Origin of the sequence: Streptomyces sp. NPDC008150, from assembly GCF_042956945.1 — a bacterium.
In the GTDB taxonomy this organism is placed as follows: domain Bacteria; phylum Actinomycetota; class Actinomycetes; order Streptomycetales; family Streptomycetaceae; genus Streptomyces.
The window spans coordinates 1-115,343 of the sequence record NZ_JBIBHJ010000018.1 but is presented as its reverse complement, the minus strand read 5'-3'; the positions used below and the strand labels follow the sequence as shown (position 1 = coordinate 115,343).

General features: G+C 73.1%; 66 protein-coding genes (1 of these 66 running past the window's edge). 29 read left to right on the top strand and 37 right to left on the bottom strand.

Annotated features, from left to right (window positions below):
* The 10 genes from ACFZA0_RS33205 to eccD form a co-directional block, all read right to left on the bottom strand.
* Nucleotides 1-994: the 5' portion of a ricin-type beta-trefoil lectin domain protein gene (locus ACFZA0_RS33205; RefSeq protein ID WP_391023883.1), read on the bottom strand. Its footprint begins 305 nt before the window's first position; only the first 994 of its 1,299 coding nucleotides appear in the window; the start codon lies at nucleotides 992-994; its stop codon lies off the left edge, out of view.
* A gap of 68 nt (nucleotides 995-1,062) precedes the next feature.
* Entirely contained in the window at nucleotides 1,063-35,991 is a 34,929-nt protein-coding gene (locus ACFZA0_RS33200) for a hypothetical protein (protein WP_391023881.1), read from the bottom strand.
* A gap of 15 nt (nucleotides 35,992-36,006) precedes the next feature.
* Complete coding sequence (locus ACFZA0_RS33195; protein ID WP_391023879.1) at nucleotides 36,007-36,372, bottom strand: hypothetical protein; 366 nt, start codon at nucleotides 36,370-36,372, stop codon at nucleotides 36,007-36,009.
* A gap of 7 nt (nucleotides 36,373-36,379) precedes the next feature.
* Nucleotides 36,380-36,829: a YbaB/EbfC family nucleoid-associated protein gene (locus tag ACFZA0_RS33190; protein WP_391023877.1), complete on the bottom strand. Its 450-nt coding sequence runs from the start codon at nucleotides 36,827-36,829 to the stop codon at nucleotides 36,380-36,382.
* Between the two features lie 98 nt (nucleotides 36,830-36,927).
* Nucleotides 36,928-40,335, bottom strand: coding sequence for an AAWKG family protein (locus tag ACFZA0_RS33185; RefSeq protein WP_391023875.1), 3,408 nt, complete (start codon nucleotides 40,333-40,335; stop codon nucleotides 36,928-36,930).
* Nucleotides 40,336-40,405: 70 nt separating this feature from the next.
* Nucleotides 40,406-40,855 carry a type VII secretion system-associated protein gene (locus ACFZA0_RS33180; RefSeq protein WP_391023874.1) on the bottom strand — a complete coding sequence of 150 codons (450 nt, stop codon included), beginning with the start codon at nucleotides 40,853-40,855 and terminating at the stop codon, nucleotides 40,406-40,408.
* 124 nt (nucleotides 40,856-40,979) lie between these two features.
* Entirely contained in the window at nucleotides 40,980-41,303 is a 324-nt protein-coding gene (locus ACFZA0_RS33175; RefSeq protein WP_391023872.1) for a WXG100 family type VII secretion target, read from the bottom strand.
* Nucleotides 41,304-41,412: 109 nt separating this feature from the next.
* Complete coding sequence (locus tag ACFZA0_RS33170) at nucleotides 41,413-41,751, bottom strand: hypothetical protein (RefSeq protein ID WP_391023870.1); 339 nt, start codon at nucleotides 41,749-41,751, stop codon at nucleotides 41,413-41,415.
* A gap of 267 nt (nucleotides 41,752-42,018) precedes the next feature.
* A complete protein-coding gene (gene eccB / locus ACFZA0_RS33165; protein ID WP_391023868.1) occupies nucleotides 42,019-43,680 on the bottom strand; it encodes a type VII secretion protein EccB in 1,662 nt (553 codons plus the stop codon).
* A gap of 151 nt (nucleotides 43,681-43,831) precedes the next feature.
* A complete protein-coding gene (gene eccD, locus ACFZA0_RS33160; RefSeq protein ID WP_391023866.1) occupies nucleotides 43,832-45,232 on the bottom strand; it encodes a type VII secretion integral membrane protein EccD in 1,401 nt (466 codons plus the stop codon).
* Nucleotides 45,233-45,607: 375 nt separating this feature from the next.
* On the opposite strand from eccD, the gene eccCa reads away from it, so the two are divergent.
* Nucleotides 45,608-49,534: a type VII secretion protein EccCa gene (gene eccCa, locus ACFZA0_RS33155; protein WP_391023971.1), complete on the top strand. Its 3,927-nt coding sequence runs from the start codon at nucleotides 45,608-45,610 to the stop codon at nucleotides 49,532-49,534.
* Nucleotides 49,535-49,625: 91 nt separating this feature from the next.
* Here eccCa and ACFZA0_RS33150 read toward each other — a convergent pair whose 3' ends face one another.
* Both ACFZA0_RS33150 and ACFZA0_RS33145 read right to left on the bottom strand, forming a co-directional pair.
* Entirely contained in the window at nucleotides 49,626-51,056 is a 1,431-nt protein-coding gene (locus ACFZA0_RS33150; protein WP_391023864.1) for a S8 family serine peptidase, read from the bottom strand.
* Nucleotides 51,057-51,133: 77 nt separating this feature from the next.
* A complete protein-coding gene (locus tag ACFZA0_RS33145) occupies nucleotides 51,134-54,469 on the bottom strand; it encodes a right-handed parallel beta-helix repeat-containing protein (RefSeq protein ID WP_391023862.1) in 3,336 nt (1,111 codons plus the stop codon).
* 794 nt (nucleotides 54,470-55,263) lie between these two features.
* On the opposite strand from ACFZA0_RS33145, the gene ACFZA0_RS33140 reads away from it, so the two are divergent.
* Nucleotides 55,264-56,058, top strand: coding sequence for a hypothetical protein (locus ACFZA0_RS33140; RefSeq protein WP_391023860.1), 795 nt, complete (start codon nucleotides 55,264-55,266; stop codon nucleotides 56,056-56,058).
* Between the two features lie 134 nt (nucleotides 56,059-56,192).
* Here the strand turns inward: ACFZA0_RS33140 and ACFZA0_RS33135 are convergent, their stop codons facing one another.
* Nucleotides 56,193-56,363 carry a hydrophobic protein gene (locus ACFZA0_RS33135; protein WP_391023858.1) on the bottom strand — a complete coding sequence of 57 codons (171 nt, stop codon included), beginning with the start codon at nucleotides 56,361-56,363 and terminating at the stop codon, nucleotides 56,193-56,195.
* 420 nt (nucleotides 56,364-56,783) lie between these two features.
* Here ACFZA0_RS33135 and ACFZA0_RS33130 point away from each other — a divergent pair, with 420 nt between their 5' ends.
* The 3 genes from ACFZA0_RS33130 (at nucleotide 56,784) to ACFZA0_RS33120 (ending at nucleotide 60,097) form a co-directional block, all read left to right on the top strand.
* Entirely contained in the window at nucleotides 56,784-56,957 is a 174-nt protein-coding gene (locus tag ACFZA0_RS33130) for a CsbD family protein (RefSeq protein WP_391023969.1), read from the top strand.
* 243 nt (nucleotides 56,958-57,200) lie between these two features.
* The gene (locus ACFZA0_RS33125) at nucleotides 57,201-57,548 is read left to right on the top strand and encodes a PRC-barrel domain-containing protein (RefSeq protein ID WP_391023856.1); all 348 of its coding nucleotides are present in this window, start codon (nucleotides 57,201-57,203) and stop codon (nucleotides 57,546-57,548) included.
* A 197-nt stretch (nucleotides 57,549-57,745) separates the two neighbouring features.
* On the top strand, nucleotides 57,746-60,097 hold the full coding sequence (locus ACFZA0_RS33120) for an ATP-binding protein (RefSeq protein WP_391023854.1): 2,352 nt from the start codon (nucleotides 57,746-57,748) through the stop codon (nucleotides 60,095-60,097).
* Here ACFZA0_RS33120 and ACFZA0_RS33115 read toward each other — a convergent pair.
* Nucleotides 60,034-60,528: a response regulator gene (locus tag ACFZA0_RS33115; protein WP_391023852.1), complete on the bottom strand. Its 495-nt coding sequence runs from the start codon at nucleotides 60,526-60,528 to the stop codon at nucleotides 60,034-60,036. The two genes, ACFZA0_RS33120 and ACFZA0_RS33115, sit on opposite strands and share 64 nt — an antisense overlap.
* The gene (locus ACFZA0_RS33110) at nucleotides 60,525-62,378 is read right to left on the bottom strand and encodes a SpoIIE family protein phosphatase (RefSeq protein ID WP_391023850.1); all 1,854 of its coding nucleotides are present in this window, start codon (nucleotides 62,376-62,378) and stop codon (nucleotides 60,525-60,527) included. The genes ACFZA0_RS33115 and ACFZA0_RS33110 overlap by 4 nt, the downstream gene beginning before the upstream one ends.
* Before the next feature lie 515 nt (nucleotides 62,379-62,893).
* On the opposite strand from ACFZA0_RS33110, the gene ACFZA0_RS33105 reads away from it, so the two are divergent.
* Nucleotides 62,894-63,679: a VOC family protein gene (locus ACFZA0_RS33105; RefSeq protein WP_391023967.1), complete on the top strand. Its 786-nt coding sequence runs from the start codon at nucleotides 62,894-62,896 to the stop codon at nucleotides 63,677-63,679.
* Between the two features lie 119 nt (nucleotides 63,680-63,798).
* Here ACFZA0_RS33105 and ACFZA0_RS33100 read toward each other — a convergent pair whose 3' ends face one another.
* The 5 genes from ACFZA0_RS33100 to ACFZA0_RS33080 form a co-directional block, all read right to left on the bottom strand.
* Nucleotides 63,799-65,016, bottom strand: coding sequence for an acyltransferase family protein (locus tag ACFZA0_RS33100; RefSeq protein WP_391023848.1), 1,218 nt, complete (start codon nucleotides 65,014-65,016; stop codon nucleotides 63,799-63,801).
* A 245-nt stretch (nucleotides 65,017-65,261) separates the two neighbouring features.
* A complete protein-coding gene (locus ACFZA0_RS33095) occupies nucleotides 65,262-66,173 on the bottom strand; it encodes a hypothetical protein (RefSeq protein ID WP_391023846.1) in 912 nt (303 codons plus the stop codon).
* Nucleotides 66,174-66,305: 132 nt separating this feature from the next.
* Complete coding sequence (locus ACFZA0_RS33090; protein ID WP_391023844.1) at nucleotides 66,306-67,409, bottom strand: CU044_5270 family protein; 1,104 nt, start codon at nucleotides 67,407-67,409, stop codon at nucleotides 66,306-66,308.
* Nucleotides 67,406-68,044 carry a sigma-70 family RNA polymerase sigma factor gene (locus tag ACFZA0_RS33085; RefSeq protein WP_391023842.1) on the bottom strand — a complete coding sequence of 213 codons (639 nt, stop codon included), beginning with the start codon at nucleotides 68,042-68,044 and terminating at the stop codon, nucleotides 67,406-67,408. The genes ACFZA0_RS33090 and ACFZA0_RS33085 overlap by 4 nt, the downstream gene beginning before the upstream one ends.
* Before the next feature lie 77 nt (nucleotides 68,045-68,121).
* Nucleotides 68,122-69,066: a cupin domain-containing protein gene (locus ACFZA0_RS33080; RefSeq protein WP_391023840.1), complete on the bottom strand. Its 945-nt coding sequence runs from the start codon at nucleotides 69,064-69,066 to the stop codon at nucleotides 68,122-68,124.
* 73 nt (nucleotides 69,067-69,139) lie between these two features.
* Between ACFZA0_RS33080 and ACFZA0_RS33075 the strand changes: the two genes are divergently transcribed.
* A complete protein-coding gene (locus tag ACFZA0_RS33075) occupies nucleotides 69,140-70,114 on the top strand; it encodes an SDR family NAD(P)-dependent oxidoreductase (protein WP_391023838.1) in 975 nt (324 codons plus the stop codon).
* 150 nt (nucleotides 70,115-70,264) lie between these two features.
* Here ACFZA0_RS33075 and ACFZA0_RS33070 read toward each other — a convergent pair whose 3' ends face one another.
* The 4 genes from ACFZA0_RS33070 to ACFZA0_RS33055 form a co-directional block, all read right to left on the bottom strand.
* On the bottom strand, nucleotides 70,265-71,134 hold the full coding sequence (locus ACFZA0_RS33070) for a hypothetical protein (RefSeq protein ID WP_391023837.1): 870 nt from the start codon (nucleotides 71,132-71,134) through the stop codon (nucleotides 70,265-70,267).
* Nucleotides 71,135-71,614: 480 nt separating this feature from the next.
* Nucleotides 71,615-72,439, bottom strand: coding sequence for a rhomboid family intramembrane serine protease (locus ACFZA0_RS33065; protein ID WP_391023835.1), 825 nt, complete (start codon nucleotides 72,437-72,439; stop codon nucleotides 71,615-71,617).
* Nucleotides 72,440-72,556: 117 nt separating this feature from the next.
* Nucleotides 72,557-74,005 carry an FAD-dependent oxidoreductase gene (locus ACFZA0_RS33060; protein WP_391023965.1) on the bottom strand — a complete coding sequence of 483 codons (1,449 nt, stop codon included), beginning with the start codon at nucleotides 74,003-74,005 and terminating at the stop codon, nucleotides 72,557-72,559.
* A gap of 68 nt (nucleotides 74,006-74,073) precedes the next feature.
* Nucleotides 74,074-75,087 (bottom strand): DUF4349 domain-containing protein, encoded by a 1,014-nt coding sequence (locus ACFZA0_RS33055; RefSeq protein ID WP_391023833.1) that lies wholly within the window; start codon nucleotides 75,085-75,087, stop codon nucleotides 74,074-74,076.
* A 285-nt stretch (nucleotides 75,088-75,372) separates the two neighbouring features.
* Between ACFZA0_RS33055 and hemG the strand changes: the two genes are divergently transcribed.
* Entirely contained in the window at nucleotides 75,373-76,860 is a 1,488-nt protein-coding gene (gene hemG, locus ACFZA0_RS33050; protein ID WP_391023831.1) for a protoporphyrinogen oxidase, read from the top strand.
* Nucleotides 76,861-76,864: 4 nt separating this feature from the next.
* Nucleotides 76,865-77,611 carry a hydrogen peroxide-dependent heme synthase gene (hemQ, locus tag ACFZA0_RS33045; RefSeq protein ID WP_391023829.1) on the top strand — a complete coding sequence of 249 codons (747 nt, stop codon included), beginning with the start codon at nucleotides 76,865-76,867 and terminating at the stop codon, nucleotides 77,609-77,611.
* A 51-nt stretch (nucleotides 77,612-77,662) separates the two neighbouring features.
* On the opposite strand, the gene ACFZA0_RS33040 is transcribed toward hemQ, so the two are convergent.
* The 9 genes from ACFZA0_RS33040 to zapE all read right to left on the bottom strand — a co-directional run bounded on the left by ACFZA0_RS33040 (nucleotide 77,663) and on the right by zapE (nucleotide 86,396).
* Nucleotides 77,663-77,866, bottom strand: a complete 204-nt coding sequence (locus ACFZA0_RS33040; protein ID WP_391023827.1) for a hypothetical protein — start codon at nucleotides 77,864-77,866, stop codon at nucleotides 77,663-77,665.
* Nucleotides 77,867-77,915: 49 nt separating this feature from the next.
* Entirely contained in the window at nucleotides 77,916-79,550 is a 1,635-nt protein-coding gene (locus tag ACFZA0_RS33035; RefSeq protein ID WP_391023825.1) for an alpha/beta fold hydrolase, read from the bottom strand.
* A gap of 115 nt (nucleotides 79,551-79,665) precedes the next feature.
* On the bottom strand, nucleotides 79,666-80,619 hold the full coding sequence (locus ACFZA0_RS33030; protein WP_391023823.1) for a DUF4142 domain-containing protein: 954 nt from the start codon (nucleotides 80,617-80,619) through the stop codon (nucleotides 79,666-79,668).
* A 161-nt stretch (nucleotides 80,620-80,780) separates the two neighbouring features.
* Nucleotides 80,781-82,112, bottom strand: a complete 1,332-nt coding sequence (locus ACFZA0_RS33025; protein WP_391023822.1) for a DUF692 family multinuclear iron-containing protein — start codon at nucleotides 82,110-82,112, stop codon at nucleotides 80,781-80,783.
* A gap of 132 nt (nucleotides 82,113-82,244) precedes the next feature.
* Nucleotides 82,245-83,048 (bottom strand): DUF4142 domain-containing protein, encoded by an 804-nt coding sequence (locus tag ACFZA0_RS33020; protein WP_391023820.1) that lies wholly within the window; start codon nucleotides 83,046-83,048, stop codon nucleotides 82,245-82,247.
* A gap of 156 nt (nucleotides 83,049-83,204) precedes the next feature.
* Entirely contained in the window at nucleotides 83,205-83,954 is a 750-nt protein-coding gene (locus ACFZA0_RS33015; protein WP_391023818.1) for a peptidyl-tRNA hydrolase, read from the bottom strand.
* Nucleotides 83,955-84,013: 59 nt separating this feature from the next.
* A complete protein-coding gene (locus ACFZA0_RS33010; RefSeq protein ID WP_391023816.1) occupies nucleotides 84,014-84,199 on the bottom strand; it encodes a hypothetical protein in 186 nt (61 codons plus the stop codon).
* Nucleotides 84,200-84,251: 52 nt separating this feature from the next.
* Nucleotides 84,252-85,154 carry a polysaccharide deacetylase family protein gene (locus ACFZA0_RS33005; protein WP_391023814.1) on the bottom strand — a complete coding sequence of 301 codons (903 nt, stop codon included), beginning with the start codon at nucleotides 85,152-85,154 and terminating at the stop codon, nucleotides 84,252-84,254.
* A gap of 132 nt (nucleotides 85,155-85,286) precedes the next feature.
* Nucleotides 85,287-86,396 carry a cell division protein ZapE gene (gene zapE / locus ACFZA0_RS33000; RefSeq protein ID WP_391023812.1) on the bottom strand — a complete coding sequence of 370 codons (1,110 nt, stop codon included), beginning with the start codon at nucleotides 86,394-86,396 and terminating at the stop codon, nucleotides 85,287-85,289.
* Nucleotides 86,397-86,433: 37 nt separating this feature from the next.
* Here zapE and ACFZA0_RS32995 point away from each other — a divergent pair, with 37 nt between their 5' ends.
* From ACFZA0_RS32995 to ACFZA0_RS32965, 7 genes are all read left to right on the top strand, one after another.
* Entirely contained in the window at nucleotides 86,434-87,306 is an 873-nt protein-coding gene (locus ACFZA0_RS32995; protein WP_391023810.1) for a dihydrofolate reductase family protein, read from the top strand.
* A gap of 166 nt (nucleotides 87,307-87,472) precedes the next feature.
* Nucleotides 87,473-87,946 (top strand): indole-3-glycerol phosphate synthase, encoded by a 474-nt coding sequence (locus ACFZA0_RS32990; protein ID WP_391023963.1) that lies wholly within the window; start codon nucleotides 87,473-87,475, stop codon nucleotides 87,944-87,946.
* A gap of 109 nt (nucleotides 87,947-88,055) precedes the next feature.
* Entirely contained in the window at nucleotides 88,056-89,450 is a 1,395-nt protein-coding gene (gene murC / locus ACFZA0_RS32985; RefSeq protein WP_391023808.1) for a UDP-N-acetylmuramate--L-alanine ligase, read from the top strand.
* Nucleotides 89,451-89,463: 13 nt separating this feature from the next.
* Nucleotides 89,464-89,871, top strand: a complete 408-nt coding sequence (msrB, locus tag ACFZA0_RS32980; protein WP_391023806.1) for a peptide-methionine (R)-S-oxide reductase MsrB — start codon at nucleotides 89,464-89,466, stop codon at nucleotides 89,869-89,871.
* A 263-nt stretch (nucleotides 89,872-90,134) separates the two neighbouring features.
* Nucleotides 90,135-91,265, top strand: a complete 1,131-nt coding sequence (locus ACFZA0_RS32975) for an ATP-binding cassette domain-containing protein (protein ID WP_391023804.1) — start codon at nucleotides 90,135-90,137, stop codon at nucleotides 91,263-91,265.
* Nucleotides 91,262-91,981, top strand: coding sequence for an ABC transporter permease subunit (locus tag ACFZA0_RS32970; protein WP_391023802.1), 720 nt, complete (start codon nucleotides 91,262-91,264; stop codon nucleotides 91,979-91,981). Before ACFZA0_RS32975 ends, ACFZA0_RS32970 begins: the two co-directional genes overlap by 4 nt.
* Nucleotides 91,978-92,646, top strand: a complete 669-nt coding sequence (locus ACFZA0_RS32965) for an ABC transporter permease subunit (RefSeq protein WP_391023800.1) — start codon at nucleotides 91,978-91,980, stop codon at nucleotides 92,644-92,646. The genes ACFZA0_RS32970 and ACFZA0_RS32965 overlap by 4 nt, the downstream gene beginning before the upstream one ends.
* Before the next feature lie 96 nt (nucleotides 92,647-92,742).
* Here ACFZA0_RS32965 and ACFZA0_RS32960 read toward each other — a convergent pair whose 3' ends face one another.
* Genes ACFZA0_RS32960 through ACFZA0_RS32945 form a run of 4 tightly spaced genes read right to left on the bottom strand, consistent with a single transcriptional unit; the run spans nucleotide 92,743 to nucleotide 97,113 of the window.
* Nucleotides 92,743-93,342, bottom strand: a complete 600-nt coding sequence (locus tag ACFZA0_RS32960) for an ATP/GTP-binding protein (RefSeq protein WP_391023798.1) — start codon at nucleotides 93,340-93,342, stop codon at nucleotides 92,743-92,745.
* A complete protein-coding gene (locus tag ACFZA0_RS32955) occupies nucleotides 93,339-93,773 on the bottom strand; it encodes a DUF742 domain-containing protein (RefSeq protein ID WP_391023797.1) in 435 nt (144 codons plus the stop codon). Before ACFZA0_RS32955 ends, ACFZA0_RS32960 begins: the two co-directional genes overlap by 4 nt.
* A gap of 32 nt (nucleotides 93,774-93,805) precedes the next feature.
* On the bottom strand, nucleotides 93,806-94,282 hold the full coding sequence (locus ACFZA0_RS32950; protein ID WP_391023795.1) for a roadblock/LC7 domain-containing protein: 477 nt from the start codon (nucleotides 94,280-94,282) through the stop codon (nucleotides 93,806-93,808).
* Nucleotides 94,279-97,113, bottom strand: coding sequence for an ATP-binding protein (locus ACFZA0_RS32945; protein ID WP_391023793.1), 2,835 nt, complete (start codon nucleotides 97,111-97,113; stop codon nucleotides 94,279-94,281). Before ACFZA0_RS32945 ends, ACFZA0_RS32950 begins: the two co-directional genes overlap by 4 nt.
* A gap of 415 nt (nucleotides 97,114-97,528) precedes the next feature.
* On the opposite strand from ACFZA0_RS32945, the gene ACFZA0_RS32940 reads away from it, so the two are divergent.
* The 13 genes from ACFZA0_RS32940 to ACFZA0_RS32880 all read left to right on the top strand — a co-directional run.
* Entirely contained in the window at nucleotides 97,529-98,491 is a 963-nt protein-coding gene (locus ACFZA0_RS32940) for a glycine betaine ABC transporter substrate-binding protein (protein ID WP_391023791.1), read from the top strand.
* A 64-nt stretch (nucleotides 98,492-98,555) separates the two neighbouring features.
* A complete protein-coding gene (locus ACFZA0_RS32935) occupies nucleotides 98,556-100,022 on the top strand; it encodes an aromatic amino acid lyase (protein ID WP_391023961.1) in 1,467 nt (488 codons plus the stop codon).
* A 309-nt stretch (nucleotides 100,023-100,331) separates the two neighbouring features.
* On the top strand, nucleotides 100,332-101,777 hold the full coding sequence (locus tag ACFZA0_RS32930; protein ID WP_391023789.1) for a hypothetical protein: 1,446 nt from the start codon (nucleotides 100,332-100,334) through the stop codon (nucleotides 101,775-101,777).
* Nucleotides 101,778-101,802: 25 nt separating this feature from the next.
* On the top strand, nucleotides 101,803-103,521 hold the full coding sequence (locus tag ACFZA0_RS32925; RefSeq protein ID WP_391023787.1) for a helix-turn-helix domain-containing protein: 1,719 nt from the start codon (nucleotides 101,803-101,805) through the stop codon (nucleotides 103,519-103,521).
* 149 nt (nucleotides 103,522-103,670) lie between these two features.
* A complete protein-coding gene (locus ACFZA0_RS32920) occupies nucleotides 103,671-105,329 on the top strand; it encodes a helix-turn-helix domain-containing protein (RefSeq protein WP_391023785.1) in 1,659 nt (552 codons plus the stop codon).
* 131 nt (nucleotides 105,330-105,460) lie between these two features.
* Complete coding sequence (locus tag ACFZA0_RS32915; RefSeq protein ID WP_391023783.1) at nucleotides 105,461-106,690, top strand: ABC transporter substrate-binding protein; 1,230 nt, start codon at nucleotides 105,461-105,463, stop codon at nucleotides 106,688-106,690.
* Between the two features lie 91 nt (nucleotides 106,691-106,781).
* Nucleotides 106,782-107,687, top strand: coding sequence for a branched-chain amino acid ABC transporter permease (locus tag ACFZA0_RS32910; protein ID WP_391023959.1), 906 nt, complete (start codon nucleotides 106,782-106,784; stop codon nucleotides 107,685-107,687).
* A gap of 5 nt (nucleotides 107,688-107,692) precedes the next feature.
* Nucleotides 107,693-109,393 (top strand): branched-chain amino acid ABC transporter permease, encoded by a 1,701-nt coding sequence (locus ACFZA0_RS32905; protein ID WP_391023957.1) that lies wholly within the window; start codon nucleotides 107,693-107,695, stop codon nucleotides 109,391-109,393.
* Nucleotides 109,390-110,163: an ATP-binding cassette domain-containing protein gene (locus tag ACFZA0_RS32900; RefSeq protein WP_391023782.1), complete on the top strand. Its 774-nt coding sequence runs from the start codon at nucleotides 109,390-109,392 to the stop codon at nucleotides 110,161-110,163. Before ACFZA0_RS32905 ends, ACFZA0_RS32900 begins: the two co-directional genes overlap by 4 nt.
* Nucleotides 110,160-110,876, top strand: a complete 717-nt coding sequence (locus tag ACFZA0_RS32895; protein WP_391023780.1) for an ATP-binding cassette domain-containing protein — start codon at nucleotides 110,160-110,162, stop codon at nucleotides 110,874-110,876. The genes ACFZA0_RS32900 and ACFZA0_RS32895 overlap by 4 nt, the downstream gene beginning before the upstream one ends.
* A 143-nt stretch (nucleotides 110,877-111,019) precedes the next feature.
* Complete coding sequence (cyc2, locus tag ACFZA0_RS32890; RefSeq protein WP_391023778.1) at nucleotides 111,020-113,176, top strand: germacradienol/geosmin synthase Cyc2; 2,157 nt, start codon at nucleotides 111,020-111,022, stop codon at nucleotides 113,174-113,176.
* Nucleotides 113,177-113,402: 226 nt separating this feature from the next.
* Nucleotides 113,403-114,533, top strand: a complete 1,131-nt coding sequence (locus ACFZA0_RS32885) for a M24 family metallopeptidase (protein ID WP_391023776.1) — start codon at nucleotides 113,403-113,405, stop codon at nucleotides 114,531-114,533.
* Between the two features lie 48 nt (nucleotides 114,534-114,581).
* The coding region (locus tag ACFZA0_RS32880) for a phosphotransferase (RefSeq protein ID WP_391023774.1) at nucleotides 114,582-115,343 on the top strand (762 nt) is incomplete at its 3' end.

Below are 115,343 nucleotides of genomic sequence, written 5' to 3'. Positions count from 1 at the left end.
GCGGGGTGCCGTCCTTGCCCTGGTGGCCGACCGGCTCGATGCAGCGGTTCGAGGCGTGGCTGTAGATGGTGGTGCCGGGCGCGGCGGTGACGGTCTTGGTCGCGGTCGCCTTCGTGCCCGACGACTTCTTCGTCGTGCCGCCCCCCGACGCCTTCTTCTTCACGGCGTCGGACGCCTCCTGCGTGCTCGAAGCCGCCGCACCGCCCCCGGCAGCGGCCGCGGCGCCGGCACCGCCCTTAGCCGTGCCGTCGTTCTTCGCCTTGCCCTTCTTGTGCTTCGGGTCGCTCGGCGAGGCGCTGCCCGGTGAACGGTCCGGCGAGGCCGACGCGTACGCGCCCGCCGCGCCCGCGGGCTGATCGTCGAGCACCGTGCCGCCCGGGCCGCCCACCTCGGCGGCGCGCGGGCTGTCGTCGCCGCCGCCCGTCATGCCCGACACCAGGAACGGCACCCCTATCAGCAGCGCGCCCGCGATGACCGCGCCGGCCAGGATGCCCTTCGAGGGACGGCCGGGGTGCGGCGCGGCGGCCGCCTCGCCGTCGGCACCGCGGCCGTCGTCCGCGGACGCGGCCGCCGCCGCCTCCGGCTCGCTCGCGGCGCTCTCCGGGGCGTCGGCACCCTCGCCGCCCGCCGCCGCGGCCGGTTCGCCGTCCGGGCCGTCACCGTCGGCCCGGACGCCCCCGGTGAGGGCCGCCGCGGCGAGGGCCGCCGTGTCGGTGCCCGCCCCGCCGAGCGGCGCGGGGCCCTCGGCCTCCGGCTCGGGTTCGGCCTTCGGGTCCACGCCCGCCCCGGCGGACGCCGCCGCCCCGGGCTCGGCGTACAACTCCTCGGCCTCCGGGTGCGGGCTGCCGCTCCCGGGCCGCGCGGCGGTCGGCGCGGTGGTGGACGCCGCCGCGGAGTCCGGGGCCTGCGGCTCGGTGGCCTCGGCGGGCTCGCGAGCCTCGGAGGCGGCCTCGGCCGCTCCGGGCCGCCGCTGGGGAGCGCTGTTGCCGGACATGGTGTTCCTTCCGTGCGGAGGTCCGGTGGCCGGGGGCCGCCGGAGTTGCTGAGGTGGGTGACGCGTCGTCAGTGGCCGCCGGTTTCCACGGCGGTTGATACGGAGAAGCGGTGTCCGTCGAACAGGAGGACCAGCGGTGCGCCGTCGTCGGGGCCGGACCTGACCTCGGCGGTGCCCGGACCACGAACGACCACCGGCCGTCCGGTGTCGCGGGCGACGAGCGCCGCGACCGTCGCCGCGTACGCCGGTGAGTCGGTGCGGGCCAGCAGCAGGTTCACACGCTGGGCCACGGTCAAGTCCGCCTCGGCGACGGTCAGTACGCCATTCTGCATGATCGCCTGAGCGCCGAGTGCCGGGGTGAGCGCTTCGATACCGGTCAGTTCCGACGTCGTGACCCGATCGCCGTCCGCGGGCAACGTGACGCCGTCGGGCAGCTCACGGTTCGTCAACTCGTGCTGCACGAAGGCCAGTAGAGCGGTGTGCGGATCGGCGGCACCGGCCCACGCGGGCGTGTTCCCGGGCACCTCCGGCCCGGTGTCCCCGCCCAGCGCGGGGCTCCCGCCGCGCCCGCCCGCCGGGGCCTGCGGGGCGACCTCGGTGCCGCCGCCGGCCTGCTGCGCGGAAGCCTGCTGGTGGTAGGCGTACCAGGCCCACTGCTGCGCGGTCCTGTGGGCCTGCCAGATGTGCGGGAAGCCGGGCAGGTAACGGGCCACGAAATCGTCGTACATCCGGGTCGGGCCGCCGGGGTACGAACTCGGCGGCGTCCCCAGGAAGGCGTCGTAACCGCGCAGGAAGTTCTCGATGCTCGCGTCGTTCAACAGGTGCGCGTACTGGCGGATCTCGCGGGCCACGGTCGCGTACCGGCGGCTCACGTAGTCCATCCGGTCCTGGTGGAACCGCTCCGGGCTCTGGCCCCCGCGGTCGTCGAGTCCCAGCTCCTCGCGGATCTGCGTCAGGTCCGCGTACGCGAAGCCGCGCTTCATTCCGTACGCCGCGACCGGCTTGCGGAAGGGCGACGTGGGGTCCGGCGGCTGGTAGGTGTTCGTCGCCGCCGAGCCCAGACCGCCCGAGGCGCCGGGCTGGAGGCCGAACTCCTGCGAGAGCCTGCCCGAGGCGGTGGGCGGCTCGCTGACGTGAATGCGCTCGTAGCCGGGGGCCAGGCCGCCCTTGCGGGTGAGCCCGTCCCCTCTCTGGTCGTGCCACGCCTCCATGCGCTGGCCCCCGGAGGCCTCGTACTCCTCCAGGTAGCGGACGCCGTGGCCGATCAGCGCGACGGCCTCCAGGTTGCCGGATCGGAAGCCGATGTGCCGCACGCCGTGCTTGCGGTGCAGGTGGTCGTAGAGCCGGAACTGACCGGTACGGGTGTCACCGCCCCACGAGGCCCGGCCCGGGTCCTGGCCCCGCCAGAAACCGGTGATCTGGTGGATGTTCTGGTTGCCCAGCTCGGTGCGCATGTCCCGGACCAGCTCGTCCCACTTGCCCGCCTTGTCGTGCCCGGGGTGGGGGTCGCCGGTGATGATGACGGCCTTGTAGTCGCCGGCCAGGTTCCGGATGAGCTGGCGGGTGCCCTCGAAGCTGGTGTCGTGCTCCATCCGGCCCCGGAGGTCCGACCACTGCCGTACCTTGCCCGTGAACCGCGACCACAGGACCAGGACCTCGCCCTCGCCCTCCGGCAGGTGAATGCCGCGGCTCGCCAGCCAGTTGGTGATCTGCGCGTCCCGGTGGTCCCCCAGGTTCCACGCGGCGCGCATCTTGTCGCGCAGCTCCTCGGAGAACGCCTGGGCCACGTAGTCGGTGCCGTCCGTGACACCCCACAGCTCCTTCACCTGGTACATCTCGGTGAAGGACTTCTGGATGCCCCAGTGCTCGCGGGCGATCCGGGTGGCCTCGTCGTTCAGCGGGCGCCAGACACTGCCCTGCTCCAGGCTGGGCAGGTCGAACGTCCAGATCCGGTCCGGGGAGATCCCGCTCTCCAGGTAGAACGCCTCGATGGCGGCGGACTTGTCCCTCACCGGATCGTGCCCCGGCTGGCCCGGACCGGGGCCCCGCCCGATCAGGACGTGCAGGTTCGGCAGGTCGAGCAGGGTCGCGAGGATGCCGAACTGGTCGCCCGAGGCGTAACCCGGCTGCATGATCAGGGAGTTCTCGGGCGAGTTCCCCCTCGGCCGCAGACTCTGGTGGACCCTGGGCGCCACCGCGGTCTCCACGGGGCCGACGACCAGAGTGCCCGGTGTCGTCGCCGCCTTCCACGTCGCGTTCTTGCGCCCCGCACCCGTGGGGTCGGAGACCGGGTCGACCCAGACGTGGCTGCGGTCGTGACCCTGCGCCGTCTCGCGGGAGTCGGCGGCGTCGCCGAGGTCGCCGATCACGGCACCGATGAGCGCCAGGTGGCGTCCGCGCAGGCCGCCTTGGCGCAGTCCTTCGGGTGCGGTGGCGCGGTAGTTGCCCTGGAGGCTGCCTTCGACGTCGGGGCGGTGCGGGGTCGTCTCGTCGCGGTATTCGTCGCGGAGGCCGATCTGGTGGCCCAACTCGTGGGCGATGTCGATGGGTTCGGCGTCGGCCCACCAGGAGCGCTGGTCCATGGCCCTGTCGCGGTCGACGAGGTCGACGGTGAGGTGGGGTTCCTCGCCGGGGAGTGCCTGGACGACGGTGACGTGCAGGCGGTCGCCGTTGGGGAGGCGGTACTGCGGGCTGTTGAGGTACTCCTCGACGCCGTCGAGCGTGCGCTGCCAAACGGCCTGCGTGTCATGGCCGTTGTCGCGGCCGTTGTCATTGTCGCGGAACGCGATCCGCACGGTCAGGTCGGTCGTCGGACCGTTCCCGTCGGTGAACCGTCGCGCCTGGAAGGCCGAGCGGACGACGAAGCGGGGGATGCGGTTGCGCACCCTGCGAGGAGCGCTCGGCCTCGAACCGGTCGACGTGGCCTGCCCGTTGGACGTCTGGGTGGCCGACTCCGACTCCGACTCCGGGTCCGGTGACGGGGAGTCGGTCGGGTCCGTGGTGGCGGCTTGGGGTGCGCGGGGAGTGACCTCGCCGTTGTTGCCGGTCTGCTGCTGGGCCTGCTGTGCGTTGTAGGCGGCCCAGGCCGCGTGCTGCTGGACGGTGCGCAGGGTCTGCCAGAGCCCGGGGAAGGTGGGCAGGACGTACTCGGTGAAGGTCGAGTACATCGCGGTGGGGCCGCCGGGGTAGTTGGCCGGCGGGGTCGCGAGGAAGTTGTCCCAGGACTGGAGGTAGGGGTCGGCGTCGAAGCCCTCGACGAGGTGGGCGTACTGGCGGATGTAGGTCGCCACGGCGCCGTACCGTCGCCGGACGTTGGCGAGGCGCTGCTCGTTGAACTGGTCGGTGCTCTGGCCGTCTTCGTAGAGGCCGAGTTCGTCCCGGATCCTCGTGAGGTCGGCCTGGCTGAAGCCGCGTTCCATGCCGTAGGCGGCGATGGGCTTGCGGAAGCCGGTGGCCGGATTGGGCGGCTGGAAGGTCCCGGCCAGGGGGGAACTGGACTGCGGGTCGTACGCCTTGGAGAGGCGCCCCGAAGCCGTGGGGGGTTCGCTGACGTGGATGCGTTCGTAGCCGGGCGGCATGCCGCCGCGGCGGGTGTTCCCGGTGTGGGTCTCGTGCCAGGCCTCCATGCGACGCGCCCCGGTGGCGTCGTACTCCTCCAGGTAGCGCACGGGGTGACCGATGAGCGCGACGGCTTCCAGGTTGCCGGAGCGGAAGCCGAGATGCTGGGCGCCATGGACGCGGTCCAGGTGGTCGTAGAGGCGGAACTGTCCGGTGCGGGTGTCGCCGCCCCAGGCTTGTCCGGGGTCGTTGCTGTTCCAGAAGCCGGTGAGCTGGTGGATGTTGGGGTTGTTCAGCTCGGTCCGCATCTCCTGGACCAGCTCGTCCCACTTGCCGTGCTTGTCCGCGTCCGGGTGCGGGTCGCCGGCGATGATGACGGCCTTGTAGTCCTGTCCGAGGCTGCGCAGGAGTTGGCGGGTGCCTTCGAAGCTGGTGTCGTGTTCCATGCGGCCGCGCAGGTCCGACCATTGGTTGGCCTTGCCGGTGAAGCGTGACCAGAGAACGAGTACCGGGCGGGTGTCGTCGGCGGGCAGGACGATGCCACGGTTGGCGAGCCAGGTGTTGACTGCCGTGTCGTGCTGGGGGCCAAGACCCCATGCGTTGCGGAGGTCGTTGCGTACTTCGGGGGAGAACTGGGCGGCGACCATGTTGGTGCCGTCGGTGACGTTCCAGAGTTCCTGGACCTGGTACATCTCGGCGAGGTCTTTGTTGATTCCCCACTGTTCGAGGGCGAGTCGTTGTCCCTCGTCCTTCAACTGGTCCCAGACCATGCCCGGTTGAACGGTGGGCAGGTCGAGGGTCCAGATGCGGTCCGGGTCGATGCCGCTCTCGACGTAGAACGATTCGATGGAGCGGGACTTGTCCACCGGGTTGTGTCCGGGCTGGCCGGGGGCGGGGCCTCGGGCGATCAGGACGTGGAGGTTGGGGTCGGCGATCAGCGCGGCGAGGATGCCGAAGCGGTCGCCAGAGGAGTAACCCGGCTGCATGATCAGCTTGTTGTTCGGCGAGTAGACCGCCGGGCGCAGGGACTGGTGGACGCGCGGGGCGACGGATTCCGTGGTGGCGCCGGTCGGGTTGGAGACCGGGTCGACCCATACGTGACTGCGGTCGTGGGCGGTCGCGGTCTCCCGGGTTCCAGCCGCGTCGCCGAGGTCGCCGATCACGGCGCCGATGAGGGCCAAGTGGCGCCCACGCAGGCCGCCTTGTCGCAGCCCCTCGGGTGCGTCGGCGCGGTAGTTGCCCTGAAGGCTGCCCTCGATGTCCGGGCGGTGGGGCACCGTCTCGTCGCGGTATTCGTCGCGGAGGCCGATCTGGTGGCCCAACTCGTGCGCGATGTCGATGGGTTCGGAGTCCGTCCACCACGATGTCTGGTCCATCGGGCGGTCGCGTCCGACGAGGTCGACCGTGAGGTGCGGAGTCTCGCCGGGGAGCGCCTGGACGACGGTGACATGCAGGCGGTCGCCGTTGGGGAGGCGGTACTGCGGGCTGTTCAGGTACTCCTCGACGCCCTCCGCCGTCCGCTGCCAAACGGCTTGCGTGTCATGGCCGTTGCCGTCGTTGCGGAACGCCACCCGCACCGTCAGGTCCGTGACCGGCCCGTCCGCGTCCGTGAACCGCCGGGCCTGGAAGCCGGACCGGACCACGAAACGCGGCGTGCGGTCACGTCGCCCGCGCGGGGTGGCCGGCTTGGGCGTGGTGGTCGGAGTGTCGGTCGGGTCCGTGGTGGCGGTCCGGGGTGCGCGGGGGGTGACCTCGCCGTTGTTGCCGCTGGTCTGCTGCTGGGCCTGGGACTGCTGTGCGTTGTAGGCGGCCCAGGCGGCGTGCTGCTGGATGGTCCGGTGCGTCTGCCAGAGGTCCGGGAAGTACGGCAGGACCTGGGTGGTGAAGTAGGAGTACATCCCGACCGCACCGCCGTACTGCGCCGGGGTGGTCGCCATGAACTGGTCGAAGGACCACAAGTACGCCGCGGCGTCGAAGCCCTGTACGTGGTGGGCGTTGGCGCGGATGTAGTTGGCGACAGCGCCGTAGCGCCGGCGTACGTAGTCCAGCCGGTGCCCGTCGAACTGCTCGGCGGTCTGCGGGTCCTCGTCCAGGCCCAGTTCTTCGCGGATGCGTTCCAGGTCCGTCTGGTCGAATCCGCGCTGCTTCCCGTACGCCTCCACGGGCTTGAGGAAACCGGTGTTCGGGTCGGGCGGCTGGAACGTACCGGCCAGTTCGGACCTGGAATTCGGGCTGTAGTCCTTGGAGAGCCTGCCCGACGCGGTGGGTGGTTCCTTGACGACGATCCGCTCGTAGCCGGGAGCCATGCCGCCCCATGTGGTCCGACCGGTGCCGTCGTCGTGCCAGGACTCCATGCGGACCGAACCGGATGCCCCCTGCTCCTCCAGGTAGCGCACGGCGTGCCCGATGAGGGCGACGGCTTCGAGGTTGCCGGAGCGGAAGCCGAGGTGCTGGGCGCCGTGGACGCGGTCCAGGTGGTCGTAGAGGCGGAACTGTCCGGTGCGGGTGTCGCCGCCCCAGGCATGCCCGGGATCGTTGCTGTTCCAGAAGCCCGTGAGCTGGTGGATGTTGGGGTTGTTCAGCTCCGTCCGCATCTCCTGGACGAGGGTGTCCCACTTGGTGGCCTTGTCCTGTCCCGGGTGCGGGTCGCCGGCGATGATGACGGCCTTGTAGTCCCGTCCGAGGCTGCGCAGGAGTTGGCGGGTGCCCTCGAAGCTCGTGTCGTGCTCCATCCGGCCGCGCAGGTCCGACCACTGCAATGCCTTGCCCGAGAACCTCGACCACACCACCAGGACGGGGCGGTTGTCGTCGGTGGGCAGGACGACACCACGGTTGGCGAGCCAGGAGGCGATCGCGGGGTCGTGGTGGGAGCCGAGGTCCCAGGCGTCACGCACCGCGTTCCGCACCTCGGGGGAGAACTGCTCGGCGACCAGGTCGGTGCCGTCGGTGACGTTCCACAGTTCCTGGATCTGGTACATCTCGTCGAAGTCCTTGTTGATGCCCCACTGTTCGAGGGCAAGCCGGGCACCCTCCTCCTTCAGTTGGTTCCAGACCACGCCGGGTCGGACGGCGGGCAGGTCGAGGTTCCAGATGCGGTCCGGGTCGATACCGCTCTCGATGTAGAACGCCTCGATGGAGCGGGACTTGTCGCGTACGGGGTCGTGGCCGGGCTGGCCGGGACCCGGGCCGCGGGCGATCAGCACGTGGAGGTTGGGGTCGGCGACGAGTGCGGCGAGGATGCCGAAGCGGTCGCCGGAGGAGTAACCCGGCTGCATGATCAGCCTGTTGTCGGGCGAGTAGACAGCCGGGCGGTCCGCTTGAGGTGTGCGGGGGGCGACTGCCTGGGTGTCCGGGTCCGGGTCCGGGTCCGGGTCCGTGTCCGCGTTGCCCGTGGGGTTGGAGACCGGGTCGACCCATACGTGGCTGCGGTCGTGGGCCGTCGCCGCCTCCCGCGGGCCGGTGGCCTCGCCGAGGTCGCCGATCAGTGCGCCGATGAGGGCCAAGTGGCGCCCGCGCAGGCCGCCTTGGCGCAGTCCTTCGGGGGCGGTGGCGCGGTAGTTGCCCTGGAGGCTGCCTTCGACGTCGGGGCGGTGCGGGGTCGTCTCGTCGCGGTATTCGTCGCGGAGGCCGATCTGGTGGCCCAACTCGTGTGCGATGTCGATGGGTTCGGCGTCGGCCCACCAGGAGCGCTGGTCCATGGCCCTGTCGCGGTCGACGAGGTCGACGGTGAGGTGGGGTTCCTCACCGGGTCGCGCCGACTCGACGGTGATGTGCAGGCGGTCACCGTTCGGGAGCCGGTACTGCGGGCTGTTGAGGTACTCCTCGACGCCTTCCGTCATCCGCTGCCACACGGCGTCCGTGTCGTGCCCGTTGCCGTCGTTGCGGAACGCCACCTTCACGGTGAGTTCGGTGACGGGCTCGCCCTCGTCCGTGAACCGCCGAGCCTGGAACGACGAGCGCACCACGAAGCGCGGAGTCCGGTCGCGTCGCCCGCGTGGGGTGGCCGGTTTCGGGTCCGGGGTCGGGGAGTCGGTCGGGTCCGTGGTGGGGGTCTGGGGTGCGCGGGGGGTGACCTCGCCGTTGTTGCCGCTGGTCTGCTGCTGGGCCTGGGACTGTTGGGCGTTGTAGGCGGCCCAGGCGGCGTGCTGCTGGGTGGTGCGCAGGGTCTGCCAGAGGCCGGGGAAGCTGGGCAGGACGTACTCGGTGAAGACCGAGTACATCGCGGTCGGGCCGCCAGGGTAGTTGGCCGGCGCGGTGGCGAAGAAGTCGTCGTAGGACTTCAGGTACCCCTCGGTGTCGAAGTCGGTCAGCAGGTGGGCGTGCTGGCGGATGTACGTGGCGACGGCGCCGTAGCGTCGGGCGACGCCCAGCAGACGGCTTTCGTTGAACTGGTCGGTGCTCTGGCCGTCTTCGTAGAGGCCCAGTTCTTCCCGGATCCTGACGAGGTCGGTGTGGTCGAAGCCGCGTTCCATGCCGTAGGCGGCGATGGGCTTGCGGAAGCCGGTGGCCGGATTGGGGGGCTGGAAGGTTCCGGCCAGCTTGGAGCTGGACTGCGGGTCGTATGCCTTGGAGAGGCGGCCGGACGCGGTGGGGGGTTCGCTGACGTGGATGCGTTCGTAGCCGGGCGGCATGCCTCCGCGCCGGGTGTTGCCTGTGTGGGTCTCGTGCCACGCCTCCATGCGGCGGGCACCCGTCGCGTCGTACTCCTCCAGGTAGCGCACGGGGTGACCGATGAGCGCGACGGCTTCCAGGTTGCCGGAGCGGAAACCGAGGTGCTGGACGCCGTGCGCCAAGTGGAAGTGGTCGTAGAGGCGGAACTGCCCTGCGCGGGTGTCGCCGCCCCAGGCCTGACCGGGATCGTTGCTGTTCCAGAAGCCCGTGAGCTGGTGGATGTTGGGGTTGCCCAGCTCCGTCCGCATCTCCTGGACGAGGCTGCCCCACTTGGTGGCCTTGTCCGCGTCCGGGTGCGGGTCGCCGGCGATGATGACCGCTTTGTAGTCACCGGCGAGGCTGCGCAGGAGTTGGCGGGTGCCCTCGAAGCTGGTGTCGTGCTCCATCCGGCCGCGCAGGTCCGACCACTGGTTCGCCTTGCCCGTGAACCGTGACCAGAGCACCAGGACGGGGCGGGTGTCGTTGGCCGGCAGGACGATGCCGCGACTGGCGAGCCAGGCGGTGACCGCCGGGTTGTGCTGGCTCCCCAGGCCCCATGCGTTGCGGAGGTCGGTGCGTACCTGGGGGGAGAACTGGGCGGCGACCATGTTGGTGCCGTCGGTGACGTTCCAGAGTTCCTGGACCTGGTACATCTCGGCGAGGTCTTTGTTGATTCCCCACTGTTCGAGGGCGAGGCGCTGTCCCTCGTCCTTCAACTGGTCCCAGACCGCGCCGGGTTGGACCACGGGCAAGTCGAGGGTCCAGATGCGGTCGGGGTCGATGCCGCTCTCGATGTAGAACGATTCGATGGAGCGGGACTTGTCCACCGGGTTGTGTCCGGGCTGGCCGGGGGCGGGGCCTCGGGCGATCAGGACGTGGAGGTTGGGGTCGGCGATCAGTGCGGCGAGGATGCCGAAGCGGTCGCCGGAGGAGTAACCCGGCTGCATGATCAGCTTGTTGTTCGGCGAGTGGACCGCCGGGCGCAGGGACTGGTGGACGCGCGGGGCGACGGATTCCGTGGTGGCCCCGGTCGGGTTGGAGACCGGGTCGACCCATACGTGACTGCGGTCGTGGGCGGATGCGGTCTCCCGGGTTCCAGCCGCGTCGCCGAGGTCGCCGATCACGGCGCCGATGAGGGCCAAGTGGCGCCCACGCAGGCCGCCTTGTCGCAGCCCCTCGGGTGCGTCGGCGCGGTAGTTGCCCTGGAGGCTGCCCTGGATGTCCGGGCGGTGCGGGGTCGTCTCGTCGCGGTACTCGTCGCGGAGGCCGATCTGGTGGCCCAACTCGTGCGCGATGTCGATGGGTTCGGAGTCCGCCCACCACGAGGTCTGGTCCATCGGCCTGTCACGTCCGACGAGGTCGACCGTGAGGTGCGGTGTCTCGCCGGGGAGGGTCTGGACGACGTTGACGTGCAGACGGTCGCCGTTGGGCAGGCGGTACTGCGGGCCGTTGAGGTACTCCTCGACACCCTGCGTCAGGCGCTGCCACACGTCCGCGGTTTCGCCTCCGTCCTCTCGGAACGCAACCCGCACGGTCAGTTCGGTGACCGGTCCGCCGTCCTGCGTGAACCGGCGTGCCTCGAAGCCCGAGCGGACCACGAAGCGCGGTGTGCGGTCACGCCGCCCGCGCGGAGTGCTCGGGCTCGGCTTCGGGGCCGCGGTCTCACCGTGCTCTTCCGCGGCCTTCGCGGAGTTGGCCGGGGTCGACCGGGGGGCGAGGGGGGTGACTTCGCCGTTGTGTCCGGCCTGCTGCTGGGCGTGCTGGTTGTAGGCGGCCCAGGCCGCGTGCTGCTGGACGGTGCGCAGGGTCTGCCAGAGCCCGGGGAAGGTGGGCAGGACGTGCTCGGTGAAGACCGAGTACATCGCGGTCGGCCCGCCGGGGTAGTTGGCCGGCGGGGTCGCGAGGAAGTTGTCCCAGGACTGGAGGTACGCGTCGGCGTCAAAGCCCTCGACGAGGTGGGCGTGCTGGCGGATGTAGGCGGCCACCGCACCGTAACGTCGGCGGACGCTCGCGAGGCGGTGCTCGTCGAACTGGTCGTGGGTCTGGCTGTCTTCGTAGAGGCCGAGCTCTTCGCGGATCTTGGCCAGGTCGGTGTGGTCGAAGCCGCGTTCCATGCCGTAGGCGGCGATGGGCTTGCGGAAGCCCGCGCTGGGCTCCGGCGGTTCGAAGGTGCCGGCGAGCGCGGAGCTGGACTGGGGGTCGTACGCCTTGGAGAGGCGCCCGGACGCGGTGGGGGGTTCGCTGACGTGGATGCGTTCGTAGCCGGGCGGCATGCCTCCGCGGCGGGTCCGGCCGTCGCCCCGGTCGTGCCAGGCTTCCATGCGGCGGGCGCCGGTGGCGTCGTACTCCTCCAGGTAGCGGACCTCGTGGCCGATGAGCGCGACGGCCTCCAGGTTGCCGGAGCGGAAGCCGAGGTGTTGCGAACCGTGCGCACGGTCCAGGTAGTCGTAGAGGCGGAATTGCCCGGTGCGGGTGTCGCCGCCCCATGCCTGACCGGGATCGTTGCTGTTCCAGAAGCCCGTGAGCTGGTGGATGTTGGGGTTGTTCAGCTCCGTCCGCATCTCCTGGACCAGTTCGTCCCACTTGCCGTGCTTGTTCGGGTCGGGGTGCGGGTCACCGGCGATGACGATGGCCTTGTAGTCCTGGGCCAGGCTGCGCATGAGCTGGCGAGTGCCCTCGAAGCTGGTGTCGTGTTCCATGCGGCCGCGCAGGTCCGACCACTGGTTCGCCTTGCCGGTGAACCGTGACCAGAGAACGAGTACCGGGCGGGTGTCGTTTTCGTCCGCCGGGATGTGGATGCCGCGTGCGCCCAGCCAGTTCTCAACTGCCGCATCGTGCTGGCTTCCCAGGCCCCATGCGTTGCGGACGTTGGTGCGTACTTCGGGGGAGAACTGGGCGGCGACCATGTTGGTGCCGTCGGTGACGTTCCAGAGTTCCTGGACCTGGTACATCTCGGCCAGGTCTTTGTTGATTCCCCACTGTTCGAGGGCGAGGCGCTGTCCCTCGTCCTTCAACTGGTTCCAGACCATGCCCGGTTGCACGGTGGGCAGGTCGAGGGTCCAGATGCGGTCGGGGTCGATGCCGCTCTCGACGTAGAACGATTCGATGGAGCGGGACTTGTCCACCGGGTTGTGTCCGGGCTGGCCGGGGGCCGGTCCTCGGGCGATCAGGACATGCAGGTTGGGGTCGGCGACGAGTGCGGCGAGGATGCCGAAGCGGTCGCCGGAGGAGTAACCCGGCTGCATGATCAGCTTGTTGTTCGGCGAGTAGACGGCCGGGCGCAGGGACTGGTGGACGCGCGGGGCGACGGATTCCGTGGTGGCCCCGGTCGGGTTGGAGACCGGGTCGACCCAGACGTGGCTGCGGTCGTGACTCTGCGCCGTCTCACGGGAGTCGGCCGCGTCGCCGAGGTCGCCGATCACGGCGGCGATGAGCGCCAGGTGGCGCCCGCGCAGGCCGCCTTGGCTCAGACCCTCGGGGGCGTCGGCGCGGTAGTTGCCCTGAAGGCTGCCCTGGACGTCGGGGCGGTGCGGGACCGTCTCGTCGCGGTATTCGTCGCGGAGGCCGATCTGGTGGCCCAACTCGTGGGCGATGTCGATGGGTTCGGAGTCCGCCCACCACGATGTCTGGTCCATCGGCCTGTCGCGTCCGACGAGGTCGACGGTCACGTGCGGTGTTTCACCAGGGAGCGCCTGGACGACGGTGACGTGCAGACGGTCACCGTTCGGGAGGCGGTACCGCGGGCTGTTCAGGTACTCCTCGACACCCTCCGCCGTCCGCTGCCACACGGCGTCCGTGTCGTGCCCGTTGCCGTCGTTGCGGAACGCCACCTTCACGGTGAGGTCGGTGATCGGCCCGTCCGCGTCCGTGAACCGCCGGGCCTGGAAGCCGGACCGGACCACGAAACGCGGCGTGCGATCACGCCGCCCGCGCGGGGTGGCCGGCTTCGGCGTGGTGGTCGGAGTGTCGGTCGGGTCCGTGGTGGGGGTCTGGGGTGCGCGGGGGGTTACCTCGCCGTTGTTGCCGCTGGTCTGCTGCTGGGACTGGGACTGGGACTGTTGGGCGTTGTAGGCGGCCCAGGCGGCGTGCTGCTGGGTGGTGCGCAGGGTCTGCCAGAGGCCGGGGAAGCTGGGCAGGACGTACTCGGTGAAGACCGAGTACATCGTCGTCGGGCCGCCGGGGTAGTTGGCCGGCGCGGTGGCGAAGAAGTCGTCGTAGGACTTCAGGTATCCCTCGGTGTCGAAGTCGGTCAGCAGGTGGGCGTGCTGGCGGATGTACGTCGCGACGGCGCCGTAGCGTCGGGTGACGCCCAGCAGGCGGCTTTCGTTGAACTGGTCGGTGCTCTGGCCGTCTTCGTAGAGACCCAGTTCTTCCCGGATCCTGACGAGGTCGGCCTGGCTGAAGCCGCGTTCCATGCCGTAGGCGGCGATGGGCTTGCGGAAGCCGGTGGCCGGGGTGGGCGGCTGGAAGGTTCCGGCCAGCTTGGAGCTGGACTGCGGGTCGTACGCCTTGGAGAGGCGCCCCGAAGCCGTGGGGGGTTCGCTGACGTGGATGCGTTCGTAGCCGGGCGGCATGCCGCCGCGGCGGGTGTTGCCGGTGTGGGTCTCGTGCCACGCCTCCATGCGACGCGCCCCGGTCGCGTCGTACTCCTCCAGGTAGCGCACGGGGTGACCGATGAGCGCGACGGCCTCCAGGTTGCCGGAGCGGAAGCCGAGGTGCTGGACACCGTGGACGCGGTCCAGGTGGTCGTAGAGGCGGAACTGTCCGGTGCGGGTGTCGCCGCCCCAGGCCTGCCCGGGATCGTTGCTGTTCCAGAAGCCGGTGAGCTGGTGGATGTTGGGGTTGTTCAGCTCCGTCCGCATCTCCTGGACGAGCTCGTCCCACTTGCCGTGCTTGTTCGGGTCGGGGTGTGGGTCACCGGCGATGATGACGGCCTTGTAGTCCTGTCCGAGGCTGCGCAGGAGTTGGCGGGTGCCTTCGAAGCTGGTGTCGTGTTCCATGCGGCCGCGCAGGTCCGACCACTGGTTGGCCTTGCCGGTGAAGCGTGACCAGAGAACGAGTACCGGGCGGGTGTCGTTTTCGTCCGCCGGGATGTGGATGCCGCGTGCGCCCAGCCAGTTCGCGACTGCCGTGTCGTGCTGGGGGCCAAGACCCCATGCGTTGCGGAGGTCCGTGCGTACCTGGGGGGAGAACTGGGCGGCGACCATGTTGGTGCCGTCGGTGACGTTCCAGAGTTCCTGGCGTTGGTACATCTCGGCGAGGTCTTTGTTGATTCCCCACTGTTCGAGGACGAGGCGCTGTCCCTCGTCCCTCAACTGGTCCCAGACCGTGCCGGTTTGGACCACGGGCAGGTCGAGGGTCCAGATGCGGTCCGGGTCGATGCCGCTCTCGATGTAGAACGATTCGATGGAGCGGGACTTGTCCACCGGGTTGTGTCCGGGCTGGCCGGGGGCCGGTCCTCGGGCGATCAGGACATGCAGGTTGGGGTCGGCGACGAGCGCGGCGAGGATGCCGAAGCGGTCGCCGGAGGAGTAACCCGGCTGCATGATCAGCTTGTTGTTCGGCGAGTAGACCGCCGGGCGCAGGGACTGGTGGACGCGCGGGGCGACGGCTTCCGTGGTGGCACCGGTCGGGTTGGAGACCGGGTCGACCCATACGTGACTGCGGTCGTGACTCTGCGCCGTCTCACGGGAGTTGGCGGCGTCGCCGAGGTCGCCGATCACGGCGCCGATGAGGGCCAAGTGCCGTCCGCGCAGGCCGCCTTGGCGCAGATCCTCGGGTGCGTCGGCGCGGTAGTTGCCCTGGAGGCTGCCCTCGACGTCGGGGCGGTGCGGGGTCGTCTCGTCCCGGTACTCGTCACGCAAACCGATCTGGTGACCCAACTCGTGCGCGATGTCGATGGGTTCGGAGTCCGCCCACCAGGACCGCTGGTCCATGGCGGTGTCGCGGTCGACGAGGTCGACCGTGAGGTGGGGTTCCTCGTCCGGCCGCGCGTGCTCGACGGTGATGTGCAGGCGGTCGCCGTTCGGGAGCCGGTACCGCGGGCTGTTCAGGTACTCCTCGACGCCCTCCGCCGTCCGCTGCCAAACGGCTTGCGTGTCATGGCCGTTGCCGTCGTTGCGGAACGCCACCCGCACCGTCAGGTCCGTGACCGGTCCGTCCGCGTCCGTGAACCGCCGGGCCTGGAAGCCGGACCGGACCACGAAACGCGGCGTGCGGTCACGCGGCCTGCGAGGCGGGTTCCGGTCCGGGTCGCCGTGGTCGGTGTCGGTGTTCTGGCCGGTGTGGTCGTGGAGTTGTGGACCGGAGTCGGTGACGTTCTCGATGGTGGCCAGGTACCGGTGCGGGATGGTGACGGGGTTGTCGGTGTCGGCCATGAGGCCGGTGGTGTGGACGGCGGTGCTGTCGGGGCTGTTGCGGAACAGGAAGTCGTTGTCGCGCTGTTCGTCCGGCAGGCCGAGGTAGTGCAGGACCTCGTGGAGAAGGTCGGCGTCGCTGTGGTTCAGGTCCAGGAACCGCTGGCCGGCCCTGCCCGGGTTCGGGGTGTTCGTGACGGTGATGGTCTCGGCGTGGCCGGGGTCGTCGACGAGGTTGACGGTGACGTGCAGTTGGTCGCCCGAGACCGGCAGGGCGAGGCCGGTGTTGACGTGGGTGTCGAGGAGGCCGGTGAGACGGGTCCGGAGGGCGTCGAGGTCGGCCGGGCTCGCGCCGGCCGGCAGGTTGAGCGTGTAGTCGCGCACCCATTGCCCGTTGGGCGCCTGGATGCGGCGGACCTGGGCGCGCACCAGGGTCCTGGCGCCCGACAGGGTTCCCGGCTCGGACGCGCTGAGGGGATCGGCGTGCGGGTCGAAGCGTTCGGTGTGCAGGGTGGCGGGGCGCGCGTGGCGGCGCAGGCCGAACCAAGTCGCCTTGTCCGCGGGCCTGTTGGCACGCGGCGCCGGGCTGTCGTCGCGCACGGGCGTGGGACGGCGGGTGCCGTCGGGGGCGGTGCTCGGGGCGTCTCCCGCGTGGCGCGGCGCACTCGACGTCGGGTGGGCGAACGAGACGACCGGTGCGCCGGACGACGTGGCCGCCGGGCCCGCCGCAGGGGGTGCGGCCGGTCCCGGGAGCCTGTTCGCGGTGCTTGCGCTGTAGTGGTTCAGGCCCGTGTAGTGGACCTCCAGGGCATCGGTCGCGGTGGGCGGCCCGTACTGGACGACCACGCCCCGCGGCCCCCCGGTGGCGGTGGTTCCCGCGGCGGACGCGGGCAGCGGGCGGAAGACGTCGACGGCCACGTCGAGGGTGTCGGCGAGCAGTGGCAGCAGGGTGTCGCCCATGGCGCCGCCCCACCTGTCGGACCAGTTGTCCACCGTGTTGCCCAGTGCGGTGATCTCGCCGGCGACGAGGGGCGCGGTGCTCACGTGGTAGCCCGAGACGAGGAGGGCGCGGCGTGCGGGCAGGCTCATCGCCGCCAGGGCGGGCAGCGCGTTCTGGGCGCGCAGGTAGGCGAACATCTGCCGGTTGCTGGGCGGGTTGCCCGCGGGGGCCGGCGGTGCGCCGGGGGTGGTGACGGCGAGGGTGTAGCGGTTCTGGAGGTCCGCGGGGTCCATGTCCTCGGCGCGCGTGACGCCGGTGATGTTGAACCGGGCGAGCTGCGCGTTCACCTGGGCGCTCGGCATGTTCTGCACCGCCGCCGCGAACCCGCCGAGCAGGGCGCTCCTGAGCTGGCCCACGACCTGGGGGGACAGCGGGCGGGTGTTGTTCGCCGCGGCGGTCAGCCTGTTGCGCACCAGGGTCTGCAACTCCTGCCGCGCGCGGCGCAGATGGGCGGCGTCGGGGCCTGCGGTGCTCGGGGTGAGGGTCACGTTCTGGAGCGTCTGGCGGACCCGGTTCGGCGCGGCGAGCCAGGCGGCGGTGCCCGCGTCGAGCGTGGGGTTCGCGTTCTGCAGGTGGTGGCGCACGAGTTGGGGTGCGCTGCCGATGACCGCGTACAGCAGGCAGTTGCCGTCGCCGGGCGTGGGCACGCCGTTGCCGTGGGGGGCGGCGAACGGGGACGGCGCGGCGGGTGTGCCGGTGGTGGCCGCGGGGGGCGCGGTGGTGGAGGGCTTGGCCGTGGACTTGCCCTTGGCGTCCTTCTTCGGGGGCGCCGTCGTCTTCTTCGTGCCCTTGGGCGGGGCGGACTTGGGCGGGGCGGACGCGGGCTTCTTGCCGTTGGCGGGGGCGGTCGTGCCGGTGGTGACCGCCGGGCCCGTGGTGCTCGTCGTCGGTGTGTGGGTCTGGCCGGCGGCCGGGAGCGGCGCGAAGCGGCTGTCCGGGTCGGGCCAGCGCGGCGGCGTGTTGGCGAACGTGGTGCGTGGTGACTGCTCCGCGGCCGGGGCGTTCTGCTGGACGGTGGCGGACAGTCCCGGGAGCGCGTCGGTGGCGGACGTGCGGTCGTGGGCCGCCTGGATCTGTGCGGTGACGGCCTCGGCCAGGTCGGTGTCGCGCCGCTGGACCTTGTCGCCCGTCTTCTTGACATGCGCCTGGGCGCGTACCTGGCGGAGGTTGGCGATGCGCAGGTTCTCGGCCCGGCGGACCACGGCGGCCGCGTCGTCCCGGGCCTCCTCGATCGCCTCGGCGAGGTGCTGTTCGGCGGTGCGGACGGCCGCCGGGCTTTCGGCGACCGTCTTCCTCGCGGCGGCCAGGGCGGCCCGGTCGAGGGCGAGTCGGTCCGTCGCCCGCTTGATCTCCGTCTCGGCCGCGACGATCGACGGAACCGTGGCCCGGACCCGCGGGTCGTCGGCCACGTCGGCGGCGGGACGCGGACTGCGCGGCGTACCCGCCCCGGAGACCGTGGTCGTGGGCGCGGTGACGGCCGGGCCCGTGGTCGACGAAGTCCCGTTCCGCGCGGGCCCGTTGCCGGTGGCGGTCGCGGCAGCGGCGGCCGCCCGTTCGGCGCGGACGGTGTTCTCGACGCTGGTGAGCCTGCTCAGGGCGAGGCGCAGGTCGTAGCGGCCCTGGGTCTCCTTGCGCTCGTTCTCGCTGATGGCCCGGGGCAGTCTCGCCACCGTCTCCTGGGCGTCGGTGAACGTCTGCCTGAGCCGGGTGAGGCGTGTGTTCGCGTCCTGGGCCGCCTTGCGCGAGGCCGCGGCGTCGCTGGTCGCGGTGGTGTGCGCGGCCGTCGCCGACGTCACCGCGCCGCGCGCCCGCGTCAGCGCGTCCGTCGCGTCGGCGTGCGCGCGGCCCGCGTGCATCAGGCCGGTGGTCAGCCGCTGAAGTCGGCCGGGGGCCTCGGCCAGTGTGTCGGTGGCGCTGTGCAGCAGCTCCGCCCCGGCGTGGAACGCGGCCCAGGCGGCGTCGAGTTGGGCGTCGCCGTTCGAGACGAGGGAGCCCTGCGGGGTGAACTCCCAGCGGCGGATGCCCTCGGGGCCGCGGGTCATGAGTTCGACGGGGCGGTTGCCGAGCACCGCGGCGCGGGAGGCGGCGTAGAGGGCGCGGCCGAGGCGGTCGCCACCGGTGTCGGGACCGAGGGCCACCCAGAACTGCACCCCCGTCGTACCGGCCGGGACCGCCGAGTCGAGGCGCTCGGGCAGGGTGTGGGGCGCCGCCGACGCCCAGTCGGGCACCAGCGCGGGCAGGTCGTGGACGTTCGGCGGTGCCTCGGCAGGGGTGATGAGCCCGTGGCCGAGCAGGTCGCGTTCCTCGACGCGCAGGGTGACGGTGCCGTTGACGTGGCGGACGCCGTCGGGGCCTTCGACGAGGAGGTGGGCGTCGGCGACGATGTCGTAGCTGCGGGTGCCGCGCGCGCCGCCGGCCGGTGCGCCGGTACTGCCCGTCTTGAGCCAGTCGCGGCGGCTGCCGGTGGTGGTGCCGCCGAACGTGGAGGGCTGGGTGGGGCGTTGGGCGAGGGGGACGTTCAGGCCGGCGAGGTGGTGGTTCTCGTCGTCGGCGCTGAGGAGTTCGGTGAAGCCGGTGGCGAAGGAGTGGTCGGCGCCCGCCGCGGTGCTGACGGTGTCCGTCGTGTTGTGGAGCTGGTCGAGGGTGACGTCGTCGGCGTTGGTCGAACGCCGGGGGTTGTACAGGGAGATGCTGATCGAGGGGGACTGGTCGGGCGCGCCCTCGAACGGCCGCGTGCCCGGCATGGTGCGGGTGAGGTCCGCGGCCATCCGGGGGCGGTCGAGCGTGACGTTCCCGGCCTGGATGAGCTGCCCCAGGCGGACGGCCCGCCCCTCGACGGACACGGACGTGATCTGCGAGTGCCAGCGGCCGCCGGTGAGCGGCGCGACCTCGTTGAGGGCGGCCTCGACGTTGTGCCAGCCGTCGAAGGAGAACGCGGGTGTGGGACCGACCGGGTTGAACATCTGCCCGTCGGAGAGGTACGGCGTCGCGGCGGGACCGGGCAGCACCGTGTTGCGGGGGTCGGCGCCGGAGGTGACGGAGGGCGCGGTCACCCCGCCCGTGAGGGCGGACGGGCCGGTCTCGGTGCCCGTGAAGCGAAGGGCGAGGCGGACCGGGACGCTGCGGGACGTGGGGCGACCGCGGCGCAGGACCTCGGTCATCCACCGCCGGACGTCCCCGCCCGCCTGCTCCCAGGCGATGACACCGTTCTGGACGAGACCGCCGATGACGTTCGGAGGCCAGTCGGCGACGAGGGCGGAGCGGACGGAGACCACGTAGTCGTAGGACAGGCCGTCGAAGTCGGCGCCGTTGTCGGTGCGCAGCCAGAAGCGGTTGTCGGCGGTGGCGGCACGCCTGCTCGACTTGCTGGTGCCCGCCTGCGGCGTGAACACGGGGGCCGCCCTGTCGACCCGGCCCGAGCTGTCCGGACGCTTGTAGCGGGTGGTGAGGGTCGCCGCGAGCTGCTTCTGGCGGACGGTGGCACGGGTCGTGGTGCGGCCCGAGCTGGTGTGGGACTGCCACTGCTCCAGTCCGGAACCGGGGCGCGAGGTACCGCGGATGCCGCCCAGCGCCTGGGCGCGACGGGGCACGGCGGTGAGGGTGACCTCGACGAGGCGCTCGCCGCCGTAGCCGTGGTGCCGGAAGTGGAAGCGCGTGGACGCCGGCTGCTGCCTGCCGTTGGGGGTCCGCGCGCCGCGTCCCGGCAGCGACCGCAGACCGGCCGTGCCGCTGAGCTGGCCGATGCGGGCGCGCACGCCGGACTGGTAGCCGGGGTGTCCCGGCGTCGTGGAGCCGGGCGCCTCCGCCTCGACCAGGGCGATCAGGTCGCGGTAGACCTGACCGCGCCGCTCGCGGGGCGCCGTCGGGACCAGGGGGATCGGTGCGGCGGTCGCGGGCGCGCCGGAGGCGGCGGGCGCCGGGGGCGGTGCCGTCGGCTCGTACTCGGTCACCGACAGCACACCGCCCAGGCCCAGTTCACGGCTCTGGGTGTACGCGGTCGGGAGGGCGGGGCCCGGGACGGGCGCGGGAGCCGGGGCCAGACCCTGGACCGAGCCCATCCACCGTGCGTCGCGGGCGAGTTGGCCCTCCGTCATCAGGAACTGGAGGCCGCCGGGCACGTCGACGGCGAACGTCACCGGCTCCACGACGCCGGGCGTGCCGGCGCCGTTCAGGACGTTGCGCGAACCCGCCCGCACCGTGACCAGGTACGTGACGTCGGCGCCGACGCGGTGCAGGTTGCCGCTCTCCGTGGGGGTGCGGTTGACGCCCGTGCTCGACGAGAGGGTGTCCGCCGTGTCGGTCCTGGCGACGTAGCCGAGCCGGGCGGACGGGTTGAACAGGCCCTTGTAGGGCTTGGGGGTGCCCTGCGGCGCGCTGGTGGAGACCGAGCCGTCCGCCTCCGGGCTGGTCCCGTTCTGCCCCGCCGCGTTGTGCGGACCCGCCGGCACGGTGGGGGCGTTCTGCGAGAGGAGGCCCGTCGCGCCGAACTGGTGCGACTTCCCGAGGGACTTGAGCTGCTGCGCGCTGTCGGTCGCCGAGACGCCCGTCTCCAGGTACTGCTTCGTGGTGTCCAGCAGCCGCGCGTTGTGCGCGACCGCCTGGATCTCCAGCGAGTACTGGCCGTCGGCGAACGTGCCGGGCAGGGTCAGGCCCTCGACGACGTACGCGTTCTTGAAGAGCTGGTGGCCGTGCGCGACGAGGCTGCCCGGCGTGATCGAGGCGTGCCGGGTCTCCGCGGCCCGGGTCGTGGAGTCCGTGAGTCCCTGGCCGGCCAGCGGCGGGATCCCGCCGGCGGCCGGCGTGCCGGTCCCGGTGGCGGTGGTCCCGGCGGTGACCGGGGCGGGCAGGCCGGTGGTGCCCGGCGTGGCCGTCGCCGTGGCGGCGGCCTCGCGCCGGATCTGCCCGGCCGCCCGCCGGAACGCCGACTCGATGGCGGCCGAGCCGCGCACCGTGTCGATCAGCGCGTCGTCCGGGATGCGCACCAGCTCGGGCCGGGGCGCGCCGGTCGCGGGGTCGGTGCCTTCGAGACGGGCCCGGTCGACGCCGTTCGGCGTGCGGGGGGTCCCGTCCTTGGCCGCGGGCGGCGCCGCGGGGGCGGGGGCCGGGGCGGGCGCGGGCGCGTGCGTACGGCCGTGCGGGACGCCGAGGCGCAGGGAGCCGGCGACCGTCGGCGACGCGGCGACCGGCATCCCGGAGCGCCTGTTGACGTTCTGGCCGAAGCGTACGGAGGGCTGGTCGTCGCCGTTGTCGTACAGGTCCAGGGAGAGCTGGACCGGTATGTCGAAGCGGTGCGTGTCCTGGCCGGTGGCGATGAAGAACTGGTCGTGGCCGGTGGCGCCGCCGACCGTGTCGCCGTGCGTGACCTGGTGGCCGTACTGGTAGTCGCCGCCGAGGCCGAGCGAACCCCAGCCCGCGCCGACCGGTCCGCTGACGCTGCCCGACGGGCCGAGGGCACCGCCGTAGGACTCGCCGCGCTGCTCGCTGTCCGTGCCGCTGGCCTGCGCCAGGCCCATGGTCTGGATGCCGGGCAGGACGCGCGCGTGGGTGGTGGCGCGCGGGGTGTCGCGGGTCGCGTTGAGCAGGAGGCGGACGCGGCGCACGCCGGTGTCGGTGCTGTCGGGCACCTCGAAGTGGAGGGCGTGGCCGCCGTCCACCATGGAGTCGGTCGCGGCGCGCAGCCCGATGCCGGACCGGGCCTCGCGCAGCCTGCGGAGGTTGTTGAGCTGCGCGTGCAGCCGGATCTGGTGCTCCGGCTCGTGGTCGCGGACGAACCGCTTCGCCCGCGCGCCCGGTCCCGCCGCGGCGGGGGCCGGCGGCAGGAAGCCCTCGCGCCGCAGCCACGCCTCGGCCTCGTCGAAGAGGTCCGTCGCGCCCTCCACGCCCAGCGGCGCGGCGCTCAGCCCGATGCCGTCCAACCGCTCCAGCGAGTCCGGCAGTTCGCGGACCTCGTGCGCTGCGGGCGCGTGGCCGGTCGCGTCGGTGGCGGACAGGACGCGCAGGTCCATGCCGTGACCGTGCTGGAGCGGGGGAGCGGCGGTCTCCGTGCCGTCGGGGCGGATCAGGGTGACGTGGTAGTCGACCGCGGCCGGGGTGAGCAGGTGGCTCTTGTTGGTGCGGACCGCGTGCATCGTGCCGGAGGCGGTGCCGGCCGCGAAAGCGCTCGACACCGACGCCAGGGTCTGGCCGCGCAGGCCGACGTTGCCGCCCACCAGGCCGCTCGCGTGGGGATGCCCGTGCGAGTGGTCCCCGGTGAGGGCCGCCGCCGCGCTGCCGCTGACGCCGAGGCCGCTGGTGTACTTCGACGACAGGTCGACCTTGCTGGTGTTGACGAGGTGGCTCTCCAGGTTGATGGACCCGGCGTTGCTCTGCCGCTGCGGCGTGCCCGGGGCGGGCGTGGTGACCAGCCGCAGGATGCCCACCGCGGTGCCGGACGCGTCGGTGATCACCGGCGAGTACAGCCCGCCGTCGATCTGCATCGGCAGGGTGCCGCGCAGCACCGGTTCGGAGAGGAAGTCCGCGACCTGGCCCGCGGCGGTCTCGTCCAGTTCGGCGTGGAAGTGCTGGTGCACGTGCTCGTAGAGGGCGCGCGGGTCCACGACCGAGTCGACGCCGAACAGCGGCAGGTCGCTCAGCTTCGCCGGTTGGGGCAGGGAGCCCGGCGCCGGGTCGGCCGTCGTGAGGTGCCGCGGGAACCACACGGTCGCCGGACCGTGCGACCGGGCGGTGTCCCAGCCGTCGCCGGTGGTGGGCGGCGTGGTCGCGGTCGTGGCGGGAGCGCCGGCCGCGGGCGCGTCCGTGCGCACCCGCCACCGGGTCGTGAACCGGATCGGGTCGGACGGTTCGTTGCTGCGCTGGGCCGAGGTCGTCTGGACGACGTGCGTGACGGTCGTCGAGTCGCTCGCCTGGTTGTGGGTGATCGCGACGGTCGCGGAGCCGTCCACCGCGCGCACGGGGGTGGCCGCGTCGACGGGCCACGTCCCGGTCCAGGGGACCTGGACGGTGCGGTAGGTGCCGGAGGGCTGGCCGGAGAAGTTCTCGCGGGTGCCGATGCCGCGGCGCTCGACGTGCTTGTCGGGGTCGCGGGTGTCGAACCGCCCCTGGCGCAGGGACGGGGTGGCGTCGGCGAGGGTGAGCTGGACGTCGACGGTGCGGTCGCGTCCGCCGACGCGGACGGTGACGCGGTGGCCGCCGTTGCTGCGCAGGTAGGGCAGGCCGAGGGCCATGCTCTCGGCACTGAGACGGTCGGCGACCTGGTCCGCGACGTCCTGCGGGGGGTTGTCGGGGTCGAGGCCGAGCGCCTCGTAGACCTGGCGGTGCAGGCCGTCGGTGACCTCGGCGGAGAAGGGCTCCAGGTAGACGAGGCCGACGGTGCCGTCGGGCTGCGAGCCGTAGTCGCGCACGTACGACGACTGCACGGGGGCCGGCGCCGGCGCGGGCACCGTCGGCGGAACGGGCACCGGCGCCTTCGAGGCCGCCCAGTTGGTGCTGTCCCCGGTCGCGGGCAGGGGCGGCGCGGTGTCCGGGTCGCCGTGGTCGGTGTCGGTGTTCTGGCCGGTGTGGTCGTGGAGTCGCGGGCCGGAGTCGGTGACGTTCTCGATGGTGGCCAGGTACCGGTGCGGGAGCTGGATCGTGCCGTCGGTGTCGGCCATGAGGCCGGTGGTGTGGACGGCGGTGCTGTCGGGGCTGTTGCGGAACAGGAAGTCGTTGTCGCGCTGTTCGTCCGGCAGGCCCAGGTAGTGCAGGACCTCGTGGAGGAGGTCGGCGTCGCTGTGGTTGACGTCGAGACTGCGCTGGTCGGCCCGGCCGGGGTTCGCGGTGTTGGTGACGGTGATGGTCTCGGCGTGGCCGGGGTCGTCGACGAGGTTGACGGTGACGTGCAGCTGGTCGCCCGAAGTCGGCAGCGCCAGGCCGGTGTTGACGTGGGTGTCGAGGAGGCCGGTGAGGCGGGTCCGGAGGGCGTCGAGGTCGGCCGGGCTCGCGTCGGCCGGCAGGTTGAGCGTGTAGTCGCGCACCCACTGCCCGTTGGGCGCCTGGATGCGGCGGACTTGGGCGCGCGCGAGGGTCATCGCGCCGGAGAGGGTACCGGGGGCGGGCGGGTCGCGGAGCGGGTCGGCGTGCGGGTCGAAGCGTTCGGTGTGCAGGGTGGCGGGGCGCGCGTGGCGGCGCAGGCCGAACCAAGTCGCCTTGTCCGCGGGCCTGTTGGCGCGGGGCGCCGGGCGGTCGTCGCGCACGGGCATGGGCCGGCGGGTGCCGTCGGGGGCGGTGCTCGGGGCGTCTCCCGGGTGGCGCGGCGCACTCGACGTCGGGTGGCCGGACGTCGTGGTCGCCGTGGCGGTCGGGGAGTACGGGGCCGCGTCGGTGGCGCTGTAGTGGTTGAGGCCCGTGTAGTGGACCTCAAGGACGGTGGTCGCCGTGGCCGGACCCACGCGGGCCACCGTGCCGATGCCCGGATTGTCGTCGTCCGGGCGCAGCACGTCCACCGCCACGTCCAGGGTGTCCGCGAGCAGCGGCACGAACATCTCGCCCTGGTTGGCCTCCCAGGAGTTCGACCATTTCTGGACGGCGTTCAGCGCGTGGGCGAGCTCCACGTCCGTGAACGGCGCGGTGCTCGTGGCGTACCCGTGCCGCAGGACGCTCCGGAGCTGGTCGTCGGAGAGTTCCGTCAGGGCGGGCAGCCGGTCCGACTGCTCCAGGTGGCGGAACATGCCGAGCACACCGGGGTTGACGGGAGTCTCCGTGACGCCGTCGTCGGCGAGCGCCGCGAGGTAGCGGACCGCCAGATCCGGCAGCGCCTCGGGCTCCGAGACCCGGTCGATCCCGAAGTCGGCCAGGGTGGTGAGGAGTTCGGACCTGTTCAGGGTTCCGGTGTACCGCGCGAACCAGGCGGTCGTGCTGCGCCGGATCTGTCCCACCACGTGCGGGGACAGCGGCCGGCCGGTGCTCGCGTCGAGCAGCCGCTGCTCGGCCAGGTCCCGCAGGTGCTCGGCCGTCCTGAGCAGATGCGTGCGCGCGGCGGGTGCCGGGGTGTTCCCGGTCCAGGTGGTGGCCGCGCGGAGCCCGTTGCGTACCCGGGCCGGGTCGGCGAGCCAGGCGTCGGTGTCGGGGTGCAGGCCGGCCAGGGCGGGCAGCCTGCCGCGGACCCGCTGCGGGTCCGTGCCGATGAAGGTGTAGAGCAGGCAGCGGCCGTCTCCGACGGTCGGGATCGTCCGGCCGCGCGGTGCGCGGACCTGGAACTCGTCGTCCGACAGGGCGCTACTGTCGTCGTCGCCCGTGCCGTCCTTGTCCGTGCCCTCGGTGCCGTCCTCGCCGAGGCCGGGAGGCGCCTTCTTCTTGCCCTTGGTGTCGGTGCCCTCGGAGCCCGCGTCCTTGACGGCCGCGTCGTCGTCCTTGACGGTCGCGTCCTTGTCGGTCGCGTCCTTGACGGTCGCGTCCTTGTCCGTGGGGTCGTTGTCCTTGGCGGCGTCCTTGCCGGCCGCGTCGTCCTTGTCGCCCCCGGGTTCGTCCTTGACCTCGTCGCCGGGGGCGTGCGTGTCCTCCTGCTCAGCGTCCGTGTTCTCCGTCCCGGTGTCGGACAGGCCGTCGTCGAAGACGCTCTCGGCCTCCGTCTCGGGGCCGGACTCGGAGTCGCTGTCGAACTGCGTGGCCGCGTCGAAGGTGCCCTGGCCCGTCGCGGGACCGGCGCCCAGCGGCCGCCCGGTGTCCGGCCAGCGGGGCGGCGTGGTCCCCAGCGTGGTGCGGGAGGAGGGCACCGGGGCGGGCGCCTGGGCGCGTACCGCCGTGGCGAGCGCGGGCAGGGCCGCGGTGGCGGCCGTACGGCGTACGGAGCCGTCGTTGGCGCGGGCGACGGCGTCGTTGATGTCGGCGTCGATCTGCCGCAGCAGGCCGAGCGCCTCCTGGTGGGCGGTGACCGCGGCGTCGTGGAGGTCGGCGGCCTCCTCGGCCGCGCTCAGGTCCTCGGCCGCGGTGCGCGCCGTCGACTCGGCGGCCGACCGCACGGAGGGAACCTTGTCGCGCGCTGTGTTCAGCGCTTCGGGCGCGGTCGACAGGACGTCCGCGGCCTGCTGGAGGCTCTGCCGGTCGGATCTCAACTGGTCGACCGTAGACGTAAGTTGTCCGCGCAGAACGGTCAACTCGGCCTCCACCGAGGTGATCTGCTCGGCGAGCGAGGGCGTACCCGTGTCCGCAGGGGGCGTTGTCGTGGCCCCGGTGCCCTCCGCCGTCGCCGCGGCGGCCGCCGCCTCCTGCTCCCGCAGCGCGCGCAGGCGCGCCTGGGCCGAGTTGATGTCGTTGCGCAGCGAGAGCTCCGCGCGCTGGCCGTCGGCGACCTTCGGCGTGAACTCGGCCTGGTCGCGGCGGGCCTGGCCGATGTCCCGCCGCAGGCCGTCGATCCGGGTGTTCAGCTCGTCCAGGGCGTCCGCCGCGGTCCGCGCGGTCTGCCGTGCGAGGCGCGCCGTCTCCGCCGCGTCCCGTGCCGTCCGGTCCGCGGTGTCCCGGGCGTCGTCGAGCGCGGCGACCCGGTCCACCGCGACGGTCCGCTCGTTGCGCAGGTCGGCCTCGTCGTCGCGGGCCGTCCTCTCGTCCGCGGCTGCCCGCGCCAGCGCGTCGGAGCGGGTGGCGAACGCCGTCCAGGCGGGTCCGGCGGCCGTGTTCGCGGGGTCGGTGCGCAGGGTGCCGTGGTGGTCGAAGGCCCAGATCCGCAGCCCCTCGGGGCCGCGTGTCACCAACTCGACCGGACGGCCGGTGAGTCGGGCGGTCTGGGACGCCGCGTGCAGGGCGGTGCCCAGCCTGCTGCCGTCCGGGTCGGAGCCGAGCGCGATCCAGAACTGGTGGCCCTCGTCGTCCGGGGAGACGCCGTCGGCCATCAGGCCGGGCAGGTCCGCCGGGTCGTACGTGGTGAGGTCCGGCACGTCGTCGCCGGAACGGCCGGCCAGCAGCGCGGGCAGGTCGTACACCTGCGGGACGGGGTTGGCGGGCGTGATGCCGTGGCCCAGGGCGTCGCGCTCCTCGATGCGCATCCGCACCGTGCCGGTCACGTGCCGCCGTCCGTCCGGGCCGTCCACCACGATGTGGACGTCCGCGTCGATCTCGTAGCCCCGGGTGCCGCGGCCGTCGGCCGGCTTGCTGGTGCTGCCGGTCTTCAGCCAGTCGCGGCGGGCGCCGGACACGTTGCCGCCGAAGGCGGACGGGGCGTTGTTGCGCAGCAGGACCGGGGGAGTCGCGCCGAGCAGGTTGCGGTCCGGGTCGTCGGCGCTCAGCACGAACGGCAGACTCAGGCCCGCCGTCGTGTCGCCGCCCGACAGCGTGCCGGAGTTGTCGTTGGTGATGCGCAGCCGGTCCACCGTCACGTCGCCGGAGTCGGTGATCCGCCGGGGCCGGTAGAGGCTGACCGTGAGGGTGGGCCGGTTCTCGGGCTCGTTCTCCAGCGGGAAGGCGCCCGGCATCGTGGACGTGAGTCCGCCCACCGAGCGCGGGTTGTCCAGCGTGAGCGTGCCGGCCTGGATCAGTTCGCCGAGGCGGACCGAGGCGTTCTCCTGGGAGGTGGAGGCGGACTGCGAGCGCCAGCCGAACCCGGGTACGGGGGCGACGTCGTCCAGCGCCCGGTAGAGCTGGTCCCAGCCGTCGAACCCGTACACCGGGGTCGTGCCGGTCGGGTGCAGCATCTCGTGGGCGTGCGGCCGCTGCGGGTTGCCGGGCGGCAGGGTGCGCGGGTCCACCGTGGAGACGGAGGGGACGGCCGACGGGCGGGTGACCGGTGCGGCGTCGGCCGCCTCGCTGCCCGTGAAGCGCAGGCTGACCGCGGCGGGTACCCGCCGCACGCCGCCGAGTCGACCGGCCAGCGTGTTCGCGACCCAGGTGCGCACGGTCGCGTTCGCGTCGTTCCAGTTGATCAGGCCGCGCTGCACGAGCGCGCCCACGACGTTCGGCGGCCAGTCCGTCACGTGGCTGGTGCGCACCGAGGCGGTGTACTCGTAGTCCAGCCCGTCGAAGTCGGCGGAGCTGTCGGTGCGCATCCAGAAGCGGTCCTCGGCGGTCCGCGCGCGGCGGGACGACCTGCCGGTGCCGGACGACACCTGGAGGGAGGGACCGAGCCGGTCGGTGCGCTCGTCGTCGGTGGGGCGGGTGAAGCGGCCCAGCGGGTTGAAGGTGAAAGTGTGCTGCCTGCCGGTGGTCCGCGTCACGCTCCTGCCGGACGGGGTGTGCGAATGCCACTGCTCCATACCGGACTTGGAGCCCTCGACGGCCGTACCCCGGATCCCGCCGCGGCCCGCCGCATTGGTCGTGGGCCGCGCCGACAGGGTCACCTCGACCAGTGCGGCGCCCCCGAACCGGCGGTGCCGGAACACGAAGCGCACCTCGCCGTTCTCGCGGCCGGGCAGCGCCCGGACGCCGTTGGTGCCGGTGTGCTCGGCGATGAGCGCGGCGACCCCGGGCAGGTACGCGGCGTGGCCGGGCTGGGTCACACCGGGTGCGAACTCCTCTACCAGGGACCGCAGTTCGGTGTTCAGGCGGTCGCGCTGCTCGTTCCCGTCGGCGCCGAACTGGGTGACGGCACTCACCGAGGCGAGCCCGAGGGAGCCGTCCCGGACGTACCGCGAAGGCAGCGGAGGATGCTCGATGTTGGGTGTCGGCGCCGGCGCGAGGTCGGGCATGCCGGTCATCCAGCGTGCGTCGCGCCGGAGTTGGCCCTCGGTCATCAGGAACTGGAGGCCGCCGGGCACGTCGACGGCGAGCGTCACCGCCTCGCTGCCGCCGAGCCCCACGAAGTTCCCGACCGCGTTGCGGTGGCCGGAGCGCACGGTGACCAGGTACGTGACGTCGGCCGCGACGCGGTGCTGCCGGCCGGCCTCGGTGGGCACTCGGTTGGTCGCCGTCGTGCTGCCGAGGGTGTCGGACTTGTCGGCCTTGCGGTTGTAGCCGTAGCGGGCGGACGGGGCGAACCTGCTCGGGTGGGCACTCTGCTTGCCGCCCGGCTGCGCGGTCGCGGACCCGCCCTCGCCACCGGGGCTCGGGTCGGTACCGGAGTTCGCGACGGCCGACGGGTCCACCTTGGAGCCGGGCTTCGGGGTCGGGTCGGTGCGCGGGTTGTTCTGCGTCGCACTGCCGGAGAACGTCGTCTGGTGGCTCTTCGACAGCCCCTTGAGCTGCTGGCCGGCGTCGCTGGAGGTGATGCCGGTCTCCAGGTACTGGTCGACGCTGTGCACGTGGTTCGGCGTGTGCGCGATCGCCTGGATCTCCACCGAGTACATGCCGTCCGCGCCGATGCCCGGCAGGGTCAGTCCCTCGACGACGTACGTGCCGTTGAACATCTGGTGCCCGCGTGCCACCAGCGCGCCCGGGGTGAGCGCCGAGTGGCGCGACTCGGCCGCGACCGTCGTCGGGTCGGACGCGGGGTGCCCGGCCAGCGAGGTGCCGATGAACGACAGCCCGAGCGGGCCCCGCGTGGTGGGGCCGGGAGCGCCCGGATAGGTGCCGGTGACGATCTGGTTGATCGCGTCGTTCAGGGCGGCCGAGCCGCGCACCGTGTCGATCAGGGCGTCGTCGGGCACGCGCACCACGTCGGGCCGGGGGTTGCCGTCCTCGTCGGTCATGGCGAGCCGGTCGCGGTCGGTGTCGTCCACGGCGCGCGGCCGGGGCGGCGCCGGGGCGGCCACCGGCGGCACCGGCGGCGCGGCCAGCGTCCGCTCGTGCGGCACCGCGATCCGCACGCTGCCGGTCACCGTGGCGGGGCGGGGCCGCGCGGGCACCGGCGGTGCCTCGATGTCGCCCTCGCCGCCCGCGAGTTCGTCGAGCCCCGTGTCCTCGGCGTCCTCGGTGTCCGCGGTGTCCGAGCTGTCGCCACGGCCCGCCAGTTCGCCGAACCGCACGGTCGGCGTGCTGCCCGAACCCTCGTACAGGTCGAGGGAGAGCTGCGCCGGGACGTCGAACTCCTGGGTGTCCTGCCCGGTGCCGATGTAGAACTGGTCGTGCCCGACGGTGCTGCCGGTGGTGTTGGCGATGGTGATCTGCCGGCTGTACGTGTGGTCGGCGTTGCCGCCGAGCGTCCAGGCCGCGTCCGACACCGGGAACGTGGGCCCGCCGCCGAAGCCCGCGGTGAACCCGTACGTGTTGCCCTGCTGGCCGCTGCCGCCGCCCGCGGACTGCGCCAGGCCCATCACCTGGATGCCCGGCAGCACCCTGCGGTGCCTGACCGTGCCGTCCGGATCGCGGCGGGCGCCCAGCAGCAGCCGCACCCGGCGCCGGCCGCGGACGTCGGGCAGCTCCAGGTGCAGGGCGTGACCGCCGTCCACCATCGCGTCGGTGGCGGCCCGCAGACCGATCTGCGAACGCAGCTCCATGAAGCGCCGCAGGTTGCTCAACTGCGCCTGCACCAGGGCCTCGTCCGGCAGCACCCGGGTGTGCGGCGTGGCCGGCGGCAGGAATCCCTCGTCGCGCAGCCAGGTCTCCGCCGCGTCGAACAGCGGGTCGGCGCCCCGCACGCCGAGCGGGGCCACGCTCTGCCCGACGCTCTCCAGGTTCGCCAACTCGGGCGGGAGGTGGCGGCGTTCGGCGCGCTTCGGGCGGTGTCCCGCGGCGTCCCCGGCGGTGAGGGTGCGCAGGTCGAGTCCGTGCTCCCACGGGCCGGGGCTGTGCCGGACGCTCTCGCCGTTCGGCCGGATCAGGGTGACGGTGTACTCGACGTCCGACTCGGTCAGCAGGTGACTGAGGTTGGTGCGGACCGCGTGCATCGTGCCGGCGGTGCCGGTCGTCGCGAACGTGTCCGTGGACGCGAGCTGGACACCGCCCTTGCCGGTGATGTTGCCGCCCGCCTTGCTCGTGGCGTCGGGGTGCTCCCGGGTGTGGTCCGCGGTGAACGAGGCGCCCACGCTGCCGTTGACCGCCACACCGCTGGTGAACTTCGAACTCTGGTCGTTACGGACCGAGTTGACGACGTGACTCTCCAGGTTGATCTTCTTGTCGAGGCTCTTGGCGACCGGCGTCGTCGGCCTGACCCGTGCCTGGAGGCGGAACACGCCGACGGCACGCCCGTGGCCGTCGGTGACCACCGGCGAGTAGAGGCCGCCGTCGAGCTGCATCGGCAGGGTGCCGCGCAGCACCGGCTCGGACAGGAAGTCCGCGAGCTGCGCCGACGAGGTCTCGTCGAGGTGCGGTGCGAACGTGTCCGCCGCGCCCTCGTACAGCCGGCGCGGGTGCAGCACCGAGTCGACGCCGAAGACCGGCAGGTCCTCCAGCCGGGCGGGGGCGGGGAGGGTGCCCTGGGAGCCCGCGTCGACCAGGTGCTGCGGGAACCAGACGGTCAGCGGACCGTGCGGCTCGGCGCGTCCCCAGCCGTCCGTGGACGGCACCGGCGTCGCCGTCGGCGCGTCCACCCGCACCTGCCAGCCGGTGGTGAAGTCGTAGGCGCGGGACGGCTCGTTGCTGCGCTGGGCCGACGTCGTCTGCACGATCTGGGTGACCGTCGTCGAGCCGGAGCCCTGGTTGTGCGTGATGGTCGCCGACGCCGCCAGGTCGACGGAGCGCACGGGCCCGGCCCCGGTGACCGGTATCGAGCCCGTCCACGGCACGGGAATCGTCGAGAACGTGCTGTGCGGCTGCGTGGAGACGTTCTCCCGCGTGCCCTGGCCGCGCCGCTCGACGTGCTTGTCGGGGTCGCTGGCGTCCAGCTCGCCCTGGCGCGCGGAGGGCCGTACGTCGTCCAGCGCGAGCCGCACGTCGACGGTGTGGTCCCGGCCGCCCACCCGCAGGGTGACGCGGTGGCCGCCGCCGCTGCGCAGGTACGGGAGGTTCATCGCGAGCTGTTCCGGGCCCAGTTGGTCGCGCAGCTGCACCCGCACGGGGTCGTCGTCGCGCGCCGGGCGCACCCCGAGCTGCCGCAGGATCTGCTCGTGCAGCCCCCGCACCGTCTCCGGGGAGAAGGGCTCCACGTGCACGAGGCCGATCTGTCCGTCGTGGCGTCGGCCGTACCCGGCCAGGTACGGGGGAGTGTCGCCGTGGCCGTCGTCGTGCTCGTCGGGCGGGGTGACGACGATCACCGGCGGCGGCGCGACGGTCGGCTCCGTGTCGGTGCCGTTCGTCTCGTCGGTGTCGGACGGCGGGTCGATGACGACGACCGTGTGGTCGTCGTTGCTCGTCGTCTGGACGACGGGCGGTGCGAGGGAGCCGTCCGTCGTGCCGGTGGTGGTCTTGGGCGGGGCCGGCGGGTCGGCACCGAGGTCGCGCCCGCCCTGTCCGGGCAGCCCGGTGCCGCGGGTGCCGCCGGTCCGTGCCGGGCCCTGGCGGACGTCGGTGCGCGGATCCTGCCGCGAGCCGTCGGCGGCCGGGCCGAGATCGCCGACGATCGTGCCGATCAGCGACAGGTGCCGCGGACGCAGACCGCCCGGCGCGTACGGGTCGGTCTCCGGGCCCGCCGTGAGGTCGGGGGCCGGGGTCGGTGCCGGAGTCGGGGTGGTGGCGGTGCTGGACGTCGTCGGGACGGACGGGTAGTCGCCCATCAGGCTGTCGGAGCCGCCGTCGCGGTGCGGCGCCGCCGGGTCGAGGCCGCTCTCGTCGCGCAGACCGAGCTGGTGGCCCACCTCGTGGACGAGGTCGCTCTCGGAGATGTCCACCGGCCAGGAGTGGTGCGTGACCGGCACCTGCGCCGCCGGGTCGGTGACGGACACCTCCAGGTGCGCGTGGTCGCCCGGCGCGGCCGGTACGACCGTCACGTGCAGGAGGTCGCCGTTCGGCAGCCGGTGCCCGGAGTTGTACGCGCGCTCCACACCGGTGGTCAACCGCTGGTGCAGTGCGTCCAGTTGGTTCGGGGTGAGGTTCTCCGCGCCGTTGGTGCGCACGGTCACCGTGAGGTCGGTGACCGGTTCGCCGCCGTGGGTGAAGCGGCGGGCGGTGAAGCCGCCGCGCACCACGTACTGGGTGGTGCGGCCGTCGGGACCCGCCGGCCGCGAGACCGGGTCCACCCAGGTGTGCTGCCGTTCCACGGGCACGGCCTGGGCGCGGGACTGCTGGAAGGCGTCCTGGGCCGGGGGAGGCGCCGTGGGGGTGGTGACCGGGGCGGGCGGCGGGGCGAGGATCGACGTCACGTCGGGCGTGCCGTCCGTGCCGACGACGGGCCGGGGCGTCGGTGCCGGGGTGACGTCGTCGGTGCCGAAAACGCTGTCGGTGTCGCTGTCGCTGTCCGAGTCGTACCCGCTCGCGTGGCCCGGGTCGGAGTCGCTGTCGGTTTCGTAACCGCTGTCGTGGCCGGGGTCGTACTTGGTGCTGTCGGCGGACGACGGGAGCGGCGTGGAGCTGGTGGTGGCCGGGGGCACGGGCGCCGCGTGGAGGTCCGTGTCCGCGGGGGCGTCGAGGTCCGTCCCGTCGGTGGCCGGGTCGACGTCCGCGTACGTGTCGCTTTCGGAGTCGGAGTCGTACCCGGTTCCGTAGCCGGAGTCGGAGTCGGACCGGACGTCGTCGTTGCCCTGGCCGGACTTGGTGTCGGTGCCGCGCACCTGCTGCTGCCCGGTGTTGTTCGACCCCGAAGTGGTGCTGTGCGGCGCCTGGTTGTTGTTGCCGGTCGTCGTCGAGGACGGCGCGGTCGACGACGGCGGTGCGGTCGTCGTCGCGGGTGTCGTCGTCGGGGACGAGGTGGTCGCCGTGGGGACCGGCGCCGCCGGGACGGGGGTGACCGCGACCGGACTCCCGTTGTCCTGAACGGTGTTGGTGTCGGGACCGTCCGTCGTGACCGGGGTGTGGGTCGTCACCGGGGTGGTGGTCGCGGTCGGGGTGTGGGTCGTGACCGGGGCGTTCGTGTCCTGCGTGACCTCGGCGTCGTCCGAGTTCCCGGTGCCGTCCGGGACTTGGTGGTCGTCCGTCGTGGTGGGGCGCGTGGTCGTCGTCGACGTGGGCGTGGGCGTCGGGGTGGACGTGGACGGCGCGTGCGGCGTGCCCGTCCCCGTGTTCGTGCCGGTGGTCGGCGTGCTGACGTGCGGCAGCGAGGTGGCCGGGGTGTCGATGTCCCCGAGCCCCTTCACGTCCACACCGTCGATGTCGACATCGGTGTCGACGCCGTCGATGTCCACGCCACCGTTGTTCGTGTTCGACGTCGTGCGCGGAGGGTTCGAAGTCCCGTTGCCCGTACCGGTGTTGACGGTGGCCGGCGTGTGCACCGAGGCGCCCGGCGTGTTGTCGTCGGTGTCGTTGCCCGAGCCGGTCGTCCCGTTCGTGCCGTCCCGGCCGCCGCTGTCGCCGAGGTCCGTGTCCGCGGTGGACGTGGTGGGGACGTTGTTGGTCAGCCCGGGAGGGAGCGCCGAGTTGATCTTGTTGCCCAGGCCCGCCGCGCCCTCGCTGAGGTGGTGCTCGGAGACGCCGCTGAGGCCGGAGCCCAGGAACGTGTCCCAGCTGCTGCTCCAGTTGCCCGTGAACAGCCCCATCGTGACGATCTCGCCGAGCGTCTCGGCGAGCCCCTCGGTGAGGAAGTGGTCCGCGTCCTCGCCCGCACCGTGCAGGATCTTGTTGGTGGTGCTGGGGGTCGGCTTCGGGGTGGGGGTGGGCGTCGGCGTGGGGTTCGGCTTCGGCCGGGGCGTCGGCGTGGGGGTGGGCCTGGTGTGCGGGGTCGGCGTGGGCGTGGGGGTGGGCTTCGGAGTCGGCTTCGGGGTGGGCGTCGGGTTCGTGTTGTGCGGGTGGGGCGTCTTGTTGTTGAACTTGTTGCCGAGGTTGTCGACGTTCTTGAACGGGTTGTTGGGCCCGTTCAGCAGGTTCTTGAGGTTGTTCTTGAGCCCCTTGCCGAGGTCGGACAGCAGGCCGTGGAACAGACCGGTGAAGGCGCCGAACACGCCGTCCTGGACGATCTGGCTCCAGTCGAAGCCGTTGGGCCTGCGCCCCTTCGGCGCGCCCAGCATCATCGCGAGGCGCACCGCGAACGTCATGAACGCCTCTTCGAACATCTCCGACAGGCTCGGCAGGAGATGGGTGCGCTTGGCGAGCCATTCGAGCAGGGTCAGGATGGCGACCCGGCTGCGGGCCTTCGCCACCGCGGCCTGCGAGGACGCGGAACCGCCCGTGAAGATCGACAGGGCCAGGATGATGGCGAGTTCGATCAGCAGCCTGATCAGCTCGGCGATGATCTGCCACTTGGCCTCCATGATGTCCATGGAGGACTTGGTGCGGCTCTTCTCCAGGTCGTCGAGCTGGTCGGCGAACTCCTTCAGGTAGTTCTTGCCGCCGCTGTCCAGGAACAGGTGCATCGCGCGCACGTAGTTGTTCCCGACCTGCGGCGGCAACGACTTCCCGACGCCACCCGCCGTCTGCTCGATCAGGTCCGAGAGGTCGCGGACGCGCCGGCCCAGCCGTCCGTACGGCTTGCCGTTGGCGTACGCCTTGTCCTCGTCGGCCTGGAGCAGCCGCTCACCGATCAGCACGAACAACAGGTTGTTGAGCTGCGGTGAGGCGTGGATGGTCATCGGTCGTCCGGCTCGTCAGTGCTTGCCGCTGTGCGTGCCGCCGTTGGAGCCGCCGGTGTTGATGTGCGAGTCGTGGATGGCGTCGAGCACGCCGTTCTGGGTGCCCACCACGCTCTTGAGGTTGGCTATGGTGCCGTCGCCCACGCCGACGATCGCCTCGGACAGGGCGGAGCCCGTCTTGATCGCGCCCTCCCGCTGCTTCTTCTCCTGCGGCAGCACCTGCTTGGCGTAACTGTCGTTCTGGCCGGGCCAGTCGGAGGTCGCCGACACGTCGGTGATGAACTCGCTGATGATCTCGTTGGCCAGCCGGCTGATCTGCTCGATCTGCCGGGTACCGGCCTGGAGCACTCCGGGGTTGGCGTAGTACGCGTTGGAAGCCATGGTCTCCTCAGTCCTCCGGGTCTTCACTGATCTCGTCGCGCAGCCGGCCGGATCCGCGTCGCCGGTCGGCCTTCGGGCCCTCCAGAACACCGGGCCCGAAGATCTTGTTCCAGTCCACGTCGAAGCCCGACAGTTCCGGCACGTCGTCGTTGGACCTGGTGAAGGGCTCGAAGGTGGACATGACCCGCCGGGCCATCAGGGTGCGGGCCTCCTGGACGGCGTCGAGCACACTCGCGGCGAGCTGACCTGCGGGCATCGTACGGTACTTGTCGCCCAGGAACCTCACCGCGCTGAGGTCGCCCTGCGCCGTGACGGTCACCTCGACCACCCGGTCCGCGGACCGCACCGTGGCCTCCGCGTGGGCGAGTTCACCCTCCGCACGCGCCACCGCGGCTTCGGTGGCCTCCAGTTGTTCCATCGCCTTGGCCAGCCGCTGCTCGATCGACTCGCTGCTCACCGTTCACCTTCCCCGTTCGTCCATTGCCCGCCGGCGCTCGCCGGCCCCTCCGTGGGGGCGCCGCGACCCTGCGGCGTCCCCAGCGTACGGAGGGGTGCTCAGCGGCCGATCACCGCCGGGGCGCCGCCCTCGTCCGTGCCCCACACGTCCTCGTCCTCGGCGAGCCACGCCTCGCGGGCCCGGTCGCCGCTCTCCGTGGAACGCCCGTCCTGCCCGCTGCCGTTGCCCGCGCCGCCCACCGGGTACGGGGCGCTGGAGGTGGTGGGCCGGGTGATCACGATGTCCTCGTCCTCCTCCTCCGCCGCGCCGCGGGTGACCCGCCCGCGCCGGGACGAGGTGCCGGCCGGGTCGGTGAGGACGGCACGCGTGCGCTCGCTGTTGCCGCCCTGACCGCCGCCGCCTCCGCCCATGCCGCCCATGCCGCCGCCCATGCCGCCCATCCCCATCGGGTTGAGCGGTGTCCCGCCCGAGGCCGAACTGTCGGACGTGGGGGTCGCGTTGAGGGCGGCCGTGGCGGTGTCGTCGAGGCCCGCGCGCAGGGTGCCGCCGGAGTAGGGGGTGCTGTCGTAGTCGTCGTACTCGCCGCCGGCCCCGGAGTCGGCACCGCCCGGGGAGTTCAGCGAACTCGTGCTGATGCCGCCGCCGTTGAGGCTCGACGGCGAGTTGATGTCCAGCGACGAGGGGGAGTTGAGACCGCTCGTGTCGAGCGACGACGTGTCGAGTCCGCTCGTGTCCAGGCTGCTCGTGTTGAGGGAGGACGGGGAGAGCCCGCTGCCGTTGATGTCCGTCGTCGTGGTGTGGCCGGACGGGTCGGTGGTGCTGAGTTCTCCGGTGTCCGGGTCCAGGGTCTGGGAGGAGCCGTCGGGGAACTTGGTGGTGAGGGTGCCGTCGCTGTTGAGCGTGGTGGTGGAGCCGTCCGGGTTGGTGAAGCTCTGCCCGGGGTCCAGGTGCGACGTGGTGGTCGTGCCGTCCGGGCTCGTGACGGTGACCTGTCCGGTGTCCGGGTTCAGCGTCTCCGTGGAGCCGTCGGGGAACTTGGTGGTGAGCGTGCCGTCGCTGTTGAGCTGCGCGGTGCCGCCGTCCGGCGTCGAGAACGAGCCGCTGTCGGTGTTCAGTTGCGAGGTGGTGGTGTGGCCGGACGCGTCGGTCGTGGTCAGCGCGCCGGTGTCCGGGTTCAGCGTCTGGCTGGAGCCGTCGGGGAACTTGGTCGTCAGCGTGCCGTCGCTGTTGAGCGTGGTGGTGGAGCCGTCCGGGTTGGTGAAGCTCTCCCCGGGGTCCAGGTGGGTCGTGGTGGTCGTGCCGTCGGGATGGGTGACGGTGAGCTGACCGGTGTCGGGGTTCAGCGTCTCCGTGGAACCGTCGCCGTAGTGGGTGGTCAGCGTGCCGTCGCCGTTGAGCTGTGCCGAGTTGCCGTCCGGCGTGGTGAACGCGCCGTCGGTCGGGTTCAGCGTCGAGGAGCTGACCGTGCCGTCCGGGTTCAGCGTGGTGACCTGGCCCGTGGTCGGGTCGAGGGTCTGCGAGGAACCGTCCGGGAAGTCCGTGGTGAGCGTGCCGTCGTCGTTCAGCGTCGTGGTCGAGCCGTCCGGGTTGGTGATCGTGGTGCCCGGGTTGAGCTGGCTGGTCGTCGACGTGCCGTCCGGTGACGTGGTGGTGACCAGGCCGGTGGCGGGGTCGATGGTCTGGGTCGACCCGTCGGGGTAGGTCGTGGTGAGCGTGCCGTCGTCGTTGAGCTGGGTGGACGCGCCGGTGGGGGAGTTCAGCGAGGACTCGGTGTCGGTGCCGGTGTTCCCGCCCAGGGGGTTGAGGAGGCTGTTCGTCAGCAGGGACGTGGGGTCGAGCGACGGATCGTTGGTCCCGTCCCCGTTCAGCAGGCTGTCGGTGTTCAGGTCCGTGTTGCCGAGGCCGTCACCGAGGTTGTTCAGGCCGTCCCCGACGTCGTTGAGGCTGTCGTTCAGCCCGTCCCCGAGGTCGTTCAGGCTGTCGTTCAGGCCGGTGTTGAGGTCGTTGAAGTTGTCGCCGATGTCGTTGAGGCTGTCGTTGAGATCGTCGTTGAGGTCGTTGAAGTTGTCGCCGATGTTGTTGAGGCTGTCGTTCAGGTCGTCGTTGAGGTCGTTGAAGTCGTCGCCCATGTCGTTGAGGCCGTCGTTCAGGTCGTTCAGCTCGTCGTTGAGCTTGTCGTTGTTGTCCTTGGCCTCCTGTTCGGCGATGTCGTTCTCTTCCTCCTGGTAGACCTCCGCCAGCGTCTCGTTGTTCTTGTTGGTGATCTCGTCGGCGAAGGCGTCCTCGACGTCGGCCCACGCGTTCTTCACGTTGCTCAGCGCGGTGATGGCCGGCTGCTTGAGCACGCTGTCCGCGTGGTCCGACCAGGCCTTCACGGCGGCGTCGGCGATCTTCTGCCAGGTGGTGTGCTGGGTGAGGTCGCCGTAGTCGGAGGTCTGCTTGAAGCCGGCCTCGGTCGAGTACGTCGTGGTCGTGGTGGTGTAGTTGTAGCCACCGGAACTGGAGGTGTGCTTGGTGATGTGGTTGATGTTGTTGTGGATGACCCAGCTGCTGAGCTCGTCGAGGATCGCCTTCACGTGGTAGTGCGGGTCGTGCTTGCCGTCCGAGGCCCACGTGGTCCACGCGGTCTGCATCGCCGTGGCCGCGTCGGACAGCGACTTCTGCGCGGCCGCCAGGGCGTCGCTCAGCTTCGACTTGGGGACGTAGCCGCCCAGGGTGCTGTTCGTCGCCGTGAAGTCACGGCCGCCCAACTGGCTGACGTATCCGTCGTAGTTGGTCTTCAGCTCGTCCAAAAGGTGCCAGAACAGGCTGGCCGCCTTGCCCTTCCACGCCGCCTGGTCCTCGCCCATCGAGGTCATCCACTGGTTCACGATGTCCGAGCGGTCCACGAAGAACTGCTTGGCCCGGTCGAAGGACTGCCCGGTGGTCTCGAACGAGTGCAGGTCGACGGCGTTCGCGTCGGTCACGCTCAGCCCGCTGTAGCTGAACCCCTTCGTGCTGTAGGGACTCGTCAGGAGCGTGTCGAGCGCGAGCTTGCTGCCGGATATGTACTGGGCCATCGGACCGGAGTCCCACTGCACGTGCGAGTAGGAGCCCTCGAACTTGCCGCCGCTGGTGACCTGCCCGTCGCCCCAGAGCGTCGCCCGGCCGTTCTCGTCGACGGTGACGCCGATCATCACGATCCGGGCCTTCTTCAGGCTCACGCTGCTGTGCGCGCCGTCGCCGCCCGCGTCGTAGAACGCGAGGTCGTAGTCCTCGCCGCTGTTGACGTGCCAGCCGCCGATCGCCGAGTAGTCCGACTCGGTCACCGCGCGCATGCCGATGCCCTGGATGTCCATCCGGAACAGCTTCAGGTCGGAGAAGTCGTCGCCGCTGTCGCTGCTGAGTCCGTCGAAGATCGTCGAACGCGGGGGGATCGTGTAGCCGGTGAAGTTGACGACGGCCTCGGCGAAGTAGTCGTCCGGGTCGTAGGAGGCGGTACCGGAGGTACTGGTGTCGTCGGCCATGGGGAACGGGGCTCCGCAGGTGGTGGTGGGGGGTTCGGGGGCGGAGGCGGCTCAGCCGGTCCGGTGTCTCTCAGGAGTTGTCGTCGCCGGTGCCGCTCATGTCGCCGTCGACGGTGTCGAAGATGTCGAGCAGCTTCTCGCCGTCGATCGAGTCGAGGCTGGTGCCCTGGGTCTTCAGCAGGGTGGTGATCGTCTCGTCGAGGGCGTCGTCGATGTCGTCGAACAGCGTCTTCTGGCTGGTGAAGATCTTGTCGATGCCGCCCGCCGACGTGGTGAGCGCCTCGACGAGCGCGGCGCCGCCGACGGGGTCCGCGGAGTCGCCGCCGTTCATGAGGCCGATGCTGAGGATCTTGGCGGCACCGGCCGCCGAGTTCTCCCCGGTCTCCGCCACGAGGTTCTTCAGCGACCGCACGCCGGCGTTGTCCTTGCGGATGTTCAGCAGGGCGGTGATGAAGTCCGCGACATCGTTGTTCTTGAAGTTCTTCAGCGCCGTCGAGTCCAGGTGCGTCAGGTCTGCCATGAGGGCTCCACTCACGGGGCGGGGCGCCGACCGGTCGGGCGGTGCGGCGGTGTTCCGGCGGGGGGCACCCGCACCGCACCGGCCGGGAAAGGGGTCCGGACGGTGCGGTGGACGGGCGGTGTGCTCAGCGGCCGATCGTGACCTCGGACCACATCTGGCTCAGCGAGTTCTCGCTGTACTGGTAGCTCGACGAGATGTCCGACAGGAGCTGGGCGTGCGAGGTGAGCAGCGTCTCCATGTTGTGCACCGCGCCGTCCCAGGCCGCCTGCTTCTGGCGGTAGGTGTCCGCGTCGTTGCCGTACCACGTCTTGGAGAGCTCGTTGAGCTCCGCTTCCAGGTTCGACAGCGTCTGCGCGATCGCCTTGGTCTGCTGGACCATGTCGTCGGCCGCGTTCGACATGTGGTTGTAGCTGACGTAGATGTAACCGTCGGTCAGGTTGTCTGCCACGGTCTGCCTCTCTCGCGCTGTTGGCGGGTGGGGGTGGGGCTCGACCGGTAGGTCACCGGGTGGCCGGTGGCGTGGCCGGGGCCCGGGGGCCGGAACGTACCGGCGAGCGTCAGCCGACCAGCTGGTCGAAGGCCGACTGGGCCGAGTTGTAGGCCTGGTTGATCGAGTCGTTCGAGGAGCCCTGGGTCTTCTGGTGCTCGGCCAGGCTCTGGTTGAGCCGGTCGATGACATCCTCGAGGTTCTTCAGGATGACGTTGCACTGGTTGTCCCACTGGGTCAGGAGCTGGCCGTACTGGCCACCGTCGCTGCCCTGGTAGCCGCTTCCCAGAGTGGACCGGGTGCTGTCGACGTCTCCGCGGATCTTCATGATCCCGCTGAACGCGCTCTCCAGCGACTGGATTCCGTTCCGGGTTGATTGTTCGCTTGACTGCTGGCCGTCTCCCGCCATCGTCCCACCTTTCCACTATCGGATGATGTTGCAGGCTCAATGAGCCTAGGGTGACCAAAGTTGTGCTGACAACTGGCTGAGGAAAATCTGAGGTTGGCCCGGCCACCTTTCCAACTGCCTTAACCCACAGGCAATCTGGCCGGAACAGAGTGCACGCCGCACGGCCCTTCCGGCCGGTGGGCGGCCCTTTCGGGCATCCGGGGCCGTGTGAGTGACGTCACGTCAGGAACTCTGCGCGAGCGTTGTCCCCGTCGTGTCGGCCCCCTGTCACGAGGACGACACGACACCCGACCCGGCGGAGTCGCCGGACGCGCTCCCGGAGCCGGCCGGGGCGCCCCCGGACCCGCTCGTGGCGCTTCCGCTTCCGTCTCCCGCACCCTTCGGCGCGGCCGGCGTGCCGCCGGACGCCGGCCCGGTGCCGCCCTCCGGACCCTTGACCGCGGTGCCGGACGCGCCCCGCCCGGTCGCGCTGCCGCACTGCTGCGCCGCGTCCACGGGGGTTCCGCCGCCCGGGGCCGCGGCGGCGTTCGAGGCGGCCTTCGCGCTCAGTTCGGGGCCCGTCGGCAGCATCGACAGCAGCGGCGACGGCACGGTCCGTACCGGCTGCCCGTCGTAGCCCAGGGCCTTGAGCGACGTCGCGTCCGCTATGCGGTACTTCACACCGTCGTCGTCCACCAGGTACGTCGTGTCGCCGACCGTCGCGCCCGCCGCGCCCAGCGCCCGTACGAGCGTGCCGTGGCCCGGCCGGGCCACCACCCGGTCGACGGCCACGCACGCGCCCGTCATCGCGGACGTGTCCGCCTGCGCGGCCGGCACCAGCAGCGCCGAGTCGACCAGCACCGACGCCACCCGGGTACCGCCGCTCTCACTGCTGACCTGCGCGCACGCCGATTCCGCGGCGTCCACGGAGGTGATCCGCGGCGGCGCGACCGGCAGGCCGCCCGCCGACGCCTCCTCGCCCGCGGTGCCCGGCGCCTGGTGGGCCCGCAGGTCCGAGGCGCCCAGGTCGGTCACCGAGGGCGCGGCGCCGGCGTAGGCGTCCTTGCGGGTGGCCGGGTCGCCGAGCAGCAGGGCCGCCTGCGTCGCGGTCACCGGGTACAGGCCGTCCTTGCGCAGCACGTACTCCTGGCTGCCGGAACCGGTCACCCGCACCCGGAACACCTGGCCCAGCCGCGTCGCCGAGCCGCCCAGTTCGGGCCCCTTGTCGCCGCGCCCGGACACCTCCGGGGTGGACAGCGCCGGTCCGGCGACCAGGGCGTCCAGGAACGCCGCCGACACCGGGCGCGGGGTCACCGAGCCGTAGCCGAGGGACACCGCGGCGCCCGACTTCTCGTCGAGCCGCAGCCGGCTGCCCTGCCACACCAGGTAGGTCCGCTCGTCCGGCCCGCGCACCAGCACGGCCTTGTCCGCGCCGACGGCCCTGGTCTGCACGGGCGCGCCCGGCACCAGGGTGGTCGGCGTCCCCGAACCCGTCGAGCACACCAGCCACGCCGACGTCTCCAGGCTGCCCGTGCCGGGCACGGTGTCCGGGGCGCCCGTGATGCCGACCGGCGTGCCCACCGGGGTGCCGGACAGCGACGCGGTGCCCACCGCCGTCGTCGACAGGTCGGCGCCGCCGATCAGCATCGCGGAGGCGTAGTTGCGCACGGGGCGCAGCCGCCCGTCCGCGTAGAGGTAGCGGGCGCCGGTGTCCTTGTTCACGATCAGGGTGTCGCCGGAGCGCCAACTGTCGTTGCCGCCCGGCTTGATGAAGCCGTACACCAGGGCTCCGGCCGACACCAGGACGCCCACGATCAGCCCGATCAGGGCACCGCGCGTGGTGCGGCCCAGTGGGCTCTCCGGGGCGTCCGGGTCGGCCAGCAGCATGCCGGAGGTCAGCCGCCCCATCATGAACGTGTGCGCCTGCACCTGGTCGCGCTTGGACCGCACGGTCGCCTCCTGCTTCCTTCGGTCGTCGCCCGGCACGGAACGCCGGGCGGCCCGTCGTCCGGAGTTCCTCGGAACTCCCCGGGCATCGGGGTCGGTTCGGGTGGGTCCGCCGCTCGCGCCGCCTCACCGGCGCGCGACGGCGGCCCCCGGGTCAGCCGTTGACGCCGCGCAGCGTGCCGAACACGCCCAGCAGCCACAGCGTCAGCGGCAGCAGCGCGATCGCCAGGGTGGTGTGCAGCACCTCCGCCGCCCGGCCCCAGTACGGCACCATCCGCCGCCCCGGCACCGTCCACACCGCGATCGTCAGTGTCGCCGCGACCGCCAGCAGACCGACCACCAGCAGCGCCCGGTCCTCGCCGCCCAGCGTCAGCCCCCAGCCGCCCGCGAGCAGCAACAGGCCCCAGGCGCCCGGCAGTACAAGCACGAGGCGCTGCGCGGTGTTCACCAGGCCCCGCCCGTGCAGGAGCAGGAGCAGCGACAGCACCACCGCGCACAGCACCCCCGGCAGGTTCGGCCGGTACGTGAGGGCCACCAGGCACGACGACGCCAGCGCGCCCGTCGCGCCGTACAGCGCGGTCATCCACTCGCCCGCCAGCTCGGTACGGACCGCCACGTCACGCCCGTTGTACGGGTCGATGCCCTCTTGGAGCTGGCCCGCGTTGGTCGGCAGCGCCGGCATCCGCATGCCGGAGAACCGGAACGACAACGCCGGGACCACACCCCCGAGCAGCACCGTGAGCGCCGCCACCACACCGGCCGCACCGGCCGCCCGCACGTCGAACACGGACATCAGCACCGCGCCCACCGCCGCGGCCATGGCCACCAGCGCCGACGCCAGGAACAGCGGCGTACGCGCCGCCGCCGCGGCCAGCGCGAGCACCGCGCCGCCCGCCCAGGCCGCCGCCGCGCCCAGCAGGCGGGCGCCGAACACCTGGTGGGCCTGCGCGCCGGTCAGCTCGCCGCCCGGCAGCAGCCAGCCCGCCAGCGCCAGCGCCGGGGAGGCGAGGAAGCCGAGGGTGGCGCCGGTCGCCGGGTCGTCCATCGCGCGGCTCGCCGACGCGGCGCCGGCGAGCAGCAGCAGGCCGGTGCCGCAGGCGGTCGCGGCGCGCAGCGCCACCGGGCCGTGCGGCCAGGCCAGCAGGGCGAGGGCGGCGAGCACCGTCACCGCGATCAGGGCCCGCAGCAGCCGCTTCGCCGCCACCTCGCTCCAGCCGTGCAGGCGGTCGCGGGTGACGGAGGCTATGCCGTCCACCAGGTCGTCGAGCCGCACCTCGGGCAACGCCTCGGTGCGCGCCCGCAGATGGAGCGCCTCGCCGTCCTTCAGGTCCAGGGAGGCGAGCGTCGCCTCCTCGTCGAGGGGCTTGCCGCCCAGCCGCTGGAGCACCCAGCCGTCGTGCTCCAGCCCCTGCTCCTCGGCGTCCTCGCCCGCGTACCGCAGCACGGTGGGCAACAGGTCCGCCACCGGCACGTCGGACGGCACGGCGAGGTCGATGGTGCGGCCGGGGGCGCGCACGGTCAGGTGGCACAGTCCGGCCACGGAACTTTCGGTCATAACCGGGGCTCACGTCTCCTGGCGTCGTTCGTGGGGGTCGCGGGGCGGGAGGGGGTGACATGGACTTACGGAGTTGACGGGGTGCACACTACTGACACTCCCTCGGCGCGATGCCAACGGGAGTCCCGGCAAACGGTGTTAACAAGGCGTTTTCCCGCAGGTCGCACTCCGGTGCACCGCCGTCCCGTACGGTCCCGCCGAACGGTCCTGCCGACAGGCCCCCGCGCCCGTCGCCCCGGCCGTCCGGTCCCGACCGCACCGGGGCAGTCGCCGCGCCCGTCCCCACGTACCGCCGCGGTGCGCGAACCCCCGTAAGGAGCCAGAGCGTTGAGCGTGGTCCTGTTCCGACGTCCGGCCCGCCGCCGCGGACCGTCCATGCCGGGAGGTGAGCTGACCCTCCAGGAACCGCCGACCCTGACGGAGACCGTCCCGGACAGCTCCGCGGTGTGGACCTACCTGCCGATGGCCATGATGTCGGTCTCGATGATGATGATGTTCCTGCGGTCGGGCGGATCGACCAGCGGCATCATGATGTACATCGCGCTCGGCATGATGGTGATGGCCGCGGCCGCCATGATGGTCGGTCAGGTCATGCGCAAGGCGGGCGACCGCAAGCAGCGGCTGCGCGGCGAGCGCCGCGACTACCTGCGCTACCTCGCCCAGACCCGGCGCACCGTGCAGCGCGCCGTCGTCGAGCAGCAACTGGCCCTGTCCTGGCGGCACCCCGAGCCCCGGCTGCTGCGCAGCATGGTGCGCACCACCCGGCTGTGGGAACGCCGCGTCAAGGACGACGACTTCGCCGAGGTGCGCATCGCCGTCGGCGACCAGCAACTCGCGATGCGCCTCAACCCGCTGTCCACCAAGCCGGTCGAGGACCTGGAGCCGCTGTGCGCGCACGCGCTGCGCCGCTTCATCCGCGCCTACAGCTCGGTGCCCGGCCAGCCCATCGCGCTCTACCTGCGGTCCTGGTCGCGGGTGCTGCTGCGCGGCGACGAGCGCGCCTCCCGCGACATGCTGCGCGCCGCCCTCGCCCAACTGGCCATGTTCCACCCGCCGGAGGAGCTGTGGATCGCCGTGTGCGCCACGGACGCCCGGCGTGCGGAGTGGGAGTGGGCCAAGTGGCTGCCGCACAACCAGCATCCGCAGGAGACCGACGGCGCGGGACCGCTGCGCATGGTCGCCTCCGCCTTCGCCGACCTGGAGGACCTGCTCGGCAGCGAGTTCGCCGAGCGGCCCGCCTTCGACCCCGACGCCGTGCCCGGCCGTGACGAGCCCTTCGTCGTCGTCGTGGTCGACGGCGCGACCGTGCCCGGCGGTCACCGCTTCGACGGACCCGGCTACCGCAACGCCGTCATCCTCGACCTCTCCGGCTCGCTGACCTGGCGGCCCGGCCGGACCTCGCTGCGCCTGGACGTCGTCCCCGAGGCGGTGTCCCTGGTGCGCACCGACCGCAGCCGCAAGGAGCAGACCACCGTCCTGGGCCGCCCCGACCGGCTCGGCCCGGTCGCCGCCGAGTCGCTGGCCCGGCTGATCTCCCCGTACCGGATGGGCCTGACCGCGGACGCGGCCGAACCGCTCGCCACCGACGTCGAGCTGACCACCCTGCTCGGCATCCCCGACCTGCACCGCCTCGACCCCGACACCGTCTGGCGGCGGCACACCGGCGCCGGCCGGCTGCGCGTCCCGGTCGCCGTCGGCGCCGACGGGCGCCCCGTCGAACTCGACATCAAGGAGTCCGCGCAGGGCGGCATGGGCCCGCACGGCATGCTCATCGGCGCGACCGGCTCCGGCAAGTCGGAACTGCTGCGCACCCTCGTGCTCGGCCTCGCCCTCACCAACTCCTCCGAGACCCTGAACTTCGTCCTCGTCGACTTCAAGGGCGGCGCCACCTTCCTGGGTCTCGACGAACTCCCGCACACCTCCGCGGTCATCACCAACCTCGCCGACGAGGCCGCCCTCGTGGACCGCATGCAGGACGCCCTGCACGGTGAACTCATCCGCCGCCAGGAGCTGTTGCGCTCCGCCGGCAACTACACCTCCGCCCTGGAGTACGAGCGCGCCCGCGCCGGCGGCGCCGACCTGGCCCCGCTGCCGAGCCTCTTCGTCGTCGTCGACGAGTTCAGCGAACTCCTCGCCTCGCACCGCGAGTTCATGGAGCTGTTCGTGATGATCGGCCGCCTCGGCAGGTCGCTCGGCGTCCACCTGCTGCTCGCCTCGCAGCGCCTCGACGAGGGCCGCATGCACCAGTTGGAGTCGCACCTCTCCTACCGGATCGGCCTGCGCACCTTCTCCGCCATGGAGTCGCGCGGCGTGCTCGGCGTCCCCGACGCCTACGAACTGCCCTCCCAGCCCGGCGCCGGCTACCTCAAGAGCGGTGTCGAGGCGCTGACCCGCTTCCGCGCCGCGTACGTCTCCGGTTCCTACCGGCGCCGCGGCGGCGCCGTCGCGCAGGCCCGCGTCGCCACCCAGGTGGTGCCCTGGTCGTCCGGCTACGTCGTCCCCCGCGCCCCCGCGCCCGCCCCCGTCGTGCCCGAGCCGGAGCAGGAGGACGACGGCTCCACGCTGCTGTCCGTCGCCCTGGACCGGCTGCGCGACTCCGGGCCGCCCGCGCACCCGGTGTGGCTGCCGCCGCTCGACGAACCGGTCACCGTCGACGAACTGCTCGGCGGCATCGGAGCGGACCCGCAGCGCGGACTCAGCGCCACCCGCTGGAAGGGCGTCGGCAAGCTCCGCGTCGCCGTCGGCCTCGTCGACAAGCCCTTCGACCAGCGCCGCGACCCCCTGGTCGTGGACCTCGCCGGCGCGGGCGGCCACGTCGCCGTCGCGGGCGGCTCGCAGAGCGGCAAGTCGACCGTGCTGCGCACCCTGATCACCGGCCTCGCGCTCACCCACACCCCCCGCGAAGTGCAGTTCTACTGCCTGGACTTCGGCGGCGGCACGCTCTCCCAGCTCGCCGGGCTCCCGCACGTCGCGGGCGTCGCCGCCCGCCTCGACAGCGAGCGCATCAGCCGTACCATCGCCGAGGTCACCGCCGTGCTCACGCAGCGCGAGCAGTTCTTCCTCGACAACGGCATCGACTCCATGACCACCTACCGGCGGCGCCGCGCGGCGGGCGAGTTCGCCGACCAGCCGCACGGTGACGTGTTCCTCGTCGTCGACGGCTGGTCCACCGTCCGGCAGAACTTCGACCAGTTCATCCCGACGTTCAACCAGATCGCCACCGGCGGCCTCAACTACGGTGTCCACCTCGTGGTCGCCACCGCGCGCTGGCTGGAACTGACCGCCCCCGTCCGCGACCAGTCCGCCACCCGCCTCGAACTGCGGCTCGGCGACACGATGGACTCCGTCGTCGACATCCGCAAGGCGGCCACGGTGCCGCGCACCCCGGGGCGCGGTCTCACCGTCGACAGCAAGCTGCACTTCCTCGCCGCGCTGCCCCGCGTCGACGGCTCCAACGACCCCGAGACCCTCAGCGACGGTGTCGCCGACCTCGTCGAGCGGATCGCCTCCCACTGGACCGGGCCGCGCGCCCCGCAGGTGCGGATGCTGCCGCACCAGCTCCCGGCCGCCGAGCTGCCCGCACCCGAACTCGGCGACGGCCTGCGCATCCCGCTCGGCCAGGACGAGGAGACCCTGTCCACCGTCTGGCACGACTTCGCGCGGACCCCGCACCTCGTGGCCGTCGGCGACACCGAGAGCGGCAAGACCAACCTGCTGCGCCTCGTCGCCGACGCGGTCGTCGCCAGGTACACGCCGGACGAGGCCCGCATCCTCGTCGTCGACTACCGGCGCGAACTCGTCGACGCGGTGCCCGAGGCGTACCGGCTGGGCCACGCGGTGTCCCTCGACGCGCTCAAGCAGCTCGTCGACGGCTCCGCCCGCGCCCTGCGCACCCGGCTGCCCGGCCCGGAGATCACCCCGGCCCGCATGAAGGCCGCCGACTGGTGGACCGGGCCCCGGCTGTTCGTCCTGGTCGACGACTACGACATGGTCGGCGGCGGCAGCATCATGGACCACCCCTTCGCCGCCCTCTTCGAACACCTCGCGCTCGGCCACGAACTCGGCCTGCACGTCGTCGCGGTGCGCTCGGCGACCGGCGCGGGACGCGGTCTCAACGACCAGTTGCTGCGCCGCCTCGACGAGGTCAACACCCCCGGCGTCCTCATGTCGTGCCCGCCGTCCGAGGGGTACGTCTTCGGCAACGTCAAGCCGCGCACCCTGCCGCCGGGCCGCGCCCTGCACATCGTCCGGCGCAAGCCCGTCCTCATCCAGACGGCGCTGGCAGCGGGCACCGAGGTCTGAGCGGACGGCGCTCCGGGCGCCGGCACATGGCGGAGGGCCCCCTCCACGTCGTGGAGGGGGCCCTCCGCCATGTGCCGGCGGCGCGGCCGGGTCAGCCCGTGAAGGCGTTCCCCGAACCGGGCTGCGGGGAGGTGCCGACCGGGGCGGCGGCGGGCGACACGGCGTCCGGTGCCACCGCCTCCGGGAACGCGCTGTCGGGCAGGTCGGTGTCCGGTCCGGTGCCCCGGGGCGGGCCGCCCGCCGGGCCGTGGGCGCCGGGCCGGGTCGGACGCCAGCCGATGCGCCGGCCGCGCGGCAGCAGCAGGGCCGCCCACACCACCACGCACACCACCACGAGCCCCGTGACCGCCGGCCACATCGCCCGCCGCATGGGACCGGCCGCCCTGTCCTCGGGCATCCGCACCGGGGAGAAGTCCGGCCCGGGGGCGGCGCCGCCGGGAGGACCGCCCGCGGGGGCCGAGGCCGAGGGGGACGCGGAGGTGGCGAGCACCCCGGTCACCGCCGCGTACGGGTCGACGCGGGGCACGTCCGCCGGGTAGGCGGAGGACCGCAGCAGGCTCGCCGTCTGCGCGGCGCTCAACTCGGGGTGGACCGAGCGCACCAGCGCGGCGGCCCCGGCCACGAACCCGGCCGACAGGGAGGCCCCGGAACCGATGTAGTGGCCGTCGCGCGCGGGGCCGATGCCGACCACCCCGTCGCCGGGCGCGGAGAGCTGGGCGCTGTCGGTGGTGTAGGCGCCGTCCGGGCGGTCGCCGTTCACGTCGACGTCGAGGACGGAGAGCACCCCGTCGTCGGCGGCCGGGTAGAAGTCACGGGCCGGGGGACTGGTGTTGGAGGCGCTCTCCGGCGCGTCCGGCACGGCCGCCGCGACCACCAGGACGTCCTTCTTCTTCGCCAGGGCCACCGCCGAGCGCAGCGCCGCGGAGTCGGCCGGCAGCGCGGCCGAGACGGTCACCACGTCGGCGCCCCCGTTCACGGCGTCCGTGATGCCCTGGGCCACCCGGTCGGCGGTGACGGCGCCCCGCTCGTCGCTGCCCCGCACGGCGAGGATGCGGGCCCGCTGGGCGACGCCCGCGAACCGCACCCCGCTGCGCTGCCCGGCGGCGACCAGACCGGCCACGAACGTGCCGTGCCCGACGCAGTCGGTGCCCGCGTCGCCCACGGCCGTCACCCGGCCGTCGAGCGCCGGCGCCTTCAGCGACACGCCCGTGTCGACCACGCCGACGGTGACGCCCGCGCCGGAGGCGAACTGCCAGGCGCGGCCGAGCTGGAGACCCGTCTGCTCCCACGGCACCGCCGTCGCCCGCTGCGAGGAACCCGCGGTGCACGGGTCGTCGGCGTCCACCGTGGCCGGAAGCACCGGCAGCCGTACGGTGCCGTCGGCCGCCGACGCGGGCGCCGCCGTCACCGTGAGGGCACCGGCCGCGACCAGCAGCGCGAGCCCGGCCGACGCCGGGCGCGCCGTGCGCCGCCGCGCGGTCGGGGCGGCGGCGCCCGTCCTGTGCCGAACCGAACCGTCCACCGAACTCAGCTCCGTGGTTGTGGGGTTGTCCGTCGTGCGGGGACCCGTGCCGCCCCGCGGGGCGGCACCGGTCCCGCTCACGCGCCGCCCGCCGTGCTCGGGGCGTGCGACGGGTCCGCGAGGTCCTCCGGCAGCAAAATCCGCAGGTCGTCCAGGCTGGGCGCGGCCAGTCTGGAGAGCCGGCCCGCCTGCCGCGTCATCATGCGTTCCAGCACCTGGCGGGCGGTGCGCGCGTTGCCGAACGAGCGGTCGCGCGGCAGCGTGTCGAAGTACCGCCGCAGCACCGGGCCGAGGCCCGCGCCGCACTCGTAGCCGGCCTGCGCGGCGTGTGCCCGCACGATGGTGACCAGTTCGTCCGAGGAGTAGTCCGCGAACTCGATGCGCCGCGAGAACCGGGACGACAGACCGGGGTTGGAGGCGAGGAAGCCCTCCATCTCCCGGGTGTAGCCGGCGACGATCACCACGACCTGGTCGCGGTAGTCCTCCATCAGCTTCAGCAGCGTGTCCACGGCCTCCCGGCCGAAGTCCGAGCCGGACGCCTCGCGCGGCGTCAGCGTGTACGCCTCGTCGATGAACAGCACGCCGCCCAGGGCCCGTTCGAAGACCTCACGGGTCAACTGTGCGGTGTGGCCCACGTACCGGCCGACCAGGTCCGCGCGCGACACCTCGACGAGCTGGCCGCGCGGCAACACCCCCAGCGACACGAGGAGTTCGCCGTACAGGCGGGCCACCGTGGTCTTGCCGGTACCGGGCGGCCCGGTGAAGACCAGGTGGTGGCTGATCCGCGGGACGGGCAGTCCGGCCGCCTCGCGCTGGCGCGCGGTGGAGACCAGGTTCACCAGGTCGGTCACGTCGCGCTTGACCGCGCCGAGGCCCACCAGTTCGTCCAGCCTGCTCAGCGCGTCCTCGCCGGCGTCCACCCCGTCCGGACCCGCGGCGGCGTCCTGGGCAGCCTCCTCGCTGATGTCCTGCGGCATCAGCAGCGAGAGGTCCTGCTCGTTGACGTCGCTGAGCGCCGACAGCCGGACCGCCTGCCGGTCCACCATCTCCTCGAACACCTGCCGCGCGGCACGGCCGTTGCCGAACCCCGCGTCCTTCGGTATCCGGTCGAAGTGCACGGCGAGCGCCTTGCGGGTCGCCTCGTCCAGCACGTACTGGTGGCGCAGGCACATGCTCTCGACGATCTCCACCAGCTCGGACACCGCGTAGTTCTCGAACTCCACGGTGCGCGAGAAGCGGGACGCCAGGCCCGGGTTGGAGCCGAGGAAGCTGCGCATCTCGCCCGAGTAGCCGGCCGCGACCACCACCACGTCCTCGCGGTGGTCCTCCATCAGCTTCAGCAGCGTGTCCACGGCCTCCCGGCCGAAGTCGGCGCCCGAACCGCGGGAGTCGGCGGTTAGGGTGTACGCCTCGTCGATGAACAGCACGCCGCCCAGGGCCCGTTCGAAGGTCTCCGTGGTCTTGATCGCGGTACCGCCGATGACCTGGGCCACCAGGTCGGCGCGCGAGACCTCGACCAGGTGCCCCGAGCGCAGCGCGCCCAGCTCCGCGAGGATCGTGCCGTACAGCCGGGCGACCGTCGTCTTACCGGTACCGGGCGGTCCCGCGAAGACCAGGTGCCGGCTCATCGGCGGCGCCGACATGCCCAACTGGGCGCGCCTGCGCGCCAGTTGAGTGAGGTTGACCAGGGTGCGCACCTGCTCCTTGACGTTGTCGAGGCCGATCAGGCCCTCCAGCGCCGCCATCGGACCGTCGGGGCGCTGCGGCCCGTCCTCGGCCGGCACCGTGCCCGCCGGGTCGGTGCCCTCGGCCTCCCCGAACCCCCAGGCGTCGCGCTGCTCGTTGCCGGTCGAGGTGAGGTTCTCGACCGCGAGCCGGTCGCCCGCCTTCGACTGGACGAGGCCGCCGCCGCGGTTGTCGCGGACCGTGCAGCCGACCACCGACACCGGGGCCTCGCTCTCGACCCGGATGCCGTCGCGGCCGTTGCCCGCCGCGTCGCAGCCGTTGAGGGAGGCGCGACCGCCCTCCCGGACCAGGAAGCCGTGCTCCGCCGCCGCGGCCACCCGGGTGCGGGTGGCGGACAGTTCGGCCGACGAGTCCACCAGCACGCCCGAGGCGCCGGCCGAGACCAGCTCGCAGTCGCGCAGCGCGACACTGCCCTCGGAACCCACCTCCAGGCCCGCGCCCCCGCTCCCGTTGACCGAGAACCCGGCCAGGTAGACGTTGGAACCGTCCGAGACGTGCGCGCCCGCGCCGCCGGGCGCCTCCACCGAGCAGTCCTCCAGGCGGCCCCGCCCGGCCTTCGTCACCACCAGGCCGTGACCGCCCGCACCCGTGACGTGGGCGCGCCGCACCAGCGGGTTGGCGCCGCCGCGCACGGTGATGCCGGCGCCCTTGACGTCGAGCACCTCCAGGCCGTCCAGCTCGGGCGCCGCGTCCTCCTCCAGGACCACGCCGTCCTCGTCGCCGTCCCGCACGGTCAGCCCGGTCAGCGTCGGCGACGCCGAACCGGCCACCCGCAGCGCCGGCTTCTGCGCCTGGGTCAGCCAGCAGTCCTCGAACGTGCCCCGCGCGCGGTCCGTGACCAGCAGCCCGTGGCCCGCCGTGCGGGCGGTGCGGCAGCGGCGCAGCACAGGGTCGCTGCCGTGCGACACGATGATGCCGGGACCGGTGGTGTTGCTGACCCGCACGTCCTCCAGCTCGTTGCGCGCCGAACTCGTCACGTGCACACCGATCGCGGTGTCGTGCACCACGGTGCGCGCGACCTTGAGCGCGCTGCGCTCCTCGAGCGCCAGCGACGGCTTGTCCGTCGAGGAGAGGTCGCAGTCCTCGACCGTGCCCTGCGCGTCGCCGTTCGCGAGGATGCCGTTGCCGCGCGCGTCGCGCACGGTGCAGCCGCGCATGCTCACCCGGCCGCGCTCGCCGACGACCACCCCCGTCGTGCCCAGGTGCTCCAGCGCGCACGACTCCAGGGAGCTCTCGACCGGGGAGGTCACCACGACCCCCGCGCCGGTCCGGCTGGATATCCGGCAGTCGCGCATCGCCAGCGACCCGGAGCCGCGGGCGAGCGCGGTCGTCCAGGCCGCGCCGGACAGGTCGCAGCCCTGCATGGCCGCCTGGCCGTGCGACGCGTCGACGGCCGGCAGCTTGTCGTCGGAGCCCTGCACCACGATGTCGGTCAGCATGACCGCGTCCGCGCGCAGCGAGATCACCGTGCCCTGCCGGGGGGCGAGCCGGACGCTGCCCCGCGACTGCTCGGCCACGATGGTCACCCGGGTGGTGACGACGAGGTTCTCCTCGTACGTCCCGGGGCGCACACTCAGCACCGCCCCACCGCGTGCCCTCGCCAGGGCATCGCCGATCGTCCGGGCGTCCCCGGTGCCCTCCGGACAGACCGTCAGTACCTGGCGCACTCCCTGACCTCCTCATATCGGCATCCGTCGGCGGCGGGCAGGACCCATCATGCCGTCCTCGGACGCGCGTTCCCACTCGACCCCGTGGACGGCGGCGCGGAACGGTCTCCCGGCTGCGGTCCGAGCGGGCCGTGCGCTCGAATTATTGTCCTGCCCCCAACCGCCCCACCAGGCAGGCCGCCTGGATGGCGAGATTGTTAACAGCGTTGGAATGCGGGTTGGTTGACATTATGAGTGAATGACGGTGAGCAAGCGCCGCCCTTCATGACGTGAGACGGATGGGACGGATGGGACACCAGGCCGAGAACGGGCCGATGTCGGTGGAGACCGCCGCGAGCGGTACGCCCCGCGCCACACAGGACACTGCGAACGCGTTGGAAACCCTGAATTCATCGGGAGTTGGGAAGACCCCGGCGGCCGAGGAACGGACGACGGCCGCCTTACCGGACACAACGGAAACGCGGAACACGCACAAGACGCCGGACGGGCACGGAACTTCCGGCGCGTCGGGCGGACGAATACCCGCCGGCACCACGACCGCGCCGGGCTCTGACCCGGCGGATCCGGACACGGCAGGTCCGGAGACGGCAACTCCGGAGACGGCAGGTCCGGAGACGGCAGCCGGACCCGGGCCGCACGGTTCCGGCCCCGGCGGTTTCGACCCGGACGGTTCCGGCTCCGCGCTCCCCGTCGCCGCCGCCGTCGCCGCGGTCCTCGCCCCCGGGGGCCCCGCCCCCGCGGCACCGCCCCCCGGCACCCCCGCCCCCGCCGCCGCGGAGGAGGCCCGGCCCGCGGTGTCGGAGGAGCCGTCGGCCGTCGCCGAAGCCGCCGCGGAACCGCCCCCCGGTCCCGAGGCCGGGACCGCCGGGCAGGTCGGCCGTCCGGGCCGCCCCCTGCTGGCCGGCGCCGCCCTGGTGGGCGCACTGCTGGTCGCCGTGCCCGTACTGCTGCTGGCCCGGCCCGGCGGCGGCCCGCCGGACACCACCGTCACCGACGCCGGCCAGGCGGGCACCGTGCTGGGCGGCGACGGAACGGGCGCGCCCGGGGCCGCGTACGCCTCCGCCGACGCGTCCCGCGAGGCGTCGCCCTCGCGGACCCCCTCAGTGAAGGCGGAGAAGGCCCCCGTGCGCGCGGCCCCCGTCGTGGTGTCGCCGTCTCCGTCGGTCACCAAGTCGCCGAAGGCGACGGCGAAGCCGAAGGCCGCCGCGTCCGCCACCGCGAAGGCGAAGCCGAAGCCGAAGGACCCGCACATCGGCGCGACCACCGTCGTCGTGCACGCCACGCGGGTGCTCCAGGCGGGCCAGTCGGTCAGTGCCACGCTCGCCAGACTGGTCATGCAGAGCGACGGCAACCTCGTGATCTATGACGAGAACGGCAAGCCGCGCTGGGCGTCCCACACCTTCGGCTCCAACTACCACGCGGTCTTCCAGGGCGACGGGAACCTCGTGGTCTACACGTCGTCCAACAGTCCGGTGTGGGCGTCCCAGACCCCCGGCCACAACGGCGCCACCCTGGTCCTCCAGGGCGACGGCAACGTCGTGATCTACGACGGGTCGACGCCCGTCTGGGCCGCCAACACCCAGCACTGAGCGGCGGCACGCGAAAGGGGCGGTGGGCCCGGCATCGCTGCCGGGGCCACCGCCCCTCTTTCACGCCGTACCGCTGGTCGCTCTGTACCGTCGGTTCAGCCGGTCTCTCTCAACAGTGGTGTCCCCGGGGGGACTTACCAGCGGTACCACCGACCGCGGCTGCCGCCGGAACCCGTGGAGCGGGCGAAGAAGCCGACCACCCACACGATCAACACGATGACGGCGATCCACCAGAGTGCCTTCAGCGCGAAGCCGGCACCGAAGAGAATCAGGGCGAGAAGAAGAACGAGAATCAGGGGAACCATAGTTATCAACCTCCGCTGCTCCGTGTGCCCCTGCTTCCGGAGAACACGCGGAGGAAGTGGCAGGTTTTTTCGCGAAGTGTGGGGGAACTGTAACTTCTTTTCCTCGCGTGCCGCCGTGCCCCCCTCGCCTCGTACCCGCGGGCCCACGGGCGCGCGCGTGTCACCGGCGCACGCCCGCCGTCGCGGCTTTACGGTCCTCCCCTTTGTGTACGCGTCGTTCACCGGACGCCGTGCGGGCGACGGCCGGAGTTGATGTGACCGGGCCTCAATCGGGCCCGGGAAAAAGGGAGGTTGGAGCGCTGATGAAGCGGCCCGCGCGAGTGATCGGAAGGAGAAGAATCGGTGTGCAGGTTTAGGCCCTCCTTTTCGGATCACCCGAAGTCTCGTCACACGACGTCGAGATGTTGGGATGTGAGCGCAGTGACCGCCAACGAGAAGGCCAAGGCCAAGGGCGAGCAGGCCAAGGGCAAGGTCAAGGAGGCCACGGGCCGTGCGGTCGGCAACGAGCGCATGACCGCCGAGGGCCGTGCCGACCAGGTCAAGGGCGACGCCCGCCAGGCCAAGGAAAAGGGCAAGGACGCTTTCCGTCACTGATGCGGAACCGCGCTCGAAAGGGGCGGAACGGCAGGACCGTTTCCGCCCCTTCGCGACGCGACAGCGTGGCGCCCGGCCGCCTTTCTTATGTGCCGCACGTATCGCACTTTTGAGAATTCCGGGTTTCCCCCGGTGTCGGCCCGCCTTTCCGGAGAACCCGGTGCGGCGCCGATCGTGGAATACACATTGCGCACAACCGTGACGGGGCCACCGCCCCGGCCCACCACAACCACGGAGGTCTCCATGAGCGAGAACATCTGGAACTACGGCCCGACCGCCGGCCACACCGCCGACACCGACCTGACCGGCTACAAGGTCGAGGCTGCCGACGGCCACATCGGCAAGGTCGACAAGCACTCCTACGAGGTCGACTCGCAGTACATCGTCGTCGACACCGGCGTGTGGATCTTCGGCAAGGAGGTCCTGCTGCCGGCCGGCGCGGTCACCGCCATCGACCACGGCGACAAGACCGTCCAGGTCTCCTACACCAAGGAGCAGATCAAGGACGCGCCGGAGTTCGACAAGGAGAAGCACCTCGGCGACCCGAACTACCGTGACCAGCTCGGCGGCCACTACGGCAGCGGTCACTGATCAGGACCCATCCCGCGCGGGGGACGACGACCGGCAACCGGTCGTCGTCCCCCGCGGCCGTTTCCCGGCCCGACTCCCGGCCCGGCACTTCTCCCGGCCCGCCTCCCGGACCGGCGGCATGCCCCACCCGGTGAAAGGATGACGGAACCCGTCCTCCGCGCCCGGAGGGCGGCCGTCCCCGTGGAAGGCGCTTCGAGGTGGAGAACTGGCTGTCCGACCGGTCCCGGTCGGCGGAGGCGTCGGTGCCCGGCGGCTTCGACCTGACGGAGTGCGTGCGCGAGCCCATCCATCTGCTGGGCGGCATCCAGTCCCACGGCACGCTTCTGGCCGTGGACACCGCCACCGGTCTCGTCGACACCGCCGCCGCGAACACCGGAGCCGTCCTCGGCGTCGACGCGGCGTCCCTGGCCGGCTCCCCGGTCACCCGGGTCGTGGCCGCCGAGGACCTCGCGGAGGCGCTCGGCGCCACGGCCGACGACGACACCGCCGTCGCGCTCCCCGTCACGGCGGGCGCCGACGGCCACCAACGCCCCTTCGACCTCTCCGCCCACCGCCGCGACGGCCTGCTCGTGCTGGAGTTCGAGCCTCGCGCGGAGGCCGACGCGTTCGGGTTCACCGGCTTCCACCGCGGCCTGCGCGCCGCCCTGACCCGCCTGCGCTCCTCCGGCACCGTCGCCGAGTGCTGCGACCGCGCCGTGCGCGAGATCCGTGCCCTCACCGGCTTCGACCGGGTCGTCGCCTACCGCTTCGACGAGGAGGACGGTCCCGGCGAGGTCGTCGCCGAGGACGTCGTCGACCACTGGGAACCCTGGCTCGGCCTGTGGTTCCCGGCCACCGACATCCCGCCGCAGGCCCGCCGGCTGTACCGGGAGAACTGGATCCGGGTCATCCCCGACGTCGACGACGTCAGCGTCCGGCTGTACCCCGAGGTCCGCCCCGCCACCGGCCGGCCGCTCGACCTCTCCCAGTCGGTCCTGCGCACCGTCTCCGGCTTCCACCTGGAGTACCTGCGCAACATCGGCGTACGGTCCTCGATGTCCGTGTCCGTCCTGCGTGACGGCGCGCTCTGGGGCCTCATCGCCTGTCACGGCGCGGCGCCCGCCCGCCTCAGTCCCGAGGTCCGCTCCGCGTGCGAGCTGTTCGGGGCCGCCTTCTCCCTCCAGCTCGCCGCCATCGAGGAGAAGGACCGCGCCGGCGCCCTCCTGGAGACCAGCGAGCGCACCGCGGCGATCGCCGCCCTGCTCGACGGCGGCCTGGAGGAGTCCCTGCCGGAGCACGAGGCCGCCGTCCGCGCCCTCCTGCACGCCGACGGACTCGTCCTCGCCCGCGGCGGCCGGGTCACCACCTGGGGCGTCCCCGCCCCGGAAACGCTCGTCGCCACCCTGCGCGGCTACGCGACCGGCCTGACGCCGGGTTCCCTGTGGTCGACCGACCGGCTGCCCGAGACACTCCTCGCGGAGGCGGGCCGTTCGCCCGACACGGCCGAGGACGGTTCCGCCGGTCCCGCGGGCGTCCTGCTGATCCCGCTCAGCGGGGAGGGCGAGTTCCTCGCGTGGACGCGCGACGAGCGGCCGATGCCCCGCCAGTGGGCCGCCGACCCCGCCGTCCCGGTCCGGGTCGGACCGCGCGGCGAGCGGCTCACCCCGCGCGGTTCGGGCGCCGTGTTCCGCTCGGTCATGCGCGGCCGCAGCCTGCCCTGGACCTCCCACGACACCGCCACCGCACTGGAGTTGTGGCGCATCCTCACCGGCCTGGTCCTGCGCCACGCCGACGCCCTCGCACTGCTCAACGAGGAACTGCGCCTGACCAACCTCGACCTGGACTCCTTCGCGCACGTCGCCGCGCACGACCTGAAGGAACCCCTGCGCGGGATCTCCAACGCCGCGACGTTCGCGATCGAGGACGCGGCGGGGCTCGACCCCACGACCCTGCGCCGTCTGGAGACCATGCAGCGGCTGGCCGGCCGCATGGACGAACTCCTCAACTCCCTTCTGGACTACGCCCGGCTGGGCCGCTCCGGGCTGCGCGGCCGGGACGTCTCCCTCGCCGAGGTGCTCGACGCCGCCCTGGAGGTCGCCGGCCCCCGCCTCGCGCAGGACGGGGTGACGGTCCTGCGCGGCGAACTGCCCACCGTGCACGCGGATCCGGACCGCCTCTACGAGGTCCTCGTCAACCTCCTGGTGAACGCGGCCAAGTACGCCGGCGACCACGACCACCGCACGGTCCGCGTCGGCGTCGAGAACATGGTGCCGCCCGGCGCGGCGGGCCCCCAACAGGCGGTCGTCGTGAGGGACAACGGCATCGGCATCGCCGCCGACCAGCAGGCCGAGGTGTTCAACCTGTTCCGGCGGCTGCACGGGCCCACCGAGCGCGGCGGCGGCACCGGTGTGGGTCTCGCCGTGGTCAAGCGGATCGTCGAACGGCACGGCGGACGGCTGTGGTTGGAGAGCACGCCGGGCGTGGGCACGGCGTTCTGCTTCACCCTTCAGGCGGCCCCGGCCGGCGGCTCGGACGCCGCGTCCGCCCCGGGTCCCGCCGACGGCTCCTGACGGCGGACGGACTGCTGCCAGTAGTCGACCGCGCCCTTCAACACCGTACGGAACAAAGCGAAGTTGACCGGCTTGTAGATGTAGCTGTCCGCACCGGCCGCGTAGCACTCCTCCACCTCGGCGGGCGCGGTCGACGACGTGAACACCACCACCGTGACCGCGGACAGACGCGGCTGCGCCCGCAGGGAGCGCAGCAGCGCGTGGCCGCCGAGGCCCGGCATGTTCAGGTCGAGCAGCAGCAGACCGGGCAGCACGTCGGCGCCGAGCAGCGCGTCGACCACCCCCTCGCCCCGGGAGGTGAAGTCGAGCCGCAGCTCGGGATGCGTGTGCCGCAGCGCCCGCTCGATGGCCTCCGCGTCCTCCTGCGAGTCCTCGACCACCAGGACCCGTCCGTGGTCGACCTCTGCCGAGGTTTCCGGCACGACCGTCACCGCCCTTCCCTCACGTGCGCCACCAGTACGGCGGTGTCGTCGTCGCCGGTCGTACGGAACGCCTCGGCGAGGCCGACCAGTTGCTGTGCGGCGTCGTCGGGGGCCGCGCCGCAGCGCCGCACCGCGTCCGGCAGCCGCCCCTCGAACATGACGCCGTCGTCGTCGCGTGCCTCGGTGAGCCCGTCGGTGAACATCACCAGGGTGTCGTCCGGGCGCAGCCGCGTCGTGACCGGCGTGTAGTGGATGTCCCGCAGCACGCCCAGCAGCAGACCGCCCGCCGGGACCTCCTCCACGTCGCCGTCGGCCCGCCGCACCAGCGGGCGCGGGTGACCGGCGCTCGCGGTCTCCATCACCCAGCCGCCGTCGCCGTCCGGTACGAGGACCGCGACCAGCGCGGTGACGAAGCGCGAGACGCCCTCGCGGACCAGCGCCGAGTTCAGCCGCTCCAGCGCGAGCGCCGGGGCCGCGCCCTCCTCCAGCAGCGTCCTGAGCGTGTGCCGCGCGAGGCCCGTCATGGCCGCCGCCTCGGCACCGCGACCGCAGACGTCGCCGATGAACAGCGCCACGCTGTCGCCGTGCCGGACCGCGTCGTAGAAGTCGCCGCCGACGTCGAGGGACGCGTCGGCGACCGCGTACGCGGCGTTCAGCCGCAGCCCCTCCGGGGTGGGCAGCGTGGGCGGCAGCAGGTGCCGCTGGAGCTGCTCCACGTGCCGGCGGCGGAGCTCGTACGCGGTGCTGGTGTCGATGGCGAGGGCGGCGCGGCGCGCCAGGTCGTCGAGTATCCGCAGGTCGCTGATGTCGTCGTCGGGCCGCTCGTAGAGGAAGCTCAGCGTGCCGAGCGCGCGGCCGCGGGCGCGCAGCGGGCTGATGCTGACGGCGCGCACCGTGCTGCCCGGCCCCTCCGCGCGCGGCCCGAAGGGGCCGCCGGCCAGCTCGGGCCCGTGCAGCACCACGCCGTGGCGCCGTCCGGTGACCAGCCGCAGGCTCTCCGCGAACCACGGGTCGTCCTCGGCGGTGCCGGCGAGCCAGCCCTGCGCGGTGGCCGCCACGTGCGCGTGGGCGACGGGCACGAGCGGCCCCTCCGGACGGAACAGGTGCACCACGCACCCCTCGGCCACGGCGGGCACGGCGAGCCGTGCCACCCGGCTGAGGGTCTCCTCGATGTCGAGGCTCTCGTCCATCTGGAGGGACGCCTCGGCGAGGAACGCCTCCTCGATCTGCCGCCGCTCGTGGGCCCGGTCGACCCCGATGCGCCGGTTGATGGCCACCAGCACGTCGCACACCTGGGAGAGCTGCCGGCGCAGCGGCGCGTCGTCGGCGACGGGGGAGGCGAGCCCCACGGACACCGCGGCCCAGTCGCCGTCGCCGAACGAGAAGCGGCACTCCAGGGCGAACTTGGCACCCGCGGCGGCGAGCAGCCCGTGCTCGGGGTCGAAACGGGCGGGGCCGTGGGCGCCGTCGTGCTCGCCCGCGCGGGCCGCGTCGTCACCGAGATCGCGCGCGACGACGAGCAGCCCGTCCCCCGCACGGTCGCGCACCTCCCGGTGCCGTGCCGCGCCGGAGGGGTCCGGGCCGCCCCCGGGCTCCGCCACGGCGGTGACCGGGCGACTCTGCCCGGTCGCGTCGGTGAGATGCCGGGCGTAGCGCAGGGAGCTCCCGCACCAGCGGCTGCCGGCCACGGCCACCACACCGGGCCGGCCGAGGAGCAGGGCGTAGACGTGGTCGGCCATGCCGGTGACGTCGGAGACATCGGCGGTGGTCATCCACAGCGCGTGCAGCCGCGCCGCCCAGTCGGCGTCCGCGGGGCCGTCCGCCCCGTCGTCTTCGTTCACCACGCTCACGATGTCCACCTCCTCCGTCTCCTTTTCCTTCGTCGTCCGCCCGGTCGCCGGGGCCGTGGCTCCGTGGGCCGTCCCGAAACCACCGTATGCGCCGGATGCCGTCCGGTACGCACGACGGCGGCGGGGCCGGCGCGGGCCCGCGGGGGGTCCGTGACGGCGGCGATCCTTTGTCGTCCGACAACACTTCCGGTGGATCCTCGCACGTTCACGGGGTGCCGGGGGCCGTCCTCGGGGGCCGACGGACGGCACGGGGCGGTGAACGCTGAGGTCCGGCGGACAGGCAGTGATGTTCGCCATGCGGTAACGCCTATGGGGGTGATATTTACCCTTTCGGGTCGGTTTACTCCGCTCGGCAAGGGTATGGACCCGCCGTTCGTCCCCGCTCCCCACTGCTCCACCCGGACCCGTTCCGATCCGCCCGAGCACGTCCCGACGTCCCGACGTTCCGCATCCCGACGTTCCGCATCCCGATCCGGCATCCGTCCGGATCGACCCGTCACGGCCCGGAGGCCCGCATGCCCGAGATGAACGGCACCTACAAGCCCGGCACCCCCTGCTGGATCGACCTGATGGTCCCCGACCAGCAGGCCGCCCTCGACTTCTACCGCGACCTCTTCGGCTGGCAGGGGGAGATCGGTTCGCCGGAGACCGGCGGCTACTCCGTGTGCACCCTCCAGGGCAGGCCGGTGGCCGGCGTCATGCGGGCCTCCAACCCGGACGGCACCACCCCCGACCCGATGCCCCCGTCCGTGTGGACGACCTACCTGGCCACGGAGGACGTCGGCGCCACCCTCGCGGCGGTCCAGGAGGCGGGCGGCAGCGTGATGATGGGCCCGATGGACGTGATGGACCTCGGGCGGATGGCCGTCGTCGTCGACCCGACCGGCGCCGTCGTCGGCCTCTGGCAGGCCGGGACCTTCCCGGGCGCGGGCATCGCCAACGAGCACGGGGCCTTCGTCTGGAACGAACTGAGCACCGGCGACACCGCCGGGGCCGCCGCGTTCTACTCCGCCGTGCTGCCGCTCACCACGAAGCGGTCGGAGATGCCCGGCGCCGAGGGGTACACGGAGTTCCAGGTCGCCGGCCGCTCGGTCGGCGGGATGATGGACCTCACCGCGCAGCCGGCCGGGGTTCCGCCGCACTGGCTGACGTACTTCAACGTCGACGACGTCGACAGCGTCCAGGCGGCGGCGGTCCGGGCCGGCGCCGAGGTCAAGGCGCCGGCGTTCGACATGCCGGCGGGCCGCATGGCCGTTCTCGCCGACCCGCAGGGAGCGGTTTTCGCGGTGATCGACCCTTCCGCGGGCTGACCCGACCGCCCGACTCCCGCCGTATCGCCGGACGTTGACGGTCCGCCGCCCCGCCGGGCGGCGGACCGCCTCACGTGCCGGACGGTCAACAGGGCGTGCTGGTGGGAGAGTCCGGCCGGTCAGGCACCGCGGAACCGGGCGAAGGAGTTGTTCAGGCCGCGTTTCAGCAGCCGGGCGGTGGGACGTTCGACGCAGCGATGGATCAGATGGCTCAGCAGCAGGAAGCCCGCGATGACGGTGAGCACCAGGGCCCGTGGGTCCAGCGTGTCGTGCAGGCGGCTGATCAGCGTCGTACCGGCCGCGTAGTGGGTCAGGTACAGCGGATACGTCAGGGCGCCCGCCGTGACGAGCCAGCGCCCGCGCACCCGGTCGGTCAGGCCGAGCGCGACGGCGACCATCAGGAGCAGGAAGCCGGTGAATATCACCATGCTGCCGCGCCAGCTCGACACGTGCTCCACGGTGTCTATCCGATGCCCCAGCTCCGCCTGGCCCATCAGCCAGGACAGCACGAGGACGGCCCACAGCAGCAGGTCCTGCCCGAACCGGTGCATGAGGTACAGGGCGAGTCCCGCGATGAAGAACCAGGCGCCCTCGGGGTCCGCGACCAGGATCAGCAGCGGGGACTTCGACACCGGGGCGAGCATCGCCACGGCGCCCCAGCCGCAGCAGAACAGCACCACCTTGCGGTACGTGGTCCCCGTCGCCACCACGATCAGGAACAGCAGGTAGAAGCGCAGCTCCGACCAGAGCGTCCAGTAGACGCCGTCGACGTTCGGCACGCCCGAACCGGACTGCAGCATCGTCAGGTTGATCAGCACCTCGCGCAGCCGCAGCCGTTCCCACACCCCGGGCAGGGCCGCCACCACGCAGGTGGTGATGACGACCCCGCACCAGTAGGCCGGGTACAGCCGCATGACGCGCGACACGAAGAACTGGCGCGGGGTGCGGTCCCAGCACGACATGCAGATCACGAAGCCGCTGATGACGAAGAAGATCTCGACACCGATCCAGCCGTAGGAGGCGAACCGGAACACGGTGGGCATGATCTCGGACACCGGCCGGCCCCAGACCACGTTGCCGGGCCGGTTCATCCTGGCGGTGCCCGCGTAGTGGTGCACCGCCACCATCAGCGCGGCGGCGAGGCGGATGGCGTCGATCGCGTACAGCCGGCGGCCCGTGCGTCCGGGAACGGCGGCGTGCCTGCGGGGTACCGGCGGCCGGTCGGCCGTGGTGACCCCGCCGGCCGGGAGCGGCCCGGCGGGCGGCGGCAGCGGCTGCCGCGAACCGTTGAGGACGGGCCGTACGGGGGGTGACGGTCTGCCGTCCGGGCCGGGCATCGACACCTCGCGTTCTCGCCGGGAGTCCGGGGCCTGAGTGCCACCGGTCGCCTCACGCTACGGCCGCCACAGTCACCCCAGAAGACGCGTAACCACCCATACTCCTCCCCGGTGGCTTGACTTTTTGTCAATTGATCGGCTGCCCGCCCACGAGCATTTCCCGGCCGTTCGCTTGACGCGGTCGCCGCCGACGGTGTCGGCGTGCCAAAAGGCTTTGCGCCAGGCCGAGTTGAGACCGCTCCCGGTCATTTCCAGCTCAGCACGAGCCCGTGCGGCGACGTGTGGGGAAGTGGCCTTCCGGTGTGTGCGTCGAGCACGACGCGGTCGGCGACGGGGTGTGCCGTCCGCACCGTGACCGGGGTCGCCCGCGCCTGCTTGGTGCAGACGCCGCCGTCGTTGCCGCGGTGCCCGGCGCGGGCGGAGAGCACCAGGCTGCCCCGGGTCTCCAGCACGGCCACCGAGGGGGTCTCCTCGCACGCCCCCTGAACGGCGATCACGGTGACGGAACGCCCGTCGGCCGCGACCCCGGCCAGTTGCCCGAGCGCACGGCCCGGCACGTCGTCGGGGGCCGGCCCGATCGGTGACCGGGGGAGCGGCGAGGGGACGGCGGCGGCCTGCCTGAGCGGTGCGGCGTAACCGTCGAGGGTGAACAGCCAGGCCGGAACCGTCGCCGGCCCCCGGCTGGTCCGCACCGTCGTCCGGCCCGGCCGCACCCCGACCACGGTGAGGTGCGGCCCGGCGTCCGAGCGGCCGCCGACCAGGCTCTCGTACGACGCTGCGGCGCCCACGAGCGGTCGCGCGAGGGAGCGGCCCCCGGTCCATGTCACCCGACCACCAACGGGGTTGGCGGTGGCCAGGGTGCCGCGCAGGACGAAGTTCCCGTCCCGGAAAGCCTGTTCGTCGGCCCGGTTGTGCAGTCCACCGCGCGGTGGCAGGGTCACCTCGCCCATGGGGTGATAGCCAACCCGCCAGGCGCGGGCGGCGGTTGACCCGTCCCAGGCGGCGGCGACGGCACGGGCGCGCCGCGCCGACGCCCGCGCGTCGGCCGCCGCGTCCCGCCCGCCGCCACTGTCGCAGCCGGCGACGACTCCCAGGCCGACGGCGCACGCCACGATCACGGTGAACGGGCTGAGCAGGTGTGACCTCAGGCTGCGCACGGGAACCCCCGGATCGTCGCGGCACCACGGTCACCGGCGGACACCGGTGACCCCGGTCCGACTCCCGGGCGCCGCGGACGGTTCCGAATGCCTTGTCCCGCAACGAGGTTGAGGAGCGGTCCGGGAACCCGGTCAGCTTCCGCCGCGTGTGCGCGTCGCGTCCCCCGCCGCGGGGAGCCGGCCCGCCCGGTCGGTCACACCGTTCTCGATCTCCGCCGAACTGGACATCAGGGAACCGGCCTTGGCGTACGACGTGTCCTTGGCGAGGACGGTACGGGACCCCAGGAACGTGAAGTCCTTCGCGTCGAAGACCCACTCCGTACGGAAGACGTGCCGGCTGTCCTCACGGACGATGCCGAGCCCTCCGCGGCCGATCGCGTCGCGCGCGTCCGGGGCGGCGGTCACGCCGGGGATCCTCGCCGCCGCCCGGTACAGCGCGGCGGCCGTGCGCGGCGGCATCACCTCGCCGAGCAGGTCCCCGATCTCGTCGAACACCCACTGGTCCGGTTCGCTGTCGTTGGTCGACGGCATCCGGGACTTGAGGTACGCCAGCAGTTCGTCGGGGTCGGTGGGCAGCGAGCCGAGCCACTTGTAGGTGGGGCGGCTGATCCCGGCCGGGGTGCCGCCCGTGTCGCCGAACTCCGCGTTGAGACGGGACGTCACGCCGTCGACCCGCACGAGCCCCTGCCGCATGACGGGAGCGGGGTCCTGGGAGAGCCACTTCTCGGAGTCCTGCAACGGTCCCAGGACCGCCTTCCCGCTCGTGATGTCCGCGCCGCGGACCTTCTCCCGGGTGTAGACGTACTGGTCGTCGCGCACGGTCGGCACGGCGCGCCGTCCCGCGGCGTCGGAGATCCGCGCCAGGACGGCCGCGACAGGCTGCATCCGGGTGTCGCCCGCGCCGCCGCCCGGGGTCTGCCGCCCGGTGTGCGTCAGCGCGACCCCGGCGGTCAGCGCGCCGGCCACGGCGAGCGCGGTGGCCGGTGCCAGGAGCGCGGGGCGGAGCAGCCGGCGCGGGGGCCGAGGGGCCGGGACGGCCGTACGGCCGGTGCCGGTGCCGGCGTCGGTATCCGCGTCGATGTGCCGGAGCAGCCGCTCCCTGTGGTGCAGGAACCGCTCGGCCGGAAGGTCCCACTCGGCGGGAGCGGGCAGCATCCGGGCGATTTCGTCGCGGTCCGGCACGGCCGCGGCGTCTTCCGCGACGCCCTTCGCGATGTTCTTCGTGTCGTCCTTCATGCGAGCTTCTCCCCTGCGGTCAGAGCCGCGGACGCGGCCTCACCTGTTGTCTCTCCGCGGGCGCCGGACCGTTCCCCGCCTCGTTCCATGCCTTCTTCCGCCATGGCGGCGAGCTTTCTGCGGGCGCGCGAGAGCCGCGAACGCACGGTCCCCACCGCGATGCCCAGCGCGTCGGCGGTCTGCCGGTAGTCCAGACCGCCCCACACGCACAGGGCCAGCACCTCCCGTTCCTGGCGCCGGAGCCGGCCCAGACTCGCGTGCACGGCGCGCAGGCGTCGCGCGTCGTCGATGCGTCCGGCGGTCTCCCCGGCGAAGTCCTCCTGCGGGCGCGGCTGTTGCTGCCGCGCCAGGAAGCCCTGGCGCCTGCGGAACCCCCTTCGGGCGTTCTCCGCCTTGTGGGTGGCGATGCCGAGCAGCCAGGGCAGGAGCGTCCCGCCGTCCTCCTCGACCCGCGTCCGGGCCCGCCAGGCGGCCAGGAAGGTCTCGGACATGACCTCCTCGGCCGTCGACCAGTCACCGGTCAGCCGCAGCCCGTGGTTGTAGACCGCTCGCGCGTGCCGCTCGTAGAGCAGGGCGAACGCCGCACGGTCGCCGTCGCGTACGCGACGGCGCGTCTCGTTGTCTTCTTCCCTCACACCAGGTTCTCTCCGCGGCCGCAGGGGGGTTCCCGTGACCTGCGTCACCGGCCGCCCGGGTCCGCCGCCGGGGCGCCCTACGCCGTCGCGCGCAACAGACGGCGGTAGTGCAGGGGCGAGTGGCCGACCGCGCGTTTGAACGCGGTGCTGAAGGCGCTCTCCGAGCCGTAGCCCAGTTCGGCGGCGAGGGAGCCGATCCGCACGTCGCGGTCGCGCAGCGCACGCCGGGCGAGCAGCATGCGCCACTGCGACAGGTAGGTCAGCGGCGGCGTCCCGGCCACCGTGCGGAAGCGCTCGGCGAAACTGGTGCGCGACATACCGGCGGCGCGGGCCAGTTCGGGGAGGCTCCAGGTCCGTCCGGGCTGTTCGTGGATCAGGCGCAGGGCCGGGCGCAGCGGTTCGTCGGCGAGCAGCCGCAGCCAGCCGACCGGCGCCTCCTCCTGGTCCAGATAGGCGCGCAGCATTTCGAGCAGGAGCAGCTGTCCGTTCTGGCGGACGGCGAACCCCGCGCCCAGCCTGCCGCTGGACCCCTCGTCGAAGAGCCGTTCCACGATGCCGCCCAGGCGGGAGGCGGCCGACGTCGCCGCGTGCACGTGCACCAGGCCGGGCAGCGCCGCGGCCAGCAGGCTCAGCCCCGCCGGGCTCACCTCGATCCAGCCGCCGACCAGCACATCGTCGGTGGCGAGGTCGGCCGAGGCCAGCGCCATGGCGTCGAAGCCCGCCTCGGGCACCAGTTCCACCGGCGTCCCGTCGCCGCGGCCGCCGCGCACGTGGAGGCTGGTGCGGTGGTTGAGCAGCACGACGTCGCCGGGGGCCATCTCGACGGGCCCGTCCGGGCCGCCCGGCCCGTCCACGCGGACCCGGGCCGATCCGGCGACCAGTGCGACGAGCTTGAGCGGATGGGACACCGCGCCCCTGGACGCCCACGGCCCGCGCACCGCGAAGCCGCCCGTCACCATGCCCCGTACTTCGATCAGATCGAGGACGTCGGACAACACGTCGGCGGCGGCCACATCAGACATGTCCGTACTCTCGCGCAGAAAAAGCGGACGCACAACCATTCAGAGTTCGCGACGGGCGGCCGACAGTGGAGGTATGACAGCACAGCAGCCCCTCGGTACCCCCTTCACCGCCGCCTCCACCGCCGCCGACGTCCTCGACGGACTCGACCTGACCGGCCGGGAGACGGTCGTCACCGGTGGCCACGGCCGGCTCGGCCGCGAGGTCACCCGCGCCCTCGCCGCGGCCGGTGCCACCGTGACCGTGGCGGCACGCGACCCCCGGCGCGCGGCGGCGGCGGTCGACGGGATCGAAGGGGTACGTGTCGAACAGCTCGACCTCACCGAGCCCGCGTCCGTGGACGCCTTCGCCCGGCGCCGGCTCGCCTCCGGCCGGCCGCTGCACACGCTGGTCAACAACGCGGCCGTGCTGTTCTCGCCCGACCCGCTGCGCGACGCCCGGGGCCACGAACTGCAGTTCTCCACCTCGCACCTCGGCCACTTCCGGCTCACCCGGGCACTCCTGCCGGCCCTGCTGGCCACTCCGGGCGCGCGGGTGGTCACGGTGACCTCGGGCGCGGCCCGCCTGGGCGAGATCCGCTGGGACGACCCGGACTTCACCTCCGGGTACGACCCCGGCGCCGCGTACTGCCAGGCCAAGCTGGCCAACGTCCTGTTCACCGTCGAGCTGGACCGCAGGTACGCCGACCAGGACGTCCGGGCCTTCGCCGCCCACCCCGGCGTGGTCGTCGGTCCCGGCCCCTTCACCCCCGAGGAGGCGGCGGGCTACCGCGCGCAGGGCCTGGTCGACGACGAGGGGCGCACCGTCATCGACCCCGAAGCCGGAAAGAAGACGATCGAGCAGGGCGCCGCGACCCTCGTCCTCGGCGCGGCGAGCCCCCTCCTGAACGGCCACGGAGGCGTCTACCTCAAGGACAGCGACATCGCCGAACTCGACGACGAGGTGCGCCCGTTGACCGCCGACAGCATCCCCTCCGACGCCAGCACGGCCATGCTCGACCCCGCCGCCGCACGCCGCCTGTGGACCCTGAGCGAGCAACTCGACGCCTGACCGGGCGACTTGAGCCGCCCACCCCGCAACCGGCCCGGCCCGCCGCCCGGATGCCGCGCCCGTTCCGGTCGGGGCCGGCCCCGGGCGCCAGGTGCGGGAGGTACGGGAGGTGCCGCGTGCGCGGTCGAAAACCTCTGCCCCGGGTGGCGGTCAGCCGTTCCAGGGCTGCCAGCGGTCCTCTCCTGCGGCATCGAGGTTGCTGAGCCACACGAGGGCCCCTCCCACCAGACCGGGTTTGTCCTGGTACGCCATCGCGGGGTGTTCGAGGGCGTCAGCGGTTCCTTCCAGATAGGTGACGAGTGTGTCGACCTCCTCGTCGGGGGGTTCGTTGTAGCGCGACCAACGCCCCAGCGAGCCGGTCTCGGAGTCGAGGTACAGCCCCGAGGTGCTGTCGGCGGGGCCGAGGGCGAAGACGGGAATCCGGCTCGGCCTCCACACGGTGATCCGCTCGTACTCGGCCCGCTGGGCGTTGAGGGCGTCTTGGTGATTCTGGGCGTCCATCTTCAGCCGGTAGGTGGCAGCCGCGGCGGCCGGTGTCATCAGGGCCGTGTTGCCGGGCAGGCAGCCCCGGCCCCCCGCACCGTCGTCGCCCGCCGACAACAGCCACAGTGCCCGCAGTCCGGCGGGCAGCGGAAAGCCCAGGTCGGCCTCCAGGTCGGCAATGGCGGCAGAGGAGGCGCCGGGCCGGAGCGCCGCCCAGGACTCCGGCGCGTGGCGCTGGAGCCAGCCGACGATGCGCTGCCAGGCATCGGTGACCTCCCGTACGGAGATCGCCTCGACAGCAGGGTCGGCGGAGGCGTGTGCCTCCTCCGCCGGCTCCTCGGCCGGGGTGACATGCGGGCCTTCGCCGGTCGGCGCGAGGGTCAGGCAGCGGATCTCCAAGCGGTGGGGCTCCCGGATATAACCGACCGTCAAAGCCGGACAGTCCTCGAACAGGTCGCCGGAGACCGCGACGGTGAGGACCCCCGCACGTCCGGAGGGCGATCCCAGGCCCGGCTCCTCGGCCAGCTGCCGAGCCACGACCTTGAGCGCATAGGGAACACCGGCACCCAACCGGGCTGCGGCTTCGCGGACTTGATCTGCTACGTCAACATGCACGGACGGCTGCTCCCGTTCACCCACCGACAACTCCACTCACTGCGCCGGTCGGCCGTTCCCAGCCCCGGTCGGAAGGTTCGCTCCCAGTTCCTCCACCGTCCCGGGCGGGCACAGGACGCCTCCCTCGTCAGCCCTCCCCGGCTGGGCGCGCGGGGGAGAGTCTAGGACCGGATCGGGCCACCGCGACCGAGGAAACGGCACCGGGTTCCGACACCCCGAGCGTCTGCGGATCACCGACCGTCGGCGGCCGGTCGCCCAACACGGTCCAGGGCGAAGCACCCAAGAACCCCGAGGCCCCCAAGGACCGGACATCGACCAACTCGGCTTTGAGGCAGGGCAGTCGGGGGCGACGCACCGAATCGCGTAAGCGGTCCCGGCAGACGCGCGCCACGGCGGTCCCCCTCACCACCCCGGATGCCGCGCCCGCCGCCCGAACAACAACCGCCCCGGTTCCGGTGGCGGGACGGTCCCCGCCTTCAGTGGCCACGCCAGGAACATGCCGACCGCGAAGCCGACGACGTGGGCCATGTAGGCCACCGTGCCCGCGTCGGTGGTGGCGTGGCCCCCCGAGTCGAAGGCCTGGAGGACGAACCAGAAGCCGAGGACGATCCACGCCGGAAGGCGCAGCGGGAGGAAGAAGAGGAAGGGGACCAGGATCCAGACCCGGGCCTTCGGATACAGGACCAGGTACGCGCCCAGGACGCCCGCTATGGCGCCCGAGGCTCCGATCAGGGGGTCGGACGAACCGGGGTCAGTGAGGGCGAAGCCGTACGCCGCCGCGTAACCGCACACCAGGTAGAAGAGCGCGAAGCGGACGTGGCCCATCCGGTCTTCGATGTTGTTTCCGAAGATCCACAGGAACAGCATGTTGCCCAGCAGGTGCAGCCAGCCGCCGTGCAGGAACATCGCCGTCAGGACCGACAGCGCGGGGGACTTGTCGTAGTCGGGCGGGGCGACGACGCAGGTCGTGCCCTGTGCGCCCGTGCTGCCCACCGTTCCCGTCGGGACCAGTTGGGGGAGCTGGTGGTGGATCAGCTCCTTCGGGACCGCGGCGTACTGGTCCAGGAACGCGTGCAGGTGGCAGAGCTGCGAGGCGGCGCTGTCGCCGGCCACCGACCCGGCCAGGCCCGGTGTGTACAGGAACACCAGGACGTTGATGCCGATGAGCGCGTACGTCACCCAGGGGGTGCGGCGCGTGGGATTGACGTCATGGACGGGGATGACCACACAGAAGTACTGCCCTCGTTGGCCGCCGTGAACCGGGCCGGAACCGGGCCGGAACCGCGACGGGGCGGGCGGGACGCGGGACGCCCCTCCGCCCCCTCCCGTCCGCCCCTCCCGCTCTCAGGAACCCCCTGCCCGTACCGCCGCCACCGCCTTGCGCGCCGCCACCAGGACCGGGTCCCAGACCGGGGAGAACGGGGGCGCGTAGCCGAGGTCCAGGGCCGTCATCTGCTCCGCCGTCATGCCCGCAGTCAGGGCCACCGCCGCGATGTCGATGCGTTTCGCCGCGCCCTCGCGGCCGACGATCTGGACGCCGAGCAGGCGTCCCGTGCGGCGCTCGGCGAGCATCTTCACCGTCATCGGGGACGCGTCCGGGTAGTAGCCCGCACGGCTCGTCGACTCGATGGTGACCGCCTCGAAGCGCAGCCCCACCCGCAGCGCGTCCTTCTCGCGCAGGCCGGTCCGCGCGATCTCCAGGTCGCACACCTTGCTGACCGCCGTGCCGACCACACCGGGGAACGTGGCGTAGCCGCCGCCCACGTTGGTGCCGATCACCTGCCCGTGCTTGTTGGCGTGGGTGCCCAGCGGTACGTGCCGCAACTGGCCGGAGACCAGGTCGAGCACCTCGACGCAGTCGCCGCCGGCCCACACGTTCTCGTACCCGCGCACCCGCATCGCCCGGTCCGTCAGCAGCCCGCCGTGCACACCCAGCGGCAGGCCCGCGGCCTCGGCCAGCGTCGTCTCGGGCCGCACGCCGATGCCCACGACGACGACGTCCGCCGGGTACTCGGCGTCCTTCGTGGCCACCGCCCGCACCCGGCCGTCCGCGTCCGTGCACACCTCGGTGACCTCGGCGCCGTTCACGACGGTGATGTCCAGGCCCTCCATCGCCTCGTGCACCAGACGGCCCATGTCGGGGTCGAGCGTCGACATCGGCTCCCTGCCGCGGTTCACGACGGTCACCGCGTACCCGCGCTTGATGAGCGCCTCCGCCATCTCCACGCCGATGTAGCCCGCGCCGACCACCACCGCGCGGCGGCCCGTCGTCGAGCCCAGCGTGTCGAGGAGCGCCTGGCCGTCGCCGAGGGTCTGCACGCCGTGCACGCCGGGGGCGTCGAAGCCGGGGATGTCCGGCAGCAGCGGCCGGGCCCCGGTCCCGAGGACCAGCTTGTCGTACGAGGTCCACCGCTCCGCGCCCGAGTCGAGGTCCCGGGAGCGCACCCGGCCGCCCTCGACGTCGAGTTCGGTGACCTCGGTGCGCATCCGCAGGTCGATGTCGCGCGAGCGGTGCTCCTCCGGCGTGCGGGCGATCAGGCTGTCCCGGTCGGGGACGTCGCCGCCCACCCAGTAGGGGATGCCGCACGCGGAGTACGAGGTGAAGCGGCCGCGTTCGAACGCCACGATCTCCAGCTCGTCGGGCCCCCGCAGGCGCCGGGCCTGCGACGCCGCGGACATGCCCGCGGCGTCGCCCCCGATTACCACCAGCCGTTCCCGTCTCCCGCCGCCGCCGCGCGCGTCGTCGGCGGGGTCGGCGGAGTGGGCAGGGTCGGCGGGGCCGGCAGCGTCCATGTTCATGTGAACACGCTACGTGCGGGCGGAACTTCGGGCCCGCCGACCCGGCCGGTGCGGCGGGCGGGTCACTCGTGGTCGCCGTCCCGTGTGCCCGGCGTTCCCGGCGCCCCCGCGTCCGCCGCGGGCCGGGCCGCACCGCGCGCCCGCGCGACGCCCACCCACGCGGCCACCACGACCGCGCCCACCGCGGCGAACGGCAGCACCGCGCCCAGTGCCAGCAGCAACCAGCGCAGCAGCGTGACGAACACGTTCCAGCCGCCCGCCAGCGCGTCCATGAACCCCGGGTCGTCGTGCTTCGCCGCGATCGCCTTCGTCGGTGTCTCGGACAGGGACAGGGTGATCGTGGCCAGGCTGGTGCGGTCCTTCAGCGACGCCTGCCGGGCCAGCAGGGACTCCAGATCGGCCTGGCGCGAGCTCAGTTGACCCTCCAGCTCGACCACGTCGCTCAACTTCACCGCCCTGTCCATCAGTTCGCGCACCCGGGCCACGCTCGCGCGCTGCGAGGCGATCCGGCTCCGCACGTCGACCACCTGGTCGGTGACGTCCGTCGCCTTGGACGTGCGGTCGATCAGCCTGCCGGTGCCCTGGAGCGTGCCGAGGACGTCCTCGTACCGTTCGGCCGGCACGCGCAGCACGACCCGCGTGCGCTCGTGTCCCTCGGTGTCGCGGCTGGTGGTCTCGTCGCCCACGTAGCCACCGGCGTTCTCCGCCGCCGCGCGGGCCTCGTCGAGCGCCTTCGGTACGTCCTTGACCCGGACGCTCAGCGTCGCGGTGCGGATGACCGCGTTCGGCGTGACGTCGACCTGTGCGGCCGATTTGCCCGAACTCCCGCTGCCTGCACCCGAGTCGGAGCCCACGCCGGTGCCCGCCTTGTCGTCCGCGCCGCCGGGCGCCGCCTGCCGGGGCGCCGCCTTGTCCCCGGCGGCCTGCGCGCCGCTGTCGCTGTCGCCGCCCCCGCCCGCGCCGCAGCCGGCCAGGGCGAGCGAGGAGGCGAGGAGCAGACCCGCCACCACGTGGACGGGCCGCGCCGCGAGCCGTGCCGTGACCGTCGTTCCTCGTACCGTGCGTCGTGCGCGCATGCCGGCTTCCCCCTGGGATCCCGATGACGATGACAGTGGCCACGAAGGCGTGGCGGACAGGGCCTTGTTGTGGCCCTGACGACTCTTCGACGTGCGAGGGGTCCGGCGGGACGGCGCGGAACGATGTCGATGAGGTCACGTTCCGGACTCGCACCCGCCCCGCCCGTCCCGCCCGCGGGAACCGCCCCTGGCGGAACCCCCTCGCGACGCCCGGCCCCGTCGGCCCCCTCCGCCCCGCTCGCCCCCTGCGCGGTGGCTCCCGCCCGGTCTGAGAGAGTGGAGGACATGAGCACAACGGGCAGCATTACGGGGCATGTCGTCGTCGTGGGAGCCGGCATCGCCGGTCTGACAGCCGCCCACCGGCTGCTGGAGCGCGGCGCCCGGGTGACCGTGCTGGAGGCCTCGGACCGCGTCGGCGGCAAGCTGCTGGCCGGCGAGATCGCCGGAGTCCGTGTCGACCTCGGCGCCGAGTCGATGCTCGCGCGCCGCCCCGAGGCCGTCGGCCTGGCCCGTGAGACCGGTCTCGCCGACCGCCTCCGGCCGCCCGCCACCGCCACCGCGTCCCTGTGGACCCGCGGCACCCTGCGCCCCATGCCCAAGGGCCACGTCATGGGCGTGCCCGGCACCGCCGACGCGGTGGCCGGGGTGCTCTCCGAGGAGGGTCTCGCCCGTATCGCGCGCGACGCCGAACTGCCCCGTACGGAGATCGGCGACGACGTCGCGGTCGGCGCGTACGTGGCCGAACGGATGGGCCGCGAGGTCGTCGACCGCCTCGTCGAACCGCTCCTCGGCGGCGTCTACGCGGGCGACGCGTACCGCATCTCACTGCGCTCCGCCGTGCCCCAGCTCTTCGCGGAGGCCCGGCACCACGACTCCCTGACCGGCGCCGTCCGCGCGATCCAGGCCCGCACCGCCGCGGCCGCGGCACCGGGCGGACCCGTCTTCCTCGGCATCGAGGGCGGCATCGGCCAACTGCCGCTCGCCGTAGCGGAGTCCGTGGTGCGCCGGGGCGCGGAGATCCGGCTCCGCACGCCCGTGCGGGACGTCCGCCGCACCCCCGAGGGCTGGCAGGTGCGGCTCGCGGACCGGGCCGGCGGCACCGGGCCCGCCGACCGGACGCTGCACGCGGACGCCGTCGTCCTCGCCGCGCCCGCCGCGGAGACCGCACGGCTGCTCGCCGCCGAGGCGCCCGGCGCCGCCGCCGAACTCCGTGCCGTCGAGTACGCCTCCATGGCGCTGATCACCCTCGCCTACCGCCGCGCCGAGGCCGACGCGGCGCTGCCCGCGGGGAGCGGCTTCCTGGTGCCGCCGGTCGACGGCCGCACCATCAAGGCGTCGACCTTCGCGTCCCGCAAGTGGGGCTGGGTCGCCGAGGAGGACCCGGACGTCCTGGTGGTGCGCACGTCGGTGGGCCGGCACGGCGAGAGCGGGATCCTGGAGCGCGACGACAGCGACCTCGTCGCCGTCTCCCGGCACGACCTGCGGGCCGCCACCGGCCTGGACGCGGCGCCGCTCGCGACCCGGGTCACCCGCTGGTACGACGGGCTGCCCCAGTACCCCGTCGGCCACCACGCGCGCGTGGCGCGCGTCCGCGAGCACGTCGCGGCCCTGCCCGGCCTCGCGGTGTGCGGCGCCGCCTACGACGGGGTCGGCATCCCCGCCTGCGTGGCGAGCGCGACCGCCGCCGTGGACGGGCTCGCCGGGGACGCGCGCGGTGTGCAGGAACTCACCGCGCACCCGGTGCAGAGCCTGCACGGCGGAGCGGGAGAATAGGCCCATGAGTGACGACTCCCCCTCCACGGGCACCCCGGCAACGGGCACCGACCGCGTTCCGAACAAGGGCAAGAAGGCCAAGGACCTCAACGAGGTCATCCGCTACACCCTGTGGTCCGTCTTCCGGCTGAAGGACGCGCTCCCCGAGGACCGCGCGGGGTACGCCGACGAGGTCCAGGAGCTCTTCGACCAGCTCGCCGCCAAGGACGTGACCGTGCGCGGCACGTACGACGTCTCCGGACTGCGCGCCGACGCCGACCTCATGATCTGGTGGCACGCGGAGACCGCGGACCAGCTCCAGGACGCGTACAACCTGTTCCGCCGCACCAGGCTGGGCCGCGCCCTCGACCCGGTCTGGTCGAACATGGCGCTGCACCGCCCCGCCGAGTTCAACCGCTCGCACATCCCGGCGTTCCTCGCCGACGAGACGCCCCGCAACTACGTCAGCGTCTACCCGTTCGTGCGCTCGTACGACTGGTACCTGCTGCCCGACGAGGACCGGCGCCGCATGCTCGCCGACCACGGCAAGATGGCCCGCGGCTACCCGGACGTGCGTGCGAACACGGTCGCCTCGTTCTCGCTGGGCGACTACGAGTGGATCCTCGCGTTCGAGGCCGACGAGCTGTACCGCATCGTCGACCTCATGCGCCACCTGCGTGCCTCCGAGGCCCGGATGCACGTCCGCGAGGAGGTCCCCTTCTACACGGGCCGCCGCAAGGACGTCGCCGAACTGGTCGCCGGCCTGGCCTGACGGCCCGTCGGCCGCCCGCGCACCGGCTCCCGCGACGACTCCGGGAGCCGGTCAGGCGGGCGACTGCGCGGCGATCCGCCGCAGGTCCGCCTCCGTCCAGCCGGTGATCCCGGCCGCCTCGGCGAAGGCCTCCGGCTGCCCGGTCCGGCCGAGGAAGGCGGCGGTCTCCACCTGGAGGTCGTCCCGGGCGGCGGCGAAGGCCGCTTCGGCCTCGCGGTAGCGCTGGGCTGCGAGTTCGAGCTTTGCGGTGTCCATGGGGGCGAGTCTTCCAGAGGCCGCGGGCCGCCGCGCCCGCCCCCCGCCGCTACGGCCGGTACGGTTCCGGCTCCCGGTGCGGGGCGCAGGACGCGTGCCGTCCCGGCGTCCGCCCCTCCAGCAGGTACGCGTCCACGTACGCGTTGACGCAGCGGTTGGGTCCGCCCGCGACACCGTGCGTGCCCGCGTCCCGTTCCGTCACCAGCGACGCGCCCGCCAGTCTGCGCTGCGTCTCCAGCGCCCCCTCGTACGGAGTCGCCGCGTCGCGTTCGGCGGCCAGCACCAGCGTCGGCGGCAGTTCGCCGGGCGCGGTGCGCACGTCGAGCGGCCGCTGCCGGGGCGCGGGCCAGTACGCGCACGGGAGGTTCGTCCACGCGTTGTCCCACGTCTCGAAGGGGGCCACGCGCGCGAGGCGGGTGTTGTCGCGGTCCCACACCTTCCAGTCCGTGGGCCACGGGGCGTCGTTGCACTCGACGGCCGTGTAGACCGCCTTCGCGTTCTCCGCCTCGGCGGCGGCCTCCTGGTGCGGGCCCGCCTGCTGCACGAGTTCCGCCGGGTCGCCCCGGAGGTACGCGGAGAGCGCCTGCGCGCGGGCCGCCCACACGTCGTCGAAGTACCCGGCGTCCAGGAACGCGCCCTGCAACTGGCCGGGGCCGACCGTGCCGCCGGCCGGCTTCGCGGCGAGCCGGGCCCGCGCCGTGTCGTACGAGCGCTGCACGTCCCGCCCGGTGCGGCCGAGCCCGTACACGTCGTCGTGCGCGGCGACCCAGTCCCGGAAGTCCGCCCAGCGGCTCTCGAACGCGGCCGACTGGCGCAGGTTGCCGCGGTACCAGATCTGCTCCGGGTCCGGGTCCACCGCCGAGTCGAGGACCATCCGGCGCACGTGCGAGGGGAACAGCGTCGCGTACACCGCGCCGAAGTACGTGCCGTACGAGGCGCCCATGAACGTGAGCCCGCGCTCGCCGAGCGCGGCGCGCAGGACGTCCAGGTCGCGGGCGTTGTTCAGGGAGTTGTAGAACCGCAGTGCCCGGCCCGCGCGTTCGGCGCAGCCGCGCGCGTACGCCTTCGCCGCCGCGATCCGCTCCCGCTTGTACGCCTCGGAGGGGTGCGCCGGCGCCTCGCGCGGACCCTTGTAGAACCGCTTCGGGTCCTCGCACGACAGCGGTGCCGAACGCCCCACGCCGCGCGGCGCGTAGCCGACCAGGTCGTACGCCGCGCCGAGGCGCTTCCACTCGGGGAGCAGGCCGGCCAGCGGGAAGTACATGCCGGAGGCGCCGGGGCCGCCCGGGTTGTAGACCAGCGCGCCCTGGCGGGGCACCCGGTGCTTGCTGTTGCGCGGGTCGCGCTGGGTGGCCCGGACCCGGCTGACGGTGAGCCTGATCCGCGTGCCGTCGGGGTGGGCGTAGTCGAGCGGCACGGTGACGGTCCCGCACCGCAGGGACCCCGGCATGTCCTGGCCGTCCGCGCACGCCCCGAACCGGATCCCGGCGGCGGCCGCGCGGGCGGCGGCGACCGCCGTGCCGCGGTCCGCGGCGGCGTCCGGCGAGGAGGCGCGGGCGGCGGTGTACGCGGCCGGGGTGTCCGGCACGAGCGGGGCGCCGTCGGCCGGTCCCGCGGCGAGGGTGGTCAGCAGCAGTGATCCGGCTGCCGAGCGGAGGGCGGCCGTTCTCGTCGCGGCTCTCATCGCGTGTCCCTTCGTGTCGCGGATGCGGCAAAAGGGATGTTTCGCGCGGCTGTTGGCGAAGGCAAGCACCGTTCGCCCGGTGTCGGCACCCGCGCCCCGGTACGCCCCCTGTGGGCTACCGGTTCAGCGCCGCGTTCTCGGCGGCGCCGGTGTCACCCGTCGCCGTCGTGCGGTCGCCCGCCTGCCGCTGCGAGGTGTCGCCGCCCCCGGCGGTGCCCCTCGGGCGGGGGCTGGAGGCGGCCGGCGGCAGCGAGTACGTGGTCGCGGGCCGCGGGGCGGCGGAGGAGCGGGCGGAACCGGGCGCGGCCCCCGGGCTGCCGGACGGGGCCGGGGAGGCGGCCGGGACGGACGTGCCGGCGTCGCCGAGCCCGCGGGCCAGGGCGGCGAAGTCGACGTCCCCGGTGGCCTCCAGGACCCGGATGTGGTCCAGGACGGTGACCTCGGCGTCGTCGGCGAGGGCGCGCACCAGCGAGTTGGCGGTGCCGGCCCGGACCTCGGCGACGACGGGCAGGATCCTGCCGTCGGCCAGCCGCAGGATGTTCGCGAACGCGCGGTCGTAGTCCTTGCCGGTGGCCGTGCCCAGTTCCTTCAGCCACCCCTTCTGTTCCGCGTCCGGGGCGGCCGGCGGGGTCAGGCCGAGCCGGGCGTCGACGTCGGTGACCCGGCGGCCCAGGAAGGTGTGCCCCGACACCACGTGCTGCCCGGCCGTGCGGACGGAGGCCGTGGTGCCCTTCGACTCCGCCTGCCGTCCGGCGGGCAGCTCCCAGAGGGCGGCCGTGCGCACGGCGTCGAGGAACGTCCGGTCCAGCGCGGACAGCGGTCCGAACCTGGTCGGCACCTGCGCGGACGCCTTCGCCGAGGGCGCGCCCCGCGGACTCCGCGGACCTTGCGGGTTCTGCGCGTTCTGCGCGCTCGCCGTGCCGGTGGACGCGGCGGCGACGGCCGGGCGCTGGGTGTACGACCAGACCGGGTAGAGCAGGGCCGCCAGTGTCGCGGTCAGCGCGAGCACGAGGAGGCCGGTGCCGGTGAACGGGCCCCGACGGGCGGGGGCGGGCCGACTACGACGCATGGTGCCTCCCAACACGGCGCCGCATCAGGGGAGTTCGTGGTGCGGCGACGGCATCGTACTGTGCGCCGTGAGCCAATCGTTACACGCCCGGGTGGGGCCGGCGGGACGCGGGCGGCGGCCGGGGCGGGAGGGAGCGGCTCGCGCGGCGGCGTCCGCCGAGGTCAGCCGCGCAGCAGTATCCGGCGGGCGGCGCGGGCGATACGGACCGTGGGGCGCCGCGAGTGCGGGACGGGGCCCGAGCGCTCCAGCCACCACTCGTGCAGTGCCCGCCGGGTCTCCTCGTCCTCGGGGAACTCGCCGCGCAGCAGGTGCGCGGCGAAGTCCAGGGCGTCGCGCCGGTGGCCGCCGGACAGCGGGTTCGTGCCCGCGTAGCAGAGGAAGGTGGACCGGTACAAGTCGCCCAGGATCAGCGGGAGTTCGGGGGCCACCTTGGCGACGATGTCCGCCCGCTTCGCCGCCAGCGCGCGTACCTGGACGTTCAGCCTGCTCCGGTCGAAACCGTCGGGCGCGGGCGCCCCGGTGACCAGCGCCGCGAGCAGTGCGGTCTGGGCGAGGGCGACGTGGGCGCGGGCGGTCCCGGTGTCCGCCGGCAGGGCCGGTGCCGGTTCCCGCGCGGGGGCCGGGGCGCCGTCCGCCGCCGGGGCGGGCGCCATGCTCCCGGACCGTGCGTGCCCCCGTGCCAGCGCGGCCCCGATGGACCGCAACTCGCCCTCCAGCAGCCCGGGTTCGGGGAAGTTGTCGTCGCGCTCCAGCAGGACGCCGGGCGGGCTGACGCGGGAGGCGAGGTCGGTGAGGATGTCCAGGACGGGCCGGGGCACCGGGTGGGCGTGGCTGTCGTGCCACACCCCGTCGCGCTCGAACCCGCCCGCCACGTGGACGTAGGCGATGGCTTCGAGGGGCAGTTCCGACAGGGCGCGGGCCGGGTCCTCGCCGCAGTTGACGTAATTGGTGTGCAGGTTCGCCACGTCGACGAGCAGCCGCACCCCGGTCCGGTCGGCGAGTTCGTAGAGGAACTGCCCTTCCGTCAACTCCTCGTCGGGCCAGGCGAAGAGGGCCGCGATGTTCTCCACGGCGAGCGGCACGGGCAGGGAGTCCTGGGCGATCCGGACGTTCTCGCACAGCACGGCGAGCGCGTCCCGGGTGCGCGGCACCGGCAGCAGGTGCCCGGCCTCCAGCGGCGCCGAGGGCGTGCCGGGGCCGCCCGCGCGGACGAACGCGATGTGCTCGGTGGCGAGCGGCGACCCGAGGGCGAGCGCGCACTCGGCGAGCGCGGCGAGGCGTCCGGCGTCCGGGCGGGCGGCACCGCCGAGGCCCAGCGAGACGCCGTGCGGTACCACGGTCGTCCCGCGCCCGCGCAGCCGCACCAGGGAGTCGGGGAGGTGGCCGGGACACAGGTTCTCCGCGACCGCCTCCACCCACTCGACGCCCGGCATGCGCTCCACCGCGTCGGCGATCTCCGGCCGCCAGCCGATCCCCGTCCCCAGTCGCCTCATGGTGTCCGCCCCCCGCGCTTCAAGTGGCCCCGCGTGCCGGGGATATGACCCGGCGGCCGGTGCGCGAACCGTCCGCGCCCCCGCTTCAGAGCAACATTTGAGGTTCTCGCCGGGCGGGGAGAGCCGCCTCGGCTATCCGGCGTCGGCCGGATCGCCGGGGTCGACCGGCTCCGGGCGGCCCGTGTCCACGGTGCCCGGCTCGCCCGGCACCGGCCGGGAGGTCGCGCGGACGTCACCGCCGGGCCCGGCGGCCGGTGCGGACGGCGCGGTGCTGCCGGGCACCGGAGCGGGCGGCCCGGTCGGGCTCGCCGTCGACGCCATCGCGGTGTCGCGGGCGATGGCGTCGAAGTCGACCGCACCGGTCCTCTCCAGCACCGTGATGTGGTCGAGGACGGTCTGGTTGGCGTCCGAAGCCAGTTGCCGGACAAGGGAGTTGCGGGTGCTGTTGCGGACGGCGCCGATCGCCGGGAAGATCTTGCCGTGCGCGGCCCGGAGCAGGTTCGCGAACTTGAACTCGTACTCCGCGCCGCTCGCCGCCGTCAGTTCCTGCAGCCAGCCCTGCTGCTGTTCGTTCGGCTGGTTCGGCAGCTCGACGTTGAGCTGCGCCGCGACGATCCGGACCCGCTTGTCGAGGTCGGTGTGGCCGACGATCAGGTGGTCGCCCGCCTCCTTCACCGCGCGGGTGGGTGCCCGTTCGACCGCCTGCTGCCCGGCGGGCAGTTCCCACAGCCCCGCCAGCCGCACCCGGACGATCAGGTCCCGGTCGGCGGCGGACAGCGGCCCCCACCGGGTGCTCACCGTCCCGGCGGCGAGGTTCGCGGGGCCGGTGCCCGAGCGGTCGGCGTACGACCACACGGGAAAGGCGAGCGCGCCGAGGGTGGCCGCGAGGACGGCGACGAAAAGGGCCGTGCCGCGCGTGCGTCCAGTACGCCGCAAGGGTGCCTCCCGGGGAGTGCGGCCGGTCGTGGGCGGGCCGGCACGGGGCCGGCGCAGAGGTGTACGCGGGGGAGGCCCGGGATGTTCAAGGGGAGGGCAAGGAAAGGCAAAGCCGTGCGGCGCGGGGGGACTTGGTTGCCGTGCGCCGCCCGGTGCTCAGTGCCGCGTCAGCGCCGGGTGGTCGGCGACGACGGTGCTGGAGCCCGGCGCGATCTCGGTGAAGCCCGCGTCGCGCACCAACGGCAGCCCACTGGCGGTCAGTTCGGCCCACCGCGCCGGGTCGGCGGTCCGCACGGCGAGCGGGAAGCCGGCGTCGCGCCAGGCGTCGCGGTCCGCGTCCGACAGCGCCCACCAGGCGAGTTGGGCGCCGTGACCCGCCTGGGCCATCGCCTTGCCGGCCGACATGGCGAGGTCCGGGTTGAACCAGAGCACCGCGGTGCCGGGGTCGACACCCGCGGGCGGTTCGGGGTCGTCGAGGTCGGTGCCGGAGACCTGGAGCTTGGCGAGTTCCCTGGGCCAGCCGTCCAGCGGCACCGGCGGGAAGACCCGCACCTCGGCCGCCTTGCCGGTGACCGTGATGCCGGGCAGTTCGCCGGCCCGCCGCCACTCGGCGCCGCGCGCCCGGCGCACCACCTTGCGGATGCGGGCGTCCTGCCAGTCGCTGACCGCGCGCGCCCACTCGCCGTCGCCGAGGGCGCGGTCGTCGCTCAGCAGCAGGAGGACCGCGCGGGCGGCGGTCTCCAGCGCGTCCGTACGGGCGGGCGGCTCGGCCCGCTCGATCCGCACGACCAGCGGCAGCACGAACTGCGGTGCCTCGTCGCGGGCGGTGCGTTCGGTACGGAAGGGGCTGTCCCCGGCGGCATCCCCGGTGCGGTTCTCGGCGCCGGTCGTCTCTTCGCTGCTCACGGCGTCCAGTCTGCCAGGCGGGGAGTCCGGTCCTCCGCCCGCGTCCGTGAGCGGCGGCTTCAGCCCGAGCAGGCCGAGCGCTCCGCCTCCCGCCATGCGCAGACCGGGCACAGGGTGACGCCCCGCTGCGACGGCGGGTACTCGGTCGGCCTCCGGCACAGCACGCACTCCGCGTACTGCGGTGCGGGCTCCGGGGCGGGCGCCGCGGGCCCGGCCCCGGCCGTCTGACGGTCGTCGTCGCTCATGGCCCCAGCGTAGGACGTCCCGCCGGACGGACCGAGGGCGTCCGGCCGGCCGTCAGCGCGCGGTGTGCGCCGCGGCGCCGCCCCGGGCGGCGGCCCCCGCGCCCGCCTTCGCGCTCGCCCCGATCAGCTCGGACACCTTCACGAACCGGTAGCCCTCGGCGCGCAGCCGGGGCACCACCTCGCGCACCGCGCGCTCGGTCGCGGGGGCCGCGCTGCGCGTGCAGTGCATGACGACGACGGAGCCGGGCCGCACCCCGTCGAGCACCTGCCGTGTCACCGCGTCGGAGTCGGTCGCGAAGGCGTCGCCGCTCACCACGTCCCACTGCACCGCCGTGACGCCGGCCGGGGCCAGCGCGCGCAGCGACTTCTGGTCGTAACAGCCGCCGGGGAAGCGGAAGTACGGCATCGGGTGCGGGACGCCCGCCTTGCGGAAGGCGGTGTACGCGCGCTCCACGTCCGAGCGCATCCGGTCGTCGGAGACGGTCGGCAGGCCGTAGCAGTCGCCGGTGAAGGCGTAGTGGCTGTACGAGTGGTTGGCGATCTCGAACTGCGGGTCGCGGCCGATGGCGCGGGCCTCGGCCGGGTACTCGTCGGCCCACCGCCCGGTCATGAAGACGGTCGCCGGCACCTTCAGGCCGCGCAGGGTGTTGATGAGCTCCGGGTTGTCGAAGCGCTCGCCGGCCGCCGCGCGGTTGCCCTCGTCGGCGGTCATGTCGGCGTCGAAGGTGAGCGCGACCGTCTTGGCGCCGGTGCGGGGGCCGTTCTTGAAGACGGGGGTCAGCCCCGCGGGACCGGGCGCGAGGGTGGGCGGCCGGGAGGCGGCGGGGGAGGGCGCCGAGGGGGCCGGGCGGGGAGCCGCGGGGGCCTTGGCGGCGGTGCCGCAGGCGGTGAGAGCGGCGCCCAGGGCGCAGACGGCGGCGGTGGCTGCGGTGATACGGCGTACGGAAGTGATCACCGTACGAACGTAGGGACCGTTTGTCGGGTTTTCTGACTTCGCGGGGTCGGCGTGGCCGCCGCGTCACCCGCCCGGAGTCGCCGTCGCGGCCCCGGGCGGCCCCACCCCCGGGCGGCCCCACCCCCGGGCGGCCTACCGCCCCTCGGCGAGCCCCTTCGCGTCCCGGGCGAGGGCGGTCAGGCGGGATATCGCGCGCAGGTACTTCTTGCGGTAGCCGCCGTTCAGCATCTCGTCGCTGAACAGCTTGTCGAAGGGCAGGCCCGAGGCGAGGACGGGAACCTCGCGGTCGTAGAGCCGGTCGGCGAGCACGACGAGGCGCAGGGCCGTCGACTGGTCGGGGACCGGCCGCACGTCGGTGAGGCACACCAGGCGGAGATCCTCGGTGAGCGCCCCGTACCGGCTCGGGTGCACGCGCGCGAGGTGGTCGAGCAGCGCGGGGAAGGCGTCGAGGGAGGCGCCCGCGGTGGCGTGCGCCGCGCGCGTGACCTGCTCGTCGGTGAACGGCTCGGGCGCCTCGGGCAGCCCGCGGTGGCGGTAGTCGTCGCCGTCGATGCGCAGCGAGCGGAAGTGGGCGGACAGCCCCTGGATCTCGCGCAGGAAGTCGGCGGAGGCGAAGCGGCCCTCGCCGAGCTTGCCCGGCAGCGTGTTGGAGGTCGCGGCGAGGGCGACGCCGGCCTCGACCAGGCGGGCCAGCAGCGAGGAGACGAGCACGGTGTCGCCGGGGTCGTCCAGCTCGAACTCGTCGATGCACAGCAGCCGGTGGCCGGAGAGCGTCGCCACGGTCTGCTGAAAGCCCAACGCGCCCACCAGGTTGGTGAGTTCGACGAAGGTGCCGAACGCCTTGAGTTCCGGGGCGGCCGGGGTCGCGTGCCACAGCGACGCCAGCAGGTGGGTCTTGCCGACGCCGTAGCCGCCGTCGAGGTAGACCCCGCGCGGACCGGCGGGGGTCTTCGGGGCCCGGCTCCGCCCGAGCCCGAACAGGCCGCGCCGTCCGGAGCCGGCGTCGGACGCGCCGCCGGTCAGACCGGCCGCGAACCCTTCGAGGACCCGTACCGCCTCGGTCTGGCTGGGCTGCTTGGGGTCCGGCACGTACGTCGAGAAGCGGACGGCGTCGAAGCGCGGCGGCGGCACCATCTCGGCGACCAGCCGGTCCGCGGGAACGCGCGGTTCACGGGCGCACAGGGACAGGGGAGCCGCGTCGGCGGTGGGACGGAGGCCGGGGGCTGCGGGGGAGGACGACACGGAGAGACATGTTAGGCGGCGTGCCAGACTGCACGGCATGCGACGCCTGTTCCCTGTGACCGACGAGACTCAGTCCCCGGACCTCCGGGGACCGGCCGGCGACGGCGGGGACGCCGCCCCGCGAGGGGGCCCCGCGGCGGTCGGACAGCCGGTCCCCGGCGCGCGGGCGTCCGGTCCGGACGGCGGGTGGAGCCTCGCCGAGCTGGCCGCCGCGTACGCCTATCCGGCCACCGGGTCCGGCGCGCGGAAGCAATGGTTGCGGGCCAACATGGTGAGCACCCTCGACGGGGCGGCCCAGCACGACGGCCGGTCGCAGGGCATCTCCTGCGCCTCCGACATGCGGATCTTCGGCACCCTGCGGGCGCTCGCGGACGCCGTGGTCGTCGGTGCCGAAACGGTACGCCAGGAGGGCTACCGGCCGGCCCGCGCACGGGAGGACTTCGCCGCCGCGCGTGCCGCGGCCGGTCAGGGGCCCGCTCCGGCGATCGCGGTCGTCACCGCGGGGCTCGGCCTGGACTTCTCGCTGCCGCTGTTCACCGCGCCGCTGACGCAGACAGTGGTCCTGACCGGCGCCGGTGCGCCGCGGGACCGCGTGGAGGCGGCGGAGAAGGCGGGTGCCCGCGTGGTCGTGGCGGGCGAGGGGCTGGCCGTCGACCCGGCGCGGGCGGTCCGCGAGCTGGTGGCACTCGGGCACACCCGGCTGCTCACCGAGGGCGGACCGCGCCTGCTCGGCCAGTTCGTGGCGGCCGACGTGCTCGACGAACTGTGCCTGACGCTCTCGCCGATGCTGACGGCCGGGAACGCGCAGCGGATCGCGGGCGGCCCCCCGGTCGAGGTTCCCCGGCGGTTCGTGCTGGCGTCGCTGCTGGAGGAGGACGGCTTCCTGTTCTCCCGTTACCGGCGGCCCTGAAACGGACCCCACCGGAGTCAACCGTTCCGTTTGTTGCCCTACGGGCACACTGAATGACGCAGAACCCGTGCGATCACGGGGCAGGATGGTTTCCGCAGGGCCGCCCGAAACGGCCGGCCCTCGGTGCAGAGAGGGCCGCGGGCTCTCCAAGGAGAAGGGGCGCGTGGTGTTCACAAGCGTACTGATGATCGAGAAGGCCCTGACGTCCGCCGACGTGGAGTTCGTCACGACCTTGCACGGGGACGAGCAGGTCTCCTTCCACGTGCTGCTCCAGCCGCGCGGCGACCAGGCGGACCGGCTGCTGCGCGCCATCGACGACGTCGCGCTCGGCGAGCTGGACGAGGCGGCCCGCGAGGGCGAGACCCCCGAGGGCGACGCGGCGGAGGCGCCGGCGGCCCAGGCGCTCGACGTGTCGCTGCGCGCGCTGCGGGCCTCCGGCAGCGAGGCCGAGGGCAGACTCGTCGAGGACCACCCGCTGGACGCGCTCAAGGGCGTCGTCGAGGAGATCAAGGCCGACGAGGTGATCGTGCTGACCGACCCGCACTACGTCGAGGAGTTCTTCCACCGCGACTGGGCCTCCCGGGCCCGCCACAAGGTCGGCGTCCCGGTGCTGAAGCTGTTCTCGCACAGCAAGGCATAGGGTGAGGCGGCGCCCCGCACGCGGGGCGCCGCACCCGTCACCGCACGTCAGTACACGTCACCACCGCACGTCGGCACACGTCGCACGTACCACCTGGGGAGAAACGCGCATGGCACCCGGCCTTCCTACCGCCATGGACCGACCGCACTTCATCGGCATCGGCGGCGCCGGGATGTCGGGCATCGCCAAGATCCTCGCGCAGCGCGGCGCGAAGGTGGCCGGCAGCGACGCCAAGGAGTCCCCGACCGCCGACGCGCTGCGGGAGCTGGGCGCCACCGTGCACATCGGGCACGCGGCCGACCACCTCGCCGACGACGCGAGCTGCGTCGTCGTCTCCTCCGCGATCCGCGCCGACAACCCCGAGCTCGCCCGCGCCGCCGAGCTGGGCGTCCCGGTGGTCCACCGCTCCGACGCGCTGGCCGCGCTGATGACCGGCCTGCGGCCGATCGCCGTCGCCGGCACGCACGGCAAGACGACCACCACGTCGATGCTCGCCGTCGCGCTCGGCGCGCTCGGCCTGCACCCCTCGTACGCGATCGGCGGCGACCTGGACGCCCCCGGCTCGAACGCGCTGCACGGCGAGGGCGAGATCTTCGTCGCCGAGGCCGACGAGTCGGACCGCAGCTTCCACAAGTACGCCCCCGAGGTCGCGATCGTCCTCAACGTGGAGCTGGACCACCACGCGAACTACGCGTCGATGGACGAGATCTACGAGTCCTTCGAGACGTTCGCCGGGCGGATCGTGCCCGGCGGCACGCTGGTGATCTCCGCCGACCACGAGGGCGCGCGCGAGCTGACCCGCCGGCTGGCCGGCGGCGGCGTGCGCACGGTCACCTACGGCGAGTCGCCGGACGCCGACGTGCGCGTGCTGTCCGTTGTCGCGCAGGGCCTGCGCAGCGAGGTCACCGTGCTGCTCGACGGCACCGAGCTGACCTTCACCGTCTCCGTGCCCGGCCGGCACTACGCGCACAACGCGGTCGCCGCGCTCGCGGCCGGCGCGGCGCTCGGGGTGCCCGCCGCCGAGCTGGCCGGCGCGCTCGCCGCCTACACGGGGGTCAAGCGCCGCCTCCAGCTCAAGGGCGAGGCGGCCGGCGTCCAGGTGATCGACTCGTACGCGCACCACCCCACCGAGATGACGGCCGACCTGGAGGCGATGCGGGCCGCCGTCGCGGACGGTTCCCGCATCCTCGTCGTCTTCCAGCCGCACCTGTTCTCCCGCACCCAGGAGCTGGGCAAGGAGATGGGCCAGGCGCTCGCCCTCGCGGACGCCTCCCTGGTCCTGGAGATCTACCCGGCCCGCGAGGACCCGCTGCCGGGGGTCACCAGCGCCCTGATCGTCGAGGCGGCGCGCGCCGCCGGGGCCGACGTGACACCGGTCCACGACAAGGCCGACGTGCCGTCCGTGGTGGCGGGAATGGCGAGGGCCGGTGATCTCGTTCTCACCATGGGAGCGGGCGACGTCACCGACCTCGGCCCGCTGATCCTGGACCATCTCTCGAAGTAAGGGGCTGAGGCGCATGTCGTACGACGTCGAGAAGCCGGACGAGCAGTGGCGCGCGGAGCTGTCTCCGGCGGAGTACACGGTGCTGCGCCAGGCCGGGACGGAGCCCGCCTTCGTCGGTGAGTACACCGACACGAAGACCACGGGTGTCTACTCCTGTCGTGCCTGCGGCGCGGAGCTGTTCACGTCGGACACGAAGTTCGAGTCGCACTGCGGCTGGCCGTCCTTCTACGACCCGAAGGACACGGACGCGGTGGAACTGATCCAGGACCGCTCGCACGGCATGGTGCGCACCGAGGTGCGCTGCTCGCGCTGCGGCTCGCACCTCGGGCACGTCTTCGAGGGCGAGGGGTACGCGACCCCGACCGACCAGCGGTACTGCATCAACTCGATCTCGCTCCGGCTGGAGCCGACCGGGAACTGACCCGAAACGGTCACCTCCGCACATCTCACCGCGGGCCCCGCACACTGCGTGCGGGGCCCGCGGCGTCTTCCGTGACCTGCGACGACACCCAACCATGCCCGGATTCGGCCCTGTTGAACGGCTCCGGCGGGCGGGCCGTCCCATCGGGCGTACCTGGTACAGGTTTTGGAAACAGGAGCGGTCTAGACTCTCCACGCAACGGTCTGCGCGACCGTGGCCGAAAGTGGGCAAGTTCCTGCCAGACCCGAAGGGTATTCGGCGTTTTGATACGGATAGATTCAGTCACCAAGCGGTACCCGGACGGCACGGTGGCGGTCGACCGCCTGTCGCTGGAGATACCGGACCGCTCGATCACCGTCCTGGTCGGACCGTCGGGCTGCGGGAAGACGACGACCCTGCGCATGATCAACCGGATGGTCGACCTCACCGAGGGCACGATCAGCCTCGACGGCGCCGACATCCGCAAGCAGTCGGTCAACACCCTGCGCCGGTCGATGGGTTACGTCATCCAGAACGCCGGTCTCTTCCAGCACCGCACCATCGTCGACAACATCGCGACCGTGCCGCGCATGCTCGGCTGGGGCAAGGAGCGCGCGCGCTCCCGGGCCCACGAGCTGATGGAGCGGGTCGGCCTCGACTCCTCCCTCGCCAAGCGCTACCCCTACCAGCTCTCCGGCGGCCAGCAGCAGCGCGTCGGCGTGGCCCGCGCGCTCGCGGCCGACCCGCCCGTGCTGCTCATGGACGAGCCGTTCTCGGCCGTCGACCCCGTCGTCCGCAAGGGGCTCCAGGACGAACTCCTGCGCATCCAGGACGAACTGGGCAAGACCATCGTCTTCGTCACCCACGACATCGACGAGGCCGTGAAGCTCGGCACCATGGTCGCGGTGATGCGCACCGGCGGGAAGCTCGCGCAGTTCGCGCCGCCCGCGGAGCTGCTCTCCGACCCCGCCGACGCGTTCGTCGAGGACTTCCTCGGCGCCGACCGGGGCATCCGCCGCCTGTCGTTCTTCACCTCCGAGCAACTCGACCTGCGCACCGGGCCGATCGTGGCGCTCGACTCCACGGCCGAGCAGATCGCCGCGCGCACCGAGCCCGACGTTCCGTACCTGCTCGTCACGGGGCTCGACGGCAGGCCGCTCGGCTGGGGCGAGGCGGGCAGCCTCACCGCCGGGAGCATCGACCCCGCCCGACTGCTGTCCTGCGGGCGGCCGTTCGAGTACCCGCGGGAGCCGCTGCGGGCCGCCCTCGACGGATCCGTGCTCTCGCCCACCGGCTGGGCCGTCGCCGTGGACGGCGCGGGCCGGGTGGCCGGCGTGGTCTCCCAGCAGAGCATCGGCGAGGCCATCCGCGCCGCCCACGCCGAGGGGCGCGCCGACGACAAGGTCGCCGGATGAACGGCTTCTTCGACATCCCGAGCGATCTGCAGAACAGCTACGTCGGTCTGATCGGCCTGCATCTGCGCGAGGCGCTGATACCGGTCCTGATCGGCCTGGTCGTCGCGCTGCCGATCGCCCAACTGTGCGTGCGCTTCCGGTGGTTGTACCCGCCGGTGCTCGGTGTGACGACGGTGCTGTACGCGATCCCCTCGCTGGCGTTCTTCGTCGTGCTGATCGACTACACCGGGCAGAGCGAGACCACCGTGATGATCCCGCTCGCCGTCTACAGCCTGGTCGTGCTGGTCCCGGCCATCGTCGACGGCGTCCGCTCGGTGCCGCAGGAGACCCTGGCCGCCGCGACCGCCATGGGCTTCGGCCCCGTACGCCGGTACGCGCAGGTGCAGTTGCCGATCGCCGTGCCCGCGATCTTCGCCGGGCTCCGGGTCGCGACCGTCTCCAGCATCAGCCTCGTCAGCGTCGGCGCGCTGATCGGCAACCAGGGCGCGCTCGGCAACCTGCTGACGGACTCGATGTTCTACCACCGGCCGGTGCTCGCGCTGAACTCCGTGGTCACCACGGCCGTTCTCGCCATCGTCGTGGACGCCCTGCTGGTCCTGGCGCGCGTCCTGCTGACGCCCTGGATGCCCCGCGGCGGCACCCGCAGGGCCGACCGCCCCGTCGCCGAAGAGCGGCCCGAACCGGCCGCCCTCGCACTGGAGGACGCAGCCCGGTGAACGTACTGCACTTCGTCAACGCCTTCTTCAGCGACAGCGGTCACTGGCACGGCTACGACGGCATCCCGCACCGCCTGTTCGAGCACGTGTGGTACTCGCTGCTCGCCCTCGCGATCGCCGCCGCCATCGGCCTCCCGGTGGGTCTCGTCACCGGCCACACCGGACGCGGCGGCAACGTCCTCGCGCTGATCGCCACCGCGGCCCGCGCGCTGCCCAGCTTCGGCCTGCTGGTCCTGATGTTCGTGCTGCTGGGCCTGGGCCTGCTGCCCGTCATGATCCCGCTGGTCGTCCTCGCCGTCCCGCCGATCCTGGTGACGACGTACGAGGCGATGCGCTCCGTCGACCCGTCGCCGGTGGACGCGGCCCGGGGGATGGGCATGGAGGAGTCGAGCATCCTCTTCCAGGTCGAACTGCCCGTCGCGCTCCCGCTGATCCTCAGCGGCCTGCGGTCGGCCGCCGTGCAGATCGTCTCGACGGCCACCATCGCGGCGTACGTCAGCCTCGGCGGCGTCGGACGGTACATCGTCGACGGCCTCTACCAGCGCAACTACGAGAAGGTCGTGGGCGGCGCCACGCTGGTCGCCGTCATGGCCCTGGTGACCCTCGCGCTGTTCTGGGCGATCAACCGCGTCGCGGTGTCGCCCGGGGTGCGCCGGAGCGCCTGAGCACCGCGACCGCACGGCCCACGCCAACGGGCGGTGTGCGTCCGGCAGTTGATCAACTGCCGGACGCACACCGCCCGTTGGCACGTGTGCGGTGGTTCAGCCGCCGCTGCGGGCCAGCGCCTGCTCCAGGACGACCAGCAGCGCGTCGCGCACCGAACCGCGCTCGCGCGCGTCGAAGACGATGACCGGCACCCGGTCGGAGACGTCCAGCGCCCAGCGGACCTCGTCCAGGGAGTGCCCCACCTCGCCGTCGAAGGCGTTCAGGGCCACCGCGAACGGGATCTGCCGGTGCTCGAAGTAGTCGACGGCCGCGTAGCAGTCGTCCAGGCGCCGGGTGTCGACGATGACGAGACCGCCGACCGCGCCCTCCACGATGTCGTCCCACATGAACCCGAACCGCTCCTGGCCGGGCGTGCCGAACAGGTACAGCTTCAGCGTCGGGTCGATGGTGATGCAGCCGAAGTCCATCGCGACGGTGGTCGTGGTCTTGCGGGGGGTCAGGCTGAGGTCGTCCACGCCGGCCGCGACCTCGGTGATCGCCGCCTCGGTGGTCAGCGGCTCGATCTCGGAGATCGAACCGACGGCGGTGGTCTTGCCCACGCCGAAACCGCCCGCGATCACCATCTTGACCGGCAGCGGCGGTCGTACGGTGGCCCGCGCGGCGGTGCCGCGGGCGACCGGCTCGGTCGGTGTCACGGAGTAACCCCTCCTCGGGAGTCGGGGATGGCGCGCAGGCCATCGATAAGCCGTCGCAGAACGGAGGCGTCGTGCGTGACGCCGGAATCGGGCACGTGCACCGAGAGCAGCCCGCTGTCGCGCAGGTCCTCGGCGAGGACGCGCACCACGTTGAGATGCAGCCGCAGCCGGGCCGCGATCTCCGCGATGGACTGCGGCTGCCGGCAGGCGGCGACGATGTCGTGCTCCTCGAAGGACAGCCGGTCGAGCACGTCGAGTCCCGAGGCGGTCGCGACCACCTGGGTCTCGACCGGGACCGTCCGGTCGGCCTCGGTGCCCGCGACGCGGCCCGCGGTGACCAGGAACGGCCGTACGGCCGGGACGGGTCCACCCGGTTCGTGGCCGGGAAGGCCGTCCTCGCCTGCACGCCGCGGGGGGCGGCCGTCAGCCATGGGCGTTTCCTCCTCGACCGGGTGGGGACCGGTCAACCTCTGGACGGGGCTCCGACGCTGTTCTTGAGTTCGAGTACCAGTTGCGGGCTGAGTGCCGCGCCCGCCCGGTTGGCGAACAGCGTCATCTCGTAGGCGATGTTGCCGAGCTTGGCCTCCTTGTCGGCGACCACGCCGAGCACGGCGCCGCTGCCGATCGCGGAGACCAGGACGTGGCCGCCCTCCAGGTCGATGATGACCTTGTTGAGGCCGCCCAGACCGTAGTTGCCGGAGGCGCCGTTCGCGAGGCTCGTGATGCCGGAGACGATGGCTGCCAGCCGCTCGGAGTCGGCGTGCTCGCGCAACTGCGACACGGCGATCAGCAGCCCGTCGGAGGACACGGCGATGGCGTCGACGACACCCGCCGTCTCGGTCGCGAACCGGTTGAGCAGCCAGGTGAAGTCGGCTGCGGCGGCCCGCAGATCGGTCGGCGGAACGCCTCCCGTCGGAGTGTCACCTGTCGACGTACTCACTGCTCCACTCCTTTCGGGAGGTCGTGCTGGGTTTGCTGGTCGGGGGATGTCCGCGGGGCGCCCGCCCCGGGTGTGGTGCTGTCGCGGTTGGCGCGGGCCACGGCCGCCTCGAACTCCTCCAGCGAGTCGCGGACGGCGTCCGCGTCGGCGAGCCTCGGCGCCTGCCGGGCCGTCTGCTGGGCGCCGTCCAGGGGGGTGCGCAGCGTGGCACCGCGCACCCGGCGGCGCAGCGGGCGCTCGCCGTCGTCGCCCGCGCCGGGGAGCGGGGCGGCGGGGGGCTGCTGGCCGCGTGGGGCGGGCGCCCCGTCGGCCGGGCGGGTGCCGAACGCGGCGCCGATACCGGGCCGTTGGGCGTCGGCGGGCCGCTGCGCGGAGCGGTACGGGTCGGGGCGGTAGGGGTCGGCCGGGTGCGGGTCGGCCGGGGCGCCGTCGCGCGCGCGGGGGATGAAGGGCGCGGGGCCGGTGGCCGGGGGAGTGCCGTCGGCGCGGTGGTGGCCGTCGTGGCCTCCCGGTTCCGTCTCGCCGCCCGTGTCCCGGCGCCGGGTGTACGGGCCGTCTCCGGCCGCCGCCGCGGGGGGAGTCGCGGCGGACTCGAACCGCTCCGGTGCCGTCTCCGCGGCGGGCGCCCCGGTGGCGGGCGGCTGCGCCGCGGGAGTCTCGCGGCGCGGGACGCGGCGGGGGAGGTGCGCGGGGAACTCGTCGGGGCCGGGCACGTACCCCGGGGGTTCGGTGCGGCCGTGTCCGGAGTCGCCCTGCACCGAGGCGGCGGGCAGCGGGCCGGACAGCGCGGGGGCGGCCGGTGCCTCGACGGCCGGGGCCGCCGGACGCTGCCGGGGCACGCCGGTCGCCGCCTCGTTCAGCGGCCGCATGGTCAGCAGCAGCGACGTGGGCAGCTCGACCTGCGCGGTCACGCCGCCGCCGGGGGTGCGGGAGAGGGTGACCGTGATGTCCCAGCGGCGGGCCAGGGTGCCCACCACGAACAGGCCGAGCACCTTCGTCGGCACCAGGTCGAGCCGCTCGCGGCGGATCAGCCGGGCGTTCTCCTCGGCGATGCGCTCGTCGCTCATGCCCAGGCCGTGGTCGGCGACCGAGATCAGCGCGCCCCCGCCGCCGGAGCGGACGTTCACCTCGACGGAACTGCCCACGGGCGAGAACGCGACCGCGTTCTCCAGGAGTTCGGCCACCATCAGGGTCAGGTCGCCGATGATGTCGGGCTGCACCATGACGTCGGTGCCGGTGTGCAGCCGCACCCGCTGGTAGCCCTCGATCTGGCCGAGCGCGGCGCGCACCACGTTGGTCAGCGCGGTCGGACCGGAGTCCAGCACCGTCTCGCGGATGCCGGCCAGCAGCATCAGGGAGTCGGCGTTGCGACGCAGACGCACCGCGATGTGGTCGATGCCGTAGAGGCGTTCCAGGATCGCGGGGTCGGTCTCGCCGCGCTCCACGGCGTCGATCAGGCCGAGTTGACGGGTCGTCAGGTTGCTGACCCGGCGTCCGACGTTGCCGAACATCTCGGCGGTGTTGCGGCGGCTGAGCACCTGGCGCTCCAGCAGGGCCGCGGCCGTGGACTGCACGTGGTTGAACGCCTCGGCGAGTTCGCCGATCTCGTCGCGCACGACGACCGGCACCTCGCGCAGCCGCGGCGGGCCCGCGTCCTCCGCGTCGTCGTCGGCGACCCGGGCCAGTTCGCGCCCGGCGACGTCGGCGACCTGCCGGGCCGCACCGGTCAGCGTCTGCACCGGCCGCACCACGGAACGGCGCACCGCCACCGAGAAGGCCAGCCAGACGACGAAGCCGAGCAGCGCGCCGGCGAGCAGCCAGCCGGCCCGCCACCACGCGTCGTCGGAGGACCCGTCGGCGCGGTCGGCGATCTGCCCGATCAGCGACGCGGTGATCTTCAGCCGGGTGCCGGACTGCGCCCGGTAGTCGGGGTAGGCGGCCAGCGCCGTGTTGATCGCGTGCTGGAGCTGCGCGGGCGACGTGGCCTGCAGACCGCTCGGGTCGACCTGGAGCTCCGCGTACTGCTGGGCGATGGTCGACTGCGCCTTGCCGTGCTCGATGCCGCCGAGCTCGTCGGTCTGCTCCTCGGTGGCGAACCGGCCGAAGCGGTCGGCCTGGTCGGTGTACAGCTCGTACGCGCCGACCGCGGTCGTGAACTCGATGAGGGCGTTGGTGTCACCGGTCGTCGCCGAGAAGACGGTGGTCTCGAAGGAGCTGTGCGCGGCGTCGGCGCGCAACAGCGAGTCGAGCAGGTTGCCGGTGTAGGTGGCGGCGAACGACGGGTTGTGGTCGAGGCCGAGACCGTCGATCAGGCCCTGCGTGGCGCTGATGTAGGCCGGGTCGATGTTGTCGGCGGGCAGATAGCTCTGCTCGATGGTGCTGCGCAGGCTGCTGAGGCCGCTGACCTCGCGCAGGGCCTGGGCCTCGGTGTCGGGGAGCCGGTCGCCGAAGGTGTCGCGCACCTTCTCCACCTGCTTGTCCACCGCGGTCTGCGCCGCGCGGTAGCCCTTCAGCGAGGGCTTCCCGCCGCCGGCCGCCGCCTCGTACCGCACCGACAGCAGGATGGCCTGCTGGTGCTCGGCCTCGACGCGGTCCACGAGGGTGGCCACGGAGGCGCTGTCCCGGACGAGTCCCGCCGCGTCCGCCGCGTCACGCGCCTGCCCGACCTGATCGGCGATCAGGTAGACGAGGAGGACGGAGATGACGGTGAGGGGGACACCGACGAGGATGTTCAGCTTGCGCCTGAAGGGCCACCGGTCGGCGAACCCGCGTATGCCACCGGGGGACGGCGGGGCCGGCTGGGTGGGCGCGCCCACCTCGTTCGTGGACACCTGGCCTCCTTCGTGGGGTGCCGCACGGTGCGCGAAGACTCACGTGACCGCTTCTGACCGGACCGACTCGGACGGGTGCGCAACGACACCAGAGGTGGTGACAGGTGGCACGAAAGTGACCCCTGTGAAACCTGTGACCGACGTCAACGGTTCGGAGACTACAGCCTTTTCGGATGATCGATCACGTGTCCACACATCAAGAATCCGTTACAAGGAACCCTCCCTTCCGCGCCGTTCCGGTCGCGATTCGAGCACAACTGGCCCCACATCGAAGCCAATCGGTGACCAGACTGCTCTTGACTCACGGTGAACGGGCTGGATTGGATCAGTTAGGTACGGGTCCCTCAGCCCCGCGCACACGAGTGCCGTGCTTCGCGCGGCACACCACCAAACTTCTCAGTCCGGAACGGGAATTGTGACTCCTACCGCCAAGAGCAGCAGGTCAAGCAAGAGGTACTCCGGCGTGGCAGCCGTCGCGCTGGCCGCCACGGTGGCGCTCGTCAGCGGGTGTTCGTCGTCCTCCGACAACAAGTCCGACGACCCGCTTTCGGACACCAAGGCGAGCGGCGACACCGTCGTCGTCGGCTCCAACAACTTCCCCGAGAGCATCCTCATCGCCGACATCTACGGCGAGGCCCTGAAGGCCAAGGGTGTCAAGGTCACCTACAAGCCGAACATCGGCAGCCGCGAGACGACCTACGGTCTGCTCAAGAACGGCTCCATCACGGTGCTGCCCGAGTACAACGGCGCCCTGCTCGCGTACCTCGACGCCAAGGCCGCCCCCACCACGATGGCCGCCACCACCGCGGCCATCGAGGCGAAGCTCGACCCCAAGCTGACGCTGCTCGACCCGGCGCCGGCGCAGGACAAGGACTCCGTCACCGTCAACGCGGCGACCGCGGCGAAGTACAACCTCACCTCGGACTCCAGCATCGCGGACCTCAAGGACATCGCGAAGGACCTGGTCATCGGCGCCTCGCCGGAGTTCCAGACCCGCCAGCAGGGCCTGGTCGGCCTGAAGTCCGTGTACGGCCTGGAGTTCAAGTCCTTCAAGGCCCTCGACGCGGGCGGCACGCTCACCGAGGCGGCCCTGAAGAAGAACACCGTGCAGGCCGCGGACATCTTCACCACGGACCCGACCATCTCCAAGGAGAAGTTCGTCGTCCTCCAGGACCCGAAGAACCTCTTCGGCTTCGAGAACGTGCAGCCGCTGGTGTACAAGTCCGGTCTCTCCAAGGACGGCGTCGCCGCGCTCAACGCGGTCTCGGCCAAGCTCGACACGGCAGCCCTGCTGGACCTGGACACCCAGATCCAGTCGGACAACAAGGACCCGCTGGACGTCGCCAAGGCCTGGCTGAAGTCCGCCGGGCTCAACTGACCGGAGCACCTTGGACACCACCGCCGACGACGCCACCGGCGCCGACGCGGGCGGCCCGACGCGGGTGCCCCGGGACTCCCGGGGCACCCGCGTCGTGCTCGACGGGCACGGCCTCGACGTGGCCGGCGTGGTGCGGCTCGCCGAGGGCGGCGCCGCACCCGCCGTGCCGCCCGAGGCGCTCGACCGGGCCCGCCGCTCGTGGCACGACGCCCAGCGCCTCGCCGCCACCGGCCTGCTCTACGGACGCGGCACGGGCGTCGGCGCCCACCGCTCCGTGCCCGTCGACGCCGCCGACGAGACCGGCCACGGGCTGCGCCTGCTGCGCAGCCACGCGGGCGGCGCCGGCCGTCACCTCCCCGCGCGGCACGTGCGCGCGATGCTCGCCGTGCGCGCCAACCAGCTCCTCGCGGGCGGCTCCGGCATCCAGCCCGCGTTCGTCACCGCGCTCACCGACGCCCTGTGCCTCGGCGTGCACCCCGCCGTCAACGAGTTCGGGGGCGTCGGCACCGGCGACCTCACCGCCCTCGCCCAGACCGGCCTCACCCTGATCGGCGAACGCCCCTGGCTCGGCGGCGGGGACGGCGGCGAACTGCCCGCCCCCGTCACCCTCCAGTCCGGCGACGCCCTCGCCCTGCTCAGCAGCAACGCCCTCGCCCTCGGCCAGGCGGCCCTCGCCTGCCACGCGCTCGACCTGCTGCTGCGCGCCTCGCACGCCGTGGCCGCCCTGTCCCTCGCCGCCGTCTCCGGCTCGCTGGAGGCGTACGCGGCACCCGTGCACGCCCTGCGCCCCTACCCCGGCGCGGCCCGTGCCGCCGCCGAGGTGCGCCGGCTGCTCGGTGCCCCCGACCGGCCGGTCCGCGGTCCCGGACGCATCCAGGACCCGTTCGGCTTCCGGGCGTTCCCGCAGGTCCACGGGCCCGCGCTGGAGGCGTCGGACCGGTTGCGGCAGATCGTCGAGGTCGAGGTCAACTGCCCGTCCGAGAACCCCCTGATGCTGCCCGACGGATCCGCCGCCTACCACCACGGCGGCTTCTTCGCGGCACCCCTCGGGCTCGCGCTCGACGCGCTGTGCCTGTCGGTGCTCCAGACCGGGCACCTCTCCACGGCCCGGCTCGCCGCGCTGGGCCGGACCGACCTGACCGGGCTGCCGGCCTTCCTCGCCGAAGGATCCGCGAGCAGCTCCGGCACGATGATCCTGGAGTACACGGCGCACTCGGCGCTCGCCGAACTGCGGTCCTGCGCGGCACCCGCCTCGGTCGGGCACGCGGTGCTCGCGCACGGGCTGGAGGAGGCGGCCAGCTTCGCCTCGCAGGGCGCCCGGCAGGCGCTGCGCGCGGTCGAGTCGTATACGACCGTGCTCGCCTGCGAGTTGGTCACCGCGGTCCGCGCGCTGCGGATGCACCCCGCGCCGCCGCCCGTCCTCGCCCTCGAACTCGCCGCCGCCGTACTGCCGTCCGGCACCGAGGACCGCCCGCTGGCCCCCGACCTGACGGCGGCGGCCGAACTACTGCCGAGACTGGCCGAGTTGTAGGCGGGCGAGGCCGCCCGCCGTGGTCGCGCACAGGAAACACCGCAGGCCACGGGGGACTTGGCGGTGGCGGCCCTGCTCCCGTACCTGGGTGTCAGGAATGCTGACAGCCTGTCGTAGGCTTCGCTCGCGCGCACCCCCTCGCCCCGCCCGCGTCGTCGCGGACCGGTGCCGCGCGTACCCGCAACTCCCCGGCCCCGCACGGCCGGACGGCGGTCGCGACTCGTGGACCGGCGCCCCGGACGGGGCCCGGAGCCGCGGCGCGCCGACGCGCACGGAAGACGTCCGCAGCCCACGAGGAGGACAGCCCAGATGACCCGTGACCCCGGGACACCCGCGGACGACGACGGCAGCCGCGGCGGCGACGCCGGCGGCACGGCGGAAGTGCCACAGGCGGAGGTGCCACGGGCGGAGGTGCCACGGGCGGAGACGTCCGCCCCCGCTTCCGGCTCCGACTCCGGCTCCGGTCCCGCCTCCGCGGCCGCGGCTGCCGAGCCCGCCCCTGCCCCTGTCCCTGCCCCCGCCCCCGCCTCCGCGTCCGATCCGGCTCCCGTGCCGGTGCCGGTGCCGGTGCCGGTGCCGGAGCCGGACGCGGTCTTCGCCGTCCTGGCGCGGTCAACTCCCGTACCGACCGCAGACGTTGAGAAGCCGTCCGACGAAGTGACCGCCGAGCGGCGGCCCGACGCTGCCGACGCGGGCCGAGACCCCGCGACGGCGGAAGAGGCGACGGCCCCCGCCGCTGCCTCTGCCCCCGCCGGAGAGGACACCGAGCCGGACGGCGGCTCCGGGGCCGCGGGTGCGGCGGGCGGGGGGCGTCCGCCCGGCCGGGTGCCGCGTCCCGTGATGGTCGCGGCGGCCTTCGCGGGCGTCCTGCTGCTGGGCATACCCGTGGCCGTCTGGGGACTCCAGCACCGCGACACCGGGTCCGGCGGCCAGGACGGCACCCGCGCGAACGACCGGCTGGCCGGCACCGTGCTGGGTGACTCGGCCGCACCCGGGGTGTCGGTGGGCTCGGCGGCCCCCACGTCCACCGGCGGCGCGAAGGCGAAGAAGGGCACACCGTCCGCGCACACCACCCTCCCCGCGGCGGGCACCGGCGACGGCGTGGCCGCCGCGGGCGGTCCGGGCGCCGTGGACAGCGCCTCGCCCGCCGGGCGGACCACCGCGACCGCGTCCGGCACGGCCGCCGCGAAGGACGGCGGGCAGGCCCCGGCGGCCGTCGCGCCCACCACGCCGCCCATCGTCTACACCGCCGTCGCGGGCCCCAATTGCGAGAGCGGCCAGCGCTTCCAGAAGCACGGTTACGTCAGCGACGCCAAGACGGGATGGTCCACCTCCACCGGCGGTTACGTGGGCGGCGGCTGCGACGGCCACTACGTGTCGGTGCCGATGTCCGGCAGCGCCACCAAGGACGCGGGGAACACCACCAACTGGCTGTTCGACCTGCCCGCGAGCGTGAGCGCCTGCAAGGTCTCCGTGTACATTCCGCGCAACTCCAGTGTGCTGAAGGTCGGAGGCACGGACACGTACTACACCGTGTACCGGTACTTCCTGCCGAAGGACAGCAACCTGCTCGGGCACTTCACCATCAACCAGGTGGCGCACGAGGGGAGTTGGTACAACCTGAGCGGCTGGTACCCCATCACCGAGAAGAAGCTCTCGGTGGAGCTGCACGACCGCGGCCTCGACTGGCAGGGCAGCACGCGGACGTACGCGCACCACGCGGCCTCGGCCGTCAAGGTCTCCTGCACCTCCTGAACCGCACACGACCGAGGTGAACGCCGTGTCCGAAGACCTCATCGGTGCCGGGACCGGCACCGGGGACGACCCCGCCCTCGGGGTCCCGGGCGCCCCGCTGGCCCGTGTCGCCGCGGTCCTGGGGGCGACCGTGGTGGGCGCGGGGCGCGGGGCGGGTGCCGTCACCGTCGGCGGCGTGATCATCGCGGAGCCGGGGGACGCGCTGGGCGACCTGACCGGCGTGCTCGTCCTCACCGCCGGGGTCCGGGGCGCGGACGCCGCGGACCAGGTCGGTGCGGCGGCCGGGGCCGGTGCGGCGGCCGTGGCGGTCCGCGTGGACACCACCGGCGTGCCGGTCGCGGCGGACGAGGTCCCGGCGGCGGTACGGCAGTGCGCCGAACGGGCCGGTGTGCCCGTCCTCGCCGTGGCGGCCGGGCTGCGCTGGGACCAGGTGGAGACCGCCGTGCGCGGAGAGCTGGCGCGCGCGGCGGCGGCCGAGCGGGGCGGCGGCCCCCGCGGCGACCTGTACGCCCTCGCCCAGACCGTCGCCTCGCTCACCCGGGGCCTGGTCAGCGTCGAGGACACCGGGCACCGGGTCCTCGCCTACGCGGGCTCCGCCGACGAGGCGGACGAGCCGCGGCGCCGTTCGATCCTGGAGCGCGCGTGCGCCGAGCCCTGCCTCTCGCACATGCGCGAGTGGGGCGTCTACCGCCGGGTGCGCGACGGTGACGAGGTGGTCGACGTCGCCGCCCGTCCCGAACTCGGCCTGCGGCGACGGCTGGTGGTGGGCATCCACGCCGGTCCGCGGCCGCTGGGCACCCTCTGGCTCCAGGAGGGCGACCGCCCGCTCGCGGACCGCTCCGACCAGGTGCTGCGCGGCGCGGCCCGGCTCGCCGCGCCCCAACTCGTCGACCACTACTACCTGGGCGACCCGGACGGCCGGCTGCGGTCCCGCGAGGACCTCGCGCACGGTCTGCTCACCGGCCGCTTCAACGCCTCCGCGCTCGCCGTGCACCTCGGCATCGCACCCACCTCCGGCGCCTCCGTCGTCGCCGTCGACCTGCGGGAGGAGCCGGACGCGGGCGACGCGGCCCGGCGCGACGCCCGGCTCGCCGAGGCCGCCGGGATGGTTTCCGTGCACGCCGCGGCGTACCGCAGGAACGCGCTCGTGGCGCAGGCGTGCGGGCAGATCTACGTGATGCTGCCCGAGCCCGCCGACCGCGCCCCCGCCGAACGGCCCCTGCTGCGCTGGACGAACGACCTGGTGACCGTCCTGCGCGGGCACACCCGCACCCCCGTGCAGGCCGTCGTGGCGGGAACGGCGGCCGACCTCGCGGACATCCCCGTGGTCAAGCTGCGCGGTCACCACGGCCTGGAGATCCTGGCCCGCACACCGCACCGCGCCGTGGAGACGCACGACCGGCTCGTCTCGCCGCTCATGGTGCGCGAGGTACTGGACGTCCTGGACCGGCACGGCGGCGTACGCCACCCGGGACTTGAGGCGCTGGCCGCCCACGACGCCGCCCACGGAACGGAGTTGGCCCGCTCGCTGCTGCGCTACCTGGACGCCTTCGGCGAGGTCGGTGTCGTCGCGAAGGAGCTGAGCGTGCACCCCAACACCCTGCGCTACCGGGTGCGGAAGGCCGTCGCCCTCGCGGGACTCGACCTCGACGACCCCGAGCACCGGCTGGCCGCCATGCTCGGACTGCGGCTGATGAACCGGGGGAGCGGCGCCGAGAACGGCGCCCCGTTCTTTCCGCACTGACGCCGGCGGCCCCCCGCACCTCCTGTCCGCCTCCGCCCCGCTGTCCGCCCCGACAGCCGGCCCCCTCCGGCCTTGTCCGGGCGGACAACCGACGCGGGGGCCCGGCGTCGGTAGCGTGCCGCTCCCACCCCCGTCGGAGAGGTCCGCCCGTGGCACCGCCGTCCCCGGTCACCCACCCCGCCGTGCTGCTGCGCCACGTGGTCACCGCGCTGGCCGGCCCGTTCGTCGACCTGCTGGCCGCGCCCCGCGGTGTCGAACTGCCCCTGGAGGCAGTGGCGATCGTCGAGCCCGACGACACGACCGCCCTCCGGCCCGGCACCCTCGCGCTGGTGATCGGCGTCCGGGGCCGGGCGGCCCTGCGCCCGCTGCTGGCCGCCGGGCGGGCCGGCGCGGTCGCCGTCGCGGTGCGCACGGACCCGGACGCCGCCGGGACCGAGGCGCTGCGGCGGGCGGCGGCCGAGTGCGGTGCCGCGTTGCTCGGCGTGCGCGAGGAGGCCCGCTGGGAACAGGTCGCCGCCGTCGCCCGCACCCTCCTCGACGTGGCGCCGCCGACCGCCGAGTTCACCGAACAGCAGGCGCACGGCGACCTGTTGTCGCTCGTGCAGACCCTGGCCACCCTCACCGGCGGCATCATCAGCATCGAGGACGCGGCGGGCAGGGTCCTCGCCTACTCCCGCTCGGACGACCAGGTCGACGAGGTGCGCCGCATGTCGATCCTGGGCCACGCCTGCCCGGAGGACTACCTCTCCTTCCTGCGTGACTCCGGCGTGTACGCGCGGCTGCGCGCGGGGGAGGAGGTGCTGGACGTGCCGGAGCGCGCCGATCTCGGCGCCCGCCGCCGGACGGCCGCCGGGATCATGGCGGGCGGGCGGCTGCTCGGCACCATCTGGACGCAGGAGGGCGCCGTCCCGCTCGCCGGCCGCACCCCCGAGGTGCTGCGCGGCGCGGCCCGCCTCGCGGCGGTGCACCTCATCCGCAGGCCGCGCGACCCGGCCCTGGACACCGCGCTGCGCGAGGAGTTCGCCGCCGGGCTGCTGGCCGGCCGCGTGCCCGCGGGGTCGCTCGCCGCCTGCCTCGGGGTCTCGCCGGACGGCGCCGTGACCGTGGTCGGCATCGATCTGCGCGACGGGCCCGAGCAGCCGGCCGGCCCGGCCCTCGCCCCGGCCCTGCGCCGCTCCCGGGCGGCCGAGATCGCCTCCGTGCACGCCGCCGCCTACCGGCGCACCGCGGTCGCCGCCCAACTCGACGGCAGGCTGTACGTGTTGCTGCCGGAGGGCGACCACGACCCGCGCCCCGCGGCCGACCCGGCGCTGCTCGCCTGGACCTCCGACCTGGTCGGCACGCTCCGGACCCATCTGGCACCGGCCGCGCAGGCCGCCGTCACCGCCCGTGCGCCCCGGCTGGCCGAGGCGCCGAAGGCCCGCGGGACCGCCGACCGGATGCTCGCCGTGCTGGCCCGCAGCCCGGACCGCACGGTCGCCTCGTACCCGGACCTGCGGGCCTCCGTGGTCCTCGGCGAGGTGCTCGAACTGCTCGACGAGCACCCGGGGATCCACGACCCGGCCCTCGACGTGCTGACCGCCTACGACCGCAAGCACGGCGCCGACCTCGCCGCGTCGCTGCTGCTGTACCTCGACGCCTTCGGGGACGTCGCCCGGGTCGCCGAGCGTCTGCACATCCACCCCAACACGCTGCGCCACCGGGTGCGCCGGGCGGTCGAGCTCACCGGGATCGACCTCGACGACCCCGAACAACGGCTGGTCGCCATGCTCCAGTTGAGACGGACGCCGGGCGGGCACCCCGCGTGACGCGCGCGTTGCCGGGCATTGTCCGCGCCGACAACATCCGGCGCCCCACGTCTGCCGTCCGGACAGCATTCGGTGCGCCTCCCGCCGCCTACTTTTCAGCCACCGCTGATCGGTCAAGGGGAGGAAAACCCATGCGTCACACCCGTCTGTTCCGCTTCGGGGTGCCGTTCGTCGTCGGAGCCATGGCTCTGACCGCGTGCGGCAGCAGGGACGAAGGCGACGGCAGCTCCGGCGAGAGCTCCGGCACCACGGTCACCATCGGGTTCGACGCCCCGCTGTCGAAGGACCTGGCGGCCGTCGGCCTCGGCATGAAGAACGCCGCCGAACTGGCCGTCGAGCAGGCCAACAAGAACAGGACCGTCCCCGGAGTCACCTTCCGGCTCTCCGCGAAGGACGACCAGGCGACGCCGACCATCGGTCAGCAGAACGCCGCCGCGTTCGCCGCCGACGACAGCGTCATCGGCGTGGTCGGGGCCTACAACTCGTCGGTGTCGGCGGCCATGCAGTCCACCGTGCACGACGCCGGCATGGTGGAGATCTCCGGCGCCAACACCAGCCCGGACCTGACCCGGGGCGCCGACTACAAGACGGCCCCGAAGCGGCAGTACGACAACTACTTCCGCACCATCACCACCGACGACGTGCAGGCCCCGGTCGCCGCCGAGTACTTCTACCAGGACCTCGGCATCAAGAGGATCGCCACCGTCGACGACAAGAAGACCTACGGCGCGGGCCTGGTCAAGGAGTTCACCGCCGCGTTCGAGGAACTCGGCGGCAAGGTCGTCGTCCACCAGAGCATCAATCCCGACGAGAGCGACTACGCGTCCGTCGTCGGCAGCGTCAAGTCCTCTGGCGCCAAGGCCGTTTACTACGGCGGCGAGTACCCGCAGGCGGGGGCGCTGAAGAAGCAGCTCGTCGCGGCCGGCTTCACCGGCCCGCTCGGCGGCGGCGACGCCGTCAAGGACGACTCGATCGTGAAGCTCGCCGGCGCCAGGGCCGCGGACGGCATCTACACCACCTCCGACGGTCAGCCCGTGGAGACGCTCCCCTCGGCGAAGAGCTTCATCTCCGCCTACCGGGCCGCCGGTTACAGCGAGCCGTACGGCGTCTTCGGCGCGTACACCTACGACGCCACCAACGCCCTCGTCCAGGCCGTGAAGGCCGCCGTCGGCGACGGCGCGGCCGGTGCGGTCAAGGACCTGCGGCCCAAGGTCGTCACCGCGATGGCCGACGTCAGCTTCACCGGCGCCACCGGCCGGATCGGCTTCGACCAGTACGGCGACAGCGTCAACAAGGTCATCAGCATCAACCGGATCGAGGACGGCGCCTGGAAGGACGGCGTCAAGGTCTTCAAGAAGTGATCGCCGCCGTACGAACGTCAGCACGTTAGGAACCGCGGTGTCCCCCACCGAACTCGTCCAACTACTCGCCGACGGCCTGATCCTCGGCTCCATGTACGGCCTCATGGCCGTCGGATACACGATGGTCTACGGCATCCTCCAGATCATCAACTTCGCCCACGGCGAGATCTACATGCTCGGCGGCTTCGGCGCGCTGTTCGTCTACTCGTGGGTGCCGGGTCTGCGCGACGTCCCCCTGTGGGCCGCGCTCCCCGTCCTTCTGGTGGCCGGCGTGACCGTGTCGGTCTGCGCCGCCCTCGCCGCCGAGCGCCTCGCCTACCGCCCGCTGCGCCACGCGCCGCGGCTCGCCCCGCTGATCAGCGCGATCGGCCTGTCCCTCTTCCTCCAGCAGTTCGTCTTCAACTTCTTCACCCTGCCCGGGGGTTCGGTGGGGGTCACCGCGCCGGTCCCCTTCCCGCAGTTCGACACGGCGCCGATCGGGTGGGGCGGCGTGCAGGTGTCGGCCGCCGGCCTGCTCACCCTCTTCCTCGCCGCCGCCGCGATGTTCGCCCTGACCTGGTTCGTGGGGCGGACCAGGACCGGGCGGGCCATGCAGGCCACCGCCCAGGACCCGTCCACCGCACGGCTGATGGGCATCGACACCGACCGCATCATCGTGATCGCGTTCGCCGTCGGCGCCGCGCTCGCCGCCCTCGCCTGCGTCACCCAGGGCCTGCGCCTGGGCACCATCTCGTACAACATGGGCTTCATCACCGGCCTGAAGGGCTTCACCGCGGCCGTCCTCGGCGGCATCGGCAACATCCGGGGCGCCATGGCGGGCGGTGTGGTCCTCGGGCTCGCCGAGTCGCTGGCGTCCGGGGCGCTGCCGCACATCGACGCCATGTCGATGTTCAGCGGTTCCGTGTGGAAGGACGTGTGGGCCTTCGTGATCCTCATCGTGGTGCTGCTGATCCGGCCGCAGGGCCTGTTCGGCGAACGAGTCGCGGACAGGGCGTGAGGCGCGTGCACTTCTCCCGGCGCAACCCGCTTCCCGTCCTGCCGAGGCGTCACGCACTCCTCGTCGCCCTCGCCGGCACGGTCCTCACCCTGGCCTCCCCGTTCCTCGCGTGGACCTGGACCGCCCGCTTCCCCGGCAACCTGACGATCGACGGCTACCCCGGCGGCAGCCAGCTCGTCACCCTGGCGTGCGGACTGCTCGCGGCGGTCGCGCTGGCCGCCGCGTACCGCCTGCCGGTGCTCGCCCCGGCGGGCGCCGCCCGCGCCCTGCGGGCCGCCGCGCTCGCCGCGCTCACCACCACCTGGGTCACCGTCGTCGCGATCACCGTCGACCTCGGGGGCCTCGCCAACCTCGAACCCGGCGCCTGGCTCGCCGCGTTCGGCACCGTCCTGCTCACCGCCGGCGCGTACACGCTGCCCGACGACACGGTGGACGCGCCCCCGGCCCGCCGCCTGCCGCGCTGGGCCGAGGCCGCCGTCATCACCGTGGTGTTCGTCGTGGCGATGTACGTCCTGACGTACGGCATCACGACCGGCTCACCGGAGGAGTTCCTGGCCTTCCTGCCGGCCGCCCTCTTCGGCGGACGTGCCCTGGCGGTGTCCGGACTCGGCGCCCGGCTCTCCGCCCTGACCGCCCGCAACCGCGTCGCGACCGCCGTCGCCTCGCTCGCCTCGGCGCTGGTCTTCCCGTTCACGCAGTCCAACGACCAGTACACGGCGATCGCGGACAACATCCTCGTCTTCGCCGCCGTCGCCCTCGGCCTGAACATCGTGGTCGGCCTGGTCGGACTGCTCGACCTCGGCTACGTCGCCTTCCTGGGCACCGGCGCCTACACCGCCGCCCTGGTGTCCGGATCGACGTTCTCCACCCTGGACGTCGGACCGCTGCCGTTCTGGCTCACCGCGCTGCTCGGCATGGCGGTCTCGCTGGTCGCCGGCATCGTCATCGGAGCACCCACCCTGCGGCTGCACGGCGACTACCTCGCCATCGTCACCCTCGGCTTCGGCGAGATCTTCCGCATCACCGTGAACAACCTCGACGGCACGTCGGGCCCCTCGCTCACCAACGGCCCCAACGGCATCAACTCCATCCCCGACCTGAGCGTGCTCGGCTTCGACTTCGGCGAGCCGCACACGATCCTCGGCGTCGCCTTCGGCCGCTTCGCCAACTACTACCTGCTGCTCCTGGCGGTGACGGCGTTCGTCGTCTTCCTGTTCGCGCGGGTCGGGGACTCCCGGATCGGGCGGGCCTGGATCGCGCTGCGCGAGGACGAGACGGCCGCCACCGCGATGGGCATCGAGGGTTTCCGCTTCAAGCTGCTCGCCTTCGGCATGGGCGCCTCCCTCGCGGGCCTCGCCGGCACCGTCATGGCGCACCTCCAGACCAACGCGGTGCCCGACAACTACAAGTTCGCCGACACCGCGCCGCCCAACTCGGCGTTCCTGCTGGCCGCCGTCGTCCTCGGCGGCATGGGCACCGTCTCCGGCCCGCTGGTGGGCGCCGCGCTGCTCTACCTGGTCCCGGCCAAGTTCGAGTTCTTCAGCAAGTACCAGATGATGCTCTTCGGCCTCGCGCTGGTGGTCATGATGATCTACCGGCCCGAGGGCCTGATCCCGGACAGGAAGAGGCAGTTGGAGTTCCACGAGGAGGAGGTGGCCGACGCCGAGGCGCACGCGGTCGCCGCCCGGTCGGAGGCGACGGCATGAGCACACTCCTCGAAGCCCGGGGCGTCACCATGCGCTTCGGCGGACTGACCGCCGTCGACCGGGTCGACCTGAAGGTCGGCACCGGCGAGATCGTCGGGCTCATCGGCCCCAACGGCGCCGGTAAGACCACCTTCTTCAACTGCCTGACCGGCCTGTACGTCCCGACCGAGGGCGAAGTCCGGTTCCGGGACGCGGTGTTGCCGCCGCGGCCGGCGAAGGTCACCCGGGCCGGCGTCGCCCGCACCTTCCAGAACATCCGGCTGTTCGCGAACATGTCGGTCCTGGAGAACGTCATGGTGGGGCGGCACACCCGGGCCGCGGAAGGACTCCTCTCCGCGATCGGCCGCGGTCCCCGCTACCGGCGCACCGAACGGGAGTCCCGCGAGAAGGGCCGCGAACTGCTCGACTTCGTCGGGCTCGGCGCGTACGCCGGGACCACCGCCCGCAACCTCCCCTACGGCGGCCAGCGCCGCCTGGAGATCGCCCGCGCGCTGGCCTCCGAACCGGGGCTGCTGCTCCTGGACGAGCCCACCGCGGGCATGAACCCCCAGGAGACCCGCGACACCGAACGGCTGGTCCACGCGATACGGGACCGGGGCGTCGCGGTCCTCGTCATCGAGCACGACATGCGTTTCATCATGAACCTCTGCGACCGGGTCGCCGTCCTGGTGCAGGGCGCCAAGCTCGTCGAGGGCGCCCCCGCCGAGGTCCAGGCCGATCCCCGGGTCGTCGAGGCGTACCTGGGCGCACCGCAGGAGGAGACCGCGTGAGCGCGCTGCTGGAGGTCGAGGACCTGTGCGTCGCGTACGGGAAGGTGGAGGCCGTCAAGGGCGTCTCCTTCTCCGTCGAGGAGGGCGAGGTCGTCACCCTGATCGGCACCAACGGCGCCGGCAAGACGACCACGCTGCACACCCTCAGCGGACTGCTGAGGCCGGCCGCCGGAACGGTGCGGTTCCGGGGCCGCGACCTCGCCGGGACGGCCGCGCACCACGTGGTCGCGCTGGGCCTCGCCCACTCGCCGGAGGGGCGGCACATCTTCCCGCGGCTCACCGTGGAGGAGAACCTGCTGCTCGGCGCGTACCTGCGCAAGGACGACCCGGGGATCGCCGACGACGTCGAACGCGCGTACACGCTCTTCCCGCGGCTGCGCGAGCGCCGCGCCCAGGCGGCGGGCACCCTGTCCGGCGGCGAGCAGCAGATGCTGGCGATGGGACGGGCCCTGATGTGCCGTCCGACGCTGCTGATGCTCGACGAACCGTCCATGGGCCTCTCGCCGATCATGATGCGGAAGATCATGGACACGGTCGCCGAACTGAGGCGCACCGGCACCACGATCCTGCTCGTCGAACAGAACGCCCGTGCGGCACTGGCCCTCGCCGACCGCGCGTACGTGATGGAGACGGGCCGCATCGTCCTGGAGGGCACGGGCGCGGAACTGATGGACGACGAGAACGTCCGCAAGGCCTACCTGGGGGAGGACTGAACGCCGGGCACCGGCGGCGCCGCGGGGCCGGACGGGAACACCGCGCGGCCCCGCGCGGGGGGTGTTCCGGCCGGTTTCACGCGATGGTGTGATCATGTGAGGCCGCGTGGATGCCCCGCCGACCCCCTGGGCAGGACCCGCCCATGACCCAGCCGTTCGAACTCCCGCACTTCTACATGCCGTATCCCGCACGGCTCAACCCCCATCTCGACGAGGCCCGCGCGCACTCGACGGCATGGGCGCGCGAGATGGGCATGCTGGAGGGCTCCGGGATCTGGGAGCAGGCCGACCTCGACGCGCACGACTACGGACTGCTCTGCGCCTACACCCACCCCGACTGCGACGGGCCCGCCCTGTCGCTGATCACCGACTGGTACGTGTGGGTGTTCTTCTTCGACGACCACTTCCTGGAGATCTTCAAGCGCAGCCAGGACCGGGCCGGCGGCAAGGCGTACCTGGACCGGCTGCCGCTGTTCATGCCGATGGACCTCGACACCCCGGTGCCGGTGCCGCGCAACCCGGTCGAGGCCGGGCTGATCGACCTGTGGCGGCGCACGGTGCCGGCGATGTCCGCCGACTGGCGCCGCCGTTTCGCGGTGTCCACGGAGCACCTGCTCAACGAGTCCATGTGGGAGCTGTCCAACATCAACGAGGGGCGGGTGTCGAACCCCGTCGAGTACATCGAGATGCGGCGCAAGGTCGGCGGCGCCCCGTGGTCCGCGGGGCTGGTGGAGTACGCCACGGCCGAAGTCCCGTGCCGGGTCGCGGAGTCGAGGCCGCTGCGCGTGCTGATGGAGACGTTCTCCGACGGCGTCCACCTGCGCAACGACCTGTTCTCCTACCAGCGCGAGGTGGAGGAGGAGGGCGAACTGAGCAACGGCGTCCTGGTGCTGGAGACCTTCTTCGGCTGCACCACGCAGCAGGCCGCCGAGACGGTCAACGACGTCCTCACCTCCCGGCTGCACCAGTTCGAGCACACCGCGCTCACCGAAGTGCCCGCCCTCGCCGTCGAGAAGGGCCTCGCCCCGCACGAGGTCGCGGCGGTCGCCGCCTACGTCAAGGGCCTCCAGGACTGGCAGTCGGGCGGCCACGAGTGGCACATGCGCTCCAGCCGCTACATGAACGAGAACGCCGTCACGGCCCCCGCCTGGCAGGCCCCCACCGGCCCCGGTACCTCGGCGGCGAGCGTGAGCGCACTGCTCGCCTCGGCCGGCGCGGAACGCCTGCGCGCGTACACGCACGTGCCGTACCGGAAGGTGGGCCCGTCCCGGCTCCCGGACTTCCACATGCCGTTCGCCCTGCAACTGAGCCCGCACCTCGACGACTCCCGCGCGCACCTCGTCGACTGGTGCCGCGCCACGGGCATCCTCGCGGAGGGCGTCTGGGACGAGGACAAGCTCGCCGCGTACGACCTCGCGCTGTGCTCGGCGGGCCTGGACCCGGACGCCACTCCCGAGGCCCTGGACCTCAGCGCCTGCTGGCTCGCCTGGGGCACCTACGGCGACGACTACTACCCGCTGGTCTACGGCCACCGCCGCGACCTGGCCGCGGCGAAGATCACCACGGCCCGCCTCTCCGACTGCATGCCGCTCGCGGACGAACCGGCCGCGGTGGTCCCGGCCAACGCGATGGAGCGCGGCCTGCTGGACCTCTGGCGGCGCACCACGGCGGCGATGTCCGAGGCCGACCGGCGCACCCTCAAGAAGTCGATCGACGACATGACCGAGAGCTGGGTGTGGGAGCTGGCCAACCAGATCCAGAACAGGGTCCCGGACCCGGTCGACTACCTGGAGATGCGCCGCGCCACCTTCGGCTCCGACCTCACCCTGAGCATGTGCCGCATGGGCCACGGCCCCCAGGTCCCGCCCGAGGTCTACCGCAGCGGCCCGGTCCGCTCCCTGGAGAACGCGGCGATCGACTACGCCTGCCTCCTGAACGACGTCTTCTCGTACCAGAAGGAGATCGAGTTCGAGGGCGAGATGCACAACGCGATCCTCGTCGTGCAGAACTTCTTCGGCCTGGACTACCCCGCCGCGCTGGCGGTCGTGCACGACCTGATGACGCAGCGCATGCAGCAGTTCCAGCACGTGGCGGCCAACGAACTGCCGGTGCTGTACGACGACTTCGGCCTCTCGAAGGAGGCACGCGCCGTCATGGGCGGCTACGTGAAGGACCTGGAGAACTGGCTCTCGGGCATCCTGCACTGGCACCGCGAGGTGGACCGCTACAAGCACGAGTGGCTCTCGGGCCGGGCCCACGGCTTCCTCCCGGACCGCGCCCCGGCCCTCGCCCTGGGCTGACCGCCCGCCCCGTCCCACGAGCGGCGGCACCCACCGGTGCCGCCGCCGCGGCCCGGCCCCGCGACGGACGCACCCGCCCCGTCCGCGACACCCCCACCCACTGCACGGAGGACGCCCCGGCCCCGATCCACCGCACAGAAGATCCGCCGACCGGCTCGCGCCGCCCCGCCGCTCCGGGCAGGATGCTGCACACGACTCGTAGCCCGACCCGCACCCGGAGGCCCCGATGACCGGCAACGGCAGCCCGCCTTCCTTCACCGCCGCCGACTACCGCGCCCGCATGGACCGCGCGGCGGGCGACGCGGCCGACGCCGGGCTCGCCGGACTGCTGATCGCGCCGGGCCCCGACCTCGTGTGGCTCACGGGCTACGCCCCGCCCGCGGCGACCGAGCGGCTCACCCTGCTGGTGCTGGCCGCCGGACAGGACCCCGTCCTGGTCGTCCCCGCGCTGGAGGCCCCGGACGCGGCGAACGCCGTCGGCGCCCCCGCGCTGACCCTGCGCGACTGGACCGACGGCAAGGACCCCTACGCGGCGACGGCGGCCCTCCTCGGCGGCACGGGCAGGCTGGGCGTCAGCGACAACACCTGGGCCCTGCACCTGCTCGCTCTCCAGCGCACCCTGCCCGGCACCACGTACGCGGCCCTGACCGAGGCGCTCCCCATGCTGCGCGCGGTCAAGGACACCGCCGAACTGGAGCTGATGTCGGCGGCCGGGGCGGCGGCGGACGCGACGTTCGAGAAGATCCGCACGGTGCCCTTCGCGGGCCGCCGCGAACGCGACGTCGCCGGGGACCTCGACGCCCTGCTGCGCCGGTTCGGCCACCAGCAGGTCGACTTCACCATCGTCGCGTCGGGCCCCAACGGCGCCAACCCGCACCACGAGATCGGCGACCGGGTCATCGAGGACGGCGACATGGTCGTCCTGGACTTCGGCGGGCTCAAGGACGGCTACGGCTCGGACACCTCCCGCACCGTCCACGTCGGCGAACCGACGGACGAGGAACGCCGGGTGCACGACCTGGTCCGCGAGGCCCAGGAGGCCGGGTTCCGGGCGGTCCGCCCCGGCGCGGCCTGCCAGGACGTCGACCGGGCGGCGCGCGCGGTCATCGACGACGCCGGGTACGGGGAGTACTTCATCCACCGCACCGGCCACGGCATCGGCGTCACCACGCACGAGCCCCCGTACATGATCGAGGGCGAGGAGCAGCCGCTCGTGCCGGGGATGTGCTTCTCCGTGGAGCCCGGGGTCTACCTGCCGGGCCGGTTCGGGGTGCGCATCGAGGACATCGTCACCGTCACGGAGAGCGGCGCGCGGCGTCTCAACGACACGACGCGCGAGATGGTCGTCGTGCACTGACCGGAGAATCCAGGAGCCCACCACGTCCGTGACGACAACGGTACGCACATGACCCAGGCACCGACACCACCACCGCTCACCGAGGACACCGTCCGGCGGCTCGCGCGCTCGCTGCTCGCCGACGCCCCGGGAAAGCCGGACGGCGCCGAGGCGCGCGCCGCCGACGGACCCGCCGTCGAGCCCGTCGAGCCCGTCGAGACCGCCGAGGAGCCCTTCCCCACCAGTTGGTGGGTCGGCAGACGGTACGTGCTGCGCGTCGCGCCGGACCGGGACACCTCCGCGCGCAGACGGCGCGAGATGCGCCTGCGCGACCTGGTCCGCCCCCACCTTCCCGTCACCGTGCCCGTCTGCGTCGCGCACGCGGAGTGGGCGCCGGGGCTGCTCTGCACCCTGGACACCCGGGTGCCGGGCGGCCCGGCCGGCGCGCACGAGGTGTCGGCACTCGGCGAGGCCGACCTCGCGGGCCTGCTCACCGGACTGCGGGACGTGCCGGTGCGCCAGGCGGAGTCACTGGGCGTCCCGCAGGTCGCGCCCCGCTCCCTGGAGCCGTTGCGGCACACGGCGGAGCAGGCGGCCCAACACCTGGTCGCGGCCGACGAGTTCGAGCCCGGCAGGCTGCACCGGCTGGCGCTCCCGCAGGCATCCCGGCTGGCCGCGCAGCCCGCGGCGGCCGTCCTCGTGCACCACGGCCTCGGGGCCGCCCCCCCGGGGGGGGGCCGCCCCCGGGGGGGGCGGGGGGGGGGGGGGGGGCCCCCCCCCCCGGGGGGGGCCCCCCCCGGGGCGCTAGGGCGGCGCGACCCCGGCGTGGGG

Excerpts from the sequence above, each read along its gene's own strand:
- ACFZA0_RS33200 (WP_391023881.1), bottom strand. The coding sequence starts at position 35,991 with ATGACCATCCACGCCTCACCGCAGCTCAACAACCTGTTGTTCGTGCTG.
- ACFZA0_RS33195 (WP_391023879.1), bottom strand. The coding sequence starts at position 36,372 with ATGGCTTCCAACGCGTACTACGCCAACCCCGGAGTGCTCCAGGCCGGT.
- ACFZA0_RS33185 (WP_391023875.1), bottom strand. The coding sequence starts at position 40,335 with ATGGCCGACGACACCAGTACCTCCGGTACCGCCTCCTACGACCCGGAC.
- ACFZA0_RS33180 (WP_391023874.1), bottom strand. The coding sequence starts at position 40,855 with ATGGCAGACCTGACGCACCTGGACTCGACGGCGCTGAAGAACTTCAAG.
- ACFZA0_RS33170 (WP_391023870.1), bottom strand. The coding sequence starts at position 41,751 with ATGGCGGGAGACGGCCAGCAGTCAAGCGAACAATCAACCCGGAACGGA.
- eccD (WP_391023866.1), bottom strand. The coding sequence starts at position 45,232 with ATGACCGAAAGTTCCGTGGCCGGACTGTGCCACCTGACCGTGCGCGCC.
- eccCa (WP_391023971.1), top strand. The coding sequence starts at position 45,608 with ATGCCGGGAGGTGAGCTGACCCTCCAGGAACCGCCGACCCTGACGGAG.
- ACFZA0_RS33135 (WP_391023858.1), bottom strand. The coding sequence starts at position 56,363 with ATGGTTCCCCTGATTCTCGTTCTTCTTCTCGCCCTGATTCTCTTCGGT.
- ACFZA0_RS33125 (WP_391023856.1), top strand. The coding sequence starts at position 57,201 with ATGAGCGAGAACATCTGGAACTACGGCCCGACCGCCGGCCACACCGCC.
- ACFZA0_RS33105 (WP_391023967.1), top strand. The coding sequence starts at position 62,894 with ATGAACGGCACCTACAAGCCCGGCACCCCCTGCTGGATCGACCTGATG.
- ACFZA0_RS33100 (WP_391023848.1), bottom strand. The coding sequence starts at position 65,016 with ATGCCCGGCCCGGACGGCAGACCGTCACCCCCCGTACGGCCCGTCCTC.
- ACFZA0_RS33090 (WP_391023844.1), bottom strand. The coding sequence starts at position 67,409 with ATGAAGGACGACACGAAGAACATCGCGAAGGGCGTCGCGGAAGACGCC.
- ACFZA0_RS33080 (WP_391023840.1), bottom strand. The coding sequence starts at position 69,066 with ATGTCTGATGTGGCCGCCGCCGACGTGTTGTCCGACGTCCTCGATCTG.
- ACFZA0_RS33075 (WP_391023838.1), top strand. The coding sequence starts at position 69,140 with ATGACAGCACAGCAGCCCCTCGGTACCCCCTTCACCGCCGCCTCCACC.
- ACFZA0_RS33060 (WP_391023965.1), bottom strand. The coding sequence starts at position 74,005 with ATGGACGCTGCCGGCCCCGCCGACCCTGCCCACTCCGCCGACCCCGCC.
- ACFZA0_RS33055 (WP_391023833.1), bottom strand. The coding sequence starts at position 75,087 with ATGCGCGCACGACGCACGGTACGAGGAACGACGGTCACGGCACGGCTC.
- hemG (WP_391023831.1), top strand. The coding sequence starts at position 75,373 with ATGAGCACAACGGGCAGCATTACGGGGCATGTCGTCGTCGTGGGAGCC.
- hemQ (WP_391023829.1), top strand. The coding sequence starts at position 76,865 with ATGAGTGACGACTCCCCCTCCACGGGCACCCCGGCAACGGGCACCGAC.
- ACFZA0_RS33040 (WP_391023827.1), bottom strand. The coding sequence starts at position 77,866 with ATGGACACCGCAAAGCTCGAACTCGCAGCCCAGCGCTACCGCGAGGCC.
- ACFZA0_RS33035 (WP_391023825.1), bottom strand. The coding sequence starts at position 79,550 with ATGAGAGCCGCGACGAGAACGGCCGCCCTCCGCTCGGCAGCCGGATCA.
- ACFZA0_RS33030 (WP_391023823.1), bottom strand. The coding sequence starts at position 80,619 with ATGCGTCGTAGTCGGCCCGCCCCCGCCCGTCGGGGCCCGTTCACCGGC.
- ACFZA0_RS33025 (WP_391023822.1), bottom strand. The coding sequence starts at position 82,112 with ATGAGGCGACTGGGGACGGGGATCGGCTGGCGGCCGGAGATCGCCGAC.
- ACFZA0_RS33010 (WP_391023816.1), bottom strand. The coding sequence starts at position 84,199 with ATGAGCGACGACGACCGTCAGACGGCCGGGGCCGGGCCCGCGGCGCCC.
- ACFZA0_RS32995 (WP_391023810.1), top strand. The coding sequence starts at position 86,434 with ATGCGACGCCTGTTCCCTGTGACCGACGAGACTCAGTCCCCGGACCTC.
- murC (WP_391023808.1), top strand. The coding sequence starts at position 88,056 with ATGGCACCCGGCCTTCCTACCGCCATGGACCGACCGCACTTCATCGGC.
- msrB (WP_391023806.1), top strand. The coding sequence starts at position 89,464 with ATGTCGTACGACGTCGAGAAGCCGGACGAGCAGTGGCGCGCGGAGCTG.
- ACFZA0_RS32970 (WP_391023802.1), top strand. The coding sequence starts at position 91,262 with ATGAACGGCTTCTTCGACATCCCGAGCGATCTGCAGAACAGCTACGTC.
- ACFZA0_RS32955 (WP_391023797.1), bottom strand. The coding sequence starts at position 93,773 with ATGGCTGACGGCCGCCCCCCGCGGCGTGCAGGCGAGGACGGCCTTCCC.
- ACFZA0_RS32930 (WP_391023789.1), top strand. The coding sequence starts at position 100,332 with ATGACCCGTGACCCCGGGACACCCGCGGACGACGACGGCAGCCGCGGC.
- ACFZA0_RS32915 (WP_391023783.1), top strand. The coding sequence starts at position 105,461 with ATGCGTCACACCCGTCTGTTCCGCTTCGGGGTGCCGTTCGTCGTCGGA.
- ACFZA0_RS32910 (WP_391023959.1), top strand. The coding sequence starts at position 106,782 with ATGTACGGCCTCATGGCCGTCGGATACACGATGGTCTACGGCATCCTC.
- ACFZA0_RS32900 (WP_391023782.1), top strand. The coding sequence starts at position 109,390 with ATGAGCACACTCCTCGAAGCCCGGGGCGTCACCATGCGCTTCGGCGGA.
- cyc2 (WP_391023778.1), top strand. The coding sequence starts at position 111,020 with ATGACCCAGCCGTTCGAACTCCCGCACTTCTACATGCCGTATCCCGCA.
- ACFZA0_RS32885 (WP_391023776.1), top strand. The coding sequence starts at position 113,403 with ATGACCGGCAACGGCAGCCCGCCTTCCTTCACCGCCGCCGACTACCGC.